The 112,774-nt window shown below is 64.2% G+C and carries 107 protein-coding genes and 2 tRNA genes (1 of these 109 cut by a window edge); 57 read left to right on the top strand and 52 right to left on the bottom strand.

The genetic code is table 11. The features are described 5' to 3' along the window. The 5 genes from IH615_RS04040 to IH615_RS04020 form a co-directional block, all read left to right on the top strand. On the top strand, positions 1-1,132 hold the 3' portion of the coding sequence (locus IH615_RS04040; protein ID WP_291360016.1) for an ABC transporter substrate-binding protein. It extends 134 nt beyond the left edge of the window; only the last 1,132 of its 1,266 coding nucleotides appear in the window; the start codon falls outside the window, past its left edge; the stop codon is at positions 1,130-1,132. A gap of 80 nt (positions 1,133-1,212) precedes the next feature. Continuing rightward, positions 1,213-2,058: a sugar ABC transporter permease gene (locus IH615_RS04035; RefSeq protein ID WP_291360015.1), complete on the top strand. Its 846-nt coding sequence runs from the start codon at positions 1,213-1,215 to the stop codon at positions 2,056-2,058. Then, entirely contained in the window at positions 2,055-2,903 is an 849-nt protein-coding gene (locus tag IH615_RS04030; protein ID WP_291360014.1) for a carbohydrate ABC transporter permease, read from the top strand. The genes IH615_RS04035 and IH615_RS04030 overlap by 4 nt, the downstream gene beginning before the upstream one ends. Before the next feature lie 10 nt (positions 2,904-2,913). Next, a complete protein-coding gene (locus IH615_RS04025; RefSeq protein WP_291360012.1) occupies positions 2,914-3,951 on the top strand; it encodes an ABC transporter ATP-binding protein in 1,038 nt (345 codons plus the stop codon). Between the two features lie 155 nt (positions 3,952-4,106). Next, on the top strand, positions 4,107-5,387 hold the full coding sequence (locus IH615_RS04020; RefSeq protein ID WP_291360011.1) for a trehalase family glycosidase: 1,281 nt from the start codon (positions 4,107-4,109) through the stop codon (positions 5,385-5,387). A 911-nt stretch (positions 5,388-6,298) separates the two neighbouring features. Here the strand turns inward: IH615_RS04020 and IH615_RS04015 are convergent. Both IH615_RS04015 and IH615_RS04010 read right to left on the bottom strand, forming a co-directional pair. Beyond that, the gene (locus IH615_RS04015; RefSeq protein ID WP_291360010.1) at positions 6,299-7,726 is read right to left on the bottom strand and encodes an aminobutyraldehyde dehydrogenase; all 1,428 of its coding nucleotides are present in this window, start codon (positions 7,724-7,726) and stop codon (positions 6,299-6,301) included. Next, positions 7,723-8,493, bottom strand: a complete 771-nt coding sequence (locus IH615_RS04010) for a gamma-glutamyl-gamma-aminobutyrate hydrolase family protein (RefSeq protein ID WP_291360008.1) — start codon at positions 8,491-8,493, stop codon at positions 7,723-7,725. The genes IH615_RS04015 and IH615_RS04010 overlap by 4 nt, the downstream gene beginning before the upstream one ends. 100 nt (positions 8,494-8,593) lie before the next feature. Here IH615_RS04010 and IH615_RS04005 point away from each other — a divergent pair, with 100 nt between their 5' ends. After that, positions 8,594-9,958: a glutamine synthetase family protein gene (locus IH615_RS04005; RefSeq protein WP_291360006.1), complete on the top strand. Its 1,365-nt coding sequence runs from the start codon at positions 8,594-8,596 to the stop codon at positions 9,956-9,958. Beyond that, positions 9,958-11,262: an FAD-binding oxidoreductase gene (locus tag IH615_RS04000; protein ID WP_291360004.1), complete on the top strand. Its 1,305-nt coding sequence runs from the start codon at positions 9,958-9,960 to the stop codon at positions 11,260-11,262. Before IH615_RS04005 ends, IH615_RS04000 begins: the two co-directional genes overlap by 1 nt. Positions 11,263-11,777: 515 nt before the next feature. On the opposite strand, the gene IH615_RS03995 is transcribed toward IH615_RS04000, so the two are convergent. Beyond that, positions 11,778-11,868 (bottom strand) — tRNA-Ser (locus IH615_RS03995). A gap of 166 nt (positions 11,869-12,034) precedes the next feature. Here IH615_RS03995 and IH615_RS03990 point away from each other — a divergent pair. Then, positions 12,035-12,562 carry a DUF2147 domain-containing protein gene (locus IH615_RS03990; RefSeq protein ID WP_291360002.1) on the top strand — a complete coding sequence of 176 codons (528 nt, stop codon included), beginning with the start codon at positions 12,035-12,037 and terminating at the stop codon, positions 12,560-12,562. Here the strand turns inward: IH615_RS03990 and IH615_RS03985 are convergent, their stop codons facing one another. Both IH615_RS03985 and IH615_RS03980 read right to left on the bottom strand, forming a co-directional pair. Continuing rightward, complete coding sequence (locus IH615_RS03985; RefSeq protein WP_291360000.1) at positions 12,563-13,261, bottom strand: glutathione S-transferase N-terminal domain-containing protein; 699 nt, start codon at positions 13,259-13,261, stop codon at positions 12,563-12,565. A gap of 97 nt (positions 13,262-13,358) precedes the next feature. Next, a complete protein-coding gene (locus IH615_RS03980; protein WP_291359997.1) occupies positions 13,359-13,799 on the bottom strand; it encodes a glyoxalase superfamily protein in 441 nt (146 codons plus the stop codon). Between the two features lie 339 nt (positions 13,800-14,138). Between IH615_RS03980 and IH615_RS03975 the strand changes: the two genes are divergently transcribed. Beyond that, the gene (locus tag IH615_RS03975; protein WP_291359996.1) at positions 14,139-14,909 is read left to right on the top strand and encodes a sulfite exporter TauE/SafE family protein; all 771 of its coding nucleotides are present in this window, start codon (positions 14,139-14,141) and stop codon (positions 14,907-14,909) included. A 41-nt stretch (positions 14,910-14,950) separates the two neighbouring features. On the opposite strand, the gene IH615_RS03970 is transcribed toward IH615_RS03975, so the two are convergent. Beyond that, positions 14,951-17,053: a molybdopterin-dependent oxidoreductase gene (locus tag IH615_RS03970; protein WP_291359994.1), complete on the bottom strand. Its 2,103-nt coding sequence runs from the start codon at positions 17,051-17,053 to the stop codon at positions 14,951-14,953. A 185-nt stretch (positions 17,054-17,238) separates the two neighbouring features. On the opposite strand from IH615_RS03970, the gene IH615_RS03965 reads away from it, so the two are divergent. Then, positions 17,239-17,733 carry a hypothetical protein gene (locus IH615_RS03965; RefSeq protein WP_291359993.1) on the top strand — a complete coding sequence of 165 codons (495 nt, stop codon included), beginning with the start codon at positions 17,239-17,241 and terminating at the stop codon, positions 17,731-17,733. Between the two features lie 122 nt (positions 17,734-17,855). Here the strand turns inward: IH615_RS03965 and IH615_RS03960 are convergent, their stop codons facing one another. Beyond that, positions 17,856-18,482 carry a hypothetical protein gene (locus IH615_RS03960; protein WP_291359991.1) on the bottom strand — a complete coding sequence of 209 codons (627 nt, stop codon included), beginning with the start codon at positions 18,480-18,482 and terminating at the stop codon, positions 17,856-17,858. Between the two features lie 251 nt (positions 18,483-18,733). Next, on the bottom strand, positions 18,734-19,048 hold the full coding sequence (gene sugE / locus IH615_RS03955) for a quaternary ammonium compound efflux SMR transporter SugE (RefSeq protein ID WP_291359989.1): 315 nt from the start codon (positions 19,046-19,048) through the stop codon (positions 18,734-18,736). 269 nt (positions 19,049-19,317) lie between these two features. Between sugE and IH615_RS03950 the strand changes: the two genes are divergently transcribed. From IH615_RS03950 to IH615_RS03940, 3 genes are all read left to right on the top strand, one after another. Further along, entirely contained in the window at positions 19,318-19,956 is a 639-nt protein-coding gene (locus IH615_RS03950) for a YqiJ family protein (protein WP_291359988.1), read from the top strand. Between the two features lie 152 nt (positions 19,957-20,108). Next, a complete protein-coding gene (locus IH615_RS03945; RefSeq protein WP_291359987.1) occupies positions 20,109-21,845 on the top strand; it encodes a flotillin domain-containing protein in 1,737 nt (578 codons plus the stop codon). Between the two features lie 61 nt (positions 21,846-21,906). Next, positions 21,907-22,242 (top strand): DUF1801 domain-containing protein, encoded by a 336-nt coding sequence (locus IH615_RS03940; protein WP_291359986.1) that lies wholly within the window; start codon positions 21,907-21,909, stop codon positions 22,240-22,242. Positions 22,243-22,272: 30 nt separating this feature from the next. On the opposite strand, the gene IH615_RS03935 is transcribed toward IH615_RS03940, so the two are convergent. The 4 genes from IH615_RS03935 to ndk all read right to left on the bottom strand — a co-directional run bounded on the left by IH615_RS03935 (position 22,273) and on the right by ndk (position 26,153). Continuing rightward, entirely contained in the window at positions 22,273-22,596 is a 324-nt protein-coding gene (locus tag IH615_RS03935) for a DUF718 domain-containing protein (RefSeq protein ID WP_291359984.1), read from the bottom strand. A gap of 79 nt (positions 22,597-22,675) precedes the next feature. Further along, entirely contained in the window at positions 22,676-23,479 is an 804-nt protein-coding gene (locus IH615_RS03930; protein WP_291359982.1) for a hypothetical protein, read from the bottom strand. 33 nt (positions 23,480-23,512) lie between these two features. After that, complete coding sequence (locus tag IH615_RS03925) at positions 23,513-25,468, bottom strand: DEAD/DEAH box helicase (RefSeq protein WP_291359980.1); 1,956 nt, start codon at positions 25,466-25,468, stop codon at positions 23,513-23,515. 262 nt (positions 25,469-25,730) lie between these two features. Then, positions 25,731-26,153 carry a nucleoside-diphosphate kinase gene (gene ndk / locus IH615_RS03920; RefSeq protein ID WP_291359978.1) on the bottom strand — a complete coding sequence of 141 codons (423 nt, stop codon included), beginning with the start codon at positions 26,151-26,153 and terminating at the stop codon, positions 25,731-25,733. 284 nt (positions 26,154-26,437) lie between these two features. Between ndk and IH615_RS03915 the strand changes: the two genes are divergently transcribed. From IH615_RS03915 to IH615_RS03905, 3 genes are all read left to right on the top strand, one after another. After that, complete coding sequence (locus IH615_RS03915) at positions 26,438-28,309, top strand: ABC-F family ATP-binding cassette domain-containing protein (RefSeq protein ID WP_291359976.1); 1,872 nt, start codon at positions 26,438-26,440, stop codon at positions 28,307-28,309. Then, positions 28,306-28,737, top strand: coding sequence for a cupin domain-containing protein (locus IH615_RS03910; RefSeq protein ID WP_291359974.1), 432 nt, complete (start codon positions 28,306-28,308; stop codon positions 28,735-28,737). The genes IH615_RS03915 and IH615_RS03910 overlap by 4 nt, the downstream gene beginning before the upstream one ends. A 123-nt stretch (positions 28,738-28,860) precedes the next feature. Next, on the top strand, positions 28,861-29,724 hold the full coding sequence (locus IH615_RS03905; RefSeq protein WP_291359972.1) for a DUF4344 domain-containing metallopeptidase: 864 nt from the start codon (positions 28,861-28,863) through the stop codon (positions 29,722-29,724). 18 nt (positions 29,725-29,742) lie between these two features. Here the strand turns inward: IH615_RS03905 and IH615_RS03900 are convergent, their stop codons facing one another. The 3 genes from IH615_RS03900 to IH615_RS03890 form a co-directional block, all read right to left on the bottom strand. After that, positions 29,743-30,360, bottom strand: coding sequence for a YitT family protein (locus IH615_RS03900; RefSeq protein ID WP_291359970.1), 618 nt, complete (start codon positions 30,358-30,360; stop codon positions 29,743-29,745). Next, the gene (locus IH615_RS03895; RefSeq protein WP_291359968.1) at positions 30,357-30,803 is read right to left on the bottom strand and encodes a DNA polymerase III subunit chi; all 447 of its coding nucleotides are present in this window, start codon (positions 30,801-30,803) and stop codon (positions 30,357-30,359) included. Before IH615_RS03895 ends, IH615_RS03900 begins: the two co-directional genes overlap by 4 nt. Positions 30,804-30,904: 101 nt before the next feature. Beyond that, positions 30,905-32,386 carry a leucyl aminopeptidase gene (locus IH615_RS03890; protein WP_291359966.1) on the bottom strand — a complete coding sequence of 494 codons (1,482 nt, stop codon included), beginning with the start codon at positions 32,384-32,386 and terminating at the stop codon, positions 30,905-30,907. 241 nt (positions 32,387-32,627) lie between these two features. Between IH615_RS03890 and IH615_RS03885 the strand changes: the two genes are divergently transcribed. The 6 genes from IH615_RS03885 to rsmA all read left to right on the top strand — a co-directional run bounded on the left by IH615_RS03885 (position 32,628) and on the right by rsmA (position 39,960). Beyond that, positions 32,628-33,695, top strand: coding sequence for an LptF/LptG family permease (locus IH615_RS03885; RefSeq protein ID WP_291359964.1), 1,068 nt, complete (start codon positions 32,628-32,630; stop codon positions 33,693-33,695). After that, positions 33,692-34,762 carry an LptF/LptG family permease gene (locus IH615_RS03880; RefSeq protein WP_291359963.1) on the top strand — a complete coding sequence of 357 codons (1,071 nt, stop codon included), beginning with the start codon at positions 33,692-33,694 and terminating at the stop codon, positions 34,760-34,762. The genes IH615_RS03885 and IH615_RS03880 overlap by 4 nt, the downstream gene beginning before the upstream one ends. 5 nt (positions 34,763-34,767) lie before the next feature. Next, positions 34,768-37,065, top strand: coding sequence for an LPS assembly protein LptD (lptD, locus tag IH615_RS03875; RefSeq protein ID WP_291359961.1), 2,298 nt, complete (start codon positions 34,768-34,770; stop codon positions 37,063-37,065). A gap of 98 nt (positions 37,066-37,163) precedes the next feature. Then, complete coding sequence (locus IH615_RS03870; RefSeq protein WP_291359959.1) at positions 37,164-38,063, top strand: SurA N-terminal domain-containing protein; 900 nt, start codon at positions 37,164-37,166, stop codon at positions 38,061-38,063. Positions 38,064-38,116: 53 nt separating this feature from the next. Continuing rightward, positions 38,117-39,115 (top strand): 4-hydroxythreonine-4-phosphate dehydrogenase PdxA, encoded by a 999-nt coding sequence (gene pdxA / locus IH615_RS03865; protein WP_291359957.1) that lies wholly within the window; start codon positions 38,117-38,119, stop codon positions 39,113-39,115. Then, the gene (gene rsmA, locus IH615_RS03860) at positions 39,112-39,960 is read left to right on the top strand and encodes a 16S rRNA (adenine(1518)-N(6)/adenine(1519)-N(6))-dimethyltransferase RsmA (protein WP_291359956.1); all 849 of its coding nucleotides are present in this window, start codon (positions 39,112-39,114) and stop codon (positions 39,958-39,960) included. The genes pdxA and rsmA overlap by 4 nt, the downstream gene beginning before the upstream one ends. On the opposite strand, the gene IH615_RS03855 is transcribed toward rsmA, so the two are convergent. The 8 genes from IH615_RS03855 to fabD form a co-directional block, all read right to left on the bottom strand. After that, on the bottom strand, positions 39,957-41,198 hold the full coding sequence (locus IH615_RS03855) for an MFS transporter (protein ID WP_291359954.1): 1,242 nt from the start codon (positions 41,196-41,198) through the stop codon (positions 39,957-39,959). The genes rsmA and IH615_RS03855 overlap by 4 nt on opposite strands. A gap of 34 nt (positions 41,199-41,232) precedes the next feature. After that, positions 41,233-41,871 carry a guanylate kinase gene (gmk, locus tag IH615_RS03850; protein ID WP_291359952.1) on the bottom strand — a complete coding sequence of 213 codons (639 nt, stop codon included), beginning with the start codon at positions 41,869-41,871 and terminating at the stop codon, positions 41,233-41,235. 9 nt (positions 41,872-41,880) lie between these two features. Then, positions 41,881-42,771: a YicC/YloC family endoribonuclease gene (locus tag IH615_RS03845; RefSeq protein WP_291359950.1), complete on the bottom strand. Its 891-nt coding sequence runs from the start codon at positions 42,769-42,771 to the stop codon at positions 41,881-41,883. Beyond that, positions 42,768-43,862, bottom strand: a complete 1,095-nt coding sequence (mltG, locus tag IH615_RS03840; protein WP_291359948.1) for an endolytic transglycosylase MltG — start codon at positions 43,860-43,862, stop codon at positions 42,768-42,770. Before mltG ends, IH615_RS03845 begins: the two co-directional genes overlap by 4 nt. A 165-nt stretch (positions 43,863-44,027) precedes the next feature. Continuing rightward, complete coding sequence (fabF, locus tag IH615_RS03835) at positions 44,028-45,290, bottom strand: beta-ketoacyl-ACP synthase II (protein WP_291360118.1); 1,263 nt, start codon at positions 45,288-45,290, stop codon at positions 44,028-44,030. Between the two features lie 39 nt (positions 45,291-45,329). Continuing rightward, the gene (locus IH615_RS03830; protein WP_035100440.1) at positions 45,330-45,566 is read right to left on the bottom strand and encodes an acyl carrier protein; all 237 of its coding nucleotides are present in this window, start codon (positions 45,564-45,566) and stop codon (positions 45,330-45,332) included. 235 nt (positions 45,567-45,801) lie between these two features. Beyond that, on the bottom strand, positions 45,802-46,539 hold the full coding sequence (fabG, locus tag IH615_RS03825; RefSeq protein WP_291359942.1) for a 3-oxoacyl-[acyl-carrier-protein] reductase: 738 nt from the start codon (positions 46,537-46,539) through the stop codon (positions 45,802-45,804). A 56-nt stretch (positions 46,540-46,595) separates the two neighbouring features. Then, the gene (fabD, locus tag IH615_RS03820) at positions 46,596-47,546 is read right to left on the bottom strand and encodes an ACP S-malonyltransferase (protein WP_291359940.1); all 951 of its coding nucleotides are present in this window, start codon (positions 47,544-47,546) and stop codon (positions 46,596-46,598) included. Between the two features lie 228 nt (positions 47,547-47,774). Between fabD and IH615_RS03815 the strand changes: the two genes are divergently transcribed. The 3 genes from IH615_RS03815 (at position 47,775) to IH615_RS03805 (ending at position 50,185) form a co-directional block, all read left to right on the top strand. Beyond that, on the top strand, positions 47,775-48,482 hold the full coding sequence (locus IH615_RS03815; protein ID WP_291359938.1) for a TetR/AcrR family transcriptional regulator: 708 nt from the start codon (positions 47,775-47,777) through the stop codon (positions 48,480-48,482). A gap of 1 nt (position 48,483) precedes the next feature. Then, the gene (locus tag IH615_RS03810; protein ID WP_291359937.1) at positions 48,484-49,725 is read left to right on the top strand and encodes a glycosyltransferase; all 1,242 of its coding nucleotides are present in this window, start codon (positions 48,484-48,486) and stop codon (positions 49,723-49,725) included. 79 nt (positions 49,726-49,804) lie between these two features. Beyond that, positions 49,805-50,185, top strand: a complete 381-nt coding sequence (locus IH615_RS03805) for a VOC family protein (protein WP_291359935.1) — start codon at positions 49,805-49,807, stop codon at positions 50,183-50,185. A 78-nt stretch (positions 50,186-50,263) separates the two neighbouring features. On the opposite strand, the gene IH615_RS03800 is transcribed toward IH615_RS03805, so the two are convergent. Continuing rightward, complete coding sequence (locus tag IH615_RS03800; protein ID WP_291359933.1) at positions 50,264-50,467, bottom strand: hypothetical protein; 204 nt, start codon at positions 50,465-50,467, stop codon at positions 50,264-50,266. 297 nt (positions 50,468-50,764) lie between these two features. Here IH615_RS03800 and rpsF point away from each other — a divergent pair, with 297 nt between their 5' ends. The 7 genes from rpsF (at position 50,765) to radA (ending at position 57,166) form a co-directional block, all read left to right on the top strand. Continuing rightward, on the top strand, positions 50,765-51,184 hold the full coding sequence (gene rpsF, locus IH615_RS03795) for a 30S ribosomal protein S6 (RefSeq protein ID WP_291359931.1): 420 nt from the start codon (positions 50,765-50,767) through the stop codon (positions 51,182-51,184). A 24-nt stretch (positions 51,185-51,208) separates the two neighbouring features. Beyond that, a complete protein-coding gene (gene rpsR, locus IH615_RS03790; RefSeq protein ID WP_092180862.1) occupies positions 51,209-51,457 on the top strand; it encodes a 30S ribosomal protein S18 in 249 nt (82 codons plus the stop codon). A 215-nt stretch (positions 51,458-51,672) separates the two neighbouring features. Further along, positions 51,673-52,248, top strand: a complete 576-nt coding sequence (gene rplI / locus IH615_RS03785) for a 50S ribosomal protein L9 (RefSeq protein ID WP_291359930.1) — start codon at positions 51,673-51,675, stop codon at positions 52,246-52,248. 237 nt (positions 52,249-52,485) lie between these two features. Continuing rightward, positions 52,486-53,970: a replicative DNA helicase gene (locus IH615_RS03780; RefSeq protein WP_291359928.1), complete on the top strand. Its 1,485-nt coding sequence runs from the start codon at positions 52,486-52,488 to the stop codon at positions 53,968-53,970. Positions 53,971-53,972: 2 nt separating this feature from the next. Then, entirely contained in the window at positions 53,973-55,106 is a 1,134-nt protein-coding gene (alr, locus tag IH615_RS03775; RefSeq protein WP_291359926.1) for an alanine racemase, read from the top strand. 8 nt (positions 55,107-55,114) lie between these two features. After that, on the top strand, positions 55,115-55,651 hold the full coding sequence (locus IH615_RS03770) for a DUF1697 domain-containing protein (protein WP_291359924.1): 537 nt from the start codon (positions 55,115-55,117) through the stop codon (positions 55,649-55,651). Between the two features lie 114 nt (positions 55,652-55,765). Next, positions 55,766-57,166, top strand: coding sequence for a DNA repair protein RadA (radA, locus tag IH615_RS03765; RefSeq protein ID WP_291359922.1), 1,401 nt, complete (start codon positions 55,766-55,768; stop codon positions 57,164-57,166). 165 nt (positions 57,167-57,331) lie between these two features. On the opposite strand, the gene IH615_RS03760 is transcribed toward radA, so the two are convergent. Then, entirely contained in the window at positions 57,332-57,703 is a 372-nt protein-coding gene (locus tag IH615_RS03760) for a DUF2200 domain-containing protein (protein ID WP_291359920.1), read from the bottom strand. Between the two features lie 226 nt (positions 57,704-57,929). Between IH615_RS03760 and IH615_RS03755 the strand changes: the two genes are divergently transcribed. The 4 genes from IH615_RS03755 (at position 57,930) to IH615_RS03740 (ending at position 61,637) form a co-directional block, all read left to right on the top strand. Continuing rightward, the gene (locus IH615_RS03755; protein WP_291359918.1) at positions 57,930-58,571 is read left to right on the top strand and encodes a CvpA family protein; all 642 of its coding nucleotides are present in this window, start codon (positions 57,930-57,932) and stop codon (positions 58,569-58,571) included. 215 nt (positions 58,572-58,786) lie between these two features. Next, a complete protein-coding gene (purF, locus tag IH615_RS03750) occupies positions 58,787-60,292 on the top strand; it encodes an amidophosphoribosyltransferase (protein WP_291359916.1) in 1,506 nt (501 codons plus the stop codon). Next, positions 60,292-61,044, top strand: coding sequence for an SDR family NAD(P)-dependent oxidoreductase (locus IH615_RS03745; RefSeq protein ID WP_291359914.1), 753 nt, complete (start codon positions 60,292-60,294; stop codon positions 61,042-61,044). The genes purF and IH615_RS03745 overlap by 1 nt, the downstream gene beginning before the upstream one ends. After that, on the top strand, positions 61,044-61,637 hold the full coding sequence (locus IH615_RS03740) for a GNAT family N-acetyltransferase (RefSeq protein ID WP_291359912.1): 594 nt from the start codon (positions 61,044-61,046) through the stop codon (positions 61,635-61,637). The genes IH615_RS03745 and IH615_RS03740 overlap by 1 nt, the downstream gene beginning before the upstream one ends. Here IH615_RS03740 and IH615_RS03735 read toward each other — a convergent pair. Continuing rightward, positions 61,634-62,896 carry a hemolysin family protein gene (locus tag IH615_RS03735; protein WP_291360115.1) on the bottom strand — a complete coding sequence of 421 codons (1,263 nt, stop codon included), beginning with the start codon at positions 62,894-62,896 and terminating at the stop codon, positions 61,634-61,636. The genes IH615_RS03740 and IH615_RS03735 overlap by 4 nt on opposite strands. Before the next feature lie 229 nt (positions 62,897-63,125). Here IH615_RS03735 and IH615_RS03730 point away from each other — a divergent pair, with 229 nt between their 5' ends. The 4 genes from IH615_RS03730 (at position 63,126) to IH615_RS03715 (ending at position 65,794) form a co-directional block, all read left to right on the top strand. Then, positions 63,126-63,563 carry an MAPEG family protein gene (locus tag IH615_RS03730; RefSeq protein WP_291359911.1) on the top strand — a complete coding sequence of 146 codons (438 nt, stop codon included), beginning with the start codon at positions 63,126-63,128 and terminating at the stop codon, positions 63,561-63,563. Next, positions 63,564-64,856, top strand: a complete 1,293-nt coding sequence (locus IH615_RS03725; RefSeq protein WP_291359909.1) for an RsmB/NOP family class I SAM-dependent RNA methyltransferase — start codon at positions 63,564-63,566, stop codon at positions 64,854-64,856. It abuts the gene before it with no gap. After that, a complete protein-coding gene (locus IH615_RS03720) occupies positions 64,853-65,245 on the top strand; it encodes a hypothetical protein (protein WP_291359907.1) in 393 nt (130 codons plus the stop codon). The genes IH615_RS03725 and IH615_RS03720 overlap by 4 nt, the downstream gene beginning before the upstream one ends. 63 nt (positions 65,246-65,308) lie before the next feature. Then, positions 65,309-65,794, top strand: coding sequence for a TspO/MBR family protein (locus tag IH615_RS03715; protein WP_291359905.1), 486 nt, complete (start codon positions 65,309-65,311; stop codon positions 65,792-65,794). Here the strand turns inward: IH615_RS03715 and IH615_RS03710 are convergent. After that, positions 65,791-66,993, bottom strand: a complete 1,203-nt coding sequence (locus IH615_RS03710) for an acyltransferase (RefSeq protein ID WP_291359904.1) — start codon at positions 66,991-66,993, stop codon at positions 65,791-65,793. The two genes, IH615_RS03715 and IH615_RS03710, sit on opposite strands and share 4 nt — an antisense overlap. A gap of 56 nt (positions 66,994-67,049) precedes the next feature. Next, positions 67,050-68,273, bottom strand: a complete 1,224-nt coding sequence (locus tag IH615_RS03705) for an acyltransferase (RefSeq protein WP_291359902.1) — start codon at positions 68,271-68,273, stop codon at positions 67,050-67,052. Positions 68,274-68,437: 164 nt separating this feature from the next. Between IH615_RS03705 and IH615_RS03700 the strand changes: the two genes are divergently transcribed. The 4 genes from IH615_RS03700 (at position 68,438) to der (ending at position 75,246) form a co-directional block, all read left to right on the top strand. Next, positions 68,438-71,215 carry a DUF2339 domain-containing protein gene (locus IH615_RS03700; RefSeq protein ID WP_291359900.1) on the top strand — a complete coding sequence of 926 codons (2,778 nt, stop codon included), beginning with the start codon at positions 68,438-68,440 and terminating at the stop codon, positions 71,213-71,215. Positions 71,216-71,255: 40 nt separating this feature from the next. Further along, entirely contained in the window at positions 71,256-72,827 is a 1,572-nt protein-coding gene (guaA, locus tag IH615_RS03695; protein ID WP_291359899.1) for a glutamine-hydrolyzing GMP synthase, read from the top strand. Between the two features lie 121 nt (positions 72,828-72,948). Continuing rightward, positions 72,949-73,746 carry a tetratricopeptide repeat protein gene (locus IH615_RS03690; protein ID WP_291359897.1) on the top strand — a complete coding sequence of 266 codons (798 nt, stop codon included), beginning with the start codon at positions 72,949-72,951 and terminating at the stop codon, positions 73,744-73,746. Positions 73,747-73,785: 39 nt separating this feature from the next. Further along, positions 73,786-75,246: a ribosome biogenesis GTPase Der gene (der, locus tag IH615_RS03685; protein ID WP_291359895.1), complete on the top strand. Its 1,461-nt coding sequence runs from the start codon at positions 73,786-73,788 to the stop codon at positions 75,244-75,246. Positions 75,247-75,299: 53 nt separating this feature from the next. On the opposite strand, the gene guaB is transcribed toward der, so the two are convergent. After that, complete coding sequence (gene guaB / locus IH615_RS03680) at positions 75,300-76,802, bottom strand: IMP dehydrogenase (RefSeq protein ID WP_291359893.1); 1,503 nt, start codon at positions 76,800-76,802, stop codon at positions 75,300-75,302. 232 nt (positions 76,803-77,034) lie between these two features. Here guaB and IH615_RS03675 point away from each other — a divergent pair, with 232 nt between their 5' ends. The 3 genes from IH615_RS03675 to IH615_RS03665 all read left to right on the top strand — a co-directional run bounded on the left by IH615_RS03675 (position 77,035) and on the right by IH615_RS03665 (position 80,413). Further along, on the top strand, positions 77,035-77,505 hold the full coding sequence (locus tag IH615_RS03675; protein ID WP_291359892.1) for a hypothetical protein: 471 nt from the start codon (positions 77,035-77,037) through the stop codon (positions 77,503-77,505). Positions 77,506-77,609: 104 nt separating this feature from the next. After that, positions 77,610-79,004, top strand: a complete 1,395-nt coding sequence (locus IH615_RS03670) for an MFS transporter (protein ID WP_291359891.1) — start codon at positions 77,610-77,612, stop codon at positions 79,002-79,004. Between the two features lie 23 nt (positions 79,005-79,027). Further along, a complete protein-coding gene (locus IH615_RS03665) occupies positions 79,028-80,413 on the top strand; it encodes an MDR family MFS transporter (protein WP_291359890.1) in 1,386 nt (461 codons plus the stop codon). Between the two features lie 3 nt (positions 80,414-80,416). On the opposite strand, the gene IH615_RS03660 is transcribed toward IH615_RS03665, so the two are convergent. After that, positions 80,417-81,157: an RlmE family RNA methyltransferase gene (locus IH615_RS03660; RefSeq protein ID WP_291359889.1), complete on the bottom strand. Its 741-nt coding sequence runs from the start codon at positions 81,155-81,157 to the stop codon at positions 80,417-80,419. Continuing rightward, the gene (locus IH615_RS03655; protein ID WP_291359888.1) at positions 81,147-82,331 is read right to left on the bottom strand and encodes a Ppx/GppA family phosphatase; all 1,185 of its coding nucleotides are present in this window, start codon (positions 82,329-82,331) and stop codon (positions 81,147-81,149) included. Before IH615_RS03655 ends, IH615_RS03660 begins: the two co-directional genes overlap by 11 nt. Positions 82,332-82,567: 236 nt before the next feature. Between IH615_RS03655 and IH615_RS03650 the strand changes: the two genes are divergently transcribed. Both IH615_RS03650 and IH615_RS03645 read left to right on the top strand, forming a co-directional pair. Further along, positions 82,568-82,641, top strand: a tRNA-Gln gene (locus IH615_RS03650). A 158-nt stretch (positions 82,642-82,799) separates the two neighbouring features. Beyond that, positions 82,800-83,627, top strand: a complete 828-nt coding sequence (locus IH615_RS03645) for a DUF4145 domain-containing protein (protein ID WP_291359887.1) — start codon at positions 82,800-82,802, stop codon at positions 83,625-83,627. A gap of 219 nt (positions 83,628-83,846) precedes the next feature. On the opposite strand, the gene IH615_RS03640 is transcribed toward IH615_RS03645, so the two are convergent. From IH615_RS03640 to IH615_RS03590, 11 genes are all read right to left on the bottom strand, one after another. Next, a complete protein-coding gene (locus tag IH615_RS03640; RefSeq protein WP_291359885.1) occupies positions 83,847-84,104 on the bottom strand; it encodes a hypothetical protein in 258 nt (85 codons plus the stop codon). Positions 84,105-84,155: 51 nt separating this feature from the next. Continuing rightward, the gene (locus tag IH615_RS03635) at positions 84,156-84,527 is read right to left on the bottom strand and encodes a cytochrome c (protein ID WP_366484724.1); all 372 of its coding nucleotides are present in this window, start codon (positions 84,525-84,527) and stop codon (positions 84,156-84,158) included. Beyond that, positions 84,524-84,925 carry a host attachment protein gene (locus IH615_RS03630; protein WP_291359883.1) on the bottom strand — a complete coding sequence of 134 codons (402 nt, stop codon included), beginning with the start codon at positions 84,923-84,925 and terminating at the stop codon, positions 84,524-84,526. The genes IH615_RS03635 and IH615_RS03630 overlap by 4 nt, the downstream gene beginning before the upstream one ends. A gap of 404 nt (positions 84,926-85,329) precedes the next feature. Next, entirely contained in the window at positions 85,330-87,072 is a 1,743-nt protein-coding gene (locus IH615_RS03625; protein ID WP_291359881.1) for an ABC transporter substrate-binding protein, read from the bottom strand. Positions 87,073-87,151: 79 nt separating this feature from the next. Continuing rightward, on the bottom strand, positions 87,152-87,433 hold the full coding sequence (locus tag IH615_RS03620; RefSeq protein ID WP_291359879.1) for a DUF2160 domain-containing protein: 282 nt from the start codon (positions 87,431-87,433) through the stop codon (positions 87,152-87,154). A gap of 12 nt (positions 87,434-87,445) precedes the next feature. After that, a complete protein-coding gene (locus IH615_RS03615; protein ID WP_291360112.1) occupies positions 87,446-88,291 on the bottom strand; it encodes a carbohydrate ABC transporter permease in 846 nt (281 codons plus the stop codon). A gap of 44 nt (positions 88,292-88,335) precedes the next feature. Then, a complete protein-coding gene (locus IH615_RS03610) occupies positions 88,336-89,208 on the bottom strand; it encodes a sugar ABC transporter permease (RefSeq protein ID WP_291359877.1) in 873 nt (290 codons plus the stop codon). A gap of 2 nt (positions 89,209-89,210) precedes the next feature. Then, a complete protein-coding gene (locus IH615_RS03605) occupies positions 89,211-90,281 on the bottom strand; it encodes an ABC transporter ATP-binding protein (protein ID WP_291359876.1) in 1,071 nt (356 codons plus the stop codon). A 10-nt stretch (positions 90,282-90,291) separates the two neighbouring features. Next, entirely contained in the window at positions 90,292-91,374 is a 1,083-nt protein-coding gene (locus IH615_RS03600) for an ABC transporter ATP-binding protein (protein WP_291359875.1), read from the bottom strand. 8 nt (positions 91,375-91,382) lie between these two features. Beyond that, a complete protein-coding gene (gene glpD, locus IH615_RS03595; protein WP_291360110.1) occupies positions 91,383-92,909 on the bottom strand; it encodes a glycerol-3-phosphate dehydrogenase in 1,527 nt (508 codons plus the stop codon). Between the two features lie 132 nt (positions 92,910-93,041). Beyond that, positions 93,042-93,818, bottom strand: coding sequence for a DeoR/GlpR family DNA-binding transcription regulator (locus IH615_RS03590; protein WP_291359874.1), 777 nt, complete (start codon positions 93,816-93,818; stop codon positions 93,042-93,044). 245 nt (positions 93,819-94,063) lie between these two features. On the opposite strand from IH615_RS03590, the gene IH615_RS03585 reads away from it, so the two are divergent. After that, on the top strand, positions 94,064-94,837 hold the full coding sequence (locus IH615_RS03585) for an SDR family NAD(P)-dependent oxidoreductase (RefSeq protein WP_291359872.1): 774 nt from the start codon (positions 94,064-94,066) through the stop codon (positions 94,835-94,837). A 6-nt stretch (positions 94,838-94,843) separates the two neighbouring features. On the opposite strand, the gene IH615_RS03580 is transcribed toward IH615_RS03585, so the two are convergent. Next, a complete protein-coding gene (locus tag IH615_RS03580) occupies positions 94,844-95,557 on the bottom strand; it encodes a DUF1365 domain-containing protein (RefSeq protein ID WP_291359870.1) in 714 nt (237 codons plus the stop codon). Further along, complete coding sequence (locus tag IH615_RS03575; RefSeq protein WP_291359867.1) at positions 95,554-96,897, bottom strand: FAD-dependent oxidoreductase; 1,344 nt, start codon at positions 96,895-96,897, stop codon at positions 95,554-95,556. Before IH615_RS03575 ends, IH615_RS03580 begins: the two co-directional genes overlap by 4 nt. 163 nt (positions 96,898-97,060) lie before the next feature. Between IH615_RS03575 and IH615_RS03570 the strand changes: the two genes are divergently transcribed. Next, positions 97,061-97,465 carry a DUF2177 family protein gene (locus IH615_RS03570; protein ID WP_291359866.1) on the top strand — a complete coding sequence of 135 codons (405 nt, stop codon included), beginning with the start codon at positions 97,061-97,063 and terminating at the stop codon, positions 97,463-97,465. A 51-nt stretch (positions 97,466-97,516) separates the two neighbouring features. On the opposite strand, the gene IH615_RS03565 is transcribed toward IH615_RS03570, so the two are convergent. From IH615_RS03565 to IH615_RS03555, 3 genes are all read right to left on the bottom strand, one after another. Continuing rightward, positions 97,517-98,272, bottom strand: a complete 756-nt coding sequence (locus IH615_RS03565; RefSeq protein ID WP_291359865.1) for a hypothetical protein — start codon at positions 98,270-98,272, stop codon at positions 97,517-97,519. Further along, positions 98,269-98,751 carry a transcription elongation factor GreA gene (gene greA / locus IH615_RS03560; RefSeq protein WP_291359863.1) on the bottom strand — a complete coding sequence of 161 codons (483 nt, stop codon included), beginning with the start codon at positions 98,749-98,751 and terminating at the stop codon, positions 98,269-98,271. Before greA ends, IH615_RS03565 begins: the two co-directional genes overlap by 4 nt. A gap of 97 nt (positions 98,752-98,848) precedes the next feature. Further along, positions 98,849-101,653 (bottom strand): glycoside hydrolase family 2 TIM barrel-domain containing protein, encoded by a 2,805-nt coding sequence (locus IH615_RS03555; RefSeq protein ID WP_291359861.1) that lies wholly within the window; start codon positions 101,651-101,653, stop codon positions 98,849-98,851. A gap of 85 nt (positions 101,654-101,738) precedes the next feature. Between IH615_RS03555 and IH615_RS03550 the strand changes: the two genes are divergently transcribed. Beyond that, the gene (locus IH615_RS03550) at positions 101,739-102,689 is read left to right on the top strand and encodes a hypothetical protein (RefSeq protein WP_291359859.1); all 951 of its coding nucleotides are present in this window, start codon (positions 101,739-101,741) and stop codon (positions 102,687-102,689) included. Here the strand turns inward: IH615_RS03550 and IH615_RS03545 are convergent, their stop codons facing one another. The 4 genes from IH615_RS03545 to IH615_RS03530 all read right to left on the bottom strand — a co-directional run bounded on the left by IH615_RS03545 (position 102,690) and on the right by IH615_RS03530 (position 106,761). Continuing rightward, the gene (locus IH615_RS03545; RefSeq protein ID WP_291359858.1) at positions 102,690-103,223 is read right to left on the bottom strand and encodes a GNAT family N-acetyltransferase; all 534 of its coding nucleotides are present in this window, start codon (positions 103,221-103,223) and stop codon (positions 102,690-102,692) included. A 20-nt stretch (positions 103,224-103,243) separates the two neighbouring features. Further along, positions 103,244-104,341 (bottom strand): Xaa-Pro peptidase family protein, encoded by a 1,098-nt coding sequence (locus IH615_RS03540; protein WP_291359856.1) that lies wholly within the window; start codon positions 104,339-104,341, stop codon positions 103,244-103,246. A 168-nt stretch (positions 104,342-104,509) separates the two neighbouring features. After that, positions 104,510-106,099 (bottom strand): ABC transporter substrate-binding protein, encoded by a 1,590-nt coding sequence (locus IH615_RS03535; protein ID WP_291359854.1) that lies wholly within the window; start codon positions 106,097-106,099, stop codon positions 104,510-104,512. Further along, the gene (locus tag IH615_RS03530) at positions 106,099-106,761 is read right to left on the bottom strand and encodes an XRE family transcriptional regulator (protein WP_291359852.1); all 663 of its coding nucleotides are present in this window, start codon (positions 106,759-106,761) and stop codon (positions 106,099-106,101) included. The genes IH615_RS03535 and IH615_RS03530 overlap by 1 nt, the downstream gene beginning before the upstream one ends. 171 nt (positions 106,762-106,932) lie before the next feature. Here IH615_RS03530 and IH615_RS03525 point away from each other — a divergent pair, with 171 nt between their 5' ends. Genes IH615_RS03525 through IH615_RS03505 form a run of 5 tightly spaced genes read left to right on the top strand, consistent with a single transcriptional unit; the run spans position 106,933 to position 110,963 of the window. Then, a complete protein-coding gene (locus IH615_RS03525; RefSeq protein WP_291360108.1) occupies positions 106,933-107,982 on the top strand; it encodes an ABC transporter permease in 1,050 nt (349 codons plus the stop codon). Then, positions 107,982-108,881: an ABC transporter permease gene (locus IH615_RS03520; protein WP_291359850.1), complete on the top strand. Its 900-nt coding sequence runs from the start codon at positions 107,982-107,984 to the stop codon at positions 108,879-108,881. The genes IH615_RS03525 and IH615_RS03520 overlap by 1 nt, the downstream gene beginning before the upstream one ends. Beyond that, positions 108,881-109,714: an ABC transporter ATP-binding protein gene (locus IH615_RS03515; RefSeq protein ID WP_291359848.1), complete on the top strand. Its 834-nt coding sequence runs from the start codon at positions 108,881-108,883 to the stop codon at positions 109,712-109,714. The genes IH615_RS03520 and IH615_RS03515 overlap by 1 nt, the downstream gene beginning before the upstream one ends. Continuing rightward, positions 109,711-110,460 carry an ABC transporter ATP-binding protein gene (locus IH615_RS03510; RefSeq protein WP_291359847.1) on the top strand — a complete coding sequence of 250 codons (750 nt, stop codon included), beginning with the start codon at positions 109,711-109,713 and terminating at the stop codon, positions 110,458-110,460. The genes IH615_RS03515 and IH615_RS03510 overlap by 4 nt, the downstream gene beginning before the upstream one ends. Before the next feature lie 11 nt (positions 110,461-110,471). Further along, positions 110,472-110,963: a GAF domain-containing protein gene (locus IH615_RS03505; RefSeq protein WP_291359845.1), complete on the top strand. Its 492-nt coding sequence runs from the start codon at positions 110,472-110,474 to the stop codon at positions 110,961-110,963. Between the two features lie 167 nt (positions 110,964-111,130). Here IH615_RS03505 and IH615_RS03500 read toward each other — a convergent pair. Next, on the bottom strand, positions 111,131-112,774 hold a 1,644-nt coding region (locus IH615_RS03500; protein ID WP_291359843.1), incomplete at its 5' end, for an L-glutamate gamma-semialdehyde dehydrogenase.

Genomic DNA, 112,774 nt, shown 5'->3' with positions numbered 1-112,774 from the left:
CCTGGCCGGCTTTGAGGGTGGCGTCGATTTCCAACCTCAGGAGGTCGGTCCCTTTATCACCCGTCTCGAGGCAGAGCTGGAAGCGGGATCGGGCCAGATCGGGCTCGTCGGCGCTCTGCATGGCGACCTGTCGACCTATGCCGATAGCTGGGCGGACCTGTCCGGCCTCGACCTGGCGGGCATCACCGTCAGCGACGCCTTTCTTGAACTGGGCAAGCTCGGCACTTCCGAGCAGAAATACCTGCCCTGGATGCAGGCCAATTATGTCATGGCCGCCAACAAGCAGGCCCTCGAATACCTGCCCGAAGGCGCCGATATCAATGCGCTGACCTATGACCAGCTGGTTGATTGGGCCCAGGCCATGGCCGAGGGCACCGGTTCGCCAAAATTCGGCTTCCCGGCCGGACCGCAGGGCCTCAAGCATCGCTTCTTCCAGGGCTTCCTGCTGCCCTCCTATGCCGGCTCGACCGTGACGAAGTTTGCATCGGCGGAAGCCGAGGCCGGCTGGACCATGTTCCAGGAGCTTTGGCAGTATACCAACCCCGCCTCGACCAACTACGCCTTCATGCAGGAGCCCCTGCTGACCGGTGACGTCTGGGTGGCCTTCGACCACATTGCCCGCCTGGCCGATGCCTTCAATCAGCAGCCGGACAATTTCGTCGCCTTCCCGGCGCCCGCCGGCCCGATGGGACGTGGCTTCATGCCGGTGCTCGCCGGTATCGCCATTCCCAAAGGTGCCCCGGACATGGACGCCTCCATGCGTCTTGCCCAGTTCATGATGCAGCCTGAAACCCAGGTCGCGACGCTGCTCGCCACCAATTTCTACCCCACGACCGACGCCGCCTTGCCGACCGACCTGCCGGCCTCCGCACAGGCACTGGGTCCTGCGATCACCGCCATGACTTCGGCGCCCGATGCCCTGCCGGCGCTGTTGCCGGTGGGTCTGGGTGACCTCGGCGGCCAGTTCAACCAGGTCTATACCGATACGTTCGAGCGCATCATCCTGGGCGGCCAGCCCATCCGTGCCGTTCTCGACGAACAGGCCGGTACCCTGCGCAGCCTGATGGAGCAGGCCAATGCGCCATGCTGGCTGCCGGACGCCGCCTCGGAAGGTCCTTGCCCGGTCGACTAAGGCTCCTCCCGGATTTGCCACCCGACGCCATTCGCGGCGCCGGGTGGCTCCCAGCCGCTCCCGTTCGATAGGACACGACCATGACCCCCAAGGCGCTGCCCTACCTGCTCTTGTTGCCGGCGACCGTGTTCCTGCTGGTCTTTTTCGTCTACCCGTTCATCCAGATCGCGCTGCTGGCGGTGACGGGACCGGAAGGCTTCACGCTGCAGCATGTGCAGACCATGGCCTCGCACTGGAAGTTCAACACGGCGCTGGGCTGGACCATATTGCTGGCCGCTGTCGTCGTGCCGATCCAGCTGGTCATGGCGCTCTCCATGGCCTCGATCGTCACCAAGTTGCAGACTGGCCGCAGCGCCATCCTCTATATTTTCTCCATCCCGCTCGGTCTCTCCGACCTTGCAGCGGGCATCGTCTGGCTGGCCATTTTCGAGCAGTCGGGCTTTCTCAATTCAATGCTCTACGGGCTCGGCGTCGTCGAGCAGCCCATCCTGTTCCTGGGCTACCAGAACATCTGGGTCATTTTCCTCGCGGTGGTGCTGGCCGAAGTCTGGCGGGCGACAGCCATTGTCATGGTCATCCTGGTCTCGGGCATGGGCCTGATCCCCAAGGAATATTATGAGGCCGGCGAAGTGTTCGGGGCCAGCGCCTGGCAGCGCTTCATCAAGATCACGCTGCCCATGCTGCGACCCAGCCTGCAATCGGCACTGATCCTGCGCACCCTTGCGGCATTCGAAGTCTTTGCCGTGGTGACCGCTCTTGGCGGCACGACACTGCCGGTCCTGATGGGCGAAACCTTCCAGTGGCAGTTCACCCTGCAGGACCGCAACGTCGCCTCGGCCTATGCGCTGGTCATCCTCGCCATCTCCATCGCCGCCACGCTGTTCTTCCTGCGTGCGCTGCGCGTTCCCAAGGGGGCTACGATATGACCGCCACTGTCGAGAACGATACGCCAAAGGCAGTGGAGACGGCGCGTTCCGCCGGCCGCTTCCTGTTCATCGCCGCCGTGGTGTTGATCTGCGCCTGGGTGCTGGTGCCGATCTACCTGCTGATGGTCAATACGCTCTCTTCGCCCCAGGAGGTCACCGGTTTTCCCAAGACGGGCATACCAAGCTTCGATTTTTCCTCGATCCAGTTCTTCATCTCCTTTGCCGGCGTCGCCAAGGCCCTGTGGAACTCGGTTCTGGTCGCGGTCTTGACCATGATCCTGTCGATCGGCATTGGCGCACCGGCGGGCTATGCGCTGTCGCGCTTCGATTTTCCCGGCAAGGAGGCCTTCCGCATGCTGGTCGTCATGACCCGCGCCTTCCCATTGCCCCTCCTGGCGCTGCCGCTGGCCGTACTGTTCATTCGCACTGGCCTCGACGACACGGCCATCGGTCTCGCCATTGTCCACACCGTGCTGGCAATTCCCTTTGCCGTGCTGATCACCTTCTCGCTGTTCTCCGGCATTCCCCTCGAACTGGAGGAGGCGGCCTGGACCCTCGGCTGCAATCGCTGGCAGGCCTTCCAGAAGGTGGTGCTGCCCCTGGTGCTGCCAGGCATCGCCGCTTCGGCCGTCTTTGCCTTCACCATCTCCTGGAACGAGGTCTTCGCTGCGGCCGTGTTGACCATTGAGAACCGCACGCTGCCGGCCTTCCTGGTGCAGAACCTCAACGTGTCGCCGCTGCATCTCAAATTCGCCGGCGGTGCCGCCATGGTCATTCCCGCCCTGATCTTCATCTTCGCCGTTCGCAAATACCTGTTTGCGATGTGGGGCATCGCGAACCGCTAGGAGAAGTCCAATGGCCGAAATCGTCATCAAGAACGTCGCCAAGAGCTTTGGCAGCTTCCAGGCCCTGCACTCCATCGACCTGACCATTTCCGACCAGGAATTCATGGTGCTGCTGGGTGCGTCCGGCTGTGGCAAGACCACGTTGCTGCGCATTGTCGCCGGCCTCGAAACACCCAGCCAGGGCGAAGTGTGGATCGGTGGTCGGCGCGTCGACAAGCTGCCCCCGCGCGAACGTGGCATTGCCATGGTGTTCCAGAACTATGCGGTGTTTCCGCATCTGACGGTGTTCGAGAACATCGCCTTCGGCCTGCGCATGAAGAAGCTGCCGCAGCAGGAGATAGACCGCCGGGTAAACCGGACGGCCGAACTGATGCATATCGAGCAGCTGCTCAAACGCTATTCCGGGCAGCTGTCAGGCGGTCAGCGCCAACGCGTGGCGGTTGCCAGAGCTCTGGCCATGGAGCCCGACGTGATCCTGATGGACGAACCGCTGTCCAACCTCGATGCACTGTTGCGCCTCGAAATGCGGGCCGAGCTCAAGGGCGTGCTCGACGCCAGCAAGACGACGACCATCTACGTCACGCACGATCAGGTGGAGGCCATGAGCCTGGCCGACCGCATATCGGTGATGAATGGTGGCAAGATCGTACAGGCGGCAAGCCCGGTGGAAGTCTATCGCAACCCGGCCGCTCGCTTTGTCGGGAGCTTTATCGGCAATCCGCCGATGAACTTCCTGCCGGCCAGGCGAGGCAGCAATGGCCAATGGCAGGTTGCCGGGCTGGAAGTTGCTGGCCCCGCTTCAGGCGACGCGCTCGAATTTGCCATCCGACCGGAAGACCTGACGGTTTCTCCAGACGGTTTTGCCGCCGTCGTGCGCGTCGTCGAGCCACTCGGTGCGCACACGCTGGTCACGGCAGAAGTCGGTGGCAAGCCGTTCCGTGCCGTGCTCGACAGCGACCTTGCGGTATCACCTGGCGACGAATTGCGGCTGAGCCCCAAGCCAGATCGCGTGCGCTGGTTCGACCCGGAATCTACGAAGGCCGTCTGACATGTCATCGGCGCCTTCGATCGCGGACACTGCGACTGCCATTCTCCGCAGCAACGGCCGCGGGCACTTCACCGTCCCAACGCGGCCGGGCATGGCGTCATCGCCGACGCCTTTGCCGACTCGACTGTCTTGAACTGAATTTACTGGAAACGACCATGACCCCTGAGGACAAATCCCGAATATTCAACCTCGCCATCGAGGTGCTCAAGGAAAACGACAGAGGCGCTTATACGGTGCCGACCAAGGGTCTCTACCCGTTTCAGTGGAACTGGGACTCGTGCTTCACCGCGCTGGGGCAGGCTCACTTCGATGAAGACCGCGCCTGGACCGAGATGGAGACGTTGTTCGAGCATCAGTGGCCCGACGGAATGGTGCCGCACATCATTTTCCACGTTCACGACGATGGGTATTTCCCGGGACCTGATGTGTGGGGAACCGGGCGTGCGACGCCAACCTCCGGCATCACGCAGCCGCCTATAGCAGGCTTCGCATTGCGCCAGCTGTTTGAGCGCAGTGCGGATCGCACGGCCGCTGAACGACGTGCCCGCGCGCTTTTGCCCAAAATCGAAAAGTGGTTTGCCTGGTTCTACGCCAACCGCGATCCGCAAGGGCAAGGCCTCGTCGCCATCCTGCATCCCTGGGAAGCGGGCCGCGACAACTCGATCGACTGGGATGAGGCATTCGACCGCGTGCCTACCGAGGGGATCGCGCCCTATACCCGCCGCGACACCCAGCACGCTGATCCCGCGCACCGCCCGACCAAGGCGCAGTATGACCGCTACCTCTGGCTCGTTGAGCACTTCCGGGGCCTAGGATGGGATAATGCGAGACTCCACGACGCATCGCCATTCCAGGTCGTCGATCCGGGGTTCAACGCCATCCTGATCCGGGGTTGCCAGGATCTGGCAGTGGTGGCCGAGGCGCTGGGCAACGCCGATACGGCCGCCCGAAACCGTAACCGTGCGGCACGCGGCCTGGCAGCGCTCGAAAACTTGTGGAGTGATCGGCACGGCCAGTATCTTTGCCTGGATCGTATCACCGGGACGCTTATCGACAGCCCGTCTATCGGCGGGCTTATCCCCGTGTTCGCCGCAATTCCGAAATCGCGCGCAGCCGCCATTGGGCAGGTCATCCAGCAACAGGCAACCAGACTGAAATACATCATTGCCAGCCATGACCCGGACGATCCTCGTTTCGAGGCCAAGCGCTATTGGCGGGGGCCGGTCTGGCTGGTGGTGAACTACCTTATCGTCGATGGCCTGCTTGCGGCCGGTGAGACGGAGGTTGCGGCTCGGGTCCTGAGATCCAGCCTCGATCTCATCGAACAGTCTGGCTTTGCGGAATATTATGATCCGCTGACGGGAGCGCCGTGCGGCGGCGGACGTTTCACCTGGACCGCAGCAATGGTGCTGGAATTCCTCGACATCGCAGCATGAAATGAGGCAACCCGATCGCGCCCTTGTTCTTACCGGGCTCAGCACCCTCGAATTCGAGAGGCGGCGCGAGCGTCCGCTACGGACAGACCTTTCGCCGAAAGCGGTCAGTCCGCTTCCAGCCCCTACCCTGCCTGTCGGCTTCGCGCCCCATTCTTGCCGTTCTGGCTGCCCGTTCGAGTGCCTGAAAGCGGTCGGTCCGGTCGGGGCCTCACAGTGTCAAATAGGTGGTGGGTTGCGGTTAGTCCGCTATTGGGACGAGTCTGTTGGAAAGCAGAAACTTTCTGACTCTCCGGAAAATCCGTCATCTCTGGCGAGGCGGTGAAATATGCGGTTGTTCGGCACCCTGCATTGCTACCCGGCGTGAATCGAAACGCCGAGCCGACAAATAGCGCATCCTTACTCCCCATTAACGGTTGACCTCCTGAAGCATCGCCCCTGCGGTGCCAAAGTAGGAGAACGAAGATGGCAGGCCAGCAAGGCGGCACCGGCATCCACCGAGCTCAATGACGAAAAGGTCCGGAAAGAAGACATCCTCAGCAACCGGGACAAGGCGATGCGCCGCCCTGAGCAGAGCTTCCTGATGGCGGTGGCTGTTGCTGCATGGGCTTGCCACTTGAATTGGTCATCATCGCTGCGGCTGTACCGTCGATCCTCTTTTTTTGGCCACTCTGAATATGGGCAGCCGGCGAAGGGACCAACACAGATGTGCGTGCTTCTACCGATATCGCCAGGCTGACTCGACCTCCCGCGTTACGCAAATGGCGAGGTCTCCAGCGGTCAGTTGGAACTGTACTACTGGGTGTTCGCCTGATTAGGTGCACCCCATCCCTTCGGCTAGCTGGATCCGAACCGGTTTCAATACGACGCATGTTGAAGCGACGGCCGCGCCACTGGTGACTACTGCATCAAGCCTAGCCGATCATGAGGTGGCGGATCTGGGTGTAGTCGATCAGCGATTGCATGGACAAATCGGACCCGTAGCCTGAGTTTTTCGTGCCGCCGTGGGGCATCTCGGTCGCCATGACCCCGTGCGTATTGATCCAGGTGACGCCATATTCAAGTGCGTTGGCGATGGCCATGGCCTGCTCGATCTGGCGAGTCCACACGGAAGATCCCAGCCCGTATTCCGAGGCATTGGCCCAGCCTATTGCCGTCTGGACGTCGTCGAACGGGGTGATGCTGAGCACAGGTCCGAACACTTCCTTCTGAACGATCTCCGCGTCGATCGGAGCTGTTACCAGGGTGGGGGAGAAGTAATAGCCCTCCGGCCCGGCCGCCGCTCCCTGCATCACGTCACAACCGCTGGCGCGGGCTCGCGATACAAAGCCATCGACCCGTTCAAGCTGACGTGCACTGATGACGGGACCGAATTCCACGTTATCCCGCTCGGGATGCCCATAGATCAGCGTACCGATCATGGCCTGCAACTTGTCGGTGAGGGCCTGGATAACGCTGGCATGGGCAAAGATGCGGCAGGCGGCCGTACAGTCCTGCCCGGCATTGTAGAAGCTGGCCTCGCGCAGGGTCTCGACCAGCTTGTCGAGATCGGCGTCCTCGCACACGATCACCGGCGCCTTGCCGCCCAGCTCGAGATGGGTGCGCTTGATCATCGGCCCGGCCGCGGCCTGCAATACGGCTCTGCCGGTTCGCACATCGCCGGTCAATGAAATCATCCGTACCAGGTCGTGAGAAATCAGGGCCTGGCCGACATCGGGTCCATTGCCGCACACCACGTTCACCACTCCGGCCGGCAGAATTTCGGCAAAAACCTCGCTCAGAGACAGGAGACTGAGAGGCGTCAGCTCGGACGGCTTGATCACCACGGCATTGCCCGCCGCAATGGCCGGGGCGATCTTCCAGGCCGCCATCAGCAGCGGGTAGTTCCACGGTGCAATCTGGGCAATGACGCCGATGGGATCACGGCGGACCAGACTGGTATGGGTCGAGGATCGGTAGTTGCCCGCGGCCGGGGCCGGCAGGTTGCGCACCGCCGTGCCAAAATAGCGGAACACATCGGCCACATTGGCCAGTTCCCCGCCCTTGACGAAGCGCAGCGGCTTGCCCGCATTGCGCGATTCAACCTCAGCGAGTGTATCGGCCCGCGCCTCTATGGCCGCCGCAATGGCAAACAGTGCCGCGCTGCGGTCGCGCGGGGGCCTGCGTGACCAGTCCTTGTAGGCGCCATTGGCGGCCTGCACCGCCATGTCCACCTGGCCTATGCTGGCCGAAGCGACCTCAGCCAGCGGTCTGCCTAGGGCCGGCTCATGGGCGGTTTCCACTTGTCCCTCGCCGGCCACGAATTCGCCCTTGATGAACAGACGGGTTCCGTACTCGCTCATGCAGTCATCTCCGATCCGGGGGCGGGCATGTATCGCGACCGCGCTGCTTCACCCAGATAATGCCAAAACGCCATGTCGTGCGGCCTGCCCTTTGGCCGCCACTCCGGATGCCATTGCACCGCAAAGACCGGCGCCGCGGTATTGCTGGCCGAGATTGCCTCGATGACCCCATCCGGTCCGGTGGCATTGACCACCAAGCCATCGGCCAGACGATCGATGGCCTGAAAATGCACGCTGTTGACAGCAAGCCGTGCACTCTTGGCGTAACGGTGCAGCGTGCCATTGGCCAGAATGGTCACCTCATGGCCAAAGGCAAACATGTCTTCAAGCGAAACGCCCGACGGCGCATGATGTGACTCGGCGAGACCACCGTCGCGCAGATCGCGCAGCGTGCCGCCCAGCGCCACATTGATCTCCTGCAGGCCCCGGCAAATGCCGAAGACTGGTTTTGCCGCGGTGATCGCGGCATGGATCAGCGCCTGGCTCAAGCCGTCGCGTCCTTCGTCGATCGGCGCCTGGCCGGATAGATTGGAGCCATAGTGGCGCGGCGCCATGTTGGAATTGCTGCCTGTCAGCACCACCGCATCCAGCCGCGCCACGATATCGGCAACGTTCGACTCGGGCTGGTTCGAGGGGACGATGAGTGGAACAGCCCGCGCGAACTGTTCAATAGAATCGAGATAGCGGTGCTTGACCGCCTGGGCCGGCTCACCTTCCACCTCGCGACCACACGCGATGACCCCGACGACCGGCCGATGCTGAAGCATAAGCGCACCTGATTTCCGCGACCTGGCCGCGCCATCTCCCTTAAGAGAGCGGCACCTGCTAGGTTGACGATATGACATACAAGAAGGGCGCCGGACAGGCATGAGTTCCGCAACGAACGCAAACGAAGACATTGTCACCTGGCTGGCGTCCAATCCTCAGATCGAAGTTCTGCACACCGCCGTATGCGACCTCAACGGCATTATGCGCGGCAAGCGCATTCCCATAGACCAAGCCAGGCGGGTCGCCGAGAGCGGCATTCGCATGCCACTGTCCATCGTCGGCGTAGACGTGTGGGGTGAGGATATCATGGGCAATCCGCTGGTGTTTTCCAGCGGTGACACCGACGGCATCTGCAGCCCCACCGGTCGCGGCGCGCTGCCCATTAACTGGACCACGCGCCCCAGCGCCATGATCCCGCTCTGGCTGTTTCAGGATGCGCGAACCCCCTTTCTGGGCGATCCACGCCAGGCTCTCGCCCACGTGCTGCGGCGTTACGCCGAGCATGGCCTGACGCCTGTCGTCGCCACCGAACTGGAATTCTACCTGGTCGATCCCGAGGCCGATTCGGCCCGGCCGCCCATTTCGCCATACACCGGCAAGCGCCTGGACTCCGACGCCATCCTGTCGCTGGACGAGCTGGAGGATTTCGGTGAATTCTTCCGCGACGTCTATCTGCAATGCGAACAGCAGAACGTGCCGGCCGACACCGCAGTCGCCGAGAACGGCATAGGCCAGTTCGAGATCAATCTGCTCCATACCTCCGACGGCCTCAAGGCCGCTGACGATGCCGTGCTGTTCAAGCGCATCGTCAAAGGCGTGGCTCGCAAGCACAATCTGGTCGCCACCTTCATGGCCAAGCCCTATGGCGCCCGTTCAGGCAACGGCTTCCACGTGCATTTCAGCCTCAACGACGCCGCAGGCAACAATGTCTTTGACGATGGCACCGAGACCGGTTCGGACGTGATGCTGCACGCCGTGGGTGGGCTCCTCTCGGGCATGGCAGAGACCACGCTGCTCTTTGCTCCCCACTTCAATTCCTATCGGCGCCTGCGCCCCGATACCCATGCGCCGAGCGCCGTCTCCTGGGGCTACGAAAACCGAACCACTGCGGTGCGCATTCCGGGTGGCAGCCACAAGGCCCGCCGCATCGAGCATCGCGTCGCCGGGGCAGACGCTAATCCTTATCTGGTACTGGCCGGCATTCTGGGTGCTGCGCTTGTGGGCATCGAGGATCAGGCCAAGCCGCCCCGGCCATTCAAGGGCCGCGCCTATTCCGAGCGCCTGCCCAAGCTGCCGGCCGACTGGGCTTCAGCGGTCAACGCGTTCGAAGATGGCGGCATGGTCCCCCGTATTTTCGATCCGACCCTCCAGTCGATGTTCGTCGCGTGCAAGCGGCAGGAAATTGCCGGCTTCGCCACCCAGGTTACAGATCTGGAATTCAGCGCCTATCTGGAGGTTGTGTGATGGCTGCGCTGTCCTACGCGGGCGATGGATCCTATCCCCCCAGCTACTACGCTGCCTCGCGCAACATCACCCGCCAGCCCCAAAAGCTTGAAGGCGAAGTGGAAGGCGATATCTGCGTTGTCGGCGCTGGCTATTCCGGCCTGTCTGCTGCCCTGCACCTGGCCGAGCACGGCTTCAATGTCGTCGTCGTGGAGGGCGCCACCGTCGGCTGGGGCGCCTCGGGCCGCAATGGCGGCCAGGTGGTCAACGGTCTCAATGCCAGCCTCGACACCATCACCCGCCGCTACGGAGAGCAGACCGCCCGTTTCGTCGGTGGCATGCTCCAGGAAGGCGCCGGCATCATCTACGACTGGGTCGAGCGCTACGCCATTGATTGCGATCTCAGGCGCGGCAACATCTATGCCGCTTACACGCCCAAGCATATGGAAGAGCTCAAGGCCAAGCAGGTCCTTTGGCGCCAGCATGGCATGGACGACCACGAACTGCTCGACAGGGAAGCCATCCGCCGGCATATCGGCAGCGATGTCTTCGAAGGCGGCATGATCGATCATTCGGGTGGCCACATGCACCCGCTCAACCTGGCGCTGGGCGAGGCGGCCGCTCTCGAAAGCCTGGGGGGGACTATTTTCGAGCATTCGCCGGTAACAAAAGTCCAGCAGGACTCGACCGGGGCCTCAGTTCTCACCCAAGGCGGCAAGGTGAGTGCCAAGGCGGTCCTGGTCTGCGGCAACGCCTATCTCGGCCATGTCGTGCCCGAACTGACCGCCCGCGTCATGCCCGTTTCCACCCAGATGATGGCCACGGAGCCGCTCGGGCCCGATCGCGCCAATGCCCTCCTGCCCACGGGCATGTGCGTGGAAGACGTGCGCTACATCCTCGACTATTTCCGCCTCAGCGCCGATCACCGGCTGATCTTCGGTGGCGGCGTTGTCTATGGCGGCACCGATCCGGCCGACGTCGTCGGCAAGCTGCGCCCGAACATGGACAGAGTCTTTCCCCAACTCAAGGATGTGCGCATCGACTATGCTTGGAGCGGAAATTTTGCCCTCTCCTTCTCCCGCGTCCCGCAGTTGGGCCGGCTGGGCAACAGAGTTTATTTTGCTCACGGCTATTCCGGCCATGGCATCACCGGCTCGCATCTGTTCGGCCGCATCCTTTCAGAGGCCGTACGCGGCGACCTGACCCGCTTCGACACTTTCGCCGCCCTCCCGTGGGTACCCTTTCCCGGCGGGCGCATGTTCCGAGCCCAATACTCCACCCTGGGCTCATGGTGGTACGCACTCAGGGATCGCCTCGGCATGTAAGAAAAGGTGCGACGCGGTTGTCTGTTTGAAGATCCCTAAAGGGCAGCTTACCGAGCCAGCGCTCCAGAAACCGACCGTCCGTTTGCGGCCCCTTTGCAGCCATTAAGCAGGAACCTGGCAACTGCAAGAATGGGGCCGGCATCACGCCGGCGACGCTGAGCGGAGGACATCATCGGTCCGGTTTGGTCTTGCCGAGTTTTTTCGCGCGGGCGATCTGAGAGCTGATCGCCATCCTCGGACAGGCCTCATCCGGCCGGATCATTCAGCGCATGATGCTCTTCGAGATCGTGACACCGAGAGCGTCCAGGTGGCGGGACACCGGCGACGGTAAATATCCCGCTTCGACTGTGATCGGCGAGTCGCGCATCTGTTATCGAGACCAACTCAGTGCAATAGGAGGTCGGAACATGTCACGGAGGCGAGGGCACGCCCACTTATGGGTGCACACAATAACGCACACCCAACGCAACCGATGTCAGATAACCTAGTATCTCTGGGGACTTAGAAGGAAGTAGTGGCGGAGAGGATGGGATTCGAACCCACGAGACCCTTTTGAGATCTGCGCCCTTAGCAGGGGCGTGCCTTCGGCCACTCGGCCACCTCTCCGTCAAGGGGCTGGATAGCGGGCGGGGTGAGGCATGGCAAGCGGTTTTTGGCCGAGACCGTGGCAGGGCCAGATTGTTGCGGTATTTGCTTTATGGTCGCCACGAATGGCGGCTAGATCGTTCCGCAAGTCGAATCACGGTCGATCCTCGGGCAGCGGGTGGAACGCATGGCAAACGGGCGCTTGAGGCTGTGGATCGGGACGGGGCTGATGCTGGCCGGGCTGGTGTCCGCGAGCGCGCAGGAGCCGGCGGCCGACCCCAATCGCATACCCGATCCCATTGAGGGCATCTGGCAGACGCAGGAGCTGTCGGAGGTGACGATCGCGCCGTGTCCGGCGGGGTTCTGCGGGACGCTGAGCACGATTGTGGTGCCGCGCGAGGGGCTGACCGAGGAGGAATATGCCGCGGCGCAGGCCATGCCGGTGGAGAGTTTCACGGACGTACGCAACCCGGACCCGACGCTGCGGAGCCGCCCGATGCTGGGGCTTCAGATCCTGACGCTGCTGCCGAGCAGCAAGCCCAATGTCTATGACGGGGAAATCTACAATCCCCAGGATGGCAACATCTATGCGGGCTATGTCGAAATGCTGGGGCCGGACCTGATGCGGCTCAATGGCTGCGTGCTCTACAACCTGATCTGCCAGGGGCAGGACTGGGTCCGGGTGATCCCCGAACCCGTGGTTGAAGGCCAGTAATCAGCGCTGGTTGAACAGCACCTTGTGGGCTTCCTTGTCCTCGGCGAGGGGCTTGGCTACGACGTCCTTGCCCCAGGCGAGGCCGCGCGCCACGGCGGGGCGGGCGTTGAGGCGATCGATCCAGGCGCCGAAATGGGGGAATTCGTCCTTGGAAATGCCGTAGCGCTCCCAGGCCTGGGCCCAGCCGATGGCGGCGATATCGGCGATCGAGTAATCGCCGGCAATGTAGTCCTGGCCCGCCAGCTGGGTGTTCAGCACGCGGAACAGGCGGTGGGTTTCGTCGCTGTAGCGCTTGATGGCGTAGGGGACCTTCTCGGGGGCATAGACCGAGAAGTGATTGTTCTGGCCCAGCATGGGGCCGAAGCCGCCGACCTGCCAGAACAGCCATTCATCGACCTTGACCTGGCTCCGCGGGTCGGTCGGATAGAGCCTGCCGAATTTGAGGCCAAGATATTTGAGGATGGCGCCCGATTCGAAGACCGAGATCGGCTGACCGCCGGGACCCTCGGCGTCGAGGATGGCGGGAATCTTGTTGTTGGGCGAGATGGCGAGGAATTCGGGCTTGAACTGGTCGCCCTTGCCGATGTCGATGCGGTGGTAGGTCCACGGTACGCCGAGCTCCTCGAGCATGATGTGGACTTTCTGCCCGTTGGGGGTCGGCAGCGAATAGGCTTCGATCGGCTTGGTCTGGGTGGTCATCGCGATTCCGTCGGCGGGTGGAGGTGCGCCAATGTATCGGCGTTTGACGATGAAGGGCAAGGCAGCTTGTTGCCGCCCTGCCCCGTTTTGGAGATCATCATGCCCGCCGCAGGATCATCTGCGGATTGCCATTGCCCCGCAGGGCCGACGAGAAGCCGTGGATGTCGATGGTCGAGACGACCCGCTGGCGGTAGGCGGCGAAGCTCAGGTTCGGCGTGACGTTGACGGGCGTGTCGAAGGTCACGGTGACCGTGGAGTGGGCCATGTCGCTCAGCAGCTGCACGCCGATCAGCATGCCGGTGAAGGGCTGATCGAGGTAGAGGCCCTTTACGCGCTGGCCGACCTGAAAAGGCACGGCCACACGCTCGGGCAAGGCCGCGCGGGCGGTGTTCCAGTCGCGATAGCCATGGGCACGGGCGACCTGTTCGAGGGCGGCACCATGCGACAGGGTTTCGCCCAGCGCGGCTCGCTCGGTACGCAGGGCCTTGGCTTCGGATTTGAGGGTTTGGGCGGAAGGGGTATCGAGTGAAAACGACATGACAGGTCCTCTCATTGCAATGAGGCGACTTGATCCATGGGAGCTCGCGTTGCCATGATGCGCCTTGCAGAGATGAACCAGTGGTTCGTTTCTTGCTCGGAGACTGGACTTCACCATCGGAATTGCTTCCGGCGAGCGGCAGGTGCCAGCGACCTGAGCCGGATATGCGCGCGAGGGCCGGTTTTGTCAACGACATGGCGGGCATGCGATCAATCGGGGTGATGGGGTGATCAGCGATTTGCGTTGGGCGGGTGGCGCTTTGCGGCGTATGTGCGCAAGCTGTCGACCCCCACCCCCACTCCTCCCCTCAATGGGGAGGGGAGCCGAGGTTCTGAGACCATGATCGAGACGCTGTTCCTACTGATTGCCGGCCTGTTGGGCGGGGCGGTCAATTCACTGGCCGGTGGGGGCTCGTTCATCGTGTTTCCGGCGCTGCTGTTCGTAGGCGTGCCGCCGGTGCTCGCCAATGCGTCCAACACCTATGCTGCCCTGCCCGGCTATGTCAGCGGTGCCTTCGGCTATTGGCATGCCATGGCCAAGTACAAGGACCGACTGGTCCTTTACGGCATCGTGTCGGCGGTTTTCGGCTATGTGGGTGCCGAATTGCTGCTGGTGGTGAGCGACGAGCTGTTCTCGCTGGTGGTGCCGTGGCTGATGGCCTTCGCCGTGCTGCTGTTCATCTTTGGCAACAGGCTCAACGGCTTCGTGGCCGCACGCAGCGGCGGCGGTCGCGGCATGAAGCTGGCGGGGAGCGTGCTGCTGATGGCGTTCCTCGCCGGGGTCTGCGTTTATGGCGGATTCTTCAATGCCGGGCTGGGCATCTTGCTGCTGGCCTTCCTGGCCACGGCTGGCATGAGCGACATTCATGCCATGAACGGGCTCAAGCTCTACGTGTCGAGCATCGTGGCACTGGTGGCTGTGGCGCGGTTCGCGCTAAGCGGGTCGATCGACTGGTACCACGGCTCGATTGCGCTCGTGGGGGTAGTGATCGGCGGCTATGTGGCGGCCAGGAATGCGCATCGGATACCCACGCATTGGATCCGAATGGCGGTGATCGTCTATGGGGTGGTGATGACGGGGTATTTCTTCTGGGGGGCGTATGTCGCCTAGCGCGCCCCAAAGTCGCACGGTGGGTGGTGCCACCATGTGCGTTACTGCTGAATATCCGCCCGCCTGATCCATACCGCTGCATCGTGGAATGCCGCGCCGCCGAAGGGGGGAGCTGGTGTCGCGTTGGTGAGGGTGTTGATGCCCTTGCCGCGGCGGTGAGCCTTGTTCTGGTGCAGGCCCTCGGCGATGAGCACGCCCATGGGCAGGCCGGTGCGGATGCGGGCGGTGAGGTCGACACTGCCCCTGATATTTCCGACGGTGACGAACTGCCCGTCCTCGATGCCGAGGCGGGTCGCATCCTCGGGGTGGATAAAGACGGAAGGGATTCCCTCGCGCTTCTGGCTGCCGGGGGTTTCGTTGAACGTCGAGTTCAGGAAGGCACGGGCCGGGCTGGTGGCGAGGCGGAAGGGATGGGTGGCATCGGTCGCTTCGGTGATGGCCCAGTGATCGGCGAAGCGCGGCATGTCCAGGGGATCACAGGTCCAGAGGTAGCCCTTCTTGTCGGCAACAGCCTGCCAGTCGGGCGCGAAGCGGAAGCGCTTGTCGGGCCAGGCGAAGCCGTCGGCGAAGCGCGCGACGGCGTCCGGGCGCTCGCGATCGACGAAGCCTGATTTTTCGACCTCATCCAGTGATGGATAGCCGGAGCGGCGGAAGGTTTCGGCGACGACGTCGCGGTCGACGGTCTTGAAGGTGTCGTCATCCAGGCCGAGGCGCAAAGCCAGGGCGTTGATGACTTCGTGGTTGGACCAGGTTTCGCCAGGGCGCTCGATGACAGCGGGGCCATACAGCACACGCGTGTGGCCTCCGCGGGTGTAGTAGTCATTGTGTTCGAGGAACATGGTGGCCGGCAGCACGATATCGGCCAATTCGGCTGTTTCGGTCATGAACTGCTCGTGGACGACGAGGAACAGGTCCTCGCGCATGAAGCCGCGATGCGTGAGCGTCTGGTCGGGGGCGACCGAGGCCGGGTTGGTGTTCTGCACGATCATCGCCTTGACCGGGCCGCCGCCCTTGAGGGCCTTGCTGTCGCCGGTGAGGATCGGGCCAATCTCGGACATGTCCAGCCAGCGCGGCTCGCCCTTCTGCAGGGCGGCGCCTGTTATGGCCGATTTGTCGAGCTTCCAGGTACCGGAATTGGAATGCAATGCGCCGCCGCCGCGATGCTGCCAGGCGCCGGTCATGGCCGGAATGCAGAGCGCCGCATGCATGGCCGTAGCGCCGTTGCGCTGGCGGGTGAAGCCGTAGCCGAGGCGGAAATAGCTGCGCGGCGTGGTGCCGACGAGATGAGCGAAGGCCTCGATCTCGGCGACGGTCAGGCCGGTGATGTCGGCCGCCCATTCGGGCGTCTTGCTCGCGAGGTGCGCTTCGAAGTCGGGGCCGAAATCCGTGTACTTGGCCATATAGGCGCGGTCGGCGAGATTATCGCGCAGCAGCACATGCATGACCGCGACCGCGAGCGCGCCATCGGTGCCGGGGCGGAGGACGAGGCCCAGATCAGCCTGCGCCATGGTGGCGGTCTGGTAGATATCGATGACAACGACCTTGGCCCCTCGCTCCTTTCTGGCGCGCATGGCATGGGTCATGACATTGACCTGGGTATGCACGGCATTGGTGCCCCAGATGACGACGCAGTCGCTCTCGGCCATCTGCTCGGAATTGACCCCGCCCAGCATGCCGGTGCCGGCGATGTAGCCGGGCCAGGATGTGCCGGTGCAGATGGTGTCGTATTGGCGGGAATAGCCCTTGGCAGCGCGCAGGCGGTCGATGCCGTCGCGGTGCACATGGCCCATGGTGCCGGCATAGTAGTAGGGCCAGATGGCCTCGGCGCCGTGTTCGGCTTCGATTGCGCTGAAGCGGGCCGCTATTTCGTCGACGGCTTCCTCCCAAGAGATCCGGGTGAACTGGCCGCTGCCCTTGGGGCCGGTGCGGCGGAGCGGATGCAGCAGGCGCTCGGGATGGTGGACGCGCTCGGCATAGCGGGCGACCTTCTCGCAGATCACGCCGGCCGTATAGGGATCATCCTTGGCGCCGCGGACGCGGCCGATGGTGCTGCTGTCGATGATCTCCACGTCCAGCGCGCATGCCGAGGGACAATCATGCGGGCAGACCGAACGGACGGTGCGGAGGACGACGGGCTGGTTCATGGAAGCACGGTATCGGAGCCATTGCCGGGGCTCAATTGAATTGGGGTGATGGTCGCCATTAGCGGCATGAATGCGCGCCATTTGGTTCCGCCGCCGCCCGATCTTAACGACGTTAAGATCTCGTTATGGTAAATTAAGCGTAAAGATGTACACTGCCTTCGTCATTGCTTTGAGGGGACTTGTCGATGGCCGATCTCAACCTCCAGCTCTCGCGTGCGGTCAAGACCAGCGCGGTCTACGATCTTGTCACCTGCCTGCCGCTGGCTTTGCCTGGCGTTGCAGGGGTTTACCTGATGGTGCTCGACACGCTGAATGGCGCGGTCGGGCTTGGCGGGCAGGTCGGCGACCTGTCGCCGCTGGCCATGATGTTCATCAACTTCCTGGGGTCGCTGCTCTCGATCTGGGCCGTGCTGCGGCTGATCAATCCCAGCTGGGCCAACGGGCTGACCGACGTGGCGGTGCGGACATTCTTTTCGATCGCCATGCTCAACGCCATCATGAATGGCGTGCCGGGCCTGATCGGTGTGCTCTGGGTCTGCGAGCTCGGACTGCTGCTGGTCCAGGCCTATTACGTGCACCGCGTCTGGCGCGTCGAACATGCCGCCACCGTGCAGCCGGCTGTCAGCGTGCGGCCCGTTCAGGCGGCCCCGATCTTCCAGAACCACGCGCCGGCCGAGTGACGGGCTGAGGCCAAGGCTCAAGGTCGTCCGACGGCCGAGCCGGCAATCCAAAAAAAAGCGGTGCCCGGGAAGCTATCCCCGGGCACCGCTTTGCTTTTGGGGGTATCCCCGGATCGGCGTCGCTAGAGCGTAGCGAAAGCCTTGGTCGAGGTTTCAGCGTTGCGGCGGGCGCGGTTGGTCGCGTGGAGTGCCAGCTGGGCAGCGCCCGAATGGAACTGCGAGAAGGTGACGCGCTGGGCATCGTGGGTGGCAATGGTGACGCCGCGCCAGTTGGGACGCACCGAGCGAACGTCGGACCAGGCGATCCTGGTTTCACGACCGAGCGCGCTGCGATGTTCGAGCAGGGTATTGTTCCAGCGCACGCGCGTGAACAGACCGCCCAGGCCAATGGCGACGGCCCCTGCCCCGAGCATCACCGACGCGATGAAGGTGGCGATCATCTGCGTTGGTTCCACATGCTTGGTGCCACCGATGACGATGATGGCGCTCATCAGCACCACGGCGAGCGCCGCAGCGCCATAGCAGGCGAAGTATTCGACCATGGAGGGCCGCAATTCCGCCCAGCCATCGACGCTGACGGCCTCCTCGCCCTGAACCAGGCGCAAAGCGAGGAACGCGGCATAGCCGAAGGCGACAACGCCGGCGGCGCGGGCGAGTGGGAGGCCAGCAGTGAAGGGAACGTATTTCAGCACGATCAGCGAAACGATAACGAACAGTGGCACAGCCACTTCCTGCCAGCGCAAGGGCACTATTTGCTCTCCGATATATGGGGCCGGCGACGCTAGATCGGCAATCTATGCGCGGAATCTAACAAGGTTCGCCGAATTGACCATTAACAAATTTGGGAGCGCGACACGTTCGCGGGGAACGTCAGCTTTTTTGCAACAGGGGCTGAGGGATGAGAAATTGATTCAAAGGCTTCGCGCAGTGATTCAAGGCGATGGCGGGATGATTCCGCAACCGGTGCCAAGGGCCTGGATTCACTGCGCTATCGGAGCGGTTAGCTCAGCACCTTGAGGCCGATGATGCCGGCGACGATGAGGCCGATGCAGGCCAGGCGCGCGGCCGTGGCCGGATCGCCGAACAGGTACATGCCCAGGAGGGCCGTCCCAACAGTGCCGACGCCGGTCCAGACGGCGTAGCCGGTGCCGACAGGCAGGTCGCGCAGTGCCAGGCCAAGCAGAACAACGCTGATGATCATGGCGGCCACGGTGAGCGCGGTGGGCACCAGGCGGGTGAAGCCATCGGTATATTTGAGGCCGATCGCCCAGCCCATTTCAAAGAAGCCGGCGATGACGAGATAGACCCAGGCCATGGGATTTCTCCTTTTGGCGGGTCGTCCCGGCCGAATGAGTGGAAGGTCGCAAGGCCGTCCCCGCGCGAGCCATCGATATGACGACCGCGGGGAAAGGTGAAGTGCCCGGGCAGCCCATCGGATGGTCCAGGAATGCATGGCCTAGATGGGCCAGCGCAGATGGCGGTCAGGCCGCTTGGCTTGACCGGGGCGGCCCGAGTCTTGATATTGCGCCCGACAGTCCGAAGTGTCGGACAACCGGGCCCTATCGACCGGCGGGAGGCTAGCCGATGGACGTGTTTGCCAGCGAGACCGCGCCATTCGCCGTCGCCATCGGGCTGACGCTGGCCATTGCCGCGATCGAGCTGGCCGGACTGCTGTTTGGCGCGCAGCCCTCGGCGATTGTCGACAGCGCCCTGCCCGATCTCGACACCGACGTTCCCGACATGGAGGTGGGGCCGTTGAGCCAGACGCTGAGCTGGCTGAGCTTTGGCCGGTTGCCGGCGCTTGTGGTCATCATTCTCATTGCGGCCAGTTTCGGCCTTTGCGGCTTTGCCCTGCAGGAGGCGCTGCGGCGGACCCTGGGCTTTGCGCTCGATCCGTGGTTCGCCAGCGTGCCGGCGGCCATTGGTGCCGCGTTCGTGACGCGGTATGCGGGGCTGGCGATTGCGCGCATCATGCCCAGGGAGGAGAGCGACGCGGTCAGCACCAAGGCCTTTGTGGGCCGGGTGGCGACCGTGTTTCGCGGGGTGGCCGGCCCTGGCAGCCCGGCGGAGGCCAAGCTGACCGACATCCATGGCAAGACGCATTACCTGCTGGTCGAGCCCGATGAGGGTGAGACTGTCATGCCAGAGGGGTCCGAGGTGGTTATCATACGCCAGGAAGGCTCGGTTTATCGGGCCATCAGCAAGCTCAAGCCGGCTGGCTGATGCCGTCGAAAACCAGAATGCCACCAGCGGTGGAGACCGGCCCAGGGCCGGGGTCGACACCACCAACGCCTGCCGACCCGCCTGTTGAATTGCCGACCACGACCACCACCATCGAAGCAGCGCCGCCAACCCCGATCGAGGAGTTCAGCCCCGTGTCCCAGTCCCTCTATGATATCCTGATCATGCTTGCCGTGATCCTGGTGGCGCTGTTCGCCATCGGCATGGTGTTTTCGCGCCTCTACCAGCGCTCGTCCAAGGAGGTCAGCTTCGTGCGCACCGGCTTTGGCGGGCAGAAGGTGATCATGAACGGCGGCGCGCTGGTGTTTCCGGTGCTGCATGAGCAGATCCCGGTCAACATGAACACGCTACGGCTGGAAGTGCGCCGGGCGGCGGACCAGGCGCTGATCACCAAGGATCGGATGCGTGTGGATGTGCAAGCCGAATTCTATGTGCGGGTGCAGCCGGTGATCGAATCCATCGCCAATGCGGCCCAGACCCTGGGCCGGCGGACCATGGAGCCAGGAGCGCTCAAGGAACTGGTGGAGGGCAAGTTCGTCGATGCCTTGCGCGCGGTGGCGGCCGAAATGGCGATGGAGGAGCTGCACGAACAGCGCGTCAACTTCGTGCAGAAGGTGCAAGCGGCCGTGTCGGAAGACATCCTGAAGAACGGGCTGGAACTGGAATCGGTGTCGCTGACCGGGCTGGACCAGACCAACCGCGAATTCTTCAACCCGGACAATGCGTTCGACGCAGAAGGTCTCACCAAGCTGACGCAGGCGATCGAGGAGCGGCGCAAGACGCGCAATGATATCGAGCAAGAAACGCAGGTGCTGATCGAGCGCAAGAATTTCGAGGCGGAGGCGCAGAAATACCAGATCGCCCGCGACAAGGAGTTTGCGCGCCTGGAGCAGGAGCGCGAGATCCAGACGCGCATGGCCGAGCAGTCGGCGCTGATCAAGCAGCAGCAGTCCGAGCGGGAACGTGAAGCCGAAGAGGCGCGCATCCTGGCGGCGCAGCAGGTGCGGCAGGCCGATATCGCCTCGAGCCAGATCGTGCAGGAGCGCGAAATCGCCACGGCGCTGGCAGTGGAAGCAGCAGCGGTGGACAAGGCCAAACAGATCGCGCTGGCCGAACAGGCGCGCGACATCGCCATCGCCGTCAAGAGCAAGGAAAAGTCGGTGGCCGATGCGGCCGCAGACGAGGCCCGCGCCGTCGCGGCCAAGGCAGCGGAAGAGGTGACGACGTCCAGGCAGACGGCGGTGGCCGAGCGCGAGAAGGCCATCCAGCTGATCGAGGCGCGCAAGGCGGCCGAGCAGGCGGCGATCTCGATCACCGTCGCTGCCGAGGCCGAAAAGACCGCCGCGGTCGACAGGGCCGAGGCGGTGCGTATCGGGGCAACGGCAGACGCCGACAAGGCACGCGTGGCGGCGAAGGGTTCGGCGGATTCCGAGAAGCTGCGGGCCGAGGCACTGGCCGCGGTTTACAAGGTAGAGGCGGAAGGCAAGCGGTCGGTGAACGAGGCGAGCAATACGCTCAATGCCGAGCAGATCGCCATGCAGGTGCGGATGCGGCTGATCGAGGCGCTGCCGCAGATCATCGCCGAAAGCGTCAAGCCGATGCAGAATATCGACGGGATCAAGATCCTGCATGTCGATGGGCTGAACGGCTCCAGCCAGACTGGCGGCGGCGAGGGCGTGGCGGCCAATGGTGGCGGATTGGCCGACCAGGCGGTAGCGGCGGCTTTGCGCTATCGCAGCCAGGCGCCGCTGATCGATGCCCTGATGAGCGAACTGGGCTTGAGCGGCGGCACGCTGGACGGGCTGGCCGGCGCGGTGACTGGCGGAACGGCGGTGGCCAAGCCCGAGATCGACATCAAGGGCAAGAAGTAGCATGAACCCGGCGGTCGCAGCCGTATTGGATGGCTATCCTGCAAACTTGCGGGACAGGCTGATGCAACTGCGAGCGCTGATCTATGAGACGGCGGCGGCAACCGAAGGCGTTGGCGCGCTGGAGGAGACGCTCAAATGGGGCGAGGTGAGCTATCTCACCACAGAGAGCGGCAGCGGCACGACCGTCCGTATCGGACGGGACAAGCGGTCAGGCCGGCCCACTGTATTCGTCAATTGTCAGACGGATCTCCTGAGCCGCTACCGCACGCTCTATCCTGACAGGTTCGGCTATGACGGCGATCGCGGCGTCATCCTGGGGGAGGCTCCGGACGAAGCCGCCCTCAAGCACATGATCGCATTGGCGCTGACCTATCACGCGCGGAAAACCAGACGCTAGCGCGTGGGCGCACAGGCTTGTGGCACGTGGTCAGTGGCGCATGTCGTACTCGGCGACGACATCGCCCGAAACCGGGTCGGTGACGCCGAGGCCGCCACCCAGGTCTTCGAGCATCGACCGCAAGCCATCGAGCGAGTGGATCATGACGGGGCGGGCCTTGACGATGCTGTCGAAGCCTTCCCATTCGCCCAGCACGCAGAAGTCGCGCTCGCCTGTCCTGACCAGGCTGAACCGGCGAAGGCCAGCGGCCTTGAAGTCCTCCGCCGCCTCGCCGAGCAGCGTGTCGTGATGGGCGATGAACTGTTTCTCGAAACCCGGCTTAACGCGCATGCGCACGATGTTGTAGGCCGTCATGGTATCCTCCCATCCGGCCCGGACGGCCGGTGGGGCATTGTACGCCCGAACAGCGGCGTCTCACAGGGGTGGCGCGCCGTCAGGCCAAAGCCAGCCCTTCGCGCCGGCAGAGTTCGGCCATGGCGCTGCCTGGCGGCGGAAGCGGCATGTCGGCCCTGCCCCGGCGGGTGAGCTGGCTGCGCCAGAGGTGAATTGCCAGCGTGTTCGGCCCGATGGCCAGATCAACGCTGGAACCAGGCTGCATCAGGGCGGGGATATCCTCATAGGGGATGGGATAGAAGATCTCGCTGGGCAGGACATGCCCGGTGAGCTTGCGCCGGCGCATGTGGTAGGTCAGCGCCATCGGGCCGGTGGCGCCATATTGCATGTCCTGGGCGGGGACGCGCTCGCCCATCATACGGCGGAGCGCCACCTCGATCCGCCGCAGGGGCGGCAGATGGGGCTCGAACAACCGCGGCTCGGTATGGGTGAAGATTCCCAGCAGGTCATCGAGCAGCGGCGCATTGGCGGGAATGTGCAGTATAGCCCCGTTCACCGAACCGGGGCGTTCATAGGCCATGAGATAGTCCGGCGGACCGGCTATCGGGCGGACGCAATAAACATCCAGATCGGCATAGACGCCGCGCGCCTGGCGCAGCGCCATCATGCGGAAGTGGTCCGAGAAGACACCGGGCGTGCCCTTGCCCTTGTAGAAGACCAGCTTCTCGCGCGGCAGGACTTCGGCAGCATCGCGAGCGATGGCGCCCTCAGGCAGCCCCTCCACGGGATCGTAGGAATAGACTTCCACACGATGCCCCTGGCGGCGGAATGACGCGATGGAAAGGGCTTCCAACCAGCTCATCGGGCCGTGCCAGAAACTTACGATCGTCGGTAGATTGGTCATTGCAGACTTGGTACCTGAGTCGTCCGCCGCGGTCTAAACCTGTGGCTTGCGCTTGGGTTTGTGGTCTTTGGGCTTCTTGGCGGCACCATCTGCGGGCTTGCCGGCCCATTTGGGCTTGCCCTTGTCCTTGCTGGGCGGAGCCTTGCTCACCTTGGGTGGGCGCGGCTTGTCGAAATCGGGCCTGATAGCACGGGGCGCCTCGGCTTCCGATGCCGGGTTCCAGCCACCGGTGGCGGGGGCCGCCTCCAGGTCGTCGGGCCGCAGTCCGGCAGAGCCATAGCGGGCCTTGCGATCGGCGCGCTCGGGGCGCGGCGCATCGGGATCGAAGCGCTCGACCGGACCGGGCGGGCGACGCTGGCTCGGGGGCGGACCGGCGCGGCGCTCGCCGGGGCCATCGACGGCCGAGATGGTAACGCCGCGTTCACCCGAACCGTTTTTCTCGACACTGCGGGTGAAGGCGTCGGACTTCTGGGCGGCGACTTCGAAGATGGATTCGGTGTCAAAGATGCGGATCGAGCCAATGGCGGTCTTGGTGACATTGCCGGCCTTGCAGAGCATGGGCAACAGCCAGCGCGGCTCGGCCTTGTGCTTGCGGCCGACCGACACCTTGAACCAGGTGCCGCCCTCGAAACGCTCACGGGTGCGCGGATCCTTGTCGCCGGGCTTGTCGAAGACGGGCGCATCGGACACGTCCTCGGGCGCCGGGCGCGCGGCAAGCTGCTGACGCAGGTAGGCGGCGGCGATGGCTTCGGGCGCATAGCGCGCCAGCAACTGGCCGACGAATTCGGCTTCGTCCTCGGCCACCGGACGGGTCAGCCCTTCGGCAGTGAGGATGCTCTCGCGGTAGCGCGCCTCGATTTCCTCGGCCGACGGCGGGGCCATCATGGTCACGTCGAGCTTGGCGGTCTTGAGGACGCGCTGGGCGACGGCACGGCGATGCATCGGCGAGATGATGACGCAGGTGCCCTTGCGCCCTGCCCGGCCGGTGCGACCGGAGCGATGCAGCAGCGTATCGGGATTGGTGGGCAGGTCGGCGTGGATGACGAGGTCGAGATTGGGCAGATCGATGCCGCGGGCCGCGACGTCGGTGGCAACGCAGATGCGGGCGCGGCCGTCGCGCATGGATTGCAGCGCATTGGTGCGCTCGGCCTGGCTGAGCTCGCCCGAAAGGGTCACGACATCGAAGCCGCGATTGTGCAGGCGGGCGGAGAGGTGTTTGACGCCTTCACGCGTCGAGGCGAAGACGATGGTGTTAACCGCCTCGAAATAGAGCAGCGTGTTGATGATGGCGTTTTCGCGCTCGGCTGCTGGCACCAGCATCAGTTTGTAGTCGATATCGGCATGCTGCTCGGCGGCGTTGTTGGCCGAGATGCGCAGCGCATCGCGCTGGAAGGTCTTGGCGAGTTGGGCGATCGGCTTGGGCACGGTCGCGGAGAACAGCAGCGTGCGGCGATCCTCGGGGGCGGCGTCGAGGATGAACTCGAGGTCCTCGCGGAAACCGAGATCGAGCATTTCGTCGGCTTCGTCGAGCACGACGGCGCGCAGGGCCGACATGTCGAGGGCGCCGCGGGTGATGTGATCACGCAGGCGACCCGGGGTGCCGACGACGATATGGGCGCCGCGTTCGAGGGCGCGGCGCTCGGTGCGGGCATCCATGCCGCCAACGCAGGAGGCGGTGCGGGCGCCGGTTTCGGCATAGAGCCAATCGAGTTCGCGCTGCACCTGGAGGGCCAGTTCGCGGGTCGGGGCGATGAGCAGCGCCAGCGGCGCGCCGGTCTCGGTGAAGCGCTCGGCATTGCCCAAGAGGGTCGGCGCGATGGCCATGCCGAAGGCAACGGTCTTGCCCGAGCCGGTCTGGGCGGAAACGAGCAGGTCGCGACCGCTGGTCTGGTCTTCGATGATGGCGGCCTGCACGGGCGTGAGGGTTTCGTAGCCTTTGGCGACGAGGGCGCGGGCGAGCGGGGCGAGAATGGTTTCAGGCAAAGACATGTGTGGGCTTTCTGGGCGCCGCCAAACATTGGCGCCGTGGCCGCGTCAGGCGGCCGGTAAGGGAGATCCCCGCTTTCGCGGGAATGACGCTGTGGCGGTTGGACACACCATAGCACAAACAAAGCAAAAGGCCGCCCGGCGGGCGGCCTAAGTTCGGAGTGCTTTGCGCGGCCGGTCCGGCCCTTCGCGAAGCTCAGGGCGTTCGCCCCTCAAATCGCTCCACTGGAACGATTTGCCGGCTGGCAGGGCCAGCCGTCGGGTCTCACCCAACCAGTTCGTCGTCGTTGAAGAAGAACTTGATTTCCTGAGCAGCGGTCTCAGGAGCGTCCGAGCCGTGCACCGAGTTCTCGCCGATCGAGAGGGCGAATTCCTTGCGGATCGTGCCTTCGGCGGCGTTGGCCGGGTTGGTCGCGCCCATGACTTCACGGTTCTTGAGGATGGCGCCTTCGCCTTCCAGAACCTGGACGACGACGGGCGACGCGATCATCTGCTCGACCAGTTCGCCAAAGAAGGGGCGTTCCTTGTGGACCGCGTAGAAGCCTTCGGCCTGGGCGCGGGTCATGTGGATCTTCTTGAGGGCGATCGGACGGAGACCGGCTTCCTCGAACTTGGCGATGATCTTGCCGATCAGGTTACGACGGACGGCATCGGGCTTGATGATGGAGAAGGTGCGTTCGAGCGCCATTGGGTCGATCCTTGAATGGGTCTGTTGGGAAGGTGGCGCCTTGTAGCCGCAGACTGCGACGGAGGCAAGACGGTGCGCGCGGCCGCAAAGCCACGCGTCGCAAGGTGGTTTACCGCGGCGGGGGTCTGCGCACCGCCCGAACCCTGGAGGCACCCATGCGGCAAAGCCGGTTGCCATAACGGCTGCTTAACTCTATCCAACGGCGAACACTTTGTCGCAGGCCCGCTGCCACGGTTTGGTTCGTTCCAGCCATGTGCCTGCCAACTCCCGTAGATTGCCTGATCATGCTTGTTATCAACAACCTCACCTATCGCATCCAGGGCCGGGAGCTGTTCGAGGACGCCTCGGTGGTGCTGCCGACGGGGTCCAAGACCGGCTTTGTCGGCAAGAACGGCACGGGCAAGACCACGCTGTTTCACCTGATCCAGGGCCATATCGGCGCCGATTCCGGCTCGATCGAGCTCAACAAGAAGGCGCGGATCGGGGCGGTGGCGCAGGAAGCGCCGGCCGGCAATGAGAGCGTGCTCGACGTGGTGCTGGGCGCCGACAAGGAACGGACGGCGCTTCTGGCCGAAGCCGAAACGGCCACGGATCCGCACCGGATCAGCGATATCTACACCCGACTGACCGATATCGACGCCTATTCGGCCGAGGGACGGGCCTCGTCCATCCTCAAGGGGCTGGGCTTCGAGCAGGACCGGCAGAACTCGCCGACCCATGAGCTTTCAGGTGGCTGGCGCATGCGCGTGGCGCTGGCGGGCGTGCTATTCAGCCAGCCCGACCTGCTGCTGCTGGACGAGCCGACCAACTATCTCGATCTCGAAGGCACGCTGTGGCTGGAGAAGTATCTCGCCACCTATCCCTATACCGTGTTCATGATCAGCCACGATCGCGACCTGCTCAACAAGTCGGTCAATTCGATCATTCATCTCGAGCACCGCAAGCTGACCTTCTACAAGGGCAATTACGACACGTTCGAGACCACGCGTCGCATGCAGATGGAGCTCAACAACAAGAGCCGCGACAAGTCGCTGGACCAGATCGCGCATCTGCAGAAGTTCGTCGACCGCTTCAAGGCCAAGGCGACCAAGGCCAAGCAGGCCCAGTCGCGCATGAAGATGATCGAGAAGCTGAAGCCGCCAGCGGCGATGTTCGACGAATATGCGGCGCCCTTCACCTTCCAGCAGCCCAAGGCCGAGCAGGCCACGCCGATGATCACGCTGGATGGCGTATCGGCCGGCTATGGCGACAAGGCCATCCTGCGCAATATCAACATGCGCATCGACCCCGATGACCGCATTGCGCTGATCGGCGTCAACGGTAACGGCAAGTCGACCTTCGCCAAGCTGCTGGCCGGCGACATCGCCCCGATGGGCGGCCAGTTGCGCAAGGGCAAGAAGCTCGAGATCGCGCATTTTGCGCAGCACCAGATGGACAAGCTCAAGCCTGAATGGACGCCGTTCGAGCATGTGGTGGACATGATGCCCACCGACAGCGAGTCACGGCGCCGCTCGCGGTTGAGCCAGATGGGGCTGACCAAGTCGCGCATGGACACCAAGGCCAAGAACCTCTCGGGCGGCGAGCGCGCGCGCCTGTTGATGGGGCTGATCACCTTTGGCGGCCCAGGCATGATGATCCTGGACGAGCCGACCAACCATCTGGATATCGACAGCCGTGACGCGCTGGTGCATGCGCTCAATGATTATGAGGGGGCCGTGCTGATCATCAGCCACGATCGCCACCTGATCGAGGCGACTTGTGACACACTGTGGATCGCCGAGAATGGCGGCATCCGCGAGCTGGACGAGGACCTGGATACTTATCAGCGCAACATCACCTCGACCAAGGAAGGCAAGGGCGGCGGCGGTGGCTCGAAGGCCGATCGCAAGGCCAGCAAGGCGGAGGCGGCGAGCAGGCGCGCAGAGATCGCGCCGTTGAAGACCTCCGTTAAGGAAGCGGAAACCAGGATTGCCCGTTTGAGGGTGGAAATCGACAAAATCGACGCCCAGCTTGCCGATCCAAAGGTCTATAACGGCGCGCCCGAGCGGCTGATAGCGCTGGGCAAGGACAAGGCGCGCTTCGCGGCCGACCTAGAGACTTCAGAAGAACAATGGCTGGCCCTGAGTGCCGAGCTGGAGGATGCAGAGCGCGCATGAGCAAGCTCGCCGCCAAGGATGTGATCTTTACCCTGGGCATGCAGCGGCATCCCGAGGGCGGCTGGTATGCGCGTACCTTCGAGGACAGCGACACGATCGACGGCCGGGCCCGCTCCACGGCGATCTACTACCTGCTCGAAGCCGGCGACGCGTCGCACTGGCATCGGGTCGATGCGGTCGAGGTGTGGCACTATTATGCCGGGGCGCCGCTGCGGCTGCGCATTTCGGACGGCAGTACGGTGGACGAGCACATTTTGGGGGCAAAGCTCGATGCTGACGAGCGCCCGCAGGTGGTGGTGCCGACCAAGGCATGGCAATCGGCGGTCAGCACGGGCGAATGGACGCTGGTGGGCTGCACGGTCGCGCCCGGCTTTGAGTTCTCGGGGTTCGAGCTGGCCGACAAGGACTGGGCGCCCGGGAAGAACTAGGGCGACCTGCCCTGCCGCCACCCGGCGCCATTTGAGCTGATGCTAACCCTCGCCCAACCGCCCCGTTGACAGTGACGCGCCGTTGCCATTTGCTGATGGCACGAAAGTCGCTGAAAGTGCACCATGCGTCGCCCTGGTTCCAAGCTGGTTGTTGCCCTGCTGCTCGGCCTGCTGTGGATTCCCGGCATCGCCCAGGCGCAGGACCTGTCCAAAGCGCAGCGCGCGGAAATCCGGCGATTTGCCTATAATAACAGCCTGTTCGTACTCTATCACGAGGTGGCGCATCTGCTGTTCCACCAGCTCGACCTGCCAATTCTGGGCCGGGAAGAGGATGCGGCGGACAATATGGCTACCTGGACGCTGCTCAACAAGCGCACCAAGGAGACCGACCGGGCGCTGGCCGATGCGGCACAGGGCTGGATCCTGTCGGGCATTGCCTATGACAGCGGCGGCGATGAAAGCGACTACGCGGCCAACCACAGCCTCGACAAGCAGCGCGCCTACCAGATCGTGTGCCTGATGGTGGGCATGGACGAGACGGCCTTCCGGCCGATCGCCAATGAATACCGCATGGAGCGCGACCGGCAGGATAGCTGCTACTGGGACTATGATACGGTCGACCGGGCGTTCAAGGGGTTGCTGGGCGGGCGCGACAACAAGAACGGCCGGGGTACCGAGGTCGTGGTCACCTATCACGACGCGGGCGGACAGCTGAAGGCGGCGGCCGATGCGTTCAGATCGAGCGGCGTGTTCGACCAGGTCGCCGACGAGTTGCGCAACAATTACAGCCTGCGTGAGCCCGTGCAGTTCAATGCCAAGCGCTGCGGCGAGGCCAATGCCTTCTACGACCCGGAAACGGTCGAGGTCATCTTCTGCTACGAGCTGATGGCCGACTATATGGAGCTCTACGAGGCCAACATGCCCGAGGACGTGGCGCCGGCCCCGCGCCAGACCGGCGTCGGCAAGGAGAAGACCTCCAAGTTCTGACGAGGCAAGCTCCCTGCCCTAGCTGAACCCCACATAGCGACCGGGCTTGTGGTTGGTGGCGATGATCATGTTGAGCACCAGCGCGCCCAGGATCGAATAGACCACCCGGTCGAAGGGGAGCACGAAGAATGCCGCGACCAGGATGACGGCATCGACGCCGAGCTGAAAATACCCGGCGCGGATGCTGAAATTCTCCTGCAGGTACAAAGCCAGGATGTTGATGCCGCCGACGCTCGCCTTGTGGCGGAACAGCGAGAGAATCCCCAGCCCCATCATGCCGCCGCCGACCAGCGCGGCAAAGAGAGGGTGGATCTCGGCAATATCGAGCCAGTTTGGAATATTGGCGGTGAAATAGGACACCAGCCCCACGGAGGCGAAGGTCTTGATAGCGAACGGCCAGCCCATGCGCAGCACTGCCAGGACGTAGAATGGCAGGTTGATGGCGAAAAACAGCCAGCCGAAGGGAATGCCCGTCACATATTGCAGCAGCAGAGCCAGGCCCGCCGTGCTGCCGGTGGTGAGAGTGACCTGGGCGTAGAAGACGATGCCCAGCGACACCAGCATGGTGCCGATAAGCATGGCGAATATGTCTTCGTGCAGGCGATGGCGGCTGGGCGTGGCAAGGTCGGGCGTCATGCCTTCTTGATCCAGCGCCCGTCGGCTTCCTGCTGCCAATAGGTCACGGTATTGCCATCGCGCAGCGCCTTCCAGGCGAGGCGCGCCTCGGCGACCGCGTCGGGATCGTGGCCGGAGAACATATAGACGATACGCTCATAGCCCTCGGCCGATTGCGGCACGGCGCGGTCGACAAAGAAGCGGACATTGGCGCCGTTGGGATTGTCGGTGCCGGTAGTGATCAGCACCGGCTGGTGGGCGTCGGTTTCGTCGCCGGCAAGGCCATGGGGGAGAAAGCTGTCATCGCGGTAGGTCCACAGATGCGCGTCAAGCGCCTCGGCCCGCTCGGTGGAGCCGACCTCGATAACGGCACGCCAGCCGCGCTCGATGGTCTTTTCCAGGAGCTGCGGAATGACCGCTTCGAGCGGGCGGGGTTCGAGATGGTAGAAGAGGACGTCGGGCATGTGGGGAGTTAAGCCCTTTGGCTGGCGTTGCGGAAGGTGGAATCAGCGTGAAGCTGATCTGAACTGGCAACACCACGGACCGTCGGCGCGCCCCGGTCTCGCTACCCCTGATAATAGTCCCGCACCAGCCGATCCAGCAAAGCCACACCGAAGCCGGGTGCCCAGGAGGAGTTGATCTCGCTGGAGCCGGCGCCGAAGGCGGTGCCGGCGATATCCAGGTGCGCCCAAGGCACGTCGTTGACGAAGCGCTGCAGGAACTGGGCGGCCGTGATGGAGCCGGCGGGGCGGCCGACCGAGTTGCGGATGTCGGCGAATTTGGACTCGATCAGCTTGTCATAGGCGGGCGCCAAAGGCATGCGCCAGAGCTTCTCATTGGCATTGCGGCCGGCGCTGAGCAGGCGATCAGCCAGTTCGTCATTGTTTGAAAAGAGACCCGCATGCTCGTGGCCCAGAGCCACGACGATGGCGCCGGTCAGGGTCGCCAGGTTGATCATGAAGCGGGGCTTGAAGCGGTCCTGCGTGTACCAGAGAGCGTCGGCGAGAACGAGGCGGCCCTCGGCGTCGGTGTTGATGACCTCGATGGTGGTGCCGCTCATCGCCTTGACGATGTCGCCGGGGCGGACGGACCGGCCCGAAGGCATGTTCTCGACGAGGCCGATGACGCCGACGACATTGACCGGGGCCTTGCGGCTGGCCAGAGCCAGCATCAGGCCTGTGACCGCGGCGGCCCCGCCCATGTCGCCCTTCATGTCCTCCATATTGGCGGCCGGCTTGATGGAGATACCACCAGTGTCGAAGACGACGCCCTTGCCGACAAAGGCCAGCGGCGTCGCGCCGGCAGCGCCGCCGCGCCATTGCATGATCACCAGGCGCGCCGGACGATCCGAGCCCTGGGCGACACAGAGCAGCGAGCCCATGCCGAGCTTTTCGAGCGCCTCGGGTTCGAGGATTTCGATATCCACGCCGAGACCGGCCAGCTCGGCGGCGCGGGCAGCGAATTCAACCGGGCCAAGCACATTGGCGGGCTCGTTGACGAGGTCGCGCGCCAGCAGCGTGCCATCCACAGTGGCGCCGCGATCAACGATGGCAAGCTCGGCGGCCGCCGGATCGGCGACAAGCAGGGTGACCGTGAGCGCGCCGGGGGCATCGTCCGGACGGGCGGACTTGTATTTGTCGAAGCGGTAGTGACGGAGGCGGAGACCGGCGGTCAGTTCGCCGATGGCGGCCGGGGTAGCGCCAGGCTCGTCGATGACCACGGCCACGTCAGTCGCGCGCGTCGCGGCAATCTTGGCCAGCAGCGAGCCGCCCCGATCGGTCCAGCCATTGAGCGGGGTATCGGCACCGGCCTTGCCGCTCCCCAGCACCAACAGACGCTTGCCGGCCGCGCCGAGCACGTCCAGCGCCTGGCCCTGCTTGCCCTTGAAGGCGCCGGCTTCGGCCGTCTCGGACCAGCCGAGCCCCGTGCCGGCCCAGATGGCGGCGGCGGCTCCGGCGGGCGCCTCATTCTCGGCGGCATAGATGACAGTCAGGGGCGCCGAAGCGCCGGCAAGGGCGGCGACGCGGATGGTAATGGTCTGGGACATTGAGGGCCTTGGTGGCAAATCGGGCAGGAATGCCGCTGGCGGCATGGATGGTTACATTGAGGCGTTTGGCGGCCGCGTCAATCCCGCAACAGGATCGCGGGCAAATCCGTGCACGGGTCGCTGCGCGCTTGTGCGGCCCGGCGAACTGCACCAAGGTCCGGCCACGCAATGACGGCAATATTCCCGGCGATCAAGCCGGAACAGGGGCACTTTTCGTCCGAATGTCTGTTGGTAGCACCGCATGAAAAAACTGACCGCCTACCTGGCGCGCATGTTCGTGACGGACGCGCTGATCCTGTTCGGCGTGGTGTGTTTCCTGCTGTGGCTGGTCAATTGCCTGCGCTCGTTCGACGTGGTCTCGGTCAAAGGGCAGAGCGTGCTTGTGCTGGGCGTGCAGGCGCTCTACACCATGCCGCCGCTGGCAATCGCCTTCTTCTATGTGTGTGTAGGCATCGGCCTGGCGCGGGCGCTGCAGGCGCTGCAGGCCAACAAGGAATTGCACATCATCCATACCAGCTATGGGCTGGGCTCGCTGTGGCGTGCGACAGGCGTGGTGGCGGGCGCGGGCGTGGTCGGCGTGCTGCTCCTGTCCAATTTCGTCGAGCCCCTCGCCTATCGCCGGCTCAATGCGCTGAGCGCCAGCATCGCTGCGGACCTGGTGAGCTCCACGCTGCGGCCGGGGCGTTTTACCCAGGTAACGCCCGGCGTGGTGCTGCTGATCGGCGGACGCGGGGCCGATGGCGCCATCCAGGAATTCTTTGCCGATGACCGGCGCGAGCCGGACATGCGGCGCACCTATGTGGCGGAATCGGCGCGGGTGGCGAGCGACGGGCAGAACTATGTGCTCGAGCTGCATAATGGGTCGCTGCAATACAAGGGCAGCGACGGGCGGTTTTCCGAAGTCACCTTCGGCCGCTACGACGTCAGCGTCGAGCAATTGTCGCAGCCGACGGGCCAGGCCGACCCGATGCTGGGACAGGACAGCCTGACGCTGATTGCCGAGGCGATGGCCAGCGGGCAATGGAGCCAGCCGCTGCTGGTACTTCTGGCCAACCGCTCGGCAGAAGGCCTGCGGGTGATCGGCATGGCCATGATGATGCTGGCGATGATGGGATTTCCCAGCGGCCGGCGGGCGCGCATTCCAGTGCCGATGGAAGCCGGCGTGCTGCTCATCGCCTTTGGCGAGCGCGGCATCAGCGCCTATAGCCCGCTGGGCACCGCGACCGGGGCGCTGGCGATGATCCTGGTGGCGGGCATTGCCCTGCTGGTGCGGATCCGGCCCCGCAAATTGCTCATGGTGCCGACATGAGCCGGATCGACTGGCTGGTGCTTGGCCGGCTCGGCAGCCGCATCGGGGTCACGGTGCTGGTGTTCTACGGGCTGATCGCCCTGGTGGAATCGCTGGATACGTGGCGGTTCAACTTCGTGGCGGAGAGCCATGGCCTGCACATGGCCTTGGTGATGGTGGCGATGAGCGCCGTCAAATGGACCATCAAGACGCTACCGGTGACTGTGTTGATGGGCGCGGCACTTGGCTTTCTCGATCTTAAGGCGCGGCATGAACTGACGGTGATCCAGGCCAGCGGCATCTCGATCTGGCGGACCGTGCGGGCGCCGGTGATCGCGCTTGCCGCACTGAGCCTGGTGATCGGGCTGGGCCTCGAAACGCTCAGCACCCAGGTCAATCGCGCGCTGAGCCCGACGCCGCCGGGTCAGGCGACCATGCTGACCCCGGCGGGTGAAGTCTGGCTCGAACAGCGTGGCGGAGACAGCCACTATGTGCTGATGGCAACCGGCATGCAGGCGGGCGGGACCGTGCTGGGCCAGGTGACGTTGTTCCACATTGGCGACAGCAGCGAGGCGCGCGTCGAGGCATCCGAAGCGGTGCTGGAGAATGGCGAATGGGTGTTTCCGGCGGCGATCGTCCGCAATCCGGACGAACAGGCGCGGACCGTGTTCGACTATCGGGTGCCTACGGACTCGTCGGCATCCGAACTGGGACTCAAGCTGGCCTCCACCGAAGACCTCACCTTCTTTGAGCTGGCAAGGCTGCTGCAGCAGGGCGTCGCCGACCCCAGCATCCGCACCGCCGCGACGATGCGGCTGATCAAGCTGCTGGCCCTGCCGCTGGTGCTGACCGGGTCGCTGTTCATTGCTTTTGCGTTTACCGCAGGTTATCGAAGAGGCTCTAATTATGGTCCGGCGGTCCTTTATGGGATCGTGCTCGGATTCGTTGTTTTCGTGATTACCGAGATGGCCGACCGTGCCGGGTCGACCGGCGTTCTCGACCCCACGTTTGCGGCAGTCGGACCGGCGTTTGTGGCCATCGTCATCGGCGTGACGGTGCTGCTGCACAAGGAAGACGGACGCGCGTGAGTACTATGGCGAAGGCGAAGAGGGGGAAGTCGCCGCGCCGCCTGGCCTGTGCCAGCGCGCTGCTTGCGCTTGCCCTGAGCACCGGCGCATTCGCCCAGGGTCTTGTTCCGGCTGATTTTTTCAACGCACCCATCGACGCTTCAGCACCGGCAGCCGTCGAGGCCAATACGCTGACCTTTGACAGCAGCACCAATATCATTACCGCCACGGGCGACGTGGTGCTGAGCCAGGGCGGCTATACGATGACCGGGCAGAGCCTGGTCTATGATCGCAACAGCCGAGCGCTCAGATTTGTCGGCCAGGTGACGGTGCGCGATCCGTCCGGCAACCTGTCGGAGATGGCCGACCTCGATGTCACCGGCGGGATGAAGCAGGCCTTCGTCAATGCGCTGACCATCACCACCTATGACGGGGCGCGGATCACGGCCGACAGCGTGGACTATGACGCTGCCCTGCAGACCCTGTTGCAGGGCGCCACCTATGCGCCATGCGGGGACTGTATCGACGATGCCGGCCGGCGGATCGGCTGGTCGGTGAGTGCGGCGCGGATCACCTACAATGCCGAGGACGGCTCGGTGGCCCTCGAGCAGCCGACACTGTCGCTGCTGGGTGTCCCGGTGGCCTGGCTGCCCTATCTGTGGCTGCCCGACACCAGCGACCTGGCGCTCGCCAATGTGCGCACCCCGGTTTACAGCTATGGCGAACTCACCGGACATACGCTGGAAGTGCCCTATGCCGCCTATTCCAGCCGCTGGACCGACATCATCCTGACGCCGACTTTCATGACCCGGCAGGGCTTCCTGCTGGGCGCGGAATGGGTGCAGCGGTTCGACAATGGCTCGTTCCAGATCAAGGCATCGGGGCTATATCAGTTCGACAAGGCCGCATTCACCTTCACGGAAGCGCAACGCGACTGGCGGGGCGCAATCCAGACGTCGGGTGAATTCACGCCGATCGCCGACTGGACGATGGGGTGGAGCTACGCGGCCTTCACGGATGCGGCCTATCTGGTCGACTACCGCCTGACCACGGCCAAGTCCTCGATCAACCAAGTCTATGTGACGCATGTTTCCGAAGACACGTATATCGACGCGCGGGTGCAGCAGTTCAACCTGCTGGGCAATGTCACGGCGGCGGATCAGGGCAAGCAGGGCGCGGCCGTGCCTTCGGTGCGCTTCGAGCATGTGGAGGACCTCGGGCCCGGCAATGGGCGGATCGAGATCAGCGCAAAACTGCTCGGCGTGCGCCGCGACCTGGACTCGGTTTCGACCATCAATGGCGTGCCCTATACGTGGGGCTATGCCGGAAACAAGCAGCATCTGAGCCTGCAGGCAGGCTGGCAGACCCAGTGGATCGGCGGACCCGGCTTCGTGGCAACCCCCTATCTGGGCGGCCGGGCCGACGTGGCCTATTACGATGGCGCGAGCGCCCTGCTGCCCGGCGCGACGACGCTGTGGAGCGCGACGCCGATCGCGGCCATGGATGTGCGTTTCCCGCTGGCGGCAAGCGACGGCTCGACCGTGCACCTGATCGAGCCGATTGCGCAGGTGGCCTATCGTGGCTCCAATACCACCAATGTGGGCATTACCAATGACGATGCGCAGAGCTTCGTCTTCGATGACACGAACCTGTTCAGCTATAACCGGTTTTCGGGTAGCGACCGGCAGGAGACCGGCCTGCGCGCCACGATCGGCGGCCGCTACATGGCCAATTTTGCCGATGGTGGCTATGTCGAGCTGATCGCCGGTCAGTCGTTCCAGCTGGCCGGTGCCAATGCCTTTGCGACGCCAGGCCAGGCCAATACTGCGGTGGGCTCCGGCATGAGTGCCACGGCATCCTATGCCGTGCTGGGCGCCTATGGCTCGTTCACGCCGGGCGTGAAATTCGGCGGCAAGCTGCAGGTCGATTCGGCGACGGCGAACGTGATGCGCGCAGGGCTGGGCGGAACCTTCGCCAAGGACGGCTACGGCCTGGCGCTGGACTATACCTACCGGGCCGCCAATCCCGGCCAGGGCATGCTGCTGCCGCAGCACGAAATCGGCGGCGAGGTTACAGTGCCGGTGGCCGAATACTGGTCGATCAAGGCCCATAGCTACTGGGACCTGCAGGCCAATACCTGGCTGCAGGTCGGCGGTGGCGTCGTCTATGACGACGGCTTCCTGGTGATCGGGGCCAATGCGAGCCGGACGGGACCGACGCATACCTCGCCCAATGACACACGGCTGACGGCGACATTCCGCCTCAAGGCACCTGCGGGCTTCAATGTCGGCTATGACGGCGCCGTGCCAACACCCAAGTTCTAGGCGCCAAACCGATTTTGGCCTCAATCATGGGGCAATTGACAGCGCGCTATTCCCGCCTCATTGAGGGCGGGTGGATTGACGCGAGGCGGATATTGACGATGACCAAGACTATTTGGGGGCGCGCTGCCAGCGCCATGATCATGGGCGTGGTCCTGAGCCTCGCTGCGGCGCTGCCGGCGCTGGCGCAGAATGTTCGCGTAACCGTCGACGGAACGCCGATCACCGACCTGCAGATTGCAGCCCGGGTGAAGCTGTTTGCCATTGAAGGCAACAATACCGGTTCGCGCGGCGCGACCGAGCAACTGATCAACGAGGCGCTGCAGATTGCCGAAGCCAAGCGGCTGGGCGTGACGGTGTCCAACGCGCAGATCGACGAGGCGCTGCTGCAGATCGCGCGCAACATGAATGTCAGCCAGGACAAGCTGGTCAGCATGCTGCAGCAGGGCGGCGTCAGCACGGAAACGCTGCGGGACCGCCTGCGGGCGGCCATCGCCTGGAATGCGGTGACCGAGCGGGCGATCATGCCGCAGGTGCAGATTTCCGACCTGGAACTGGACCAGCAGGCCGCAACGCAGGTGCAGGCATTCCAGACCTTCGACTATATTCTCAAGGAAATCATCTTTGTCGGTTCCGGTTCGAGCGGACGCTCCGGCCAGGCCAACAGCTATCGGTCGAAGTTCGCCGGCTGCGATACAGCGGTTGACCTGTCGCTGGCCTATACCGACGCCGCCGTGATCGATGTCGGGCGTCGGCACGCGACGCAGTTGCCGGAGGCCCTTGCCAAGGAACTCGCCGGGCTCAACGTTGGCGGCATCACCAAGCCGCGCGTGGTGGAATCGGGTGTTTCCATGCTGGCCGTCTGCGAGAAGACCCAGGCGGAAGACCTGACCTTCATCAAGGGCGACCTGCGCGCCGAACAGGGCAACGCGGCGCTGGAGGGCGAGGTGGAGAGCTACCTGGCAAACCTGCGCAGCCGCGCCAAGATCATCTACAACTAACTGGATCGGCCCGCCCCTGGCGGGCCCTTCCACTGTTCTCGACGGGGGCCGAGATGGACAAGCCGCTTGCCATCAGCATGGGCGAACCTGCGGGAGTGGGTGCAGACATCATCCTGGCGCTGCATGCGCGGCGGGACGAGCTGGAGCTGCCGCCCTTTTGCGTGTTTGGGCACCTGGAATTCCTCAAGGCGCGAGCTGACCGGCTTGGAATTGCCGTCGAGATCGCCGAGGTCGGCCCCGATGAGGCCAATGACGTTTTCGGCCATGCCCTGCCGGTGGCTGCCATCGAAGGCCTCGTGCCAGACCATCCCGGCCAGACGTCACCGGTTTCGGCCGGCACGGTCATCCGATCCATCGAGGCGGCTGTCGAGGCGACGCTGACCGGGGTCTGCCGGGCGCTGGTAACGGCGCCGATCCACAAGGGTGCGCTCTATCACGCCGGGTTCAAGCATCCCGGACATACCGAATTTCTGGCCGAACTCTGCGCCAATGGCGGCAAGCCGCGCCTGCCGGTGATGATGCTGGCACATGGCGGGTTGCGGGCTGTGCCGGTGACCATCCACGTGCCGATCCGCGACGTGCCGGACCTGCTGACCAAGGAACTGATCGTCGAGACGGTGCGGGTGGTAGCGCATGACCTCAAGCGTCGCTTCGGCATCGCCAACCCGCAGATCGCCGTCGCGGGCCTTAATCCACATGCGGGGGAAGGCGGCGCCATTGGCCGCGAGGAGCTCGAAATCATCGGACCGGCTGTGGCACAACTGCAATTCGAGGGCATTGGGGTCGAAGGCCCCCTGCCCGCCGATACGCTGTTCTACCCGACGCACTGGGCGCGCTTCGACGCCGTTGTGGCGATGTATCACGATCAGGCGCTGATCCCGATCAAGACTGTGGCCTTCGAGGACGCCGTCAACGTGACGCTGGGCCTGCCAATCGTGCGGACTTCGCCTGACCATGGCACGGCATTCGACCTGGCCGGTACCGGGCGCGCCTCGCCGGCAAGTTTTCTGGCGGCCATCCAGATGGCCGATGCCATGACGGCACAAGGATGAGCCAGATCGACAAGCTGCCGCCGCTGCGCGAGGTGATTGCCGAGCATGGGCTGCGCGCCAAGAAGGAACTGGGGCAGAACTTCCTGCTCGACCTCAACCTGACGGCCCGCATTGCCCGCGTGGCGGGCCCGCTGGAAGGCGTACGCGTCATCGAGGTGGGTCCGGGGCCCGGCGGGCTGACGCGGGCACTGCTGGCCGAGGGCGCGCGCGAGGTGATCGCCATCGAGCGGGACGCGCGGGCGCTGCCGGCATTGGCGCAGATTGCCGAGGCCTATCCGGGCCGGCTGACCGTGATCAGCGGCGATGCCATGGAGATGGACTACCGCCTGCTGGCAGACGGGCCGACGCGCATCATCGCCAACCTGCCCTACAATATCGCGACGCCGCTGCTGACCGGCTGGCTGACGCTGGACCCGTGGCCAAGCTTCTTCGAAAGCCTGACGTTGATGTTCCAGCGCGAAGTTGCCGAGCGCATCTGCGCCAAGCCGGGCGAAGACCCTTATGGGCGGCTGGGTGTGCTGGCGGGCTGGCGGACTGACGCGCGGATCGCCTTCAATGTGGGGCGGCAGGCCTTCGTGCCGCCGCCCAATGTGACGTCATCGGTCGTGCATCTGGTACCCAAGGCCGTCGGGGACGACGTGACGGTCAAGAACCTCGAGCACATCACGCGGGCCGCCTTCGGGCAGCGCCGCAAGATGGTGCGTCAGAGCCTCAAGGCCGCGGGCGTGCCGGTGGAGGGGCTGCTGGCGGCGGCAGGCCTCAGGGGTGATGAGCGGGCGGAGGAACTCCCCGTCGAGGCGTTTCTCGCCATGGCACGAGCCCTGCCGGGGCTGCGGGCGGGCTAGACGCCCGCAGGTGGCTCTGCCGGAGCCTCGCGTATGGGCAAGACCGGCAGGGACATCAGCTTGAAGGCGACCAGCAGTGCGGCGACAGCCGCGCCGCCGCTAACCAGCATGACGCCGTTCCAATCCCAAGCCATCCAGGCATAGCCGCCGAGCGTGCCGAGCACCGACGAGCCGAGATAATAGGCGAACAGGTAGATGGCGGAGGCCTGGGCGCGGCCGACCATGGCGCGGCGGGCAACCCAGGCGCTGGCTATGCCGTGGGCGGCGAAGTAGCCGACGGTGGCAATGGCAAGGCCGGCAATGATGACCGGCGTCGAGGGGATGAGCGTGAGGAAGGTGCCTAAGGTCATGACGAGCACCAGGGTCCAGTAGACCTTGCGGCGACCGAGGCGCTGGGCGAGGCCACCGGCCCAGGCCGAGCTTATGCTGCCGAACAGATAGACCACGAAGATCGCTGCAATGGCCGATTGGCTGAGGTCGAACGGCGGCAGGGCGAGGCGAAAGCCGGCATAGTTGTAGAGCGTGACGAAGCTGCCCATGAGCAGGAAAGCCGAGGCAAAGAGCCAAGGCAGGCCCTTGTCGGTGAACTGGACGGCGACGAGACGCGCCAGATCACGCATGCCGAGGCGGGAGCGGGCGGAATTGTGCGGCGTGGGCAGCAGCAGGACCACGGCGAGGGCTGCGGCGGCGATGGCGATGCCCAGCACCAGCAGAGCCGGCCGCCAGCCGATCCAGTCGGCGAGCACCCCCGACACCAGGCGACCAGCCATGCCTCCGATGGCGGTGCCGCCAATATAGAGCCCCATGGAAAAACCCAGGGCTTTCGGGTCCATCTCTTCGGCGAGATAGACCATGGCGACGGCGGGAAGCCCCGACAGGGAAAGCCCCGTTGCGGTGCGGATGGCGATGAGCGACCACCAGTTGGGAGCGAAAGGCAGCAGCAGACCAAGGGTGGCGGTGAGCAGGATGGCCCAGATCATCAGGGTCTTGCGGCCAAGACGGTCTGCCACCCAACTGGCGAGCAGCAATGCGATGGCGAGCGTTGCGGTGGTGCTGGACAGAGCGAGGGAGCTGGTGCCGGCGTCGAGGCCGAACTCGGTCGCAAAAATAGGCAGCAGCGGCTGCACCGAATAGAGCGAAGCGAAGATGGCGAAGGCAGAGAGGAAGAAGGCCGTGTTAGCACGGATGAAGGCCGGGGTGCCGCGGCGGATGGCCGCCGGAACCTGCGCGTCAGCCATGGCCGCTTACCTCGCCCATTGATTCAACTGGCTGTCACAGCGAATCGATCTGGTTCTGCAAGTCCTTGACGAAGTTATCCAATTGGGTGAGCCGAGGCCGGGCAAGGCGGGCGGCTGCGAGGATCGAACGCACCTTCTGGGTGGACGCTTCGAGGTCTTCGTTGATGATGATGTAGTCGTATTCCGAATAGTGCTGCATCTCGATCTTGGCGTTGCGCAGGCGCTTCTCGATGGTGCCGGCGCTGTCCTGGGCGCGACGCTCCAGGCGGGCCCGAAGCTCGCGGATGGTCGGGGGCAGGATGAAGACCGTGACCATGTCCTTGCGGCTCTTCTCGTAGAGCTGCAGCGTGCCCTGATAATCGACGTCGAACAGGATGTCGTTGCCGGCGGCGAGCTGTTCCTCGACCCTGGCGCGGGGCGTGCCGTAGAAGTTGTCGTGGACCTGAGCCCATTCCAGCAATTCGCCGTCGGCCTTCATGCGGTTGAAGGTCGGGACGTCGACGAAGTAGTAGTGCGTGCCCTCCACTTCGTCGCTGCGCCGGGCGCGCGTGGTCACCGACACGGACAGGCGGATATTGGGGTCCTGCTGGAACAGCGAGCGAGAGATGGACGACTTGCCGGCGCCCGAGGGGGAAGCGATGACCAGCATGACGCCGCGACGCTGAAATTCCATCGCCTAATCCTATTCGATGTTCTGCACTTGCTCGCGTAGTTGATCGATCGCCGCCTTGAGGTCAAGGCCGATGGCGGTGAGCTCCACGGCATTGGATTTGCTGCATAGCGTATTGGCCTCGCGGTTGAATTCCTGAGCCAGGAAATCGAGCCGGCGGCCGACGGCACCGCCGCCACGGATGAGCTGGCGGGCCGCCGAGATGTGAGCCGCAAGGCGATCGAGCTCCTCGCGGATATCGGCCTTGGTGGCCAGCAGCAATGCCTCCTGGGCCAGGCGCTCTTCCGGCATGGCGATATCGGCGGCAATATCGGCGACCTGCTGGCGGAGCCTGGCCAGGATAACGTCACGGCCGCGGGCGGGATGGGTCTCGGCGCGCTGGACCAGCGCTTCGATCTCGTCCAGGCGATCGAGCAATACGGCGGCGATCTGGCTGCCCTCCTGCCGGCGAGCCAGCACCAGATCGACCAGCGCCTGGGAGGCGCCGTCGAGAATGGCCGAGGCCAGGGCTTCCTCGGCATCGGGTGACATGGGCCGGTCGCGCTGTTCGAGCACGCCCTTGAGGCCCAAAATGCCATCAAGGCTGGGCGGGGCGGCGGGTATTCTGCCGCTCAACTCGTCAATGGCCGCGAGGACCGTGGCGAGTGCCTGCCGGTTGATCAGCAGGTCGCCCCCTGCCCCGTCGCGCTCTACACTGAGATTGAAGGTCAGCGAACCGCGGGAGACCATCTTGCCGATGAGCTGGCGAATGTCGCTTTCGAGCGCGTCAAAGCCCGGCGCGAGGCGAAGGCGGATGTCGAGGCCGCGGCCGTTAACCGACTTCACCTCGCAAAGGAACGAGGCGCCGGGCACCGCGCCGGCGGCGCGGGCATAGCCGGTCATGCTGGCGAGGGTCTGGCTCACTCAGTGGCCGGCGCGTCGGCTTCGGCTGCCTCTGCATCTTCGAGGGCCTTGCGGGCCGCTTCGGCCTCGTCCTGGATCTCGCGGTAGCGCGCCACGTTTTCCTGATGCTCGGCATAGGTCTCGGCGAAGACGTGACCCTCGCGCGGCGAGGCGCCCTTGGCCACGAAGTAGAGGTAGTCGTGGTCATCAGGATTGGCTACGGCCTTGAGGGCGTCCACACCCGGGTTGGCGATCGGCGTCGGGGGCAGGCCATCGATCTGGTAGGTGTTGTAGGGCGTCTTGGCCTCGATCTCGGAGCGGCGCAGACCGCGGCCGAGCGTGGATTGACCCTTGGTGATGCCATAGATGATGGTCGGGTCCGATTGCAGGCGCATGCCCTCGCGCAGGCGGTTGACGAAGACCGCGGCGACCTGCGGGCGCTCGCTGGCGACGCCGGTTTCCTTTTCGACGATCGAGGCCAGCACCAGCAATTGCTCAGGTGTCTCGATGGGCAGATCGGGCTGGCGAGCTTCCCAGATGGCCGCTAGCTCTGTGTCCATTGCGGCCTGCATCTTGTCGAGCACCGATTGGCGGGTGTCCCCGGGCACATAGTCATAGCTGCCGGGCAGGATCGAGCCTTCGGGCGGCAGGGTGGAGATTTCGCCGGTTATGTTGCTGTCGGCATTGAGACGCTGCACGGCTTCCCACGACGTCCAGCCTTCCGGGATGACGACGGCATAGCGGATCGGATCGCCCTTGATCAGTTCGGTCAGGATATCGGCCATGCTGGCGCCGGCGGGGATGCGGAAATCGCCCTGCTTGATGGTGCCCTCGATATTGGCGAGGCGACTGCCGGCCTGGAAGATGTATTGATTGGTGATGAGCCCCTGCTCTTCGAGCCGCGGGCCGATGGAGGAGAGGCCCGACCCGGCCTCGACGCGGAAGGTGGTTTCCTCGGTCAGCGGGCCTTCGCCATAGAACTGGGATGCGCCGTAGAGCACGATGCCGCCAGCCACCAGCAGGCCGATGACCAGCAGCGTCAACAAGCCATTGAGGATGTCAACGAAGCCGTTGCTCGAACGGCGGCGGCGCCGGACCTTGCGATCATTCATCGTGCTGAATCACCCTCGACGCCCGTGCGCATGACAATGCTCCGGGTCTTGTTCACTTGTTTTTCGGCAGCCATGTGGCCGCAGGCATGTTCTCATGCCCGGTAGCAAAGGCAAGAGGCACATCGCGCGTCGACGCGATGTGCCTCCATTTGAGCCGTGGAAAAGTCAGCTGACCTTGCGCATCACCAGGGTCGCATTGGTGCCGCCAAAGCCGAAGCTGTTGGAAAGCGCCACGTTGATCTCCTTCTTGAATGCCGTCTTGGGCACCAGGTTGATCACCGTTTCGACCGATGGATTATCGAGATTGAGCGTGGGCGGCGCAATATTGTCGCGCATTGCCAGCAGGCAGAAAATGGCTTCCACCGAGCCGGCGGCCCCCAGCAGGTGGCCGATGGCCGACTTGGTGGAACTCATGACGGACTTCGACGCATGGTCGCCCAGGACGCGGGTGACCGCGCCCAGTTCGATCTCGTCGCCCAGCGGCGTCGAGGTGCCGTGGGCGTTGATATAGTCGATCTCGGAGGCACTGATGCCGGCGCGCTTGATCGCCGCGCTCATGGCGCGGAAACCGCCGTCGCCGTCGGGGGACGGCGCCGTGATGTGATAGGCATCGCCGGAAAGGCCGTAGCCGATGATTTCGCCATAGATCTTGGCGCCGCGCGCCTTGGCGCGCTCATAATCCTCGAGCACCACGATGCCGGCGCCTTCGCCCATGACGAAGCCATCGCGATCCTTGTCATAGGGGCGCGAGGCGGCGGTGGGATTGTCGTTGAAATTGGTCGAGAGGGCACGGGCAGCGGCGAAGCCGGCCAATGCCAGGCGGTTGACGCAGCTTTCGGCGCCACCTGCCACCATCACATCGGCATCGCCGAGCGCGATCAGCCGGGCCGCATCGCCAATGGCATGGGCTCCGGTGGAGCAGGCGGTAACGACCGAGTGGTTCGGGCCCTTGAGCCCGAAGCGGATCGATACGTAACCGGAAGCGAGATTGATCAGCCGTCCTGGAATGAAGAACGGGCTGATGCGGCGCGGACCCTTTTCATGCAGCGTGATGGAGGCATCGTAGATGCCGCCAACGCCACCGATGCCCGAGCCGATCAGAACGCCGATGCGTTCCTGCTCCTGGGCAGTCCTCGGCTCGACCCCGGCATCGTCGATGGCCTGCTTGGAAGCGGCCATGGCATAGACGATGAAGGGATCGACCTTGCGCTGTTCCTTGGAGTCCATCCACTCATCGGGATTGTACTTGCCGTCGGCGGCGTCGCCGAGCGGCAAGCGATGAGCGATTTGGCAGGCAATATCATCGACCTCGAAGTCGTCGATCCTGACGGCGCCACTCTTTCCGGCCAGGATATTGGCCCAAGTGGCTTCAACTCCGCAGCCGAGAGGCGTGACAAGACCCATCCCGGTGACGACGACGCGGCGCAATTCCATACTGTACTGCCTATCTCGGCCAAGCCGCGGGGCTTAGCCGACGGCCTTGGTGAGGAAGGAGACGGCGTCGCCGAAAGTCTGGATCGACTCGGCAGCGTCATCAGGAATCTCGACCGAGAATTCTTCTTCGAAGGCCATTACCAGTTCGACCTGGTCAAGGGAGTCCGCACCCAGATCGTCGATGAAGCTGGCCTTTTCGACAACCTTCTCGGCATCCACATTGAGGTGTTCCACAACGATCTTGCGGACCCGATCAGCGACATCGCTCATATTTGACTTCCCTTTTCGAAATCGAGGTTTCGTTTCGCTTCTTATTGGCGCAGTGCCAAATCTTCAAGCACCGTGTTGGCTGACTAATAGGCAATGTAGGCGCGCTTTCCAGCGCCCGCAAGGCGGTCCACCACGGGTGTCAGCGGCGGCGAGTATCACACTTGATGGACGTTCGCCAGCAGCCAGCATTCCGGTTTTCAACGGCTTTCGCGCCCTTTTTGTTGCGCGGCAGCACTTAGATCATCGCCATACCGCCGTTGACGTTGAGCGTATGGCCCGTGATGTAGCCGGCCGCGTCGCTGGCGAGGAAAACGGCGCAGGCCGCGACTTCCTGTGCCGTGCCCAGCCGATTGGCCGGAATCGTCGACAGGATCGACTCACGCTGCTTGTCGTTGAGCTCGTCGGTCATAGCCGAGGCGATGAAGCCCGGAGCGATGGAATTAACGGTGATGTTGCGGCTGGCGACTTCGTGGGCCAGCGCCTTGTTCATGCCGATCAGGCCGGCCTTGGAGGCGGCATAGTTGCCCTGCCCCGGATTGCCCATGACGCCCACGACCGAGGAAATGCCGATGATACGGCCGAAGCGCTGCTTCATCATCCCGCGCAGCACGGCGCGGTTGAGATGGAAGGCGGCGGTGAGGTTGACGGCGATGACCTCGTCCCATTCCTCGTCCTTCATGCGCATGAAGAGGTTGTCTCGCGTCATGCCGGCATTGTTGACCAGGATATCGAGCCCGCCCATGGCCGCTTCGGCCGACGGAACGAGCTTGTCGACCTCGTCGAGCTTGCTGAGATTGGCGGGCAGGATCGGGCAATCCTTGCCGATTTCCCTGGCCGTATCCTCGAGGGCACCGACGCGGGTGCCTGACAGGGCGACGGTGGCGCCAGCGGCGGCCAGCGCCTTGGCGATCTCGCGGCCGATACCGCCGCTGGCACCGGTGACCAGGGCACGTTTGCCAGTCAGATCAAACATTTAGTCCTCCCTTGCGGAGATAGTGATTCAAACCCTTGATGGATTGATTCAGGGTGTTACGCCAAGAGTTCGGCCACGAAGGCGTCGATGTCGGCGGGCGAGCCGACTGCCGTGGCGACGGCCTCGGCATTGATGCGTTTGGCCAGTCCCGTCAGGACCTTGCCCGTGCCAAGTTCAGCCAGATGGGTAACGCCGCCGGCACCGGTGAGCCAAGTAACGCTCTCGGTCCAGCGGACGACGCCAGTGACCTGCTCGACGAGGCGCTGGCGAATCTCGGCCGGATCGGAAATCGGGGCGGCCAGCACATTGGCGACCAGCGGCACGACCGGCGCCTGCATGGTGACCTCGGCAAGTGCGGCGGCCATCGCATCAGCAGCAGGCTGCATCAGCGCGCAATGGAACGGGGCGCTGACAGGCAGCAGCAGAGCGCGCTTAGCGCCCTTGGCCTTGGCGATTTCGACGGCCCGCTCGACGGCAGCGGTGGCGCCGGAGACGACGACCTGGCCGGGAGCATTGTCATTGGCAACGTCGCACACATCGCCCTGGGCGGCCTCAGCAGCGACTTCCTGCGCGGTGGCGACATCGAGCCCCAGCAGCGCGGCCATGGTGCCATGACCGACGGGGACGGCCTTCTGCATGGCCTGGCCGCGCGTCTTGAGCAGACGGGCCGCATCGGACAGCGAGAACGTACCGGCGGCGCAGAGAGCCGAATATTCACCGAGCGAGTGACCAGCCACATAGGCGGCATGGTCGGCGACGCGGATGCCCTTTGATTCGAGCACGCGGATGACCGCGAGGCTGACAGCCATCAGGGCCGGCTGGGCATTCTCGGTCAGGCGCAGAATGTCCTCGGAGCCTTCGAACATGGTGGCCGAGAGGCGCTGGCCGAGGGCCTCGTCGACTTCCTGGAACACCGCGCGGGCTTCCGGATAGGCGGCGGCGAGATCCTTGCCCATGCCGACGGCCTGGCTGCCCTGCCCGGGAAAGGTGAATGCGCGCTTGGTCATGATGGCCCCCTTGCAACTCAGTTAGACAATCCGTGAGGCGGCTGTCCAGTTGCGCGGCGTTTGGCCGGTGTCTGTGGCGGAGTCAAGGCATGGCCGACGGCAGGTGTGGTTTTGCCCCGCTTGCGCGCCGCGACCGACAGGTGGAAACAGCCAGCGACTTTACAGACTGACCGTCAGTCAGTAATGGTGGCGCGGTGAAGGAACCGACTGAATCGGAGGGCGGAAGCCGTGCCCCGCATCATCAAGCAGCCCGCCGTCCGCCGCGCCGAACTCATCGCTGCGGCGCAGGTCCTGTTCTTCGAACGGGGCTACGAGAAGACAAGCGTGGAGGAAATTATTGGGCGCGCCGGGCTCTCAAAAGGGGCGTTCTATTACTATTTTCCCTCCAAGGAGGCTGTGCTCGCGGCTCTTGCCGAGCAGATGGCGCAGGAGTCTGCAGCGCAAACGCAGGCCATTGTCGCCGACCAGACGCTCAACGGCTATGAGCGGCTGAATCTCTTCTTCAAACACAGCCGGCGCCTGAAAATAGAGCGGGCGTCCGAAGCGCTGGCCTTGTTCGAGGCGCTGTTCCGACCCGAGAATATTGCGCTCTATCACCAGGTCCTCATGCGCATGAGCCGTGTGCTGGTCCCTGTGGTCGCCGACATATTGCAGCAGGGCATGGATGACGGCAGTTTCCTGCCTGCGGACGCGCAGGCCATGGCAGAAATCCTGATTGGGCTTACCGCAACCACGCATGACACGGTTGCCGCACTGATGGACGCCAAGTCCGAAGCGGCGTTCCAGATTGCCGTGGCGGCGTTTCAGCGACGCTGGACGACCCAGGGCATTGTCGCCGACCGCATCCTCGGCCTGCCGGAGGGCAGCATCCAGTTCATCGAACCTGGCTTTGCCGAGGCGTTCTTTGCCGGCTGGCGGCAGCGGAAGGCAAGCTGAGATGCGCTTTGCCATCCATACGCTGGGAACGCGCGGCGACATGCAGCCATACCTGGCGCTGGCGCGTGGGCTGCGCGGTCGGGGGCACGAAGTGCTGGTCGTAGCGCCGGTGCAGTTTGCGGCTATGGCCCAGGCCGAAGGCATCGGCTCTGCTGCATTGCCGGGGGCGTTTCTCGACCTGCTGGACTCGCAGGAGGCCAAGGACGCCATCGGCAAATCCGGGGCGGGTTTCGGCGCCGGGTTCAAGCTGCTCAAGCACTATCGAGCATTGATGGGTGAATTGCTGGATGCTGAATGGGCGGCGGCTAGCGAATTCAGGCCCGACGCGATCCTCTACCACCCCAAGGCACTGGGGGCGCCGCATATTGCGGCCAGACTGGGGGCGGCGCGGCTGCTGGCCTCTCCCCTGCCCGGCTTCACGCCAACCGCAGCCTTCCCCACGCCGATCCTGCCATTTGCCAATCTGGGGCCACTCAACCGGCCAAGCCATGCATTGATGATCCATGGCGGCAATGCGTTGTTTTCGAGCACGGTCGGCGCCTGGCGCGAAACCACGCTCGGCCTGCCCAGGAAGGGGACGCTGCCGCTTCTGACCGGAACCCTCTACGCCTATAGCCAGCATGTCCTGCCCAGGCCGGATGACTGGGGGACCGATGTTGATGTCACCGGCTACTGGTTTCTCGACAGCCTGGACTGGAAGCCTGATGCAGAACTAGCCGCTTTCCTCGCCGCAGGCGACGCGCCCGTCTATGTCGGGTTCGGCAGCATGCCGGGTGTGGCGCCCGAGCAATTGACGGCAATGGTGGTCGAGGGCCTGCGGCAGGCGGGCAAGCGCGGGCTGATCGCCACGGCGGGTGGCGCCCTGCAACGGCTGGAGGGGCTGGCAGACATGCACTTCATTGCCGGCGCACCACATGACCGCCTGTTTCCGCTGATGCAGGCAACGCTGCATCATGGAGGCGCCGGAACGACGGGAGCGGCCTTGCGCGCCGGCAAGCCCACCGCGATCGTGCCATTCATTGGGGACCAGCCATTCTGGGCACGGCGCGTCACGGAGCTCGGCGTCGGTCCGTCGGCGCTGGACAAGCGCAAGATGACTGTGGACGACCTTGCCGGCGCGTTTCGGGCCATGGAGGCACCGACCATGCGACAGCGAGCTGCCGAGCTTGGAGCCGCCATCCGCAGCGAGCGCGGCGTGGAGGATGCGATGGACTTCATCGAACGTCGGATGATGGGCCGGTAGAGGGCTCTTTGCGTTTTACACGCGCCCGGCGGAGGCGTATTTTCCCGGATGTGACAGGCTCTCAGAAAGGGAGGAAGTTATGCTCACAGATCATCGTGCCTACGCAACCATCCCGGCTGCAGACATGAACCGTGCAAAATCCTGGTATCGCGACAAGCTCGGCCTCACCCCGGCAATGGAAGACGAGATGGGCTGCATGTACAAGCTCGGCGGCGGCACCAGCTTCCTGCTGTATCCCACGCCCAATGCGGGCAAGGCGCCCAATACGCTGCTGTCCTTCGCCACCGACGACGTGGAGGCCGAAGTGCAGGACCTGCGCCGGCATGGCGTGAAGTTCGAGGACTACGACATGCCTGGTCTCAAGACCGTCAACGGCATCGCAACGATGGGGCAGTTCCACGCCGCCTGGTTCAAGGATTCCGAAGGCAATATCCTGGCCGTCGGCGACGAGCCGAACTGATCCACCAGCACCAGTGAGCCGGGCTAGCGTGCCACCTGCCCGGCTTTCGTTCGCCAGACCAAACCCGGGCGCAGGACTTCAGTGCTGTACGCCAGATGCAAGACCCGGCGCGTCCGCCGGCAGCGTGTAGCCATGGCTGTCGAGCAAGGCCTGAATGGATGGCGTGACCTTGCGGCAGCCGCAGTTGAGCGCGTGGCCGTAGTGCCACTCGGCGCGCTGCTGTTCGGACGGGTTGTCCGGCATCTTGTGGGCCTCGTGCCAGGAGACGTTGATCTTGCCCATTCGGCGTCCTTTCGGCGATGTGTCGCGATGTTAACGCGCCCTGCTCCTCGCGGCTTGCGCCAGATCAATTGCCGCTCGCGCTTGCCTTTGCCGGCAGTTTGACCTATAGCCGCGCCAGCAATTCGTTTGGCCGGGGGCTGAACGGAGGGTTTGTCGTTTGAATGAACGATGAATAGGGCAATTGCCCGGCCTCCCGTGTTCCCGCTCTTTGCAAGACTGCTTTGATGCCCTTTCCGGCTTCAAGGAGGCTCCGCGCCAGGCATTGCTGTGTTTGAAACCACGAAGGAAGGCGCATTCATGGCCCTCTACGAACATATCTACCTGGCTCGCCAGGACGTTTCCCAGCAGCAGGTCGAGGAACTGACCGCTGCGCTGACCGAAGTCCTCGCCAATGGCGGCGGCAAGGTTACCAAGAACGAATATTGGGGCCTCAAGGGTCTCTCCTACCGCATCCGCAAGAACCGCAAGGCGCACTACACCCTGCTGAACATCGACGCAGCGCCCCAGGCCGTTGCCGAAATGGAACGCCAGATGCGCATCAACGAAGACATCCTGCGCTTCATGACCGTCCGCGTGGACGAGCTGGAAGAAGGCCCGTCGGCGATGATGCAGAAGCGCGATCGCGACGACCGTGATGGCGACCGCGCAGGCGGGCGTCCGGATCGCGGCGGCGACCGTGGTGGCTTCGGCGGCGAACGCCGTCCGCGTCGTTTCTAATTCAAGGACATAAAAGCTATGGCAATCAAAGACCTTACCACCGCCCAGGCCCGCCGTCCGTTCCAGCGTCGCCGCAAGACCTGCCCGTTCTCGGGCGAAGGCGCGCCAAAGATCGACTACAAGGACGTGCGCCTGCTCAGCCGCTACGTTTCGGAGCGCGGCAAGATCGTGCCGAGCCGCATCACGGCCGTTTCGGCCAAGAAGCAGCGTGAACTGGCCCAGGCCATCAAGCGCGCCCGCTTCATCGGCATCATGCCCTACGCCGTGCAGTAAGCTCGCATAGCCCCAACTCGTCATTGCCCGGCTTGTCCGGGCAATCCACGGGCTCGGAGCCAAGAATGGACCACCCGGACAAGCCGGGTGGTGACGGTGGAACGAGGTGCAGCGCGCCACACCACCATGCCCCTCAGGCAAAAAATCGCTGGGGAAGCGGATGGTCCGCTTCTCCTAACCGTCCATGAGACGGGACAGCCACAAGGAATTTCGAAATGAAAGTCATTCTCCTCGAGCGCGTGGGCCGTACCGGCTCGATCGGCGACGAAGTTGCAGTCAAGGACGGGTTCGCCCGTAACTACCTGCTGCCGCAGGGCAAGGCGCTCCGCGCCACCGAAGCCAACCGCAAGAAGTTCGAAGCCGAGCGCGCTCACATCGAGAAGCGCAACGACGATCGCCGCAACGAAGCTGCCGGCATTGCCGAAGGCCTCAATGGCCGCGAAGTCGTGATCATCCGCCAGGCCGGCGAAACCGGCCAGCTCTACGGCTCGGTCGCCTCGCGCGACGTCGTGGAAGCCCTGGCCGCCGATGGTTTCACCATCCAGCGCTCGCAGGTCGACCTCGCCGATCCGATCAAGTCGGTTGGCGTCCACACCGTCGCGCTGAACCTGCATGCCGAAGTCGCCGTGTCGATCACCGTCAACGTCGCTCGCTCGACCGACGAGGCCGCGCGCCAGAGCGCCGGTGAAGACGTCACGGTCACCCAGTATGACGACGACGTCGAAGGCGACTTCGCTGCCGGCCAGCAGGATGCCCGCCAGGACGACCGCTTCGACGACGAAGCCGTCTGAGCCATCCCGTTACTGGATTGAAGAGGCCGGGCCCTGTGCCCGGCCTTTTTTGTTTGGGTGAGCCGGCGACTCGCGCCATTCTCCTGCCTTGCTGACATGCAAGGTCAGGCTGTCACATTCCCCGTTGTCCACAGTGTTCACAGGGGCCGGTCAGCTGACGTTAACTACCGGGCGGATAGGCCAAGACTCTGGCCCGCGTCGCGTGGTTAAGAAAGGTTAACGGTTCCCAGAGGCATCATGGCAGAGATCGCGCGGCTCCATCCGGCCGAAGACAAATCATTTCGTCTGGCCCCTCACAACGTTGAGGCGGAGCAGGCGCTGCTGGGCGCGATTCTGCTGAACAACGACGCCTTCTACCGGGTGTCCGATTTCCTCGAGCCGGTGCATTTCTACGAGCCCATCCACCGCGATATCTACGAGCTGGCGGGCAAGATCATCCGCGCCGGCAAATCGGCCGATCCGACCACGATCAAGACCCACCTGCCCGACCAGTTGCTGCCCGATGTCACCATGGCGCAATATCTGGCGCGACTGGCGGCTGAAGCCACCACCGTGCTCAACGCGGCCGATTACGGGCAGGCCATCTACGATCTGGCCATCCGCCGCAACCTGATCCTCGTCGGCGAGGAAATGGTGCAGGTCGCCTATGAATCCGACGTCGAGATGACGCCGGTCAAGCAGATCGAGAAGGTTGAAGGCGAGCTGTTCCAGCTGGCCGAAAAAGGCCGCTACGATGGCGGTTTCCAGAATTTTTCCAGCGCCCTTAGTGCCTCGATCCAGATGGCCGGCGAAGCCTATCAGCGCGATGGCGGCCTTTCGGGTGTCGCCACGCTGCTTGACGACCTCGACCGGCAGATGGGCGGGTTGCAGAAGTCGGACTTGATCATCCTGGCCGGCCGCCCCGCCATGGGCAAGACGTCGCTGGCCACCAATATCGCGTTCAATGTCGCCAAATCCTGGAAGGGGGAGGTGACGCCGGACGGGCACAACAAGACCGTCAATGGTGGCATTGTTGGCTTCTTCAGCCTGGAAATGAGCTCCGAGCAGCTCGCGACACGAATTCTGGCAGAACAGGCCGAGATTTCTTCTTCCGATATCCGGCGTGGCCGCATCCACGACAGCCAGTTCTCCAAGCTGGTCGACGTCTCCAACATGATGAGCAAGCTGCCACTCTATATCGACGATACCGGCGGCATCAGCGTGGCGCAGCTGGCGGCCCGTGCACGACGGCTGAAGCGGCAGAAGGGCCTGGATTTCCTGGTCATCGACTACCTGCAACTGCTGAGCGGCTCGTCCAAGGCTTCGAGCCAGAACCGCGTGCAGGAGCTGACCGAAATCACCACCACGCTCAAGGCCCTGGCCAAGGAACTGGAAGTGCCCATTGTGGCGCTATCCCAGCTGTCGCGTCAGGTGGAAGCGCGCGACGACAAGCATCCGCAACTGGCAGACTTGCGCGAATCGGGCTCTATCGAGCAGGACGCCGACGTGGTGCTTTTCGTTTATCGCGAAGAGTACTATCTCAAGAACAAGGAGCCCAAAGAGGGCACGCCAGAGCACATGACCTGGCAAGGGGAAATGGAAAAGGTGCACGGCAAGGCCGAAGTCATCATCGCCAAGCAGCGCCACGGCCCCACCGGCACCGTGCAGCTGAGCTTTGAGGCGCAGTTCACGCGCTTCGGCAACCTCGCACGCGCCGAATACCTCCCCGAGCGCATGGAATAGGCATGGCGCTGACGTCCGGCCTCGGGGGGCAACTCAGTATCGATCTCGGGGCTCTGGCCCGGAACTGGCGGGCCCTGGACAAGGTGAGCGCCGGAGCGCTGACAGGTGCCGTGGTCAAGGCCGACGCCTATGGCACCGGCATCACCATGGCATCAAAGGCCCTGCATGCTGCCGGCGCGCGCTTCTTCTTCACCGCGACGCCCGACGAAGGCATGGCGGTGCGCGCGGCGGTGCCCGATGCCCACATCTTCATTCTCAACGGGCTCTATCCGGGCGCGGCCAACCTCTATATCCGGCAAAACCTGATGCCGATCATCTCCTCGATGGCGATGCTGGAGGAATGGCTGGCCAAGTGCCTTGAGCGCAACGAGGCCTATCCTTCCGCCTTCCACTTCGACACCGGCATGAACCGGCTGGGCTTCCGCCTCAACGAGGCGACCCTAGTGCGCGACCGTATCCAGGCCCTCGGCTATGCGCCGCAGATGGTGATGAGCCACCTGGCCTGTGCCGACCAGCCCAGCCATGAGAAGAACCGGACGCAACTGGCGCTGTTCGGCTCGGTGATGACCCAGTTCCCCGGCATTCCGGCCTCGCTTGCCAATTCGGCCGGGATGATGACCGGCCGGGACTATCATTTCCAGATGGTGCGCCCGGGCATCGCCCTCTATGGCGGGCGAGCCGTGAATGGCCGCAAGAACCCGATGGCGCCGGTGGTGACGCTGCATGTACCGATCGTGCAGGTGAAGGAAGCGCGCACCGGGGAAACCGTGGGCTATGGCGCCAGCCATGCCCTGTCGCGCGACAGCCGGCTGGCCATCCTGTCCCACGGCTATGCCGACGGCTTCCTGCGCTCGCTCTCGGCCAGCAATACCCGGCCGGGCGGCAAGGTGGTGATCCGCGGCAAGGTGTGCCCGGTGATCGGAAAGGTGTCGATGGACCAGGTGACGGTGGACATTACCGAACTGGGGCCGGACAACATCCCCAATCCCGGCGAAGGCGCCGAAGTGCTGGGTAACCTGCTGGGCGTGGATGACCTGGCCGATGCTGGCGGCACGATCGGCTACGAAATCCTGACCTCGCTCAAGGGGCGGTACAGCCGGAACTATGTCGGCGACGGAAACCTGCCGCCGGGGTAGCTTTGGCAATGACCACCTACGTCGTTCTGCTCCGCGCCATCGGCCCGATAACGCACAAGATCATGTCGATGGCGCAGTGGCGCGAGGCGGTCACCGCTGCTGGATTCATCAACCCTGAAACCTATGTCGCCACGGGCAATATGATCGTCGAGAGCGAGCTTGGCATCGCCGACGTGTCGGGCAGGATGAACGAAATCGTCATCGGACTTGGCCTCGGGCCGGGCAATACGGCCGTCGTCCGCACAGCGCGGCAAATGCAGCGATTGCTCGCCGCCAACCCGCTGCCCGACGCTGCCGTCGCCAACCCGCAGGCGCTCGCCGTGTATTTCTTCGCCAAAGCGCGACCGGACTTCGGGTGGATCGGCGACTATGCGGGGCCGGAGACGATCCATGTCGAGGGCACGCATCTGATCGTTGACTATATCACCCCGGTATCGTCGTCGCGCCTGCCCGTCATCATCGAAAAGAAATCGGGCACAGTGACCGCCCGCAACTGGAACACTGTGCGCGGACTGGCGGAGAAAGCCGCGGCGCGCGTAGGCTAGCGCCCGTCTTCACCTCATACCGCGGCGGAGGCAGGAGCGGGAGGTTCTCTTTTTGTTCTTGAACCCCTGCCCCGCCTCAACTACACAGAGGTGAGTCTCCCACGAGTGTCCGCCTTGGCCAAATCCAAATCCTCTTTTATCTGCCAGGCCTGTGGTGCGGTCACCATGCAGTGGCAGGGGCGCTGTGACGCCTGCGGCGACTGGAACACCATTGTCGAGGAAATCACCGATAGCGGTGTTGGCGCGGGGCCCAAATCTGCCAAGGCCAATGGCCGTCCGACCAATTTGGTGCCGCTCTCGGGCGAGACCGAGAGCGCCGCGCGCGTTGTTACCGGCCTCAGCGAACTCGACCGGGTGACCGGCGGCGGGTTCGTCAAGGGCTCGGCCCTGCTGGTGGGTGGCGATCCGGGGATCGGCAAATCGACGCTGCTGCTGCAATCGGCGGCCGCCCTGGCCAACAAGGGCAAGCGGGTCGTCTATGTCTCGGGCGAAGAGGCGGTGGCGCAGGTGCGGCTTCGGGCGCAGCGGCTGGGGCTGGGCGAAGCCAATGTGATGCTGGCGGCAGAGACCAATGTGGAGATCATTCTCGCCACGCTCGAGAACGGCCCTGCCCCGGACCTCGTGATCATCGATTCCATCCAGACGCTGTGGACCGACCGGGTGGACAGCGCGCCCGGCACGGTGACGCAGGTGCGCACCTCGGCACAGGCGCTGACGCGCTTTGCCAAGAAGAGTGGCGCGGCCGTGGTGCTGGTGGGACATGTGACCAAGGACGGGCAGATCGCCGGGCCACGCGTGGTCGAGCACATGGTGGACGCCGTGCTCTATTTCGAGGGCGATGCCAGCCATACCTTCCGCATCCTGCGCGGCGTCAAGAACCGCTATGGCGCTACCGACGAGATCGGCGTCTTCGCCATGACCGAACTGGGGCTCGAACAGGTCGCCAACCCCTCGGCGCTGTTTCTCGACCAGCGCGACGAAGGCGCGGCCGGCTCGGCGGTGTTTGCCGGCATGGAGGGGACCCGTCCCCTGCTCATCGAAATCCAGGCGCTGGTGGCGCCCTCTCCCCTGGGCACGCCGCGGCGCGCCGTGGTGGGCTGGGATAGCTCGCGCCTCTCGATGGTGCTGGCCGTGCTCGAAACGCGCTGCGGCGTCCGGATCGGCGCCAACGACATCTATCTCAACGTGGCGGGCGGGCTGAAGATCAACGAGCCGGCAGCAGACCTGGCGGTGGCGGCGGCGCTGATCTCGTCGCTGTCCAATTCGCCGCTGCCGACCGATGCGGTCTATTTCGGCGAGATTTCGCTGGCGGGCGGTATCCGGCCGGTGGCGCATGGCTCGCTGCGGCTGCGCGAGGCGCAGAAGCTGGGGTTCAAATCGGTGTCGACGGGCCGGCTGGGCACGGCGGACCGGACGTCGGGGCTCGACGTCTCCGAGTTCAGCACCCTGTCCGAACTGGTGGGGCGGATAGCGGCGGCCGGGACGCCCCGCGAGCCGGAACGGGACGAATGGTAGGCGGCCCCTTCCTCCAACCCCATCCATAGCTCCGCCGTCATTGCCCGGCTTGTCCGGGCAATCCACCGCCTCCACTCATGCCGAGAGATGGATCACCCGGACAAGCCGGGTGATGACGATGACGGATAGCCCGGAAGGCGCGCACGATCGGCGCGATAATCGACGTTAAGTCTCTACCGGCTGGCGCAGGATCTTGGCCATGGGACGGCCCTTGGCCAACTCATCGATCAGCTTGTCGAGATAGCGGATCTCTTTCATCAGCGGCTCGTCGATCTCCTCGATACGGACGCCGCAAATGACTCCGGTAATGAGGGACCGCGCCCGATTCAGTCGCGGTGCCTGAGCGAAGAAGTCGGTGAACGTGGTCTTGTTGGCCAGTTCGCGGTCCAGCGACTCCTGGGAGTGGCCGGTGAGCCAGCGAATGACTTCATCGACCTCGGCCTTGGTCCGGCCTTTTCTCTCCACCTTCTCCAGGTAGAGGCGATAAACGCTGGCCACGCTCATGGCGTAAAGGCGCTGGTTGTTCTTGCTGTTCATGCCGCCAGTCTAGCGCAAGGGCACCGGTTATTGCCAGCCTTGGCCGGGCGACTCCGGGGTCTGGTGAGATGGTCCAGGACCGGGCAATCGCCTAAAATGACAAGGGGCCGTGTGTCGCGTTTATCGTTTTCGTGAACATCGCGGTCGCTTCATCCCCGCACCGCTTGGCTTTGACGGCAGAAGCGGCTAAACGGGGGCAGAACTTGCATTGGGCGGGCCCAGATCCATGTTGACCGCATTCGACGTCGGCGTCGGCGTTCTTGTCTTGATTTCGGCGATTCTCGCCACCGCGCGCGGCCTGACCCGTGAAGTGCTGTCGCTGGCCACCTGGGCCGGCTCGGCCGCCATCGCCATCTATATGTGGCAGTATCACCCCGATATCGCCCGACAGTATATCGCCGAGCAGATCGTGGCCGATATCGCGACGGTCGTAGTGACCTTCATCGTGGCGCTGATCGTGCTGCACCTGCTCACCATGCGCATTGCCGATTTCGTCGTCGACAGCCGCGTCGGCCCGATCGACCGGACGCTCGGTTTCGTGTTCGGGGTGTTGCGCGGCATCCTGATCGCCATCGTCATCACTATTTTCGGCACATGGTTGTTGCCCAACAACCTGCCGAGCTGGGCGGCGCAGTCGCAGACGCTGCCGCACTTGCAGAGCATGGGCCAGACACTGATTTCGCTGCTGCCCGAGGGCTTGGAACAGCAGGTCACCGACATGCTGCAGGGTGGTACGGGCCTGACCGATGATGCCGAGTCGCCAGCCGTGCCGGTCGAAGAAGGTACGGACGCCACGGAGGACGGCACGATCGAGCAGCCGGCCGCGGTGCCGACGCCCCCCGCGGCCGTCCCTGCGACGCAGACCTGATCATAAAGTGGTGAGCGCGCCGCGCTCGCCACAACCCTGACCGCCTTGCGAGGCATTGGTCTGGAACCGAAAAATGGGCTATGGGGTGGTAAACCCACTCACATCATGGCCCCGTCGCCATTGGCGGCGCGCATTTGTGAGGCGCGTTTTCGAACGCAGAAGTGGTGTCCACTTTTGCTGAAAACGCTCTAGCCTGCGGTTGAGGCAGCATTGGCATGGAGAGCCCGGTGAACCATCCGAGCGATGATTCTTTCGATGATCTTGAAGGCGACACGCTGCACGAAGAGTGCGGCGTGTTTGGCATTCTGGGGCATAGCGACGCCTCGACGCTGACGGCGCTGGGCCTGCATGCCCTGCAGCATCGCGGGCAGGAGGCGGCTGGCATCGTCAGCTTTGACGGGCGCCAGTTCTTTACCGAAAAGCGCATGGGCCTGGTGGGCGACCACTATACGGACCCGGCTTTGCTGGCCAAGCTGCCCGGCTCGATGGCGATGGGCCACACGCGCTATTCGACCACCGGCGAAGTGGCGCTGCGCAATGTGCAGCCGCTATTCGCGGAGCTCGAAGATGGCGGCATTGCCATTGCCCACAATGGCAATTTCACCAACGGGCTGACGCTGCGCCGGCAGATCATCGCCACCGGCGCCATCTGCCAGTCGACGTCGGATACCGAGGTGGTGCTGCACCTGGTGGCGCGTTCGCGCCACACATCCTCAACCGACCGCTTCATCGATGCCATCAGGCAGATGGAGGGTGGCTATGCCATGCTGGCGATGACACGCACCAAGCTGATTGCGGCGCGCGACCCGATCGGCATCCGCCCGCTGGTAATGGGCGAACTCGACGGCAAGCCGATCTTCTGCTCGGAGACCTGCGCGCTCGACATGATCGGCGCCAAGTACATCCGGGACGTCGAAAACGGCGAGGTCGTGGTCTGCGAATTGCAGCCCGATGGCTCGATCACCATCGAGGCGCGCAAGCCAGCGCGGCCGCAGCCGGAACGGCCGTGCCTGTTCGAGTATGTCTATTTCGCCCGCCCCGACTCCATGGTGGCCGGCCGCAGCGTCTATGCGGCGCGCAAGCGCATGGGCATGAACCTCGCCAAGGAAGCGCCCGTCGAGGCCGACGTGGTCGTGCCGGTGCCCGATGGCGGCACGCCGGCGGCCATCGGCTACGCCCAGGCCAGCGGCATCCCGTTCGAATTGGGCATCATCCGCAACCACTATGTGGGCCGCACCTTCATCGAGCCCACGCAGTCGATCCGCGCCTTTGGCGTCAAGCTCAAGCATTCGGCCAACCGGGCGGAGATCGCGGGCAAGCGCGTGGTGCTGATCGACGATTCCATCGTGCGCGGCACCACGTCGCTCAAGATCGTGCAGATGATCCGCGACGCAGGGGCGACGGAAGTGCATATCCGCGTCGCCAGCCCGATGATCTATTATTCGGATTACTATGGCATCGACACGCCAGACCCGGAAAAGCTGCTGGCCAACCAGCACAAGAGCCTGCAGTCGATGTGCGAATTCATCGGCGCGGACTCGCTTGCCTTCCTGTCGATCGACGGACTCTACGAGGCGGTCGGTGGCGAGAAGCGCAACAATGTGGCACCGCAGTTCACCGACCACTATTTTACGGGCGACTATCCGACGCAGTTGACCGATCTCAACGGCCGCGCCAAGAACGAGCCGAAACAAGTTTCCCTGCTCAAAGAGGCCGGTTAATGGCTGCTGGAACACAGGATCGAACCGGCCAGGATCTGGCCGGCAAGGTCGTCCTCGTCACCGGCGCCTCGCGGGGCATCGGCTATGCCGCCGCCATCGAGGCGGCCCGGCGCGGCGCCCATGTGGTGGCCGTGGCCCGCACCGTGGGCGGGCTCGAGGAACTCGATGACGAAATCCAGGATCTGGGCTCTTCAGCTACGCTGGTGCCGCTCGACCTGCGCGACGGCGATGCCATCGACAGGCTCGGCGCGGCTATCTTCGAGCGCTGGGGCATGCTGGACGGGCTGGTCGCCAATGCCGGGCAACTGGGCGTCCTCAGCCCCCTGCCCCATGTGAAGCCGGAAGACTTCGACAAGGTAATGGCCGTCAACGTAACGGCCAATTATCGCCTGCTGCGCGCCACCGACCTGTTGCTGCGGCAATCGGCGGCGGGCCGGGTGGTGTTCGTCTCGTCATCCTCCGCCCGGTCGGCGCGGCCGTTCTGGGGGCTTTATGCTGCCAGCAAGGCCGCGGTGGACGCCATGGCCAAGGCCTATGCCGGCGAAGTGGCGCAGACCAAGGTCAAGGTCAACGTGTTCTATCCGGGCGCGGTGCGTACGGCGATGCGGGCCAAGGCCATGCCCGGGGAGAACCCCGAGACGCTGCCCAAGCCCGACGATATCGCGCCGCAACTGATCGACCTGGTCAGCCCGTCGGTGAAGGAAAACGGCAGGCTCTTCAACGTCGAGACCGGCGCTTTCGAGGATATCTGATGGTCGAGCTGCGTGCCTACCGCCAGGGCGATCTCGACGCGCTCTACGATATCTGCCTGCGCACTGGCGATTCCGGCCAGGATGCAACTCCGCTGCACAAGCACGGGCAGTTGATCGGCCATATCTATGTAGCGCCCTATTGCGTGCTGGAGCCGTCAAACGTGTTCGTCGCCGAAGATGACGAGGGCATCGCCGGCTATGTGGTGGGCACCCATGACACCGACGCCTTCTCAGCCCGCCTGGAGCGCGAGTGGTGGCCCGCCCTGCGCGAACGCTACGCGCAGGTTCCCGATGCCGACCTGACGCCGGCCGACCGCCAGCGCATCGAGGTTATCCGCGAGCCGCATGTCACGCCGGCTGATATCGTGGCGCAGTATCCGGCGCATATCCACATGAACCTGCTGCCGCGCCTGCGTGGCCAGCGGATCGGCACGGGCTTGCTGCAGCGCTGGATCGACCAAGCGAGGGGTGCCGGCGTTGCGGGCATTCACCTTGGCGCCAGCCCGACCAATACGGGCGGTATCGCGTTCTGGAGCAAGAGCTTCACACCGCTGCGCACGGAAGGCGCGGTCTGGTTCGGAATGCCGCTCTAGTCGAGCCGCGTCATCAGCACCTTGTCGATGCGGCGGCCGTCCAGGTCCATCACCTCGAATTTCCAGCCATTGTACTCGAAGGTTTCCCCGACTGCCGGCAGGCGGTTGATGATGGAGAGCACGTAGCCGGCGACGGTTTCGTATTTGGCCTCGCGCGGAATGGCGATCTTGAGCTTGTCGCCGAATTCGTCGACAGGCATCCAGCCGGCCACCAGGTATGACCCGTCCTCGCGCTTGACCAAAGCCGGATCGTCGCCGGTCTCCTCCTGGAACACGCCGGTAATGACCTCAAGGATATCGCCCGAGGTCACGATGCCTTCGAAATGGCCGTATTCGTCCACGACCAGGGCCATGTGAACGGTGGAATTGCGGATAGCGCGCACCACGTCCAGCGCGTCGGCATGGTCCATGACGACGGGAACCGGCTGCACGAATCTGCGGATTTCCAGCGGCAATCCGTTGGCGAAGACGCCGATAATGTCCTTGATCGCCACCACGCCGATGATGGAATCGGCGTCACCATCCTGCACCAGCAGTCGCGAGCGGTGGGTGCTGAGGATGGTGCGGCGGATTTCGTCGCTCTCGTCCGACAGGTCGACCACATCGACGTCGAGGCGCGGCGTCATCAGGCCGCGCGCGGAGCGATCGGCAAGGCGCATCACCCCCGATATCATCGAATGCTCGTCGCTCTCGATCACACCGGCCGTGGTGGCCTCGGCAATGATGGTCTTGACCTCTTCCTCGGTCACCCGCTCCTCGGATTCCCCGCCCTGCCCCAGCACGCGCAGCACCAACTTGCCGGAGACATCGAGAATCCAGACGATGGGGGAACCGATGGCGGCCAGCAGCTTCATCGCCGGAGCGACGCGCGCCGCCACCCCCTCGGCATCGCGCAGGGCGATCTGCTTGGGCACCAGTTCACCGATGATCAGCGAAATATAGGTGATGAGCACCACCACGACGCCGACACCCAGCACGTCGGCGATATTGTCCGCCACGCCGATCGATTCGAGCCAGACGGTCAGGCGCAGGCCCAGCGTAGCGCCCGAGAAGGCGCCCGAGAGGATGCCGACAAGGGTGATGCCGATCTGCACCGAGGACAGGAACTTGCCCGGGTCTTCGGCTAGTTCGATGGCGGTAGCGGCGCCCTTGTTGCCCTGATCCGCCATGTTGCGGAGGCGAGCGGGGCGGGCGGAAACGACTGCTAGCTCCGACATCGCCAACAGGCCGTTGACGATGGTCAGGACGACGACGATCAATATTTCTGCGAACAAGGTCTTTTCATGGGAATGCGGCCCCGCTCTCAGCATCGGGTCGCTTATGCCGGGACAATATAGGGGCAATGCAATCGGTTGCGCCATGGCTGTGGAAAATATGTTGCCATTGGCGATCTCTTGCAGGCAGCAGGGTCTCAACGCCTGCCTGCAATTTCACACGCCGGTATGGCCCCGAATGCGCTAGGACTGCGCCGCACCCCTGGAGACCGAGATGCCGCTGACCGAAAAATTGCTGATCCTGGCTATTGTGCTGCAGGTGCTGCTGACCATGGGCCTCCTGGTCTGGATGGGCGTTGAACGCGTGCCGCGGGTGGCGCGCGGCGAGATCGCCGTCAGGGACATTGCCGTGGATCGCGATGCCTATCCCCTCAAGGCGCGACTGCTGTCCAACAGCTTCGACAATCAGTTTCAGCTGCCCGCCCTGTTCTATGTGGCGGCATTACTGACCTTGTGGTCCGGCGGCGCGGGATGGGTCGAGGTGGTGCTGGCCGGGCTGTTCGTGGCCCTTCGATATGTCCACGCGGCGATCCATGTGACCACCAACCGGGTCTACCGGCGCTTCGCCGTCTATTGCGCGGGTCTTGTGGTGCTGGCGCTTCTGTGGCTATGGCTCGTGCTGCGACTTGTCATCCTAGCCCCGAGTGTCTGAATGCGCCTTCCCGGCCGCCTGTCCGCCGCCATCGCCGTCCTGTCAGATGTCGAGACGCGCAAGCGGCCGGTATCGGAGGCGCTCAAGGCCTGGGGGTTGAACAATCGGTTCGCCGGTGCCGGTGACCGTGCCGCCATCGGCAACCTGGTCTATGACGCGCTGCGCCGCCGCGCTTCGCATGCCGCAGCCATGGGTAGCGACAGCCCGCGGGCATTGGTGCTGGCTGTGGCTGTGCGCGACTGGCATGAGGACCCGGCCGCGCTCAACGAGAGCTTCGCCAGCGACAGCCACGCTCCGGAAGCCCTGAGCGACGAGGAGATGGCCCGCGCCGTGGGCCAGTTGGGCGACGACACACCCGGCTGGGTACTGGCGGATGTGCCGGAATGGCTGGCGCCGTCGCTGCAGCGCAGCTTTGGCGACAACTGGATCGCCGAGGGCCAGGACATGGCCGGAAGGCCATCGCTGGACCTGCGCACCAACACGCTCAAGGCGACCCGCGAGCGGGTGATGAAATCGCTGGCGCGGTTCGAACCGTCGGAAACCGCCATCTCGCCTGTTGGCGTGACCATGCCGGCCGGGCCGCGCGATGCGCGCACTCCCAATGTCACCACGGACGAGGGCTATCTCAAGGGCTGGTTCGAAGTACAGGACCAGGGCAGCCAGATCGTGGCGGCATTAGCCGGGGCACGTCCCGGTGAGCAGGTGCTGGACCTCTGCGCGGGGGCCGGCGGCAAGACGCTGGCGCTGGCAGCGGCGATGATGAACAAGGGCCAGATCTTTGCCTATGACAGCGACCGCAACCGGCTGGCGCCGATCTATGACCGTCTGAAGCGCAATGGGGCCCGTAACGTGCAGGTCCGCGCGCCGCAGCCCGGGGCGCTCGACGATCTGGCGGGCAAGATGGATCGCGTGGTGATCGACGCACCCTGCACCGGCACAGGCACCTGGCGGCGGCGGCCGGACACCAAGTGGAAACTGACGCCGGACCTGCTGGCCCAGCGCATGGGCGAACAGGCGGCCATTCTCGGCGAAGGCCAGCGCTACCTCAAGCCCGGTGGCACGCTGATCTACATCACCTGCTCGATCCTGCCCGAGGAGAATGACGATCAGGTCGCGGCTTTCATCGCGGCCCATCCCGGCTTTGTCTCGGTTGAGGCCGACGAGCTGTGGCAGTCGGCCTTCGGCACTGCCCTGCCCGCAGGTCTCCAAACCAGCCAGGGCGGGATTGCGCTGACGCCGCGGCTGACCGGCACGGATGGCTTCTATTTCAACGCCTTGCGGCGGGTCGCATGACGCTGGCGCCGGACAATCAGGAGAGCGGCGTCCCGCTCTGGGGTTTCGTCGCCGGCGCCGCCGTGCTGATCGCGGCGGCATTTGCCGCGGTTTGGGTCATGTTCCCTGCGCCCGACACCCGGCATGACCTGGTGTCGCCTTCCGGCGCGGCACGGATCGAACTGGGGGAACTGTGCGGCGATGCCGGTTGCGACCGCGTCGCCATCCTCGATGCAGGTGGCGTCCGGACCGGTTGCCCATTGACGCTGACGGGCAACCAGCCGCTCTTTCACGAGGTCACGGCAGCCTGGTCGGCGGACGAGTCGAGGGTCGTGCTGAGCTACGTGGCACAAGACGGCGGCACCGGTTCGCTGACAATCGAGCGTACCGACTGCATAATCACGCAATAAGTGAAACTCGGACGACAGTTGTCACGTTCAGCTAGCAGTGCCCCTGGAACCAGCGTGACCGCCATGACCGTCCCCTCCCTCGCCGACTACAAGACGCCCCGCCCATGGCTGACCCTGGGCATCTTTCTCGTCGTGGTCATTGGCGTCGGTGCCCTGATCGGGACGCAGTCGATCCCGGGCGAATGGTATCAAAGCCTCGCCAAGCCACCGTTCAATCCGCCGAACTGGATTTTCGGGCCTGTCTGGTTCACGCTTTATGTGATGATCGCCGTTGCCGGCTGGCGCATCTGGATGGTGGATCCGCATAGCGGCGCCATGAAAATCTGGTTTGCGCAGATGGCGCTCAATTGGGCCTGGTCGCCGGTCTGGTTCATCGGGCAGATGCTGTGGCCGGCCTTTGCTGTCATCGTCGCCCTGCTGGCGCTGATCGTGGCCTTTATCGTCGTGGCACGGAAATACGATAAGATCGCCGCATGGCTGTTCGCGCCCTATCTGGCCTGGGTCAGCTTCGCGTCGCTGCTCAACTTTTCCATCGCCGCCTTGAACTAGGCCGGCGCCGGCTCGAGGCGCTCGCGCTTCTCCAGCCGGCGGGCCCAGCGCACCACCGGCTGCTCCAGCAGGTGGAAGCTTAGCGTCGCCAGGGCGATGCTGAGGATGATGACCGTGGCGCTCGACCACAGCCAGATGCTCCAGCCATGCTCGCCGCCTGTCTGGAAACTGGGCGGCAGCAGGCGCACCATCAGGACAATGATGAGGAAGTGCCAGATATAGATGCCGAACGAAATCTTGGCGATGAACCGGGCAATCCTGTTGTCGAGCAAGCGGCCCGCCAATACGGAGGATGGCAGGGCCACCAGCGCTAGCCCGATGGCAATGGGTACCACGGGAAAACCATAGGGAATGCCGAGGAGGCCAAAGCCTTCGGTCGGCCTGCCGACGTAGACGGCCATTGTGCCGCCGACAGCGGCGAGTGCCAGCAGGCCAAGCCCGTCAAATGCCCAATGGCGCAAGGCCGCCAGCCGAACCTGAATGCCAGCGGCGAGCGCGCCCAGGGCGAAAATACCGAAGAAGCCGATCGGATTGAAGCGTGGCATCCAGGCCTTGGCCCCGCCGAGCAGCCCGTGCTTCCAACCACGTTCGACCTCATCAATTGGCGCCCACTGCACCACTAGCCAGTGAAGAGCAAGCACAGCCAGAATGATGCCAAGCCATGCAAGCCGTGCCGGCAAGGCGCGCAGGCGGAGGGCAAAGAGGATCGCGAGGCAGAATGGCAACAGCAGATAGGACGTAACCTCGAAGCCGATGGACCAGAGGGGACCGTTATTGTCGACTGGGAACAGCGTCAGCCAGTGCCAGTCGCTGACCAGCAGGAATCCCGCGAGGAAGCGGAGGATGTGTTCGGCATCAAGTGGTGAGCCGCTGACGGTGATGCTGAAAACCAGGCTCACGGTGAGCGCGACCCAGAAGCCGGGCAGGATGCGCGCCGCGCGGCGCAGGGCGTAGATGCGCAGCGAGGGCATGGGCTCGCCGCGATCGAGCGCCAGCCAGAACGGCCGGGCCAGGAGGAAGCCGCTGAGCACGAAGAAGATGGAGACCCCGAAGCTGCCCATGACGAGGAAGAGCATGATCGGCTCGGCCATATCGGGAGCCCTGCTGAGGTCCATGCGGAAGACCAGATGGTGCAGGAGCACCATCACGCAGGCGATGGCACGCAGGAAATCTGCACCAAGCAGTCGCTGATGGGTCAAGCGGAAATCCTGTGCGGTTTGCGGTGCAAACGTGCCTGCTGTGTCGTTCGTTGCGGTCAGGCAGGCATGCGCTGCTCGAGTGGCTTGCGACGCTCCAGCCCGCGGGCCCAGTTGATCATGGGCAGTTCCAGCCAACGCCAGGACAGCGTGGCGATGACCAGGGTGATGACCGAAATGATCGCGCTGGCCACGAGAAACTTGGTGGGATCGCTCATGGTGCTGTGGTCCATTTCCGGCACCCAATAGTGGCGAACCAGTTCGAGCACAAGATAGTGCCAGACATAGATGCCGAAGGAGATGCGGGCGAGCCACGACACCAGGGGGTTGTCGAGGATGCGCCCGACGAGCAGGCTCGACGGCGCTGCGGCGAGCGCCAACCCGATCATCACGTGAAAGGTCGGAAACTGGTAGGGCACCTGCAACCAGCCATAGAACTCGCCACCGCCCCGCAGGCCCATGACCCACATGGCCCAACCTGCAATTACCAGGGCCCCAACCGCCACGACGTCAAACAGGATCGAACGAAACCGCGCAACGGCCACCTGGATGCCGGCGGCCAGCGCGCCGGTGGCAAACATGGCGAAGAAGCCAAAGGGATTGAACCAGGGCATCCAGAGCTTGGCGCCGCCCTGCAGGCCATAGTTCCAGCCACGGCGGACGGAATCGACCTCTACATTGCTGTAGAACAACCAATGGGCACCGAGGGCGGCGGCAAGGACAACCAGCCAGGCCAGGCGGGCTGGCCAGCCGTGCAGCCGCCCCTTCCCCAAGGCAAAGATGGCGAGAAAGCCGAGCGGCAGCATAACGTAAGAGCTGACCTCGAAGCCGATGGACCAGAGCGGACCATTGACCTCAACCGGGAACAGGGTGGTCCAGTGCCAATCGCTGACCAGCAGCAGACCGGCGGCATAGCGCAGCCACAGCCAGCCATCGAGCACGGCGCCGAAGACCGTCACGCTGAAGATGAAGGTGGCCGTCAGCGCCAGCCAGAAGCCGGGCACGATGCGCGCGGCTCGGCGCAAGGCATAGATGCGGAGGGACGGCACGGGTTCGCCGGCGTCGAGCGCCTGCCAGAACGGCCGGGCCAGCAGGAAGCCACTCAGCACGAAGAACATGGCAACGCCAAAGCCGCCGGCACTGTTGAACACATGTATGAAGGCGTTGGAGCCGAACTCGCTGCGGACATCGACGCGTTGGGCCAGATGATGGAAGAGCACGATGAAGCAGGCGCTGGCGCGTATGAAGTCGGCACCGTAGAGGCGAGTCGTGTTCGTGGTCATCTTGGTCCTCGCGACGCACCGTTCGGCATTCGTCGGCAGGGTACAGGTGCCATTGCCGGGGCTGGACCGCAAGCGGGCCGCTTGGGCGATGGTCAAAGGGCGTCTGAGCCGCCGGGCTCTTGACGGCCCCAAATGCGCGTGGCCTCTTGCGCCCGGGGGGCATCATGGACGGACTTGTCGCATTCGCCGTATTGCTGGGCGCGTTCTATCTGATCGCCCCGATCGTGGCGCTGGTCATGGCCGTGGGCCAATCCGGCCGTGTCGCCCGCCTGGCCAGCGAGAATGCCAGTCTGCGCGTGCGCCTAGAAAACCTGGAGCGACGGGCGCCCAGCGCCGCTGCGCCGCAGACGGTGGAGACGCCGCCGCCGGCCGAAAGCCAGGATATTGTCCGGCCGGCCGCCGCGCCTGCTGCTCCTGCCGCCTCTGAGGGCGCCCCTCCCCCGACAAGCGACGCCGAGGGCGAGGTCGATATCGGGGATCAGGACGGGGACGAGGAAGAAGACGATCCGACCCATGGTGAATGGGCCGAGGGCCTGACCGAGGCCGAGCTCGATCTGGCGCCGCCAACGCCACCCAAGCCGCGACCGCCATTCGACTGGGAACGCTTCATCGGAGTACGCCTGCCGGTCTGGCTGGGCGCCCTGGCGCTGTCGCTGGCAGGCTTCTTCTTTGTCCGCTACTCCATCGAGGCGGGCCTGCTGACGCCGGCGTTCCGTGTCTTTGCCGCGCTGCTGGCAGCCTTCGGCTTCCTGGTTGGCGCCGAGGTCGTGCGCCGGCGGGTCACCGCCGACAACGGGCCGGCCATTGCGGCCGCGCTGGCGGCGGCGGGCGTTGCCACACTGTTTGCCACCGCCTACCTGGCTTCGGTTGTCTATGACCTCGTGCCGCTTTCGGCGGGCTTCGTCGCCATGGCGGCGACAACGGTCATCGGCATCGGTATTGCCCTGGTCTTCGGCCGCACGGTGGCCATTGTCGGCATGTTGGGCGGCTACGTGACGCCGGCCCTTATTCCGAGCGACCAGCCCTCGGCCGCAGTGCTGTTCGGCTATCTCACGGCGATCCTCATCGGCATGTTCGTCGTCATCCGGCTGAAGAACTGGTGGAACATCGGGCTCGTGGTGTTGCTCGGGCCGGCCGCGTGGGTCGTTGCGTGGAGCACCCTGCCCGGGTTTGAAGCGGATCATGTCTGGGGCACGGCCTTCCTGATCAGCATTGCGGTGGTGGTGCTGGTAGCGGCCCATCCGACATGGTCGGCGGCGCGGCAGCCGCTGGCCACCACGGGGATGGCGGGAGACAATCGTGCCGAGGCGCAGACCGTCGTTGCGGCGGTGGTGCTGAGCAGCCTGGGCTTTCTCATGCTGCTGTCGCAGTCGGGCTTCGCCATGCCGTTCTGGCAGGGCATGCTTGCCTATTCCGGGCTGATCGTAGCGCTGGCCTTCGCCGCGCCGGTTGCCTTGCGCCATCTGCCGCTCGCGCCATTGGCGGCCACGGCACTGGCGATCCTGGGCTGGGACAATTCGGAGCCGGAAGCGGCGGCTGTACTCATTCCCATCTTTGCGGCGATGTTCGGCTTCTTCGCGCTCGACCAGTTCCGCCGCATGCAGGCGCGAGTGCTGGCGGCTGGCACCGTCGCCTTCGTCGCTCTATTCTTCTACTTGGCCGGGCTCGGCAAGGCCGCAGGTTGGCAGGCAGCGCTGGACGAGCCGCATCTATGGGCGCTTGGTGCGCTGGTGCTCGCGGTGGGGCTGCTGGCCCTGCTGTGGCGCTTTGGACCTGCCATTGCCGGCGAGGCAGAGCGCGACCGCGTCTATGCCATCCTCGGCTCGGCGGTCACCGCCTTCGTGTCGCTGGTCATCGTGCTTGAGCTCGACCCACTCTACTATCCGGCTGCCGCTGCGCTGCAGGTGGTGGGGTTGGCCTATGTGCATCGTCGCACCGGGGTCGGTGCACTCCGTATCGTCGCCACGTGGTTGTCGGCGATTTATGCGCTGCTGATCCTTGGTGCCATCAATGCCAACGGCTTCGCTTCGGCCCTCAGCTTCGATCCGACCTATGCCTTCACACCCTCCCTGTCGGACGCGCCATGGGTGCTGCTGATCCTGCCCGGCCTTGCCTTCCTGGGCGCCGGCTACCTGTTCCGCCGCCAGCCCGCCGATACCTTCGCCGATTGCCTCGATGTCGGCGGCCTGGCCCTGGCGGCATTCGGCCTCTTGGTGCTGGGTGGGGTAGACAGCATGGCGTTCGCCTCCGCCCATGGCACCGTCGCCCGGATTGCCCTGCCCGAACTCGCACTGGCCGCGGCGGCGCTCTATGTCGGACGGCGCTGGCAGCGACCCACATTCTACCTGTCCGGCCTCGGACTGGCGGTCCTCACCGTGCTGGGCATGGCTGAAGCGGCGGTGCTGCCGCTCTATACGTTCTGGCCCGGCTACGAGTTGATGGGGCCGCCCGTCTTCAATATCGCCCTGCTTTCGCTCGGCCTGCCGGCCCTGGCACTGCTTGCCATCGGCTGGTTCGTTCGGCAGGACGGCCGCACCACCATTGCCAGGACCGGGATTGGCCTCTCCATCGCCGCAGTATTCGTGCTGTTCACCCTGATGGTGCTCGACATCCGCCACGCCTTCCACCCGCTCGACCTGCAGGGCCTGACCTCCGACGCCGAGTCCTACACCTACTCGATTGGCATGCTCGCCTTCGGTGCGGCGCTGCTGATCATCGGCGTCGCCATCCAGAACCTGGGCGCCCGGGCGCTGTCCTTCGTCTTCGTGCTGGCCGCGACGATCAAGGTCTTCCTGTTCGATGCGGCAGACCTCGAAGGGCTGTGGCGCGTGCTGAGCTTCCTCGGCATGGGCCTCAGCTTCCTCGCCATCAGCTGGCTCTATGCCCGCTTCGTCTTCGGGCTGGGCCGAAAACCCGATCAGCAACCCAGTCCTGCAACCTAAGCCGCTTGCGGAATCTTCGCGGCGGCGATAAGGGCTCGCCATGCAAAGCCCAGACACTGCCGACCGCCCGCAATCGATCCTGATCGTCGACTTCGGATCGCAAGTCACACAGCTTATCGCGCGCCGTATTCGCGAGACGGGCGTCTATTGCGAAGTGCACCCCTTCAACAAGGCAGAAGCCGCCTTCGCGGCGATGCAGCCCCAGGGCGTGATCTTCTCGGGCGGGCCTGCTTCGGTGACCGATGAAGGCAGCCCTAGGGCGCCGCGGGAGATCATCGATTCCGGCCTGCCGATCCTGGCCATCTGCTACGGCCAGCAAACGCTCTGCCTGCAGTTGGGCGGCAAGGTCGAAGGCGGGCACCATCGCGAATTCGGCCGCGCCGATGTTGAAGTGCTGGAGCCCAGCGCGCTCTATGAGGGCATCTGGGATGTCGGCGGCAAATATCCGGTCTGGATGAGCCATGGCGACCGCGTGACCGAACTGCCTGAGGGCTTCAAGGTCATGGCGACATCGCCCAATGCGCCCTTCGCCATTGCCGGCGACGAAGCCCGCAAGCGTTACACCACCATGTTCCACCCCGAGGTCGTGCACACGCCCGATGGCGGGAAGCTGCTGGCCAATTTCGTGCACAAGATCGTCGGGCTTGAGTCCGACTGGAACATGCATGCCTATCGCCAGAAGATGATCGAGAAGATCCGGGCGCAGGTGGGTACGGGCAAGGTAATCTGCGGACTTTCCGGTGGCGTTGATTCATCGGTAGCTGCCGTGCTGATCCACGAGGCGATCGGCGACCAGCTCACCTGCATCTATGTCGATCACGGGCTGATGCGGCTCAATGAGAGCGAGCAGGTCGTCACCATGTTCCGCGACCAGTACAATATCCCGCTGGTGCATGTGGATGCGTCCAAGGTGTTTCTGCGCGAGCTGGACGGTCAGTCCGACCCCGAGACCAAGCGCAAGATCATCGGCCGGCTGTTCATCGAGACGTTCGAGGAAGAAGCGAAGAAGCTCGGTGGCGCGCAGTTCCTCGCCCAGGGGACCCTCTACCCTGATGTCATCGAGTCCGTGTCCTTCACCGGTGGCCCCTCGGTCACCATCAAGAGTCACCACAATGTGGGCGGGCTGCCCGAGCGCATGAACATGCAACTCGTCGAGCCGCTGCGCGAGCTGTTCAAGGACGAAGTGCGCGCGCTGGGCCGCGAACTGGGCCTGCCCGAGAGCTTCATCGGCCGCCACCCCTTCCCCGGCCCAGGCCTCGCCATCCGCTGCCCGGGCGGCATCACGCCCGAAAAGCTGGACATCCTGCGCCAGGCCGATGCCATCTACCTAGATGAAATCCGCAAGTCGGGCCAATATGACAAGATCTGGCAGGCCTTTGCGGTGCTGCTGCCGGTGCAGACCGTGGGCGTGATGGGCGATGGGCGGACGTACGAATTCGTCTGCGCCCTGCGTGCCGTGACGTCGGTGGATGGCATGACGGCCGACTTCTACCAGTTCGACATGAACTTCCTGGGCAAGACCGCCACCCGCATCATCAACGAAGTGCGCGGCATCAATCGCGTCGTCTATGACGTGACCAGCAAGCCGCCCGGCACGATCGAGTGGGAATAGCGGCTAATCGCCAGAAATCTGCCAGCATGCTTGCGGCAATCCACCGGGTCGCCGGGCGTTTGCTTTCGCCGGGCAGCATGCTAAACGTGCGCCCGAATTCACTGGTGACCTTAGGCAGGCCATGTCCGAACAGAATATCTTCCGCGAAGTCGACGAGGAGCTGCGCAGCGATCGCATGCGCGCCCTGTGGCGCCGCTTTGCGCCCTATGTGATCGGCGCCGCGGTCGGCGTTGTGCTGGTCGTGGCCGCCAACGAGGGCTGGACCTGGTATCACGCCAACAATGCCGCCAAGTCGTCGGACGAGCTCTATGCGGCGTTCGAGCTGATCGATGGCGGCGACCTGCCGGCCGCACAGTCGCAGCTGGACGCGCTGATTGCGGACGGCTCGGGCAGCTATCCGGTGCTGGCGCAGTTCCGCAAGGCGGGCGTGCTGGTCAAGGAAGGCGCCATTGCCGATGCCGTGGCCGCCTATGATGCGCTGGCCAATACGCAGTCCAATCCCCGCCTGCGCGAGCTGGCGCTGGTGCTCGGTGGCACGCTGATGGTCGATGCCGGCACCCTGGCCGATGTCGAATCGCGCGTCGGCAGCATTGCCGTCGAAGGCAGCCCCCTGCGCAATGCCGCACGCGAGGCCCTCGGCCTCGCCCAGTACAAGGCAGGCGACTTTGCCGCCGCACAGGCAAGCTTCGAGGCCGTGGTCAACGACCCCCTGGCCCAGAGCACCGTGCGCAACCGCATGGGCTACTACCTGGCCCAGCTGCTGTCGCAAGGCGCCATCGCTGCGGAGCCGGCAACCGATGCCGCGGAAGCCGCAGCAAGCGCCATCGACGAGATCGTCAGCGACGAAGCTCCCGTTGCAGAGACCCCCGCAGCGGATGCTCCCGCCGCCACCACCGAGGCCCAGCCGGCCGCGCAATAGCGGCTGCCTCTGCCTCACGCCGGATTGGAATACACACGCATGACCGTCACCGTTGCCATTGTCGGTCGTCCCAATGTCGGCAAATCCACGCTGTTCAATCGCCTAGTCGGTCGCAAGATCGCGCTGGTCGACGACACGCCGGGCGTCACCCGCGACCGGCGCGAGGCCGAGGGCCGCATTGCCGACCTGACCTTCCGCATTCTCGATACGGCCGGCTATGAGGACGTCAAGGATGGCAGCCTCGAAGACCGGATGCGCCAGCAGACCGAGATGGCGATCAAGGAAGCCGACGTCATCCTGTTCATGATCGATGCCCGCGCCGGCGTGGTGCCGCTCGACCAGCGCTTCGCGCAGGTGTTGCGCAAGGCCGGCAAGGACGTGCATCTGGTGGGCAACAAGGCCGAAAGCGGCGCGGCAGAAGCCGGGCTGGTTGAGGCGTTCAAGCTCGGCTTCGGCGAAGCGATTGCGCTATCCGCCGAGCATGGGCTTGGCCTGTCGGAACTCTACTCCATCGTCTCGGCTGCCATCGACAAGGCGGCGGCCGACAAGGAGGCCGCCGACGCGGCCAATATCGACGACATCGACGCCCTGCCAGAGGTGGATGTCGATATCACCGAGGACATGCTCGAGGGCGAGGGCGACGAGGCAACGCTGCGCTGGAACCCCAAGCGCTACCTCAACGTGGCCATTGTCGGCCGCCCCAATGCCGGCAAGTCGACGCTGATCAACCGCATGGTGGGCGAAGACCGCGTGCTGGTCGGCCCCGAGGCCGGCATTACCCGCGACTCGATCCTGGTGCCGTGGGAATGGGAGGGCCGGGTAATCAACCTGGTCGATACCGCGGGCATTCGTCGCCGCTCCCGCGTCACCGAGAAGTTGGAAAAGCTTGCCGTGGGCGACAGCCTGCGCTCGATCCAATATGCCGAAGTCGTCGTGCTGATGCTCGACGCCACCATTCCGTTCGAGAAGCAGGATCTGGCCCTGGCGGACCTCGTCGAGCGCGAGGGGCGTGCGCTGGTCATCGCGGTCAACAAGTGGGACCTGATCGAGGACAAGAACGAAACGCTCAAGATGCTGCGCGAGGAATGCGACCGGCTGCTGCCGCAGCTGCGCGGCGTGCCGCTGGTGACGCTGTCGGGCCTGACCGGCAAGAATATCGACAAGCTGATGGAAGCCATCTTCACCATCGAGCGGAGCTGGAATTCGCATGTGTCGACGGCGCGGCTCAATCGCTGGCTGGCTGGCATGGTCGATGGACATCCGCCTCCGGCCGTCTCGGGCCGCCGCCTCAAGCTGCGCTACATGACGCAGGCCAAGACACGGCCGCCGAGCTTCATCCTCTTCGCATCGCGGCCTGACGTGCTGCCGATGGCCTATCAGCGCTACCTGGTCAACGGGCTGCGCGAGGCGTTCAACATCAAGGGCACGCCGATCCGCCTCTGGGTGCGCGGGGGCAGCGAGAACCCCTACAACGACAAGCACAAGCGCAAGATGGGATAACGAAAAACCCGCGGTGGAAGCCGCGGGTTTTCTGTTTTCCGGAGATGCTGCCGTTACCGCCCGCTGCGATAGTTCGGCGCTTCGCGCGTGATCGTCACGTCGTGGACGTGGCTTTCGCTCAGCGCGGCGCCGGAGATCTTCACGAAGACGGAGTTCTCGCGGAAGTCCTTGAGGTTGTGGGCGCCGGTATAGCCCATGGAGGCGCGGAGGCCGCCAGCGAGCTGGTGCAGCACGGCGCCGGCGGCGCCCTTATAGGGCACCTGGCCCTCGATGCCTTCGGGCACCAGTTTCATCTGGTCGCGGACATCCTGCTGGAAATAGCGATCGGCCGAGCCGGAGCCCATGGCGCCGACCGAGCCCATGCCGCGATAGGATTTGTAGGAGCGCCCCTGGTAGAGATAGACCTCGCCCGGGCTCTCGTCGGTGCCGGCCAACAACGAGCCGACCATGACGCAGGAGGCGCCGCCGGCCAGGGCCTTGGCCATGTCGCCGGAGAATTTGATACCGCCATCGGCGATGACGGGGATGCCGTGTTTGGCCCCCTCTTCCGCGCAGGCCATGACGGCAGCGAGCTGCGGGACGCCGACGCCGGCGACGATTCGGGTGGTGCAGATGGAGCCCGGACCGATGCCGACCTTGACCGAGTCCGCACCGGCATCGATCAGCGCGCGGGTGGCCTCGGCGGTGGCGACATTGCCGGCGACGATGCGAGTGGAATTGCTCTCGCGCTTGACGCGCTCGACTGCCTCGGCGACGCGCACGGAATGGCCGTGGGCCGTGTCGATGACCAGGAGGTCCACGCCGGCATCGATGAGGGCCAGGGAACGCTCGAAGCCCTGATCGCCCACGGTCGAGGCGGCGGCGACGCGCAGGCGTCCCTGGGCATCCTTGACGGCGTTGGGATTAAGCTGGGCCTTCTCGATATCCTTGACGGTGATGAGGCCCGTGCAACGATAGTCGGCGTCGACGACGAGGAGTTTTTCGATGCGGTGCTTGTGCAGCAGCACCTTGGCTTCATCCTTGGAGACGCCGTCGCGCACAGTGACCAGCTTTTCGAAGGTCATCAGTTCGCGGATGGGCTGGGCGGGATGGGAGGCGAAGCGCACGTCGCGGTTGGTGAGGATGCCCACCAGCTTGCCGATGGCACGTCCGCCGGTACCGCCATTCTCGACCACGGGGATGCCCGAGATGCGATTGGCCTGCATCAGCGCCAGCGCGTCGGCCAGCGTTGCGTCGGGACCGATGGTGATAGGGTTCACTACCATGCCCGACTCAAAACTCTTTACCATGCGGACCTGCTCGGCCTGCTCGGCGGCCGTGAGGTTCTTGTGGATGACGCCGAGTCCGCCGGCCTGGGCCATGGCGATGGCCATGGCGCTTTCGGTGACCGTGTCCATGGCCGAGGAAATGATCGGCAGGTTGAGCGCTATGTCCTTGGTAACATAGGTGGAAATGTCGGTTTCACCCGGCAGTACATCGGAGCGCGCCGGCTGCAGCAGCACGTCGTCAAAGGTCAGCGCGTAGTCGCCGGTGACAGTGGTAATAATCTTCGCCAAGGCCAGACCTTTCCTGCCTTCTGATACAATCAGAAATGTTGGAGTGCGAACCGGGCGATGGACTCGCCGGGCTCAGGTTGGCGAGGGTCAATAGCACCGGCAGGACAACTTGCATAGGGGTTCGGGCGCTTGCCGCATGCAGGGCGGCGCTGCATAAGTGGACGTGCTGGCACGGGAGAGCGAGATGGGTTTGAGAGGGTTGGCGCGGATCGCGTGGGCGACAGGGGCGGCGATGGCGGCAACATCGGTGGCAGCGGGGGAATTGACCAGCTTCGTGGACGCGCAGAAGGGCGCGCGCGGGTGCTGGAGCCGCCAATATAGCGCCGAACACCTGGCTGCCCATCCGGACCAGCTCGTGACGGCAATGGATTTCACCATGCAGTTCGATGGGGAATTTCACTACTTCGAGCTCACCGCCGATCTTCGCGGCGGGCAATCGGGCCGCGCTGCAGGTGCCTGCTCGGAGCATGAGGGGGTCGTGTCCTGCGGCGTCGATTGCGACGGTGGAGGGGTCATCCTGAGTCATGGCGCCGATGGCAAGGTCCTGCTGGACCTGAGCGAGTACGGCTATATCCGCATGACCAATAGCTGCGGCGAGGACGAAGAGGACGGCTTCGCCCTGGAGGCCGGGAAGGACGACAAGGAATTCCTGCTGTCGCCTGCCAGCGGCAAAGCCTGCAAACCCTTGGCCTGGGCCAACTAAACTTCCATACAAGGCATAACTTTACTTTTCACGGGCCGCGCTGATCGTCATAGTCATGTCAGCCGCGTCCGCGGCTTCCACGATTCCTCTCCGGTCCCACCCTCGTGATCCGCGTTACCCCCCTTATCCTGGCGGTCGCCCTGTTCATGGAACAGATGGATTCGACCGTCATCGCGACGTCGCTGCCGGCGATCGCCTTGGATATCGGATCCGAACCGATTGCCCTCAAACTGGCGCTGACCGCCTATTTCGTGGCTCTGGCGATCTTCATCCCGATCAGCGGCTGGATGGCGGACCGATTTGGCGCCAAGAACATCTTCCGGCTGGCGATCTTCGTGTTCATGCTGGGCTCGCTGGCCTGCTCGTTCTCGTTCTCGCTCGAAACCTTCGTTGCGTCGCGCTTCTTTCAAGGCATAGGCAGTTCGATGATGACCCCAGTGGGGCGCCTGCTGCTGGTGCGCTCGACGCCGCGAAACGAGCTCGTATCGGCGATGGCGTGGCTGACCGTGCCGGCGCTGATCGGCCCGCTGACCGGACCGCTGATCGGCGGGTTTCTCACCACCTATCTCAGCTGGCACTGGATCTTCTGGATCAATATTCCCATCGGCATTGCCGGGATCATCCTCGCCGGCATCTTCCTCAACGTGCCGGACGCGCGCAATCCGCGACCCATCGACATGGTAGGCTTCGTGCTCGCCGGCGTGGCGTTTTCGGGCACGGTGTTCGGGCTTTCGGTGGTGAGCCTGCCGGCTCTGCCGCTCATCTATGGCTATCTGACGCTGGCCGTGGGGGTTACGTCCGGTGTGCTCTACCTGCTGCATGCGCGGCGGACGAGCTTTCCCCTGCTCGACCCCGCCCTGTTCCGGCACAAGCTGTTCCGCTCGTCGATCACTGGCGGCTCCATGTTCCGCATCGGGGTGGGCGCGGTGCCGTTCCTGCTGCCGTTGATGCTGCAACTGGGCTTCGGTCTCTCGCCCTTCCAGTCCGGGGCCATCACTTTCGTTTCGGCGCTGGGCGCCATTGCCAGCAAGTTCATCGCCGAACGCGTCTATGCCCGCTTCGGTTTTCCGCGCACGCTTGGCTTTGCCTCGTTCTTCGGCGGCTTGCTGATCGCGGTCCAGGGTCTGTTCGACGTCGCGACACCGGTGCCGCTGATCATGGCCGTGTTGTTGTTGGGCGGCATCCTGCGCTCGGTGTTCTTCACCGGGTCCAACGCTATCGGCTATGCCGATGTCGACGATGAAGAGGCTAGCCAGGCCACGGCAATCGTCGCGGTGGGCCAGCAGTTGAGCGTGGCTTTTGGCGTGGCGGTGGCCGGCGCCATTCTCGAAGCCAGCACAAGGCTGCGCGGCGCCGAACTGGCGCTGGTCGATTTCCAGATCGCGTTTTTCGTCGTCGGGGGCCTCAGCGCCCTTGCCGGCATCATCTATTGGCGCCTGCCGGCCGATGCGGGCAGCAATGTCTCGGGCCACGGGGCCGTCACCATGCGGAAGGAGTGACCGGGAATTTCCCGGCAGATGCCGTGTCGCGAGTTGTCCCCCTCATCCTAGCCACCGCGCTGTTCATGGAAAACATGGACGCGACAGTCATTGCCACATCACTGGCGGCCATCGCCGCCGATATTGGCACCGACCCGATCTCGCTCAAGCTGGCGCTGACCGCCTACCTGGTCGCCCTGGCCATCTTCGTGCCGATTTCGAGCTGGATGGCGGACCGCTTTGGTGCCCGCAACGTATTCCGCATCGCCATGGTCGTGTTCATGATCGGCTCGATCGCCTGCGCAATGTCGGGGTCGCTGCTGGCTTTCGTGGTGGCGCGCTTCGTGCAGGGCATGGGCGGGGCGATGATGACGCCGGTGGCGCGCCTGGTGCTGGTGCGGGCGACGCCGCGCCACGAGCTGGTCAATGCCATGGCCTGGCTGACCGTGCCGGGCCTGATCGGCCCGATCATGGGGCCGCCCTTTGGCGGCTTTCTCACCACCTTCTTCAGCTGGCACTGGATCTTCCTGATCAACGTGCCCATCGGCATAGCCGGCGTGGTGCTGGTGGGGCGGTTCCTGCCCGAAACGCAGCGCAACGCGCCGCGGCGGATCGACCTGGGGGGCTTCGTGCTGGCCGGCACCGCCTTCGCGCTGTTCGCCTTCGGCACCTCGGTGATCAGCCTGCCGGCCCTGCCGCCCATCGTGGGCATAATCGCCACCGCCATCGGCATTGGGATCGGCGCGCTCTATGTGCGCCACGCGCTGCGCACCGAGTATCCGCTGCTCGACCTGCGCCTGTTTCGCCTGCCCTATTTCCGCAGCTCGGTGGTGGCCGGCGCGGCGTTCCGGCTGGGGCAAGGCGCGACGCCGTTCCTGTTTCCGCTGATGCTGCAGCTGATCTTCGGCATGACGCCTTTCCAATCGGGCATGGTGACCTTTGCCGGGGCGCTGGGCGCGATCGTCGCCAAGTTCTTCGCCAGCTGGATCTTCAAGCGACTCGGCTTCAAGATTTCGCTGATCGTGTCGACTGGCATCTCGGCCATCGGCATCCTGATCATGGGGTTCTATACGCCCGAAACCCCGGTGCCGTTGATGATCTCGATCCTGGTCTTTACCGGCTTCTGGAACTCGACCTTCTGGACCGGATCAAGCGTGTTTGTGTTCGCCGATGTCGACGACAAGGAAGCCGGCCAGGCCAACGTCATCAGCCAGGTGACCGGCCAGCTGACCATGGCGCTGGGCGTGGCCGTGGGCGGCGGGGTGCTGGAGGCGGCACACGCCATGCGCGGCGGGGGAGAGCTGCTGCTGTCGGATTTCCACCTGGCCTTCTTTATCGTCGGGGCGATCTGCGCCATTTCGACGGCGATGTTCATGCGCCTGCCCGCCAATGCGGGCCAGCAGCTGACGCGCGAGCCGCACGCGCACTAGACCTCAGCGGTCGTAGTCGCCCTCGCCGGGAACGGTATCGTTGCTGCCCTTGAAGCCCTTGGCGATGAGGTAGGCCTCCGCCGAATCCTGCCGGCTGGACGGGGGCTTGGCGTGGAACGTCGTCTTGAAGTGGCGCTTGAGCATGTGCAGCAGCTCATGCTCGGTGCCGCCCTGGAACACCTTGGCGACGAAGGTGCCGCCCGGCGAGAGCACATCCAGCGCAAAGGCTGCCGCCACTTCGATCAGTTGCACGATGCGCAGGTGATCGGTGGGGCGGTGGCCGGTGGTGGGCCAGGCCATGTCGCTCATCACGATATCGGCCTTCTTGCCGCCCATCGCCTCGATCAGCATGGCCGGCGCGTCGTCGTCGGTGAAATCCTTCTGCAGCAGGATGACGCCGGGAATGGGGTCCATCTCAAGGTAATCGATGCCAACGATCAGCGGATTGGCCGAGGTCGAACCTGTCGCCTTGGCGGCAACCTGGGCCCAGCCGCCAGGCGCCGCGCCGAGATCGACGACGCGCATGCCCTTGCGGAAGAGCTTATACTTCTCGTCCATCTCGCGGATCTTGAAGGCGGCGCGCGAGCGATAGCCTTCGGCGCGGGCGCGGGCGACATAGGGGTCGTTGAGCTGGCGCTCCAGCCACTTGGTCGAGCTGACCTTGCGGCCCTTGGCGGATTTGACGCGGATCTTGAGATCCTTGTCGGACTTGCGGCCACCAGTGCCGAGGGCTTTATCCACCATTGCCATTCCTCCTCGGATAGCGCGACGTGCGGCTCTGGGCGCGGTCGGCGTCCATCAGCGAAATCAGGATGCCTTCGCGCAGGCCGCGATCGGCGACACGGACCCGTTCGGTCGGCCATTCGCGGCGGATTGCCTCGAAGATGGCGCAGCCGGGCAGCACCAGGTCGGCGCGGTCGCGGCCGATGCAGGGATGGGCGACGCGGCGGTCGAAGGGCATGGCCAGCAGCACCTTCATGGTGTCATCGACCTCGCCGCGCTTCATCCACAGCCCATCGACCTTCTGCCGCTCGTAGCGCTCAAGGCCCAGATGCAGCCCAGCCAGCGTGGTCACTGTCCCCGATGTGCCGATCAGATGCACGGGGTGATTGGCGATCATCTGGCGCAGCTTTTCGCGGCCGCGGAACTGGCGCAGGTGTTCGGAGACAAAACCGACCATGGCCTCGAACACGTCGCGGGTCACGTCAACGCCGCCGAATCGTTCGGCGATGGAGACCACGCCCACTGGCAGCGACTGCCAGGAGCGGATCGAAGCGGACATGCGTCCCTGCGATTTGGGGCGGCCACCGCGGAAATCGAGCCAGGCGAGTTCGGACGAGCCGCCGCCGATATCGAACATCAGCGCCCCGGCAGCCGTACCCTCGATGAGGTCGGCACAGCCGGTGACCGCCAGCTCGGCCTCGGTGCGGCGATCGACGATTTCGAGATCGAGCCCCAGTTCCTCTTTCACCCGCGCGAGAAAGGCCGGGCCGTTCTCGGCGGCGCGGCAGGCCTCGGTGGCGATCAGCCGCATGCGGGTGGGCTGGTGCTCGCGCAGCTTGTTGCGGCACTGGCGCAGCGCTTCCATGGTGCGTTCCATGGCCGCATCGCTCAGCCGACCGGTGACCGAAACGCCCTCGCCCAGGCGGACGATGCGGGTAAAGCCATCGAGCACGCGAAAGCCATGATCATGCGGGCGCGCGATCAGCAGCCGGCAATTGTTGGTCCCCAGGTCCAGCGCCGCATAGATGGGGCCCCGATGCTTGCGCGGATTCGGGGCGGCTGGCGTCCGCTTGTCCGCTGCGGGCAAGGGCGCATGGCCCCCTGCCCTCCCCGCCGGTGCTGGACCGGATGGGGCACGGATAGCCGGCTCGTCAGGTGACGCGAGCCCGGCAGCGGACCGATCGGAATCGGTCACGATAGTCTCCTGTCGTGCGCGGTCGCCGAACTGGCCTAGCCAGTGGCGCCCGGGCGCACTGTTCATTGCGTGTCGCCGGTGACGGTAGTGCAAGGGGGCGACAAGCGCAATGCTGCCGTCATGCGCAGCAGCGATGTCGGAGGCGCTTGCAATCTCCATCCGCATTGTCTATGCAGTGCCCGCGCCGGACGCTTCGCCGTCCCGCTGCTGCGCCGGTCCCGTTCCGGCTCCCTTGCTGGGGAATAGTTCAACGGTAGAACAGCGGACTCTGACTCCGTCAATCTTGGTTCGAATCCAGGTTCCCCAGCCAAAAACTTCCTCAACAAATAAACTACTTGAGCGCCAAGGCTCAAATATAGAGTCTGGACCATGTCGCGTTTATGTTGCGCGGCAGTCCCCAGCATTTCCGGGCCTTTCTCGACACACTCCGCGAATCCGTGCGACATGGATGCGACAAGGAGGGCCAAGATGGCGAAGGGTCGCTATGTAGCTCCGGCGGTTGACGAAACAGCCTTCAGTTGCCCGCATTGCGGCACTCTTACTGCGCAGCGTTGGTACGTTTATCAGGCGCGCGAACAGAAGGGGGCGCCTGGCGTTTGGACGCCTGAACGCGCCGCTGAGATGCGGGAAAAGTGGGAGGAGAAGAAGGGTGAGGGAGAGAAGGTAGTCTCCGACACCCTTATGGAACACATTGAAAAGCGCGCCCTCGGCCTACCGTTCCTCTCACGTGGATCTTATGAGGGCTCCGAATACACGGTCTACAACCTAAGCGTCACAAAGTGTGATGAGTGCGGCAAGTTAGCGGTGTGGCTTTACGATCGGATCATCTGGCCGCAAGAAAATGAAGCCCCTGAACCGGCTGCGGATATGCCGGAGGAAATAGTCGCGGACTACATGGAGGCAGGGAGCATTCTAGGCGCATCGCCAAGGGGTGCGGCTGCCCTGTTGCGCTTATGCGTCCAAAAGCTCTGCAGGTTCCTGCTAGGCGACGATGCCAAGGACACGATCGACAAAGACATTGCAACCCTGGTGTCTCGCGGCCTCGATAAGCGCGTCGAGATGGCGTTAGACATTGTTCGGGTCGTTGGAAATGAGTCCGTTCACCCCGGCAAAATGGACATGAAGGATGACCGCGCCACTGCGGAAGAGCTTTTTGGGCTGGTGAACGTCATCGTTGAGATGATGATAACTCAGCCTAAGCGCATCGCAGAGCTGTACTCGAAACTGCCGCCAGAGAAGCTGAAGGGGATCGAGCAGCGAAATGCGCAAGCGGCGCTTCCCAAGCCTGAGAATTGAGGGCACACGGATACCTCAACCACCTGCGTACTTTTCGTGCGAACCAGTGCGAATTGCGAACGCGATATTGCGCTAAATCAATGGCTTAGAGCGACTCGCAGAAGTGGTTTGCACCTGCAAACTTCCACCAGAGGAAAAAACCTCTCTATGAGGGCCCTGTGGGTCCGAGGGGGCGCAGATTGGCGAACATTCACATGCCCCCCGCCCATAGCTGATCTCCTAAGCCCCAGCGTAAATGATTTTGTTGAGGATGAACGTGGGCTGCAGATTGTTGTGAGCGCCACCGCCGCCATCGTTCTGCAGTTGCCCAGCGCCGGAGTCTGACGTCAGGGCGGTGAATGATCCGCCCGAAGCCGCCGCATCAGTTCCAGCGGTGGTGGTCAGCGGATCAGGCAACTGTGCCGTGGTGCCAGATGCGTCCTTGTCAGCCACGACGACCTTGGCTCTCTCCCTGCCGAGTTGCAGGGCCTTCGCCAAGACCAGAGGCGCCGCCGGTGACCAGGGCGACCTTTGCCTCAAATCTCTTGCTCATCGACTCAGTCCTTCCTGCTGATCCGTGTCGACCGCGCGACCTCCGCCCTGTCCCGGCTCGAGCGTCTTCAGATAGGCGATGATGGCGGCCGCCTGATCGGGGTCGAACTCGAACTGCGGCATTTCGGGATGCGCTGTGACGATGCCTTCAACAAGCGCTTCGGCCAGGTGTTCGACATTGTAGCGCAGGTGGAGGTCACGAAATCTGGGCGCAATCGCCAGCGGGCTCTCGCCGGTCATTTCGGTCGCGTGGCAGTCGGTGCAGTACATCTGCACCAGCGCTCGACCCGCTTCTACAACGTCATCTGCCGGGGCCGGAGCGATGGTCAAGAGCATGAGTGCCAGCGTCGATATGGTGAGGCGGTTCATGCCGACACGATCGCGCTCTCAACCTCTGTCATGGAATGCCCTGTGAGATCCTTGGCGATCTCCGCCTTGAGCAACGCCGACAGCGTCTTGTGGTAGTGCTTGCGCATTTCGCCCAGTGCGCGCGGCGCGGCTATGATGACCAGTCCCTCGATGGCGCCGCCCAGCACCTGCTTGTTGAGGTAATCGACCAGGCCGGCCGAGAATCCGTCTTCCCCCGCCTGGCCGTGGTCAGGGTTACCCGAACTGCTCTGGTGCCCACCGCTTGTGTTGGCGGTACTGTCGATCGCCTGGCGCGGCAAGGCCTGGAGCTTGAGGTCGGCCTCGTCACCGGCGTTGCGGAACAGGTTGAATTTTTCGCCGTCGGCAACGGCGATTGTCGTGCCCTTTGCAAGCATCATGCGGAGTCTCCTGGTGGCTGGTGAAATCTGCCCGATGCTGCCGGTTGCAACCTGGAGCGGCAGAGACCTCGCGGTCTGCCTGACTAAAGTGCGCCACAACCCGAATGGTTGCCACAGCATCCAGCAGCAGCCCCCGGCCTCATTGTCCTGGATCAAGTGACCGAACCATATTGAGCACATGCGGCTCAATCAGGGCTGCTGATGGGAGATGCAAACGAAGCTGTTCACCCCGGCACGATGGAAGGCCGCTCAAGAGGCACTTCCGGGGGCGTGAGCGAGATGCGCGTTTCCTGCTGGATGGTCTGGCGACAAGCCCCTGACGGGGCCAAAAATGGTGAGCGTGGCGCACAAAGAAAAAACGCCGGGGCTCATCACCCCGGCGCCAGTTCGTTGGGAAGGCTTAGTTAGTTGGCGGCTGTGGCGTCTGCCCAGCTCTTGACCAGCTCGTCATAGTTCACCGTGATGCCCTGCTCCTTCTCGTTTTCGATCGGGAGCTGCGGGGCGATGTTGCCCTTGGCGACGGCGTCGGCGTTCCAGTAGGCTAGGTCGTGCTCCTCGGCCAGTTTCGGGCCGATATCGCCCTGGACGCCGGCACGCTCGAGACGTTCCAGCACGCTTTCCTGCTCGGCGCAGAGCGAGTCCATGGCTTCCTGCGGGGTCTTGGCACCCGACGACGCATCGCCGATCGCCTGCCACCACAGCTGAGCCAGCTTGGGATAGTCCGGCACGTTGGTGCCAGTGGGCGACCACTGGACGCGGGCGGGCGAGCGGTAGAACTCGACGAGGCCGCCGAGGTTGGGAGCCCGTTCGGTGAAGCTCTCGTGGCGGATCGTCGATTCACGCACGAAGGTCAGGCCGGTATGCGCTTTCTTCACGTCCACCGTCAACGAGGTGACGAACTGCGCATAGAGCCATGCGGCCTGGGCGCGATCGACCGGGGTGGACTTGAGCAGCGTCCACGAGCCCACGTCCTGGTAGCCGAGCTTCATGCCGTCCTTCCAGTAGACGCCATGCGGCGAGGGAGCGAAGCGCCACTTGGGCGTCCCGTCCTCGTTGACCACGGGCAGGCCGGGCTTGACGAAATCGGCGGTGAAGGCGGTGTAGGTGAACATCTGCTGGGCGATCTTGCCCTGGGATGGCACCGGACCGGATTCCGAGAAGGTCATGCCCTGGGCTTCCGGCGGTGCGTAGGCCTTCATCCAGTCGAGATACTTCTGGATCGAGTAGACGGCTGCCGGGCCGTTGGTGTCACCACCGCGCGCGACGCACGAGCCAACGGGGCGGCTGTTCTCGTCCACCTTGATGCCCCATTCGTCGACCGGGAGGCCGTTTGGCAGGCCGAGGTCACCATTGCCGGCCATGGACAGCCAGGCGTCGGTGAAACGCCAGCCGAGCGAAGGATCCTTCTTGCCGTAATCCATGTGGCCATAGACGGGGCCCTCACCCATGTCGCGGCCGGTGAAGAACTCGGCGATATCCTCGTAGGCCGACCAGTTGACCGGAACGCCGAGGTCATAGCCGTACTTGGCCTTGAAGTCGGCCTTGGCGGCCTCGTCGTTGAACCAGTCGTAGCGGAAGAAGTAGAGGTTCGCGAACTGCTGATCGGGCAGCTGGTAGAGGTCACCATCGGGCGCGGTGGTAAAATCCGTGCCGATGAAATCATCAAGGTTGAGGTTCGGGTTGGTCACCGAAGCGCCCTCGTTGGCCATCCAGTCGGTCAGGCTGCGCGCCTGCTGGTAGCGCCAATGGGTGCCGATAAGGTCGGAGTCGTTGATATAGGCGTCGTAGATGTTCTCGCCCGACTGCATCTGGGTCTGCAGCTTTTCGACAACGTCGCCTTCGCCGATCAGGTCATGGGTGACCTTGATGCCGGTCAGGGCGGTGAAGGCCGGCGCCAGCACCTTGGATTCGTATTCATGGGTGGTGATGGTTTCAGAGACCACCTTGATTTCCATGCCGGCAAAAGGCGCCGCGGCGTCCATGAACCACTTGAGTTCGGCCTCCTGGTCGGCTCGGCTCAGGGTCGACAGATCGCCGATTTCGGCGTCGAGGAATTTCAGTCCCTCTTCCATGCTTTGTGCCCAGACGGGGCTGGTCGCCAGCAGCGCCAGCAGCGCCGCGGTCGATGTCAAAAGATGCCGTCGCATTCTAGAATCCTCCCTTTGGATTGCATTCTTGCGATACGGAGGAGGGACTGGTTCGCCGCCTCCCCCGGCCTAAACTCCCCTAGACGAAGCGGAACACGCAGATTGCGTAGACCACCGATAGGGCGAGACTCCACCACAGCTCGGGCCCGACCAGCCCCAGCCATGCAAGATTGATGAAAGCGCTGCCGAGCAGCGAGACGAAGAGGCGATCGCCGCGCGTCGTCTCGAAGCGAAGGATGCCCACGCGCGGGCTGCCTCCGGGCACGCGCCACTCCCAGATCGCCATGCCCACCAGCATCAGCGCGATGGTGCCGAAGAAGGCCGCCGTCGGCCAGGTCCACGCCATCCATGAAAAGTTCATGACCTTGCTCCCTCACACCCGGCCCAGGGCAAAGCCCTTGGCGATGTAGTTGCGGACGAAATAGATGACGAGCGCGCCCGGAATGATGGTCAGCACACCAGCGGCGGCCAGCACGCCCCAATCGAGGCCCGAGGCCGACACCGTGCGCGTCATGATGGCCGAGATGGGCTTTGCGTCGGTGGTCGTCAGGGTGCGGGCCAGCAGCAGCTCGACCCAGGAGAACATGAAGCAGAAGAAGGCGGCCACGCCGATGCCCGAGGCGATCAGGGGCATGAAGATGCGGACGAAGAAGCGCGGGAAGGAGTAACCGTCGATATAGGCGGTCTCGTCGATTTCCTTGGGCACACCGCTCATGAAGCCTTCGAGGATCCACACCGCCAGGGGCACGTTGAACAAGCAGTGGGCGAGTGCCACGGCGATGTGGGTGTCGATGAGGCCGAAGGACGAATAGAGCTGGAAGAACGGCAAGGCGAACACAGCCGGCGGCGCCATGCGATTGGTGAGCAGCCAGAAGAACAGGTGCTTGTCGCCGAGGAACCGGTAGCGGGAAAAGGCGTAGGCGGCCGGCAGCGCCACGGCCAGCGAGATCACCGTGTTGAGCGCCACATAGATGATCGAGTTGATATAGCCCGAATACCAGCTGGGATCGGTGAAGATCACCATGTAGTTGCGCAGCGTGAACTCGCGCGGCCACAGGGTGAAGGCGGCGGTGATCTCCTGATTGGTCTTGAAGCTCATATTGAGCAGCCAGTAGATCGGCAGCAGCAGGAAGATGATGTAGATCGTCGGCACCAGCCAGCCCAGGCGCAGGCCGGAACGGCTTCGGTTGAGCGCGGCGACCTGTGCGGGCGCGGCCATGGAACTGTCCATCGGCAAGGTTGCGGCCGTGGCGTTACGGTCGGTCATCGCTCGTCCCCCTGCCCGTAATTGGTCATGACGGTGTAGAAAACCCAGCTCAGCAGCATGACGATCAGGAAGTAGATCAGCGACATGGCGGCGGCCGGGCCGACGTCGAACTGGCCAATCGCCATCTTGACCAGGTCGATGGAGAGGAAAGTGGTCTCGTTGCCCGGGCCGCCGCCGGTGACCACGAATGGCTCGGTGTAGATCATGAAACTGTCCATGAAGCGCAGCAGCACGGCGATGAGCAGGACTCTCTGCATCTTGGGGAGCTGGATGAAGCGGAAGACGCTCCAGCGCGAGGCGCCGTCGATGCGCGCGGCCTGGTAATAGGCATCGGGGATGGAGACGAGGCCGGCATAGCAGAGCAGGACGACGAGGCTGGTCCAGTGCCACACGTCCATGACCACGATGGTGGCCCAGGCGTCGAACGGGTCCTGCACATAGTTGTAGTCGACGCCCAGCCCGGCGAGAGCACGGCCCAAGAGGCCGATGTCGACGCGGCCAAACACCTGCCAGATGGTGCCCACCACATTCCACGGGATCAACAGCGGCAGCGCCATGAGCACCAGGCATACCGGCACGCCCCAGCCGCGCTTGGGCATGTGCAAGGCGATGAAGATGCCCAGCGGGATCTGGATGGCGAGGATGATGCCGGAGAACAGCAGATTGCGCCAAAGCGCCTCCCAGAAGCGGGAGGAATGCAGCGTATCGTCGAACCAGTCCAGCCCTGCCCAAAAGAACTGGTTGTTGCCGAAGGTGTCCTGCACCGAATAGTTGACCACCGTCATCAGCGGGATGATGGCCGAGAAGGCGACCAGCACCAGCACGGGGAGCACGAGGAACCAGGCCTTGTTATTCCAGGTCTTTTCCATGGTTACGCTCCCAATACCTGGCGCCACGAGTCGGCATAGATGTTGATGCCCCTGGGATCAAAGGATACGCGGGGCTCCGCGGGCAGCTCGTCGTGTTCGGGCAAGATGGCGGCAATTTCGCTGCCCTCCAGGGTCCCGCGCACGATGCGGTGGCGGCCGATATCCTCCACCGTCCGCACCTGCATCGGCATGCCCTCGCGGCCGACGCGGACATATTCGGGACGAACCCCCAGCTCGATGCGGGTGGCGTTCGCGGGCGATGCCGCGCCCGGCAGGGCTATGGTTTGGGACCCCAGATGCGCGGTGGCGCCGTCGAGCGTCACCGGCATCACGTTCATGCCGGGCGAGCCGATGAAATAGCCCACGAAGGTATGGCTGGGGCGCTCGAACAGCTCTGCGGGGGTGCCGATCTGCACGATCTGACCCTCGAACATCACCACCACCGTCTGGGCAAAGGTCAGCGCCTCAGTCTGGTCGTGGGTGACATAGACCATGGTGTAGCCAAAGCGCTTGTGCAGCTCCTTTAGCTGGCTGCGCAGCACCCACTTCATGTGTGGGTCGATGACGGTCAGCGGCTCGTCGAACAGAATGGCGTTGACGTCCTGCCGAACCAGGCCGCGACCGAGCGAAATCTTCTGCTTCTGGTCGGCGGTCAGTCCGCGGGCCCGCTTGTGTGCCCGGTCGGCCAGGCCGATTATTTCGAGGGTCTCGGTGACGCGCCGCTGAATATCGGCCTCGTCGACGCCGCGGTTGCGCAGCGGGAAGGCCATGTTGTCGAATACCGACATGGTGTCGTAGACCACCGGAAACTGGAACACCTGGGCGATGTTGCGACGTTCCGTGGGCAGGTCGGTCACATCCTGGTCGCCGAACAGGATGCGGCCGCGCGAGGGGGCGACCAGGCCCGAGATGATGTTGAGCAGGCTGGTCTTGCCGCAGCCGGATGGCCCGAGCAGTGCATAGGCGCCGCCATCGGCGAAGGTGTGATGCACTTCCTTGAGCGCGTAATCCTCGTCCCGCACGGGGTTGGACAAGTAGGAGTGACGGATGTGATCGAGAACGATACGGGCCATTGTTGTGCTCCTACGCCGCCATTGCCGTTGCCTGCCCCACGGCGCGACCTGCACCGTCGAACACCATCAGCAGGCGCGGATCTAGAAACACCTCAATCTCCTCGCCCACGGCGTAATTCTGCACGCCCGGTGTCAGCATGATCCAGTCGGCGCCGGCAAAGCGGAGATGGACAAAACTTTCCGATCCGGTGATTTCGAGCGCCGTCACCACTGCTCGCAGCGCCACGGCATCGGGAGCCGTCCGGCTGAGCGACAGGTGGTGAGGCTGGAAACCCATGGTGTATGCGCCATCGGCGATAGCATGCAGGGCATCGGTGGCCGGGAAGCTGACACCACCCTCAAGTGAGAAGGCACCGTTCGATTTGTGCATCGCCACGGTGTTGAGCGGCGGATCGGAAAAGGTTCGCGCGGTGATCAGGTCGGCCGGGCGGCGGAAAACCTCGATGGTGCGGCCAAATTGGGTGACGCGCCCTTCCGACAAAGTCGCCGTATTGCCGCCCAGCAGCAGGGCCTCGGAGGGTTCGGTAGTTGCGTACACAAAGATGGTGCCGCTCTCGGCGAAGATGCGTGGCAGTTCGGCGCGCAACTCCTCGCGCAGCTTGTAGTCGAGATTGGCTAGCGGCTCGTCGAGCAGCACTAGTCCGGCATTCTTGACGATGGCCCGGGCCAGAGCCGTTCGCTGCTGCTGCCCTCCCGACAGGTTCAGCGGGGTTCGGTCGAGATAGGGTGTCAGCTTCATCAGCGTCGCGGCGCGCTGCACGGCCTCATCGATGCTCTGGCGATCCGCCCCCGCCACCCGCATGGGCGAAGCGATGTTATCGTAGACCGTCATGGACGGGTAGTTGATGAACTGCTGGAACACCATGGCCACGTCGCGCTTCTGCGGCGACACGCCGGTGACATCGACGCCATCGACATGGATGGTGCCGCTGCTTGGCCGATCGAGCCCCGCCATGATGCGCATCAGGCTGGTCTTGCCCGATAGCGTCGGTCCCAGGAGCACGTTGAGCGTACCGCGCTCGAGCCGCAGCGAGATGTCGCTGAGATGGGTCTCGGCGCCGACCTGTTTGGTGATGTTACGCAGCTCGAGCATGGATTCTCCTATCCGGCCGCCGCGACGGGCTGGGGCATGAGGGTGGCAAGAAAGCTGTCGAGATCGGCCTTGGCGATGGCGCTGCCCAGCAGGCCCCGCTTGGTCCGGCGCCACAGGATATCGTCGCTGGTGACGGCCCATTCGTGGTCCACCAGGTAGCGGACTTCGGCTTCGTAGAGGTCGGCGCCAAAGTGGCGGCCGAGATCGGCATGGCTCGCGGCACCGTTCAGGATCTGCTCGGCCCGGGTGCCGTAAAGGCGGGCCAGCCGCGTGGCATGTGCCTGGTCGAGGAATGCATAGCGCTGCCTGATGCCGGCAACCAGGTCGCCAAAACCAGTGGGCGGGAAGTCTCCGCCCGGCAAAGCGACGCGCCGGGTCCAGGGTTTGCCGCGCGCACCGATCAGCGCTTCCACTTGTTCGAGCGTCGACTCGGCCAGGCGCCGGAAGGTGGTCAGCTTGCCGCCAAAGACGTTGATCAGCGCGGCCTTGCCGTCACCCCCGGCGCTCTTGAGCACATAGTCCCGCGTTGCCTCCTGGGCGCTGCTTGCACCATCGTCAAACAGCGGTCGCACGCCGGAATAGCTCCAGACGATGTCGTCGCGCGTTACCGGCCGGGCGAAATACTCGCTGGCGGCCTCGGTGAGGTAGCTGACTTCTGCATCGCTGATGCGAACATCCCCAGGGTCGCCCTGATAGTCCAAGTCGGTGGTGCCGATCAGCGTGTAGTCGGTCTCGTAGGGGATGGCGAAGATGATGCGGCCGTCGCTATTCTGGAACATGTAGCAACGGTCGTGTTCGTAGAGCTTGCGCACCACGATGTGGCTGCCCTGCACCAACCGCACATTGCGGGCGCCATTGTCACCCAGCGCTCCGGTCAGCACCTGGTCGACCCAAGGACCCGCGGCGTTGATCACCAGCCGCGCCTGCACGGTTTCGGTTGCCCCGCTCAGCCCGTCACGAATCACCACATGCCAGAGTGCTCCCTCCGGCCGGGCGGAGACCACCGCGGTGCGGGTGCGAATGGTGGCGCCGCGGTCCGCCGCGTCCCGTGCGGTCAGTGCCACCAGCCGCGCATCGTTGACCCAGCAGTCGGAATATTCGAAGGCGCGCCTGAACAGGGGTTTCAGCGGCGCACCAGCCGGATCGGTGCGCAGATCGAGGGTGCGGGTTGCCGGCAGCAGCTTGCGGCCGCCCAGGTGATCGTAGATGAACAAGCCAAGCCGAAGCAGCCAGGCCGGGCGGAGCCCCTTGTGATGCGGCAGCACCAGCCGCAGCGGCCAGATGATATGGGGCGCAGCGGCCCAGAGCACTTCGCGCTCGGCGAGCGCCTCCTGCACCAGGCGAAATTCGTAGTGTTCGAGGTAACGCAGCCCGCCATGGATGAGCTTGGTGGCGGCTGAAGAGGTGCCGCTCGCCAGATCATCCTTTTCGGCCAGCAGGACATCGTATCCCCGGCCAGCTGCATCGCGAGCGATGCCGCAGCCGTTGATGCCTCCTCCGATCACCACGATGTCGTGGATGCGCGCACTGCCCAACATTTCCTCCCGTCCCGGTCGCCGGTTTTCCGGTCTACAAGAACGATCGAAGGCTAGAGCGAAACCGAAACGAATGTCAATCGAAGAAGAAGCGCGCCTCAGTCATTCATTACCAAGCTACTGACACAGCACTCAAAAATCTTGCGCCGCCGCGGATGTCTCGATCAGGCGAACGCCGGACGCGGCCGCAATCGCGCGCACTGCGTCCAGCGCGCAGCGGTCGGTGACAAAGGTATCGACCTGCGAAAGATGGGCGATGCGTACGGGCGCGGTTCGTTCGAACTTGGTCGAGTCGGCTACCAGGATGACGTGACGGGCATTTTCGATGATGGCCTGAGCGACTTTCACCTCGCGATAGTCGAAGTCCAACAGCGCTCCGTCCGCGTCGATCGCCGAGGTGCCGATCACCGCATAGTCGACCTTGAACTGCTTGATGAAGTCGACCGCGGCCTCGCCGACCACGCCGCCATCCGAGCCTCGCACCACCCCACCGGCGATCACCACCTCGATGCCGCGATAGATGCGCATCCTGTTGGCAACATTGATGTTATTGGTGATCACCATCAGTCCGGAGTGATTCAGCAGCGCCTGGCTCACGGCCTCTGTCGTGGTGCCGATATTGATGAAGAGCGAGGCGTTGGACGGGATCAGGGCGGCTGTCGCATCGCCAATGGCTGCCTTCTCGGGCGCGGCTATCCGCCGGCGCGCTTCGTATTCGACATTCTCGACCCCGGAAGGAAACACGGCGCCGCCATGCGTGCGCGTCAGCACGCCATGGTCGCATAGTTCGTTGAGGTCCTTGCGGATTGTCTGCGCCGAGACACTGAACCTGGCGGCCAGAGCCTCCACGGTCACCTGGCCGTCCTGCCGGGCCAGTTCCACAATTTCGCCTCGCCGCCCGTCGAACATCGTGCCTCCCCGCCAATCCCGGTCATGCTCAGGATCAGTCTTTCGTTTTTCTTTGAATTCTCCCGCAAGCGAACCAATTCCGCAAGTGGTATGAGCCAACGAGGGAATCGCTGTCAGTGCGGTGGCGCTGAGAACGCGCGCTTGCACGACCGGCCCATCTGCCGGTCACGCCAATTCGTCCGGATTTGCGAGAACTTTTCGTCACTTAGCCCGTATCTAGTGGGACACCTATAGAAAGCGATCGCATGACCAAGAATATCTGGGCGGGAACGGCATGGATAACCGGCGCGGGCACCGGCATCGGGCGGGCGCTTGCCCTCGCTCTGGCGGCCCGCGGCATGACGGTGGTGGCCAGTGCCCGCACGGAAGCCGACCTGGCCTCGCTTGCGGCCGAGGCCGCAGAGGGGCCGGGCCGTATCATTCCCGTGCCGCTCGACGTTACCAACGAAGCAGCGGTGCAGGCGGCCGTCGCCCACATCGAAACGGAGGCGGGACCAATCGCACTCGCCATCCTCAATGCCGGAACCCATAGCGAGGTCAGCGCGCAGAAGTTCGATACGGTCGAGTTCACGCGCGTGATCAATACCAACCTGATGGGGGCCGTCTATTGCCTTGGCGCACTGCTGCCGGCAATGCGCGCGCGACGCTCGGGCCGCATCGCCGTGGTTTCCTCAGTGGCGGGGTATCGCGGCCTGCCAACTTCAGGTGCCTATAGCGCCAGCAAGGCGGCTCTCATCGCGCTCACCGAAGCGCTCAAGCCTGAGCTGGAGGGGGAAGGCGTCGAGATGACGCTGATCAATCCCGGCTTCGTGGATACGCCGCTGACCCGGCGCAACACCTTCCCCATGCCGTTCATGATCGACGCGGACGAGGCGGTCCGCAGCATTATCCATGGCCTGGAGCGCGACCGTTTCGAGATCGTCTTTCCCTGGCAGATGTCGATCCTGATGAAGCTGCTGGGCATCCTGCCCTATGCGCCGTTCTTTGCCGTCACCCGGCGTATGGTGCGCCGCCTATGATGGCTGCTATCGCCGGTGGGGATAGACGCGCAGGCCCTTGAGCAATAACCGGATCGCCTCCCAATGGATGGCAGCCGTTACCTTTAGGGTCATCAGCGGGTGGGCCAGCAGGGCCCGCGCCAGCGCGCCATCGGTCAGCGGCGCCCGGGCACCGGCAAAGGATGCGGTGAGCAGCGTGCCTTCCCCGTCCCGCTCGACAATGCCGACGCTTACCGTCTCGCCGGGCGGGCTGATGGTGAAGTTGTAAACGCAGTCCATCGGCATGAAGGGCGAAACGAAGAAGCGCTTGTCGCAGCTGTGGCGCACCACGCCCTCCCCGCCCGGCAGCACATAGGCATGCCGCTCGCCATGGGTGTTGTGGACCTCATAGATGATGGCGGCCAGCGTCTCGTCGGCGCGGTGGCAGAAATAGACCGTCAGTGGGTTGAATACATAGCCCAGCATGCGCGGATAGCAGAGGATGCGGATGGGGCCGTCGGCGGCCAGCCCGGCCTCGGCCAGGCGGGCTCCCACCCAGGGCCGCAGCTTGCCGCCATCACCATGGTCGGCTTCCCGGAAGCTCATCAGGCCCGGCCGGTTGATCTTGAGCAGGCGCAGCGACAGCGCGGGCAATTCGTCGAGGTCGAGCAGCAGCGAAAACACGCGGTAGCTCAGCCGGTGTCGCCTGGGACGAAGCCGCTTGTGGGCGACTACTCCATCATAGATGGCGCTCGCTCTCATTCGGCGGCCAGCAGCATGGGAGGCGCGGCGATGCGCCCGGCGGGCGCCTGCCAGGGCCGCGTGACGCCGAAGCGCTCGGCGACGGCCAGACCCGATTGCAGCGCATCCTCGTGGAACCCATAGCCGAAGTAGCTGCCGCAGAACCAGGTGCCGTGCCGGCCCTGGAGCTTCCAGAGGTCATTCTGTGCGCTCAGCGCCTGCTGGTTGAAGAGCGGATGTTCATAGTCGAATGTCCGCATGATGCTCTGCGAGCGGGGCTCGCGATGCGGATTGAGGGTCACGAATACCGGGTGACGGCGATCGAGATTCTGCAGCCGGTTCATCCAATAGGTCACGCAGAGGGCGTGGTCATCCGACCCTCTCGCAGCTCCGATATAGTTCCAGCTGGCCCAGACATGACGGCGCTTGGGCATCAGCGTCACGTCGTCATGCAGCACGGCGCGGTTGGCGGTGTAGGAGAAGGCGCCCAGCACCTGGCGCTCATCGGCGTCCGGGTTGTCCAGCAGGCGCAGGGCCTGGTCGGCATGGGTGGCGATCACCACGTCGGTGAAGACGTCGCGATTGCCGTTCACGTCTTCGATCGTGACCAGCCCGCCCTGGCGATGCACGCTGCGCGCCTCCTGCGCCACCGTGACCCGGTCGCCGAAATCGTGCATCAGCGCGGCCACATAGCTGCGGCTGCCGCCCTTGACGGTGCGCCAAAGCCTGCGGCGACCGACCTTGAACAGTTCGTGGCTCGAAAAGAACCGTACGAAAGCCTGCATGGGAAAGCCGCGGATCGCCTCGGCCGAGCTGGACCAGATTGCCGCGCACATGGGCAGCACGTGCAGGTCGACCAGATCTTCGGAATAGCCATGCAGCGACAGGAACTCGCCCAGCGTCATTCCCTCGATTTCAGGACTGTCCAGCAGGCTCTCGGCGTGGCCGTAGAAGCGCATGATATCGGTCAGCATCTGCCAGTAGCCGGGCCGGGCCAGGTTGCGCTTCTGGCCGACAAGTCCCCGCAGGTCACTCGAATATTCGAACTGCCCCTCGCCCACTGAAGCCGCGAAGGACATGTGCGTGCTCACGCTGGGGACGTTGAGGTGATCGAGCATCGCCACGAAGTTGGGATAGTTCGCTTCGTTATAGACAATGAACCCGGTATCCACGGCCAACCTGCCCGCCGGCGTTTCCACGTTCACGGTATTGGCGTGGCCGCCCAGCCGAGCCTCCCTTTCATACAGCGTCACCTCGTGCTGCCGGCTCAGCAGCCAGGCAGCCGACAGGCCGGCAATGCCAGCCCCGATCACGGCGATACGACGATTGTGGGTGAGATCGGGACGCTGGGTGTGCTGCACGGTGAGGGCAATCCTGTTCGGAGTATTGTGGAACAAGCTACGAAGCGCGCCCTTGCCGAGTTTCAGAGTTTCGGCCTTGTTTTGCCGGTTTGTGTCGGATTGTTCGGTTGGCCCTCTACCCGCCTCATGCGAGCATGACCCTGCCGATATCCGGAGCGAAACCATGCCTCATCCCGTCATTGCCTATCTCGGCTCAGCCGCTGCCTTCTTTGCGCTGGACTTCATCTGGCTGAGCCTGGCCGTGCCGCGCCTCTACAAGCCACTATTGGGTACAATGCTGCGCGACAGCCCGAACCTGCCGGTCGCGGCCGCCTTCTACCTGGTCTATGTGGTGGGACTGGTCGTCTTTGCCGTGCTGCCCGCCAACGCATCGGGTTCCTGGCTGACCGCGCTGGGCCTGGGAGCGCTACTGGGGCTGGTTGCCTATGGAACCTACGATTTCACCAACCTGTCGACCATGCGCGACTGGCCGCTTTTGGTCAGTATCGTCGACTTGGTCTGGGGCATTACGGTCAGCGCCGTTGCTGCCGTTGCCGGCTATACGGCATTGCGGGCATTCGCCAACTGAGGCGTGGCGGCAAGGATTTCGTGGCCAACACTCACCCGGCTGTGAGCGCGGCTACCGCAGCGGCGATAGCAATCCGGTTACGGGATCCACCAGGTAGTCCACGGCGTAACCCATTCTGCCGTCGGCAAAATTGACGGAGACTATGTCTGCGTCGCCGTCGCGGTAGGCTTCGACATTCTGGTATATCTGCGTCATGACAGCGCCGGCACTGCAGAGATCATCATCCGCGAATGCGATCTCCTGATCGACCTGCGCCGTGGCCCGGTTGATGACCTGCAGTCGTTCCATGCAGATGCCTGCATCGGTCTGCGTATAGAGACCTGAGAACCTGTGGGAAGTGGTGGCGTGCCAGAACGGGATGGCGACCGTTCCGGTAATGGCGCCCGCTCCGGTGTCGTCAAGGCTGGCAACCTGCTTCAGCTTGACGGAATGGCTTTCGCCGCCGACCTGCCAGGTGCCGCTGACGTTGCGCAGGTCGATATCGAGGACAATGGGGCAACCAGACGTATCGACTGGGGTTGCTGATCCCTGGACCAGTATCCTCTCGAATTCCGCGTCGTCCTCTATCTCGCAAAGCTCAAGCCTGCCGTCGCGGTTGTGGCCATAGATGACCACCGGCTTGTTCTCGCCTTCGACAAAGTAGCTACCCTCGACCGTGATGCCGCTGCCGAACTCGTAGATCTGCAGCGACAGGTGAACCACGGCCGGCCCGACCGCCCCCTGGTAGTTCTCCACGCGATACCAGCCGGCCGCCGCATTCTGGCTAAGCAGCAACAGGGCGCCGAGCGCCACGGCAATTCTCTTCATTGCGAAATGTCCACGATCTCGAGATCCTGCTCGCCCAGGGTCACGCTGTCGCCCACGGCCTTGCCCGCGAGGGCTCTGGCGATAGGTGATACATAGGAGATTGAACCGGCTGCGGGGTCCGCTTCGTCCTCCCCCACGATACGATAAGTTTGCCTGCGACCGCCGTCGCGCGTGAAGGTGACCTCGGCGCCGAAAGCCACTGTGTCGCCCGTCGGTGCGGGCACAAGCTGGGCGGTCCTGAGTCTTTCGGTCAGATAGCGCAGGTCACGTAGCGGGCCCGCTGCCTGCCGCCGCCGCTCATTCACATCCTCGACGAGCGATGCGGCTTCATAGGCCTGGCGAGCCTGGTCGAGTTGCTGCGCAAGCGCCTTCATGCCTGCTGCCGTCACCAGGTTCGGGTGCACGGAAATCGGGCGATCGGGCAACTGGGTTTCCGCGGCCGTTTCGGCACTGTCTTCCTTGGTAAAGGCTACGCTCACTCTGGCCATCTCCTGCGGGGCGGTTCCCCCTGTTCTTCCCACATAATCCAGCCCGCGCCAAATCACCCGGGCGGTACCGGGACGGCCGATTGCGGCCCTAGAATCCGCCCCTGTCCACCGGCAATTGCGTGGTCGCCATCACCAGGGCGTCGAACAGGGCCGCCGCGACCGGATCGGCGCCCGGCGCTTCCCGCGTCAGGCGGAAGGTGGTGGCGACCACCCCGCCCCGGCCGACCCGCTTCTCGCCGATGATCGCCGCCGGCTTATGCACCCAGCCCACAACTACGCCGGCGTGGACGTTGTTGCCGAATTCCCAAGGCCGGAAGCCCGTCAGCAGGTGGTGCGGCACGACGCCCGAGAAGCTCAGGTCAAGGATCGGGCCACCGGGAATGCCGGCAAAGGGACCATCGCGGCGGATCCAGGAGAAACCCGCGATCCAGTCGCCACGCCAGATGGTTCCTTCGCGTTCCACCAGGCTTATGCCCGGCAGATGCTGATCGAGGCTGGGACGGAATTTCCTGCCATCGGCGACAATGCTGCGATGCGGCAGTTCGCCATCGGGCATGTCGGTGCGCAGGTTCCAGTTGGTTCTGACGGAGCCATCGGCAAGGATGAGGAAGCGCCCGCCCGCCTTCATCACCTCGACATCGGCGCCATCGGCGGCATGGCAGAGCACGATGTCCGCCTCGCCGGCCGGAACGACGCGGTAGCCCAAGTCGGAAGCATAGGCGGCCAGGCCGGCATCTGCCGCGGCGATGCTCGGCAGGCCTGCCGTGTCGCGCCTCGCATAGAGGGCGATATCACAGGCGTTGCGCGCGACGACCGAGCCACCGGCCTCGAGCACGAAGTCGAGCCTTGCCATGCGGCTCGCGCCGGTGGCCGGGAGGTCGAGCCCGAGCGTGCCGGGGCTGGTGACCGAGACCGGGCCAGCGGCCGGGACGGCTATCGATCCCGTCGCGTCGCCGCTCCAGCGCAGGATGGCGCCTGCCGGCAGAGCATTGCCACCCGTGGCCACGCTGATGTCAATATCGAGCGTTTCGTCGAGATAGGCCGAATAGCGTTTTGGCCGCGGCACAATGACCATGTCGGTATTGATCTGGGCGAAGACGTCGTGGAACACGCGCGGATTGCGTTCGATGTCCATCAGGCCATTGGCCTCCCAGTGGACGTCGGTCAGTTCGGTGATGACATAGCCCATGATCGAGGGATGCAGCCGCATCTGCTCGATCTGGTAGCGCAGGTTCATGAATTGGTACCACTGCACGTTTTCGATGAAGCCATCGAACGAGCCGAAGGTGCGGTCGAGGTCGAGCGCGGCGAAGCGCTCCTCGATGCCGTGCGGCAGCGCCACGCCGTCGCCCCAGAGCGAACCGGTTTCGAACCAGTTGGGCTCGCCGCCGTCTGCGCGGCGGAGCTTCTTGGGGTCAGGCAGGCCCCAGACGCCGAATTCGGAGACGACCAGCGGCTCGTCGCCGCGCCGTTCGGCGTCGCCGAGTGGCGAAAAGGTCCAGTCAGCGCCGGCAGCGAATTGGGCGGTGATGTCGTCCCATTCCTGGCGGCGCTCGGGTACCGACCGGTAATAGTGATAGTCGTTGAGGTCGGTCTTCATGTGGAAATTGGGGAAGCAGGCCGAGTTGTCGACCACCAGGCGAGTCGGGTCTTCAGCCTTGAGCCAGTCGTAGCTGTCCTTGAGCCATTGGCGGTGCTCGGCATTCTCCACCAGCCGCGTGCCCCAATCCTCGTTGATCAGCGTCCACGCGATGATCGAGGGATGATTGCGGTCGCGCTTGAGAATGCCTTGCATGGTCTCGCGCATGCGATCGGCCGACTTGCTGGTGAAGCTGGCAACGTTGGGCACTTCGGTCCAGACCAGCAGGCCCAGCCGGTCGGCGACGTCATAATAGCGCGGGTCCGGCACCTTGATGTGGCAGCGCAGCAGATTGAGGCCGAGATGCTTGGCCCTGCGGGCCTGATCTTCCAGGAATTCCAGCGAGGGCGGCGTGTAGATGCCATCGGGATAATAGTCCTGGTCTAGGGCGCCACGGAGGTAGATCGCCTCGCCATTGAGCAGCACCTGGCCGCCCTTGGCCTCGATGGTGCGGAAGCCGAAGGTCTCGATCACCTTGTCGGTGCCCATATCGACAACGAGCGAATAGAGGTTCGGTGTATCGGGGGACCAGAGCCTGGGGCCGGCTACGGACAGGGTGGCGGAGACCTGGCTACCGGCCGTCGCGCTGGCCTTCGCCACGACGGCTCCATCCGCATCGAGCACCGAAAGTTGCACGGGCATGCCGACGCTCGGGGCCGAAAGGGCCAGGTCGACGAACACCTTGCCGTCCATCCCGGCAACGATCGCCACGTCCTCGACATGGCGCGGATCGCGCGCCTCCAGCATCACCGACTGCCACAGGCCACCGATGCGGCCATACCAGCTCATCTTGCCGTGTGGAACTTCGCCGAAGGGATGGTCGGGATAGGCGCGGTGATCGGCCGACGGCATGGTGACGCGCATTTCGAGCTCATTCTGCGCCCTGAGCGCCGAAGCCGGCAGCACGATTTCGAACGGCAGGAAGGCACCCTCATGGCTGCCGACGGGCTGACCATTCAGCAGCACTTCGCAGAAATAGCTGACGGCCCCGAACTGCAGCGCCAGTTCCTGGCTGTCCCAGCCCTGGGGCAGGGCAAAGCTGCGCTTGTAGACGGCGCGCCCGCTGGTATCGACGAGGTCCGAAAACTCCGCCTGCCACGGACCGGGCACATGCGCCTCGCGCCACGGTCCGTCCTCGTGCCGGAACTGCCAGACCCCATCCAGCCACAGGCGGCGACGTGCACCCGTTTCCGTGTCCGCTACTCCTGCCGGCACCGCGTGCTCCATCCCATCCTCGCCAAATTCAAAAGCCATCAGCTACTTAGCAACGGCCGGCGCTTACATACAAGACCGCAACCGGACCGTTGATCCAGCCGGAATTGCTGATAGACATATCGCCATGTCAGCACCAATTTACCGCGATCCGATTGCCGACGGGGCAGCGGACCCCACCGTGATCCGCAAGCAGGGCACCCACGAGTGGTGGATGTTCTACACCAATCGCCAGCCCGCGGCGGACGGCCCCCTGTTTACCTGGATACATGGCTCGCCGATCGGTGTAGCCGTAAGCACCGATGACGGCGCGAGCTGGCATTATCGCGGCACGGTGGCAGGGCTGGACGATCCCAGGGATGCCGGACAGCGCAATACGCACTGGGCGCCGGAGGTGATCTGGGCGGAAGGCCAGTATCACATGTGGCTCAGCTACATTCCGGGCGTGCCGGACAACTGGCCCGGCGTGCCGCGCACGATCACGCATTTTACCAGTCCCGACCTCGAGAACTGGACGCGGGTTGGACCGCTGGTGCTCAACGGGCCAAGGGTGATCGATGCCTGCGTGCTCAAGTGCCCGGATGGGCTGTGGCGCATGTGGTACAAGGACGAGGATGCCGGTTCGAGCACCTGGAGTGCTGTCAGCACGGACCTGTATGAATGGCGGCAGGAGGGGTTGGTATTGCCCGGCTCGCCGGACGGGCCGCCGCATGAAGGGCCCAATGTGTTCGTGCTGGGCGGGTGGCATTGGCTGATCGTCGATGAGTGGCGTGGCCAGGGCGTGTACCGGTCGAACGATGCCGTGAATTGGACGCGGCAGGGGCTGATCGCGGACCAGCCGGGGGCCGACCCGATGGACCGCCGGTTTGCCCGGCATGCCGATGTGGTGGTCGTGGGCGACCACGCGGCGATGTATTATTTCACCCACCCCGAATGGGAAGAGACGCGCGACAAGGCCGGGCCGCCGGATGTGGCGGCGCGCAAGACGGCAGTGCACCAGGGGCGGTTGACCGTGGTGGACGGCGTGCTGGTGTTCGAGCGAGATGTGCCGGCCGGAATGGCGCTGCTCAGGGCCTGATCAACGCGCGGAAGGGCGCTCGAACAGGATCGAGGGGCGTTCCTTGTAGGTCGTGCGGGCATATTCGGTGTAGCCGAGCCGCGCGGCCAGCCGCAGTGATGGTGCATTGTCTGGATCAATCAGGCAGACGGTGCGGGGCATGGACTGGTCGGCCCAATCGAGGACAGAGCTGAGCGCCTCCTGGGCCAGTCCCCTGCCCTGGAATTGCGGCAGCATGGCCCAGCCCGCCTCGGGGGCATCGCCCTGGGATGGTTCGATGTCCCGGTGAAAATCGGCGAGGCCGAATTCGCCGACAAGTTCGCCTGTCGCCCGGTCCGTGGCGAGGAAATAGCCGTAACCAAGTAGCTGCCAATGACCAGCATAGCGCAGGAGGCGGGACCAGACTTCTTCGGGCGTGCTGGGACGGCCGCCAATGTAGCGCGTCACATCAGGGTCAGCCCAGAGCGTGCAGCAGGCAGGGAAGTCGGCGGCCGCGTGGGCGCGGAGCACGAGGCGGTCAGTCGTCAGAACGGGCGCGGTCGTGCGGCTCGCCATGAGATTTTCGCCCAGATCTGTCAACCGCCCGCGACCGCCGTTCGGGGCATGTCGGACAGGATTTCGGCCACCCCATTGCGAATGATGACGATCTCTTCCAGGCGCAGGCCGAACTGGCCCTGCAGGTAAATGCCGGGCTCGATGGAGAAGACCATACCCTCTTCGAGCACTGTGTCTGACGTCGCGGTGATGTAGGGCGTCTCGTGGATGTCGATGCCCAGGCCATGGCCGGTGCGGTGCAGGAAATTGGGGCCGTAGCCAGCCGCGGTGATGATGTCGCGGGCGGCCTTGTCGACATCCCTGGCTTTTGCGCCGGGCCTGGCGGCGGCGATGGCGGCTTCGACGGCACGGTCGAGGACCGAGTGGATTTGGCCGAAGCCTTCGGGGGCCGTGCCGAAATAGCCCACACGGGTCATGTCGGAGGGGTAGCCATGGATGCGGCCGCCGGTGTCGATGAGGACGGCATCGCCGGCCTTGAGCTGGGTCTCGCCGGTATGGTGATGCGGGAAGGCGCCGTTGGGACCGAAGCAGACCGAGCAGAATTCGGTGGTGGCGCCATTGGCCTTGTAAAAATCGCGGATGACGGTGGCGACTTCGTATTCGGTAATGTCGGGGCGCAGGGCGGCGAAGCCGGCGGCCATGGCGGCATCGTTGAGGACGGCGCTCTTCTTGAGCGCATCGTATTCGGCATCGTCCTTGCGGGAGCGGAGATAGCCGACGGTGTCGGTGGTAAAGCGCCTCGTGGCGCCGCCAAGAGCGTCGAGTACGAGCAGCGCGAAATCAGTCCGCATGGTTTCGTCGAGGACGATGGAAGGGGCAGCCGGCACTCCGGTGGCAGCGAGCAGTTCGGCCAGTGCGGCATCGGGACCGTCGGCATCGGCCCATGGGAAGAAGGGCAGATCGGTGTGCTGGCGGGCGCTGTCGACATTGAGTGCGGGCATGAGGAAGCCGGCGAAGGTCGGGCTCACCATCAGCAGCACCGGGCGCTCATCGCCGTGCGGCGAGAGATCGGCCAGGTAGAGCATGTGGCTGGAGGGTCCGATGACCACGAGATCGGTCTTGGTGGCAGCCATCCGGGCGCGGAGGTTGGCCATGCGAGTGGTGAGGGTGGGGTTCATGGGGGCTCGGATGATTGGAGACTTCGCGGTTCAGCAAAATCGATCGTCACCCTCGGGCTTGACCCGAGGGTGACGGCCGGTGGGTCGGAAAGATAGGAGCCGGGCCGGAGGGACACTAACCCGGCTCCTTGTGCGGCAGCAGCTTGGGCTTGCTGCCGCGGTGCGGGATTATTGCTTAGTTACAAGGCGGTAGTACACGAAGTCGGAGGTGGCGCCGTTGACGTAGCCTTCGACATTGTTGGCCATGGCAATGGTCAGTGCGGCCTGGAACATGATGACGATCGGTGAGGACGCCTGGGCTTCCTTCTGGATCTCGATATAGGCCTCGTTGCGCTTGGCCTGATCGGGTTCGGCGAGGGCAGCGGTGACCTTCGCGTTCAGCTCCTCCGGCACGGCCCAGGCGTTCCGCCATGTGGTGGTGGCGGTGTAATTGTCATCGGCATTGTTGGAGTTATAGGCAAAGGCCTTGGCATTGGAATGCGGGTCCATGAAGTCAGGGCCCCAGTACAGCAGCATGGCCTGGTGGGTACGCTCGCGATATTTGGTGATGACCTGGGCGCCAGTGCCGGGCAGGATTTCGAAGTTGATGCCGGCTTCGGCAAAGGTGGCCTGCAGCGACTGCGCCATATCGGTGAACGGGGTGGCGTTGATCACGTCGAGGGTGACATCGATCGGCGTGGTGATGCCGGCATCGGCCAGGATCTGCTTGGCCTTTGCAACATCGTAGGTGAACGGCGTCTCGTCATAGGAGCCGGGGAAGCCCTTGGGCCAGAAAGCCTGGTGGATTTCCATCTGCCCCTTGAGGAAGGACTGGGTCATCCCGTCATAGTCGACGAGGTAACGGGCGGCTTCCCAGACGGCCGGCGGGGTCAGCGACTCTTCCTTCTGGTTGAAGGAGAGGAAGTGGACGGCGGCCTGCGGATAGGTCTCGACCTTGACGGTATCCGCCGGGAGGCCGGCGATCTGGTCGGGCGTCAGGTTCTTGGCGATATCGACGTCACCCGAGGTCAGCAGCAGCTGCTGGGTGGCGGCTTCGGCGACGTGGCGGATGATGACCGAAGCCATGGCCGGCGCGCCCTTGAAATAGGTCGGGTTCGCGGTAAGGCGGACGATTTCTGCAGGACGATAATCGGTCAGCACGAAGGGGCCGGAGCCGGCCGAGTTGGTGTTGAGCCAGGCATTGCCCCAGTCGTCGCCCTCGACATGCTGGGAGACCAGCACTTCGTCGACGATGGAGGCCGGGCGGGCGGCCAGCACGTTGAGCACGAAGGCGGAGGAGAAATCGCCCTCGTATTTCACCACGACCTTGCCATCGGCAATGGTGACCATGGCGTCGATATTCTCGGGGGTCCAGCCGAGCTGGGTCAGGATGAAAGCCGGGGTGAGGTTGAGCGTCACCACGCGCTTGAACGAGAACAGCACGTCCTCGGGGCGGACCGGATTGCCGGAGGCAAAGGTCGCGCCATCGCGCAGGGTGAAGGTGATGGTCTTGGCGGCGTCGTCGGCCACCCATTCTGAGGCGAGGCCGCCGACGAGCGTAGTTGTATCCTCAGCCTCGTATTGCACCAGGCGATCATAGACGTTGGTGTTGATCTCGCCCGAGGTGAACTCATAGGCCTGGGCCGGGTCGAGCGCGACGATGTCGTCGATGTTCTGGGCGATGACCAGGGCATCGGCAGGGGTGGCGGCATAGGCGGCGACACTGCCCAGAGGCAGGGCCAGCGCCGTGGCCAGCAAGGCGGCACGGAACGTTTTCATCAGCGTTTCTCCTGTTTGACGATTTTCTTGTTTTTCGCCGGCTTGGGAAAACCGGGGTTGGCAACCGCTGCGACCTGCCGACTAGGCTTGGCCGAGGAGCGGAACAGCGCGAGCGTGCCGGTCCAGAGAAGGCGCGCCGGTTGATCGGTGTGGTTTGACCATGAATGGGGGCGGTTGCCGCGGAAATGCAGGCTATCGCCCGCCCGCATCAGCATTTCCTCGCCATCGAGGCGCTGGGTGATAGCGCCTTCCAGCACATAGAGAATTTCCTCGCCCTCATGCGCCACTGTTTCAGAGCGGTAGCCCGGCGGCACCGTCATCACGAAGCTCGAAAGCTGGTTGCCGGGGAAATCGGCGCCCAGACGTTCATAGATGATGGAGGAGCCATCGACGGAGAAGCGGTTGCGCTCGCCAGCGCGGGTCAGCGCATTCTGCGCCGTCGGGGCGGAGACGAAATAGTCGATGCCGACGCCGAGCGCGCGGGCAATCTGCGCCAGCGTGCCGAGCGAGGGGGTGGCGTGGTCGCGCTCGACCTGGCTGAGATAGCCAACGGAGACTTCGGCAGACTTGCCCAGCGCCTCGAGCGTCATATGCTGCTGGCGGCGACGGGCGCGGATCAGGGCGCCCACCTTGGGGTGCCCTTCCGTCTCAGCCTTAGTCAATGCTTCGCCTGCCATCCGCTTCCACCAAAATTTTTTTGATATAAGCAAAGTTTTCTGTATGGTGGAAGCGAAATGTGAGGGCCTTCACAGTCTGCGAGAGAGTCATCTTGCAGGCCGAGAGTCTTGTTTTCTCTGGAGATTTTTCGCGTGAGCCTGGAGCCGCAGATTGCCATGTCGCCCACCCCCGTTGCGCCTAGCCGGCGCAAGTGGGGCCGTGGTCTTTCGGCGACAGTGGGCTTTGTGGCGACGGTTTTCCTCACCTTTCTGGGCCTGCTGGCCATCACCTTCTTCATCGGGCGCGTGATCCCGATCGACCCGGTGCTGGCCGTGGTCGGTGACAGGGCCAGCAACGAGGTCTATGAGGCGGCGCGGGTGGCGATGGGCTTGGACCAGCCGCTGCCGGTTCAGTTCTTCCACTATGTGGTCAATGTGTTCTCGGGCGATCTCGGACAATCGGTCAGCACCGGACGGCCGGTTGTGGAGGACCTCAGCCGCTTCTTTCCGGCGACGCTGGAAATGGCCACCATCGGCATCATCATCGGGGTAGCACTCGGGGTGCCGCTGGGGGTGATCGCGGCGAGCCGGCAGGGCTCGGTGATCGACCAGATCATCCGGGTCGTGGGGCTATTGGGCTATTCCATGCCGGCCTTCTGGCTGGGGCTGGTGGGACTGGCGCTGTTCTATGCGCGGCTGCGCTGGGTCGGCGGGCCGGGACGGCTGGACATCTTCTATGACGGGCTGGTCGAGCCGGTGACTGGGCTCCTGCTCGTGGACAGCCTGATCAAGGGCGAGTTCGAGATCTTCTGGAATGCGGTCCATCACCTGATCCTGCCGGCATCGGTGCTGGGCTTTTTCAGCTTGGCCTATATCGCGCGGATGACGCGGTCGTTCATGCTCGACCAGCTCAGCCAGGAATTCGTCACTACGGCGCGGGTCAAGGGCGTGCCGGAGCGCGTGGTGATCTGGCGGCATGCGTTCAATCCCATCCGCGTTCCGCTCATCACGGTGATCGGGCTGAGCTATGCGGGGCTGCTGGAAGGGTCGGTCATGATCGAGACGGTGTTTTCGTGGCCGGGGATCGGCAATTACCTCACGACGGCTTTGCTCAACGCCGACATGAATGCGGTGCTGGGTTCGACGCTGGTCATCGGGGCGGTGTTCATTTTCATCAACAAGATCAGCGACGTGCTGTATCGCGTTCTGGACCCGAGGGCGCGGTGATGGCAACACGCGACTGGCTGCTCGACGATTCCCCGTCCTCGCGCTGGCAGGCCAATGCCGGGCGGGCTTATCGGGTGTTTACCGCTCTCCTCCGCAATCCGCTTTCGGTGGTGGGCGGGGTGATCATCATCGTTCTCATCCTGACGGCGATCCTTGCGCCCTGGCTGGCGCCCTACTCCGCCACCGGGCAGGACCTGGCCAACCGGCTGGCGCCGCCTTCGAGCCTGCACTGGATGGGCACCGATGAGCTGGGGCGGGATATCTTTTCGCGGGTGATCTGGGGCAGCCAGATCACGCTGACCATCGTGCTGCTGGTGGCGCTGATCTCGGCGCCACTCGGCCTGCTGGTCGGCGCCGTATCCGGCTATTTCGGCGGCTGGACCGACCGGCTGCTGATGGGCTTCACCGATATCTTCCTGTCGATGCCCAAGCTGATCCTGGCGCTGGCCTTCGTGGCGGCGTTGGGGCCCGGCATCAACAACGCGATCATCGCCATCGCCATCACCTCGTGGCCAGCCTATGCGCGGATTGCGCGGGCGGAGACGCTGACGATCCGTAACGCGGAGTTCATTGCCGCAGTGCGGCTGCAGGGCGCGAGCCCGCTACGGGTGATCGTGCAGCATGTGCTGCCTCTGTGTACGAGTTCGATGATCATCCGGGTGACGCTCGATATGGCCGGGGTAATCCTCACCGCCGCGGGCCTGGGCTTTATCGGTCTGGGCGCGCAGCCGCCGCTGCCGGAATGGGGCGCGATGATCTCGCGCGGGCGGACATTCATCCTCGATCAGTGGTGGGTGGCGACGATGCCGGGGTTCGCCATCATCATTGTCAGCCTCGGGTTCTGCTTCCTCGGCGATGGGCTGCGCGACGTGCTTGACCCCAAGAGCGAGGGCAAGTGATGGCGCCCATGCTTGAAGTCAAGAACCTGCGCGTCAGCTTCCCCACCCATCGCGGGCGGGTCGAGGTGGTGAAGGGGATTTCGTTCGATCTCGGGCGGGAACGCCTGGGGATCGTGGGCGAGAGTGGGTCGGGCAAGTCGATGACGGGCCGGGCTATCCTCAAGCTGATCCGCAAGCCGGGGCTGGTGACGGCGGACCGGCTGGCGTTCGAGGGTGTGGACATTCTCCGCCAGAGCGAGAAGCAGATGCGCTCGATCAGGGGCGCACGCATTTCGATGGTGATGCAGGACCCCAAGTTCTCGCTGAACCCGGTCATGACTGTCGGCGAGCAGATCGCCGAAGCCTTGGTGACGCATGAGAAGCTGCCGCGGCGCGAAGTCAATGAGCGCATCCTGACCATGCTGGAAGCAGTGCGGATCAACGATCCGAAGCGCGTGGCCGGACTGTACCCGCATGAGGTTTCGGGTGGCATGGGGCAGCGGGTGATGATCGCCATGATGCTGATCCCCGGACCCGAGCTGCTCATCGCCGACGAACCGACTTCGGCGCTCGACGTGAGCGTGCAGGCACAGGTGCTCGACATCATCGACGATCTGGTGACGACCAAGGGCATGGGGCTGATCCTGATCAGCCACGACCTGAACCTGGTCAGCCGCTATTGCGACCGCATCCTGGTGATGAATTCGGGCACGGTGGTAGAGGAATGCGCGGCGGGCGAACTCGATAGCGCCCGGCATCCCTACACACGCGGACTGCTGGCGGCGATGCCGACCATTGATGAGAGCCGGGATGAACTGCCCGTGCTGGACCGCAGCCAATGGGCGGGCACATGAGCGCGATCAGGCTTTCCAACCTCGATATTTCCTATGGCGACACCAAGGTGGTGCATGGGGTCAATCTCGACATCGCCGAGGGCGAAAGCTTTGCCCTGGTGGGCGAGAGCGGCTCGGGCAAGTCGACCATATTGCGGGCCATTGCCGGGCTGGCGCCGGATTGGACAGGCGGCATCTCAGTGCTCGGCCAGGCGCGCAGCCATGGGGTGGATCGCGCGGTGGCGCGACAATGCCAGATGGTGTTCCAGGACCCTTATGGCTCGCTGCATCCGCGCAAGACCATCGACGCGACGCTGAGTGAGCCGCTGGCCATCCATGGGGTGGGGAACCGGGGCAAGCGGGTCGAGGCTATGCTAAAAGCCGTGGGGCTGGACCAGCGATTCCGGTTCCGCTTTCCGCATCAGCTTTCCGGTGGACAAAGGCAGCGCGTGGCGATCGCCCGGGCGCTGATGCTGGAACCCAAAGTGCTGCTGCTGGACGAGCCGACTTCGGCGCTGGACGTTTCGGTGCAGGCCGAAATCCTCAACCTTCTCAAGCGCTTGCGGCGGGAACAGGGCCTGACATTCCTGCTGGTGACGCACAACTTGCCGGTGGTGAGCTTTCTGTGCGACCGGCTGGCCGTGATGCGGCACGGGCGGGTGGTGGAGGTGGCGGATGTGGACCTGCTGCGCAGCGGCCAGCTCGTCGAGCCCTATTCAAGAGAATTGCTGGCGGCCACGGAAGGTCGAGCCGGCGTGATTGCCTAAGGACACTATTGATGACTGAGCATTTTGACGCCATCGCGCGGTTCGATGCGGCCATCGCCGAGGCCAAGGGGGCCGACGCGGCCTTTGCGGCGCTACAGGCGCTGGCCGAAGAGACCGTTGGGGTGAAGCTCTTCACTTTCATGACGGTGGACATGGAGGCCGAGGTGGCCCGGCGCGCCTATACGAGCGACGCTGCGAACTATCCGACGTCGGGGACCAAGCCGATCCGCTACGATTCCTGGTTCGATATCGTCCACAAGCAGCGGCAGTATTTTGTCGCCAATACCATTGCCGACATCGCCAAGGTGTTTCCCGATTATGAGCTGATCGACTCGCTGGGATGCCAGTCGGTGGTAAACATGCCGGTGGTGCTGGGCGGGGAACTGGTGGGAACCGTCAACATGCTCGATGTCGAGGGTTACTATACGCCCGAACGCGTGGCCCTTATCCGCGAGGTGCTGGCGGTGCCGGCGAAGTTGGCTGCGCTGGTGGCGCGGGGGTAGGCGTTCCATAACGCACGTCGTCACCCTCGGGCTTGACCCGAGGGGCCTTCACTTAACGATCTCACCGCAAGTGTAGAACCCTCAGGGCAAGCCCGAGGGTGACGCGCGGTGGGAGGGAGACTTGGTGCCACTATCTCGTGGTTGGCTCACCTGGAGGTCCAAGCACCCTACCCTGCCTGCGCCATCAGGCTGGCATTCCCCCCTGCTGCCGTGGTGTCGATGCAGACATGGCGTTCCACCAGCAGGCGCGCGCCATCCTCCGCGCTGGTCAATAGCGGGATGATGGCACCGTCACGCGCGCTGAGGGCGATACGAATGGCGCGGAGGGTGGCGTCGTCGCCGAAGCAGGCGACAGCATCAAAGCTGTCGGCGTGGGCCAGGGTATCGAGATCGAGCTCGGCCAGGATGGCCGTATTGCCCAGCGTCGCGGCGATGATGGCCTGTGCCTGCTGGTCGGCGGCTGATGGGCCGAGGCAGAGGACGGCGCCGCGCGGGCTCACATGCATGATATTGCTCTCGCCGGTTGGCCCCGGCAGCGGCAGAGGAGCGCGCTGGGTTTCGCCATGGCCGAGGGTGAAGCGCGGCAGGTAATGCGGGCCGCCGGCCTTGGGACCCGTGCCCGATAGGCCTTCGCCACCGAAGGGCTGGGAGCCGACCACGGCGCCGATCTGGTTGCGATTGACGTAGATATTGCCCGCGCGAACGGTGTTCGAGACCTGACGGACACGCGAGGAGATGCGGGTGTGCAGGCCGAAGGTGAGGCCGTAGCCCGACGCGTTGATGGCGGCGATCACTGCATCGAGTTCGTCGGCACGGAAGGTGGCGACGTGCAGGACGGGACCGAAGATCTCTTCCTTGAGGGCTTCGATTCCGCTGACGCGGAGGACGGTGGGCAGAACGAAGGTTCTGCGCTCCGAACCCATCGGGTCAGGCCCGAGGGCAGGCTCTCGTGGTTCGACACGCTCACCATGAGGCTCTCCCAGGACGTCAGGCACCTTCAAGCGATGAATCAGATTCCCGTTCTGCTCGTAAGTGTCGATATGGGCTTGGATTTTTGACCTGGCGGCTTCGTCGATGACGGGGCCGATATCGGTGGCGAGATCCCATGGATCGCCCAGCGTCAGCTCATCCATCGCGCCTTTCAGCATGTCGATGGTGCGCTCGGCTGCGTCTTCCTGCACGTAGAGAACACGCAGGGCAGAGCAGCGCTGACCGGCCGACTGGAAGGCCGAGGCCAGGATATCGCGCACGGCCTGTTCCGGCAGCGCGGTGGAGTCAACGATCATGGCGTTGAGGCCGCCGGTCTCGGCGATCAGCGGTGCGGTGGGGGCGAGGTGGGCAGCCATGGCGCGGTCGATGCGGCGGGCGGTGGGGAGCGAACCGGTGAAGACGACGCCGGCAATTGCCGGGTTCGAGGTGAGCGCGGTGCCAACGTCGCCAGCGCCGGGGAGGAGCTGGATGGCGTTGAGGGGGATGCCGGCCTGGTGCATCAGCTGGACGGCGCGGTAGGCGATGAGCGGGGTCTGCGGGGCCGGCTTGGCGAGGACAGGGTTGCCCGCCACCAGAGCCGCAGCGATCTGGCCGGTGAAGATGGCCAGCGGGAAATTCCACGGCGAGATGGCGGCGATGGGGCCGAGCGGTGCGGCGAGAGTTTGGGCCTCGGCCTGTTCGGCATAGTAGCGCAGGAAGTCGACGGCTTCGCGGACTTCGGCGACAGCGTCGGCCCAGGTCTTGCCGGCCTCGCGTGCGAGGAGGGCGAAGAGTTCGGGGCGGTTGGCTTCGTAGAGGTCGGCGGTGGCGCGGAGGAGTTT

Origin of the sequence: Devosia sp., assembly GCF_014860165.1 — a bacterium.
Taxonomy (GTDB): Bacteria; Pseudomonadota; Alphaproteobacteria; order Rhizobiales; family Devosiaceae; genus Devosia.
This window is presented reverse-complemented; position numbering and strand designations above follow the sequence as displayed.

What these genes read in the sequence shown, in the direction of transcription:
- IH615_RS03535 (WP_291359854.1), bottom strand. Translation starts at nt 106,099, where the DNA reads ATGAAAACGTTCCGTGCCGCCTTGCTGGCCACGGCGCTGGCCCTGCCT.
- IH615_RS03545 (WP_291359858.1), bottom strand. Translation starts at nt 103,223, where the DNA reads ATGGCGAGCCGCACGACCGCGCCCGTTCTGACGACTGACCGCCTCGTG.
- IH615_RS03600 (WP_291359875.1), bottom strand. Translation starts at nt 91,374, where the DNA reads ATGCTCGAGCTGCGTAACATCACCAAACAGGTCGGCGCCGAGACCCAT.
- IH615_RS03980 (WP_291359997.1), bottom strand. Translation starts at nt 13,799, where the DNA reads ATGTCGTTTTCACTCGATACCCCTTCCGCCCAAACCCTCAAATCCGAA.
- IH615_RS03625 (WP_291359881.1), bottom strand. Translation starts at nt 87,072, where the DNA reads ATGCGACGGCATCTTTTGACATCGACCGCGGCGCTGCTGGCGCTGCTG.
- IH615_RS03630 (WP_291359883.1), bottom strand. Translation starts at nt 84,925, where the DNA reads ATGATGCTTGCAAAGGGCACGACAATCGCCGTTGCCGACGGCGAAAAA.
- IH615_RS03740 (WP_291359912.1), top strand. Translation starts at nt 61,044, where the DNA reads ATGGTCGAGCTGCGTGCCTACCGCCAGGGCGATCTCGACGCGCTCTAC.
- IH615_RS03510 (WP_291359847.1), top strand. Translation starts at nt 109,711, where the DNA reads ATGAGCGCGATCAGGCTTTCCAACCTCGATATTTCCTATGGCGACACC.
- IH615_RS03970 (WP_291359994.1), bottom strand. Translation starts at nt 17,053, where the DNA reads ATGAACCAGCCCGTCGTCCTCCGCACCGTCCGTTCGGTCTGCCCGCAT.
- IH615_RS03910 (WP_291359974.1), top strand. Translation starts at nt 28,306, where the DNA reads ATGAGCAAGCTCGCCGCCAAGGATGTGATCTTTACCCTGGGCATGCAG.
- IH615_RS03515 (WP_291359848.1), top strand. Translation starts at nt 108,881, where the DNA reads ATGGCGCCCATGCTTGAAGTCAAGAACCTGCGCGTCAGCTTCCCCACC.
- IH615_RS03635 (WP_366484724.1), bottom strand. Translation starts at nt 84,527, where the DNA reads ATGAACCGCCTCACCATATCGACGCTGGCACTCATGCTCTTGACCATC.
- IH615_RS03645 (WP_291359887.1), top strand. Translation starts at nt 82,800, where the DNA reads ATGGCGAAGGGTCGCTATGTAGCTCCGGCGGTTGACGAAACAGCCTTC.
- IH615_RS03520 (WP_291359850.1), top strand. Translation starts at nt 107,982, where the DNA reads ATGGCAACACGCGACTGGCTGCTCGACGATTCCCCGTCCTCGCGCTGG.
- IH615_RS03620 (WP_291359879.1), bottom strand. Translation starts at nt 87,433, where the DNA reads ATGAACTTTTCATGGATGGCGTGGACCTGGCCGACGGCGGCCTTCTTC.
- IH615_RS04010 (WP_291360008.1), bottom strand. Translation starts at nt 8,493, where the DNA reads ATGCTTCAGCATCGGCCGGTCGTCGGGGTCATCGCGTGTGGTCGCGAG.
- fabG (WP_291359942.1), bottom strand. Translation starts at nt 46,539, where the DNA reads ATGTTTGATCTGACTGGCAAACGTGCCCTGGTCACCGGTGCCAGCGGC.
- IH615_RS03590 (WP_291359874.1), bottom strand. Translation starts at nt 93,818, where the DNA reads ATGTTCGACGGGCGGCGAGGCGAAATTGTGGAACTGGCCCGGCAGGAC.
- sugE (WP_291359989.1), bottom strand. Translation starts at nt 19,048, where the DNA reads ATGGCCTGGGTCTATCTCGTCATCGCCGGCTTCTTTGAAATGGGCTGG.
- IH615_RS03830 (WP_035100440.1), bottom strand. Translation starts at nt 45,566, where the DNA reads ATGAGCGATGTCGCTGATCGGGTCCGCAAGATCGTTGTGGAACACCTC.
- IH615_RS04005 (WP_291360006.1), top strand. Translation starts at nt 8,594, where the DNA reads ATGAGTTCCGCAACGAACGCAAACGAAGACATTGTCACCTGGCTGGCG.
- IH615_RS03900 (WP_291359970.1), bottom strand. Translation starts at nt 30,360, where the DNA reads ATGACGCCCGACCTTGCCACGCCCAGCCGCCATCGCCTGCACGAAGAC.
- IH615_RS04000 (WP_291360004.1), top strand. Translation starts at nt 9,958, where the DNA reads ATGGCTGCGCTGTCCTACGCGGGCGATGGATCCTATCCCCCCAGCTAC.
- IH615_RS03985 (WP_291360000.1), bottom strand. Translation starts at nt 13,261, where the DNA reads ATGACCACCCAGACCAAGCCGATCGAAGCCTATTCGCTGCCGACCCCC.
- IH615_RS03715 (WP_291359905.1), top strand. Translation starts at nt 65,309, where the DNA reads ATGACCGTCCCCTCCCTCGCCGACTACAAGACGCCCCGCCCATGGCTG.
- IH615_RS03565 (WP_291359865.1), bottom strand. Translation starts at nt 98,272, where the DNA reads ATGAAGAGAATTGCCGTGGCGCTCGGCGCCCTGTTGCTGCTTAGCCAG.
- IH615_RS03905 (WP_291359972.1), top strand. Translation starts at nt 28,861, where the DNA reads ATGCGTCGCCCTGGTTCCAAGCTGGTTGTTGCCCTGCTGCTCGGCCTG.
- IH615_RS03615 (WP_291360112.1), bottom strand. Translation starts at nt 88,291, where the DNA reads ATGGCCGCGCCCGCACAGGTCGCCGCGCTCAACCGAAGCCGTTCCGGC.
- IH615_RS03525 (WP_291360108.1), top strand. Translation starts at nt 106,933, where the DNA reads ATGTCGCCCACCCCCGTTGCGCCTAGCCGGCGCAAGTGGGGCCGTGGT.
- IH615_RS03705 (WP_291359902.1), bottom strand. Translation starts at nt 68,273, where the DNA reads ATGACCACGAACACGACTCGCCTCTACGGTGCCGACTTCATACGCGCC.
- IH615_RS03755 (WP_291359918.1), top strand. Translation starts at nt 57,930, where the DNA reads ATGTTGACCGCATTCGACGTCGGCGTCGGCGTTCTTGTCTTGATTTCG.
- IH615_RS03915 (WP_291359976.1), top strand. Translation starts at nt 26,438, where the DNA reads ATGCTTGTTATCAACAACCTCACCTATCGCATCCAGGGCCGGGAGCTG.
- IH615_RS03870 (WP_291359959.1), top strand. Translation starts at nt 37,164, where the DNA reads ATGACCAAGACTATTTGGGGGCGCGCTGCCAGCGCCATGATCATGGGC.
- IH615_RS03975 (WP_291359996.1), top strand. Translation starts at nt 14,139, where the DNA reads ATGATCGAGACGCTGTTCCTACTGATTGCCGGCCTGTTGGGCGGGGCG.
- IH615_RS03730 (WP_291359911.1), top strand. Translation starts at nt 63,126, where the DNA reads ATGCCGCTGACCGAAAAATTGCTGATCCTGGCTATTGTGCTGCAGGTG.
- IH615_RS03990 (WP_291360002.1), top strand. Translation starts at nt 12,035, where the DNA reads ATGGCAAACGGGCGCTTGAGGCTGTGGATCGGGACGGGGCTGATGCTG.
- IH615_RS03605 (WP_291359876.1), bottom strand. Translation starts at nt 90,281, where the DNA reads ATGGCCCGTATCGTTCTCGATCACATCCGTCACTCCTACTTGTCCAAC.
- rsmA (WP_291359956.1), top strand. Translation starts at nt 39,112, where the DNA reads ATGAGCCAGATCGACAAGCTGCCGCCGCTGCGCGAGGTGATTGCCGAG.
- IH615_RS03505 (WP_291359845.1), top strand. Translation starts at nt 110,472, where the DNA reads ATGACTGAGCATTTTGACGCCATCGCGCGGTTCGATGCGGCCATCGCC.
- IH615_RS04025 (WP_291360012.1), top strand. Translation starts at nt 2,914, where the DNA reads ATGGCCGAAATCGTCATCAAGAACGTCGCCAAGAGCTTTGGCAGCTTC.
- fabD (WP_291359940.1), bottom strand. Translation starts at nt 47,546, where the DNA reads ATGACCAAGCGCGCATTCACCTTTCCCGGGCAGGGCAGCCAGGCCGTC.
- IH615_RS03570 (WP_291359866.1), top strand. Translation starts at nt 97,061, where the DNA reads ATGCCTCATCCCGTCATTGCCTATCTCGGCTCAGCCGCTGCCTTCTTT.
- alr (WP_291359926.1), top strand. Translation starts at nt 53,973, where the DNA reads ATGGCGCTGACGTCCGGCCTCGGGGGGCAACTCAGTATCGATCTCGGG.
- der (WP_291359895.1), top strand. Translation starts at nt 73,786, where the DNA reads ATGACCGTCACCGTTGCCATTGTCGGTCGTCCCAATGTCGGCAAATCC.
- IH615_RS03935 (WP_291359984.1), bottom strand. Translation starts at nt 22,596, where the DNA reads ATGACGGCCTACAACATCGTGCGCATGCGCGTTAAGCCGGGTTTCGAG.
- IH615_RS03725 (WP_291359909.1), top strand. Translation starts at nt 63,564, where the DNA reads ATGCGCCTTCCCGGCCGCCTGTCCGCCGCCATCGCCGTCCTGTCAGAT.
- IH615_RS03690 (WP_291359897.1), top strand. Translation starts at nt 72,949, where the DNA reads ATGTCCGAACAGAATATCTTCCGCGAAGTCGACGAGGAGCTGCGCAGC.
- purF (WP_291359916.1), top strand. Translation starts at nt 58,787, where the DNA reads ATGGAGAGCCCGGTGAACCATCCGAGCGATGATTCTTTCGATGATCTT.
- rplI (WP_291359930.1), top strand. Translation starts at nt 51,673, where the DNA reads ATGAAAGTCATTCTCCTCGAGCGCGTGGGCCGTACCGGCTCGATCGGC.
- pdxA (WP_291359957.1), top strand. Translation starts at nt 38,117, where the DNA reads ATGGACAAGCCGCTTGCCATCAGCATGGGCGAACCTGCGGGAGTGGGT.
- IH615_RS03895 (WP_291359968.1), bottom strand. Translation starts at nt 30,803, where the DNA reads ATGCCCGACGTCCTCTTCTACCATCTCGAACCCCGCCCGCTCGAAGCG.
- IH615_RS03950 (WP_291359988.1), top strand. Translation starts at nt 19,318, where the DNA reads ATGGACGTGTTTGCCAGCGAGACCGCGCCATTCGCCGTCGCCATCGGG.
- ndk (WP_291359978.1), bottom strand. Translation starts at nt 26,153, where the DNA reads ATGGCGCTCGAACGCACCTTCTCCATCATCAAGCCCGATGCCGTCCGT.
- IH615_RS03880 (WP_291359963.1), top strand. Translation starts at nt 33,692, where the DNA reads ATGAGCCGGATCGACTGGCTGGTGCTTGGCCGGCTCGGCAGCCGCATC.
- IH615_RS04020 (WP_291360011.1), top strand. Translation starts at nt 4,107, where the DNA reads ATGACCCCTGAGGACAAATCCCGAATATTCAACCTCGCCATCGAGGTG.
- IH615_RS03930 (WP_291359982.1), bottom strand. Translation starts at nt 23,479, where the DNA reads ATGACCAATCTACCGACGATCGTAAGTTTCTGGCACGGCCCGATGAGC.
- mltG (WP_291359948.1), bottom strand. Translation starts at nt 43,862, where the DNA reads ATGAATGATCGCAAGGTCCGGCGCCGCCGCCGTTCGAGCAACGGCTTC.
- IH615_RS03745 (WP_291359914.1), top strand. Translation starts at nt 60,292, where the DNA reads ATGGCTGCTGGAACACAGGATCGAACCGGCCAGGATCTGGCCGGCAAG.
- IH615_RS04030 (WP_291360014.1), top strand. Translation starts at nt 2,055, where the DNA reads ATGACCGCCACTGTCGAGAACGATACGCCAAAGGCAGTGGAGACGGCG.
- IH615_RS03805 (WP_291359935.1), top strand. Translation starts at nt 49,805, where the DNA reads ATGCTCACAGATCATCGTGCCTACGCAACCATCCCGGCTGCAGACATG.
- IH615_RS03700 (WP_291359900.1), top strand. Translation starts at nt 68,438, where the DNA reads ATGGACGGACTTGTCGCATTCGCCGTATTGCTGGGCGCGTTCTATCTG.
- IH615_RS04015 (WP_291360010.1), bottom strand. Translation starts at nt 7,726, where the DNA reads ATGAGCGAGTACGGAACCCGTCTGTTCATCAAGGGCGAATTCGTGGCC.
- IH615_RS03800 (WP_291359933.1), bottom strand. Translation starts at nt 50,467, where the DNA reads ATGGGCAAGATCAACGTCTCCTGGCACGAGGCCCACAAGATGCCGGAC.
- IH615_RS03760 (WP_291359920.1), bottom strand. Translation starts at nt 57,703, where the DNA reads ATGAACAGCAAGAACAACCAGCGCCTTTACGCCATGAGCGTGGCCAGC.
- guaA (WP_291359899.1), top strand. Translation starts at nt 71,256, where the DNA reads ATGCAAAGCCCAGACACTGCCGACCGCCCGCAATCGATCCTGATCGTC.
- IH615_RS03770 (WP_291359924.1), top strand. Translation starts at nt 55,115, where the DNA reads ATGACCACCTACGTCGTTCTGCTCCGCGCCATCGGCCCGATAACGCAC.
- rpsF (WP_291359931.1), top strand. Translation starts at nt 50,765, where the DNA reads ATGGCCCTCTACGAACATATCTACCTGGCTCGCCAGGACGTTTCCCAG.
- IH615_RS03940 (WP_291359986.1), top strand. Translation starts at nt 21,907, where the DNA reads ATGCAACTGCGAGCGCTGATCTATGAGACGGCGGCGGCAACCGAAGGC.
- IH615_RS03780 (WP_291359928.1), top strand. Translation starts at nt 52,486, where the DNA reads ATGGCAGAGATCGCGCGGCTCCATCCGGCCGAAGACAAATCATTTCGT.
- IH615_RS03925 (WP_291359980.1), bottom strand. Translation starts at nt 25,468, where the DNA reads ATGTCTTTGCCTGAAACCATTCTCGCCCCGCTCGCCCGCGCCCTCGTC.
- IH615_RS03810 (WP_291359937.1), top strand. Translation starts at nt 48,484, where the DNA reads ATGCGCTTTGCCATCCATACGCTGGGAACGCGCGGCGACATGCAGCCA.
- IH615_RS03675 (WP_291359892.1), top strand. Translation starts at nt 77,035, where the DNA reads ATGGCGGCAACATCGGTGGCAGCGGGGGAATTGACCAGCTTCGTGGAC.
- IH615_RS03540 (WP_291359856.1), bottom strand. Translation starts at nt 104,341, where the DNA reads ATGAACCCCACCCTCACCACTCGCATGGCCAACCTCCGCGCCCGGATG.
- IH615_RS03550 (WP_291359859.1), top strand. Translation starts at nt 101,739, where the DNA reads ATGTCAGCACCAATTTACCGCGATCCGATTGCCGACGGGGCAGCGGAC.
- IH615_RS03555 (WP_291359861.1), bottom strand. Translation starts at nt 101,653, where the DNA reads ATGGCTTTTGAATTTGGCGAGGATGGGATGGAGCACGCGGTGCCGGCA.
- lptD (WP_291359961.1), top strand. Translation starts at nt 34,768, where the DNA reads ATGGCGAAGGCGAAGAGGGGGAAGTCGCCGCGCCGCCTGGCCTGTGCC.
- IH615_RS03885 (WP_291359964.1), top strand. Translation starts at nt 32,628, where the DNA reads ATGAAAAAACTGACCGCCTACCTGGCGCGCATGTTCGTGACGGACGCG.
- IH615_RS04035 (WP_291360015.1), top strand. Translation starts at nt 1,213, where the DNA reads ATGACCCCCAAGGCGCTGCCCTACCTGCTCTTGTTGCCGGCGACCGTG.
- IH615_RS03585 (WP_291359872.1), top strand. Translation starts at nt 94,064, where the DNA reads ATGACCAAGAATATCTGGGCGGGAACGGCATGGATAACCGGCGCGGGC.
- IH615_RS03660 (WP_291359889.1), bottom strand. Translation starts at nt 81,157, where the DNA reads ATGGTGGATAAAGCCCTCGGCACTGGTGGCCGCAAGTCCGACAAGGAT.
- IH615_RS03720 (WP_291359907.1), top strand. Translation starts at nt 64,853, where the DNA reads ATGACGCTGGCGCCGGACAATCAGGAGAGCGGCGTCCCGCTCTGGGGT.
- IH615_RS03580 (WP_291359870.1), bottom strand. Translation starts at nt 95,557, where the DNA reads ATGAGAGCGAGCGCCATCTATGATGGAGTAGTCGCCCACAAGCGGCTT.
- IH615_RS03890 (WP_291359966.1), bottom strand. Translation starts at nt 32,386, where the DNA reads ATGTCCCAGACCATTACCATCCGCGTCGCCGCCCTTGCCGGCGCTTCG.
- IH615_RS03965 (WP_291359993.1), top strand. Translation starts at nt 17,239, where the DNA reads ATGGCCGATCTCAACCTCCAGCTCTCGCGTGCGGTCAAGACCAGCGCG.
- IH615_RS03855 (WP_291359954.1), bottom strand. Translation starts at nt 41,198, where the DNA reads ATGGCTGACGCGCAGGTTCCGGCGGCCATCCGCCGCGGCACCCCGGCC.
- IH615_RS03610 (WP_291359877.1), bottom strand. Translation starts at nt 89,208, where the DNA reads ATGGAAAAGACCTGGAATAACAAGGCCTGGTTCCTCGTGCTCCCCGTG.
- gmk (WP_291359952.1), bottom strand. Translation starts at nt 41,871, where the DNA reads ATGGAATTTCAGCGTCGCGGCGTCATGCTGGTCATCGCTTCCCCCTCG.